Here is a 115343-nt window from a genome sequence, read left to right as displayed (position 1 = left end):
ATTTGATGCCTGTGGCTTGCCGTTCTTTCGCTTCCAGTTCGGCGATCCAACGTTTACCATTACTACTAGCTTCCCGCAGCTCGTCCAACCTGGCATGATAACCAGAACGGATAATCCCTCCGTCTCGCACGGACACCGGCGCATCTTCAACAATTGCTCGATCTATATCCTCCCGTATCTCGGCACATTCATCCATGCTAGCACCGATCTCGCGTAGGGTTGCAGATCCCGAAGTCATACATAATTCCTTCAAAGCAGGGATTTGTGCCAGTGATAGCTTTAAGGCATTCATGTCACGACCATTCGCACTACCAAAGGCAATACGACCTACCAGCCGCTCTAAGTCATAAATTTCCTTCAACGCTAAACGCAGGTCCTCTCGAACAATAAACTGGTTGTACAAATAATCAACTGCTTCTAGGCGACGTTCGATCGGAGCGCGCTGCAACAGCGGCTTATCTATTCTACGACGTAACAATCGCGCACCCATGGATGTTTCGGTACGGTCTAGTAGCCATAGAAGAGATCCTTTTTTAGAACGTTCTCGGACCGTCTCTGTTAGCTCCAGATTTCGGCGTGTGAACGGATCAAGAATCATATAATTACCTGGTTCATAAGGAGAAATTTGACTAAGTTGTCCCATTGAACGCCGTTGCGTCTCGTTTAGATAGGAGATTAGCAGCGCTAGACATTGTCCACGTTCTTTCTCCAGACGAACCCATGCGGCTTCACCGAATTGTCGACGTGCCAGCTCCTCCTCACGTTTCTCCCAAGGTGTGTACACAACAGGTTTCGCCAACAGAGGCGTTTCACTACGTAAAAGCTCCAATAACGTCGGGTCTCCGATGATCTCAGCCGGTTCATAAATGCCAATCTCATCGCGCAGCCACTCTGCACCAGATAACACTGAAGTAACATACAATTCACCTGTAGTTAAATCACATGCAGCTAATGCCATCATCCCATCACTTTCGGTTACACAAACAAGATAATTGTTGCTTTTGTCGGCAATGATTTTTCCATCCATAACTGTTCCAGGTGTCACGACACGTACGATATCCCGTTTCACCATTCCCTTTGTGACAGAAGCATCCTCTAATTGCTCACAAATAGCGACTTTATATCCTTTTTCAATCAGGCGTTGAATATAACCCTCGGCGGCGTGATAAGGTACTCCACACATCGGGATCTTCTCTGCGCCCCCGCCTTCGCGACCTGTCAACGTAATTTCAAGCTCCTTGGAAGCCAAAATGGCATCTTCAAAGAACATTTCATAGAAATCGCCCAGTCTAAAAAATAGGAAGGCATCCTTTGCCCCTTCCTTCACTTTTAAATATTGCTCAATCATCGGCGTATATTGTGCCATGGTCAACCTCCATGCCTATTTATTGCTGTCCTCCATTATAACAGAAAATTTGCGTACAAAGTCACCCTGCAACCGCATAGAAGTTCATTCTTCTCGATCCTCAGACAAAAAATCACGAAATCCGACACTATTACTGAAGCTCAATGGGTAGTACCTTTTGTATATATTTCAAGCATCCATCGTTCATTAGAAAGAGGTGTATTCTTCTGCTTTTTAATATTGTAAAATCTTAACACAGAGCGTTAGATCATAAGAAAATAAAAGGAGAATATCAAATGATAAGAAGAATTACGGAGGATGATCGGGAACTTCTAATGGCGTTGCTACAGAAAGAGCCTGCTCTTAATTTGTTCATCATTGGAGATGTAGAGAATTTCGGGTTTGAACAGGATTTTATGGCATTGTGGGGAGAGATAGATCCATCTGATGGTCGGATAAAAGCCGTTCTATTACGTTTTTATAGAAGCTATCTTCCTTACGCGGATGGGCCGTTTGATGTGGAAGGATTCGCTACTATCATGCGACAAGATAACGATATTCATATGATTTCTGGTGTAACCGAAGTGGTAAAAGCCTTTGACGGAGTAATTAACTTTAAACAAGAAAAGCAATTGTACTTTGCTGAGCTTAAGGAAATGAATACCAAAATTAAACAGTACTCTTCTTCCGTTGATAACATTAATAAAGCAACCATCCAGGATGTGGAAGCGATTTGTTCGCTTACGGATACAATTGAAGAGTTTGAAAGCAGTCGGGATGGATCGAGAACTAGCCTACGTAAAACATTGGCGACTGGCACTGGCCGTACGTATTATATGAAACGTGAAGATCAGGTGATTACAACGGCCTCAACATCAGCGGAAAATTCCATGTCAGCTATGATCGTAGGGGTTGCCACTCATCAAGCATTCAGAGAGCAAGGATTAGCTACATGCGTAGTTGCACAGCTATGCACAGACTTACTCTCTGAAGGGAAATCTTTATGCCTCTTTTATGACAACCCTCATGCTGGGGTCATTTACAAACGACTTGGATTTCAAGATATCGGCTCTTGGAGCATCATGTACATGTAGACAAGCATAAACGCCTTCGGCGTCCTTATTAGGACGGTAAGCGTTTATGCGAGAAATATTAGATATAAGGGATATGTGAAAAACTAATACTTTCTAATATTTTGAAATATAAGCTCAAGCTTTAACTTTGCTGCACCACAGCTCACGGATATCGCGAGATTCATCCCACGTTCGTTTAGAGGCGATATACTGAAATAAAGGCTCTATGTATTGGGCGGCCTTCTCGTAGCCGCCTAGAGAGCGTAGCTGCGCCAGCAGAGGGGGTACTGCGTCGCGCAGCGAGGATTTATCGCCGCCGTAGTATGCGATATGCAGGTCTTCCCGGTCAAGCGGGCGCAGCGTCAGGTCTTCATAATGGCTCACGATAAGGTGAGCCAGATAGACCGCGCCTTTAGCGATGACCGGGGATACCAGGAAGCTCGGCAAAGTCCGGTACTCAAACCCGCCATGCGGCTGAATCCGGAAATCGCCGAGCACGCCGTAACGAGGACGACGCGCTCCCGCGCGGACGTCCTCAAGCAAAAGCATCGGCAGCGCGAGATAGTTGTCGAGCGCGCGCAAGAGCGGCGCCGTCAGCGTCACGCCGCTGAAGTGCAAATGGCCGCCGAGGGCCCAGCCCGTCAGCGGCATACCTCCCGCCCGCCAGCGCAGCGTGCGGTCGGCGATGAGCCGGTCCGCCGTAGCCGCGGCGGACATCAGCTGCGCCAGCAGCGCGCGTGGTTCCCCGCGCGGCTGGGGGCGCAGCTCGGCGACCGGGAACGCGCCGCGCGTTCCCGGAGGTCCGGCGTCGCAGCCTGCGACGCCGTCCGTAGGCAGGTACCGCGACGCAGGCACGACGCGGCCCGTGGACTCCCGGAGGATGATAAACTCCGGGTCCATGCCCATGAGCAGGCCGCTGCGGCCTGGCTGCTCCAGAGCAAGGCTCCGTTCCAGCGATAATGATGCGGAACGATAAGGCTCTGGCAATGATTTGCCTGAACTCTGTAGTAGTGGAGTGACTCCCTCCACGACATACCTCCGGTTCCCCATTGCCCTCAGCAGGACCTCACCGCTATCCAGCCCCAAGCTGTACAAAGTCCGAACAGCAATACGCTGAAGTAATTTCATTACTCCACGCCATACTCCTGGTGCAGCCCCCATTGATTCGCTGCTATCGACTCTATCCATTCGCACAGCCCCGGCTAGCAAATCGGAGGCTGCGCGCATACCTGGGCCTGCTCCTAGTGGAGTGATCTGCAGAACGCTCAAATTATACACGAGTATGTTATAGCACTGTTTATGGGCCTTACCGGAAGGCAGAGTATCATATGTATCTTCTAAACGATTGCTTTCACCAGAGGTCTGGTTTCTCCGCAGAGATGCTTCTGAGCTCTTCATTCGCAACAGTTCCTGCTTACTAGACGAAGTAAGCGTCGCTTCAATCCCGCTCCGAAATAATCTGGACTCTCTGTGTGCTGATGACAATCCCGAATACACCTTAAACCCCTCATTCATTCTCCTGCCCCTCCATCCATCGCAGCCCAAGATTGAAAGCCCTGCAGTAGTACTTCTTGCCCATTCATACAAACCAGGTTGTTCTTAATCCACTCAGGTTCCATTTTTAATTCTAAAAATAAATAAAAAAAAGGAGGGCATTCGCCCTCTACGCCGCCGCCCTCCCTACATATAATGGACCATAACCCATCAGTACCCAGTTAACGGCGGCGTATCCTTCCTTACAGTTCATCATCCAGATTGTCAGGGTCTAGATCATCGTAATCGAAGCTATCACCTTCAAAATCATAATCCTTGTCTTCTGGATCATCGCTTTGTTCAGTGACATACACACGGACTTTGGTCTCAGCCACCAACTCCACTTCGAATTCGCGCTCTACGCGAAGTGTCACACTGCCTCCGCCTGGCGATACGCCCGCTTCTACACAGTTGGGTTCCTGCGTTGCCTCCGCAGAGACCTCAACGGTAGAAGTGCGGTGTCTCGTGTCCAGGTAGGAAAGCGGAATGAGCTCCACATAGGAGACCGTTTCTTTAGCTACCTCGGTCTGCTTGTTCTTGTCGTACGAGTACCAGATGTTTACATCGTAAGTACCAATTACTTCGATTCCGTTCCCGGCGGCAACCGCTTCGTACTGGTGGTTGATAATCCAAGCCCCCAGAATACTAGTCGGGTGATGTGGCGGAGTCACGGTATGGGTTGCTGTAGAGAACTTACGACCTTTGCCGCAAATTGCCTTCGTAATGATCTCCCTTGTTTGACGTTTATGGCTTAATGACATCTTTAAACCTCCTCCATACAATCATTCACTATCAAGTGTATGCAGGTTCTAGGCATTTGTTGATTGTTAGTCTATAAATAAATTTGAGTAAGCCCTCCAGAGGGTCTTATCAGAAGATTTATAGTTCATTTTATTTCAAAATTTGTACAGATATGAGTAGATTATAAAAATGGTCCAGCCTGATACATATCCATTCTGAACGTTAAAAAAACCTTATAAAGCCCGCTATTGCGGGATTACGCGCATAATACCAATAGATCTATGTTTGCTCAGGTCAATAAAATCGTCATCAATATTCACGAGGGGACGCAGTGGATCAGTAGCAAGAATCATAATGATTTTTCCTGTCCGTCCATCTGTCAATTCCACTTCATTCCCTATCATTGACTGCATTAACTTATTAATAAAGACTCTACAAATATAAGGGTCAAGCTTGCCAAATACGTTTTCCTCCATCTGAAGCAACACTTCATAAAGAGGTGAAGCTTTACGATAAAACCGGTCGGATGTCATCGCATGGAACACGTCTGCTACTGCAACAATTTTACTGAAATCAGTGATCCGATTCCCAAGTACACCGAATGGATAACCACTGCCGTCCATTCTTTCATGATGCTGCAGGGCGACGAGCGCTTGCAAATGATTGGTTCCAATAGTGTCCCGGATCATCTCATAACCATAGGTCGTATGCTTTTTCATAAGCTGATACTCCTCTGCGGTCAACGGGCCCGGCCGGGTTAATAATTCATCCGGAATCCTCATTTTTCCGATATCATGAAGGGTCGCTGCGATCGTCAGCATACTCAAATCCTCAGGCTTTAATTTTAGCCATTTCCCTAGCAATGTAGATAAAATACCAACCGCTACATTATGTCTGTATGTATAATCATCCTTGGACTGCAATGCAGCCAATACGCCGTAGAAGTCATTCTTTTCACTTACCTGCTGAATAAACGGAATGACTTCATTTCTAACTTCAAGCATAGGAATTCGTTTGTTTTTGTTATGACGAAGCTGTTCAAAAATATTTTCTATCGCAGCTGTGCAATCATCGATTGCAAGTTGGAAAAATTCCGCGCTATCCAGCTGTACGACGTCATGAGACTCTAGGGTGATCTTATGTTGATTGATTAATCGTATATGCTCAGCACTTAATAAAGTCAATGCGGGTAAAACAAATACTCCTTTGTCATTAAAAAGGTTAGCTATAAGCTGTTTTCCTATAAATGATTCCATAACTTTGTCCATACGCCTCACCTGCCAATGCGGAAAATTCGACTACCGAACTTCCTGCTATTATTTGAACTCACCATAAAATCGTTAATCATATCCTGTGATCAACTTTTAGCTCATACATATCTTATCGTGATTTTGACAGAGATAGTTAATACTTCAGTTTATTAAAGCCTCAATTTAAGCCTTATTTCGAATCTTCAAACGTTTCTCCGGCTTGTAACTGACCGGGATTTTATGCCGCTTAGCGATCTTTAAATAAAGTGCCAGTTCCCTGCATAACTGAAGAATAGCTGAGCGCACTTCAAATTCCTCACGTGTCTCTGGCAGATCCATTTCTTCGAATTCTCTTGTTAGCTCGTTCAGTAAATGTTCAGTTCGTCCAGTATATTCTTCCGCAAGCACATCCCCGCTAAGCTGGTCAAATAACTCAGCAACCATCTCCCCATGCGGTAAATGGCGGTACACTTGAGAAAGCAGCTGCATCATACTTTGAATCGATTCCAGTTGCTCCTTCCGCATGTAGAAATAAACATTCCATGCTTCATCAGGATGAATAACATGATTCTCCATCTCACGGGTAGCTGCCGTTAATCCCCGCTGCACTGTATTATCTGCGTCAATTAATTCTTTGCCGTCCCAAATATACGCAGGATCTCGAAGCGTTCGGGCCATCTGTGTAAAAATAACCGAAAAATAGCGATCCACTTCCTTACGGATCCCATAAATGACCCCACCAGTCTGAGGCATGTAAATCAAGTTTACCAGCCCTGCTGAACCGAGCCCAATAGCCAGAAGCTCTATTTGCTGCAACAGGACATGGAGCGATAGTTCAGCTTGTCCAAACACGCGAAACACGATAACCGAGCTGGTGACAATTCCTTCTTTGTAGCCAGACTTTACAATCATCGGAAAGCCCACGAGTACATACAGCCCGAGCACCCAGTAATGGAACCCTAGAAGCCAGAATAGGATGCAGCCAAAAAAGAGTCCCACGAGCGAGGCTAAAAAACGAGCCGTTATCGTTCGGAAACTCCTTTTCAAAGTAACCTCTACACCCAAAATTGCCAGCAAGCCTGCACTCTGCGCATTAGGTATACCCACTGCAGACGCAACTAGTACGGATAATAACGTAGCTGCTGCTGTTTTTATCACACGAAATCCCATAGCCTTATCTCTCCTTACAAGCACTAACCCAATAAATAGGTAAAGATATAGACATGTTACAAGATTTTGTGTACGGACACAATATTACATAAGGTTCATCGCCGGGATAACAACCGCTTCTCAAGATATACCACTAATTGATACATTGCTGTAGCCACGGCCGCGATAATCAAAAGACTGGACATCACTAGCGTGAAATTAAAGACCTGGAAACCATAAATAATCAGATAACCCAGACCCGATTTAGCGACCAGGAACTCCCCTACGATAACTCCTACCCATGACATCCCCACATTCACCTTTAAGGTGGAGACCACCGTCGGGAACGAGGCTGGAAGAATTACTTTAAAGAACACCTGAACTCTGGAAGCTCCGAAGGAACGAACCACCTTAACCAGATTCGGATCCACACTGCAAAAACTATTGTACACAACAAGCGTCGTTATAATCACCGTTATAGATAAAGTAGTAACAACGATAGCAGTGAATCCGGCTCCGAACATGACGATAAAAATCGGCCCCAGCGCCACCTTCGGCATACTGTTAAATACGACCATATACGGATCAAGCACTGCTGATAAAAAAGGAGACCACCAAATGATCACAGCAAGTAGTGTCCCTAATAGCGTTCCAAGTACAAAGCCTACCGCAGTCTCACCTACCGTCATCCCCAGATGCGGCCACAAGCTTCCACTGACCATATCTCCCCAGATCTGCCGGAAGATTTTTGTTGGATAGCTGAATAATAACTCATCAATCCAGCCCATTCTTGCGCCAGCTTCCCAGAGAACAAAAAACAGCAGTAACAGGCTGCTCCTTACAACAATCACCTTATTGCGCCAGCGGTGCTTCGTTTTTTTATAATCGCCATGCAATTGTTGTAGCCACTGTTCACGGGAAGCTAATAACCCCGATTGCTCCGTATGCTTCATTAGCTTTCCCTCCCTGCAATCTCCATCTCTTTCCATATTTCATGAAAAAGCTCCGAAAAGCCTGGCTGATCACGTGCAAATAGCGGAGGTGCTGACCGGATTTGCTCTGGTACTGAAAATACTTTTCGGATCTTCCCTGGATTTCGTTGTAGAAGAATAACACTGCTGCTTACCGCAATGGCCTCAGATAGATCATGAGTAACTAATATTGCAGTTGTCCCCCTGCTGCGTAAGGTCTCAGAGACCAAATCTTCCAGCTGTAATTTGATCTGGTAATCAAGTGCCGAGAACGGCTCGTCTAGTAGAAGGAGTCCAGGATTCGTTGCCAAGGTGCGTACCAGAGCTACTCTCTGCCGCATCCCACCTGATAACTGAGTAGGAAAGGCGTGCTCTTTGCCCTCTAAGCCCATCTCTCGAAGTAGCTCCAACGTCCGCTTTCTGCTCTCTTCGTTCAAGTTTCCAGTCAGCTCTAGTCCTAGAATGGCATTATCCAGAATACTCCGCCAAGGAAAAAGATAATCCTGCTGCAGCATATACCCAACCTCTGGTGAGGGTCCCATAATGGGCTCTCCATTTACGAACACTTCGCCTTGAGATGGCTGCAGCAGTCCTGCAATAATCGATAGGAGAGTCGTCTTACCGCAACCACTTGGTCCGACTAAGCTAACGAACTCTCCTTGCTCGACATTAAGGTTCAGGTCCTCAACGGCCAGTGAAGCTTCACGGTCGCCAAGATAGGCATGCGTTACTCCCTTTAATTGCACTACTGGAAGCATTGTCAGCCCCTCCTTCAATTTACACATCTTATTTAGGATCTTTGGTTCTCTCTTATTTTGAAGTGCTGCTCGTTATGCTCTTCTCAGCTTTCTCAGCAAAACTGTTATTCACTATTTTGTCAGCGGGAACGCGTTCTTTAAGCTCACCAGCATTATCAATGACATCGAGCAAATTGTTCCATTCTTCTTGATCTATAATTGGATTAACCGCATAGGTATCCTGTTCCTTATAACGTTTGACTGCAGAAACCACGATATCTTTATCTGTCTTATCAAAATAAGTCATTATCGCATCCGCAATTTCTTCAGGGCTATGTTCCTTCACCCAAAGCTGAGCACGCTGGATCGCATTTGTGAACTTCTGTACCGTGTCTCCATTTTTACTAATATAGCTGTTCTTAGACATAAACACGGTGTACGGTAAATAACCGCTTTCCACACCAAACGAAGCCACTACTGCCCCTCGGTTCTCACGTTCAAAGATTGAAGCCTGTGGTTCAAACAGCTGCACATAATCGCCTGTACCTGAAGCAAAAGCACCGGCAATATTAGCAAAGTCAATATTTTGGATCAAGGTAATGTCTTTAGTAGGATCTATTCCTTTTTTAGATAAAGTAAACGCACCTGCCATTTGTGGCATTCCGCCTTTTCTTTGCCCCAGGAAGGTAGAACCCTTCACTTTATCCCAGTTAAACGCTCCGTCAGCTTTACGGGCAAACAAGAACGTTCCATCCCTCTGAGTCAGCTGTGCAAAATTAATGACCGGATCATCTGAACCCTGTTGATACACATAAATGGAGGTTTCAGAACCTACCAATGCAACATCGATGGCACCTGAGAGGAGTGCAGTCATGGTTTTATCTCCACCGGGGATCGTCTGTAGTTCTACGTCAAGTCCTTCGTCTTTAAAGAAATTTTGTGATAAGGCAACATATTCGGGTGCATAAAAGACAGAACGGGTGACTTCACCAATCTTCACCTGTACCAACTCTGACTTTCCGCCGCAACCGGCAAGCACTGAAAAGCATAAAGTAATGATCATGAGCGACAATGACAGCTTTTTCCTAATCTTCATTCTTCATTCTCCTTTCTTACCGGGTCCTTCGCCCTTGCTTAAAGCATATGCAGATGCCTACGAAAAGGTTAAAACCTCCAATAACCTAGGGAAATCCAAGAATAACCATGATACTAGCGACTTTTATTGAAGGAATGGATAAATATCGTTTAATTTGCTGTTTTTGTATCTGTGCAAACGTTTTACCAATGGGGATGCATTCGAGTACTATAGGAAATAAAGCGCTTTCCATTTCTTGAATTAGAAAATTTGCAATAGAAGGAGTTATTACATATGTATAAAGGTGTTACATTCAAAACCAAAAAAATCACAATATGCTCTCTGGTGGGCATCAGTCTAACCACATTACTGCTGTCCGGTTGTTCTGGTAATCAAAGCAACAAAACATCCATTGCCACGCCCTCCCCTAAAGCAGACTCCATTCAGAGCACCGCTACACCTCAAGCATTGATAAATAAGACGGATGAACAACCTTCCGCTGTTTATTATGAATTATTTGTTCGTTCCTTCTATGATTCAGACGGCGATGGCATTGGAGATCTAAAAGGGATCACCCAAAAGCTGGATTACTTAAATGATGGGAATCCTGAAACCACGACTGATTTGGGGATTGGCGGGATTTGGCTCATGCCCATCAACCCATCACCAAGCTATCATGGATATGATGTAACCGATTATCGTGCGATTAATCCTGATTATGGGACGATTGAGGATATGCAGGAGCTAATTAAAGAAGCGCATAAACGAGGAATAAAAATAATTATGGATTTGGTTGTGAATCATACCTCCAAAGAACACCCATGGTTCGTAGACTCGGCTAAAAACAGTGACAGCAAATATCGCGATTGGTACGTCTGGGCTGAAGATCAAGGTCGTCCCGCAAATGGAGCCAGCGCTGCTGGCGGTGGCAGTGCGTGGCATTCTATCCTTGGCAGTCATTATCTGGGCGGATTTTGGGAAGGCATGCCTGATCTGAATTTCGATAATGCAGAAGTTCGTACTGAAATGAAGGACATTGGAAAATTTTGGCTGGATCAAGGTGTGGATGGCTTCCGACTAGATGCTGCGAAGCATATCTACGAAGATCTTTTGAGTGATAAAAGTGAGGCTACTACCGCTAAAAATGTATCCTGGTGGCAGGAGTTCCGCAAGGCTATGAATGAAGTAAATCCAGAGGCATATATAGTTGGCGAGGTCTGGGAGAATTCTGCTGTCACTGTCGGAGCTTATTTAGATCAAGCTTTTAACTCAAGCTTTAACTTTGGCTTAGCAGAAACACTGGTGAACTCTGTAAAAACTGAAAAAGACAGTGGGACGGCCTTTACGCTGGAACGAACCTATAAATTGTATTCCAAAATATCCGATAACCAATTTACCGATGCTACTTTCTTGACGAATCATGATCAAAACAGAGTCATGAGTCAATTAGACAATAACCCGAATCATGCAAAAATGGCAGCAGCCCTACTGTTAACTTTGCCTGGGAATCCTTTTATCTATTATGGTGAAGAAATTGGATTGCGCGGTGTGAAGCCAGATGAAGGACTTCGAGAGCCTATGAGATGGAGTGCAGCCGATCAAGGAGAGGGGCAGACTACTTGGGAGGCCGGACGTAATAATGCGGATGCGATTAACGTTGATGTTGAGAGCCAGCTGAATGACAGTGATTCAATGCTAGAAAGATATCGCGAGCTTATTGCGCTAAGAAATGAGATTCCTGCGCTCCGGGATGGCGGAATCCGTGACTTTGCTTCTGGCAATCCCGGGGTTATGGCTTACGAACGACTAACAACACAGGATCAGGTGCTCGTCGTTCATAACCTTACTGGCGAAGAACAAACCATTGTACTACAACCCAATGTCGAGGGTTTCTCTTACTCCAAGATCCTAAAGACGATTGCTGTCAAATCGATCTTGAATTCAGATCAACTTACCCTCCCTCCTTATTCAACTGCTATTGTGGAGTGAGAAATGCGGAAGAATGTAACACCCACTTTGTTACTGACCCACATAATTGAGCTTTTGTAATCGGGAGGGCTATAAGCCAGTCTTTGGATGGATCACTGCTCATTCGTAACAACCAGCCACTGGAATGATCGCCTAAGAAGCGTGCTTTCTGGAAGTTCCATCCACTGTCACTGGACGTACAGAGTCGTAATTCTCCTTCCGCCATGAAGCACTTCATTACCCGTGCTAGTTGGATGGAATGTACATCATCCCCTGTCTCTGCTGCTAAACAATCTGAGAGCATTTGCAGCGTGGATGAGCATGAGCTTTTTTTCAGCTCCTCAAATTTTCTTTTTGACATTAGTAATGCCGGAATCCCGTGATTAAAGAGCTCCTTCATGTTCTCACATTCGAACAGCTGAAGACAAAAGCTCTCCGTTTCACTTTCATCCTTTAATTCATAGGGCAGGGTTTCCGGGTTACTATTGCAGATTACTAGTATCCGGTCTTTATGTATTTGCAGACACAAATCCTTCATTTCCTCCTTCTCTTTATATTTCAATCTACAGATCCGTTCTGCGTTTAAACCTGTATGTAACTGATCCAGAACTGCTTGCCCCATTACTTCATCTGGAAATAAAAAATGCGTTAAATCGGCCAATCCATTGTCATTCACATCATTGTATCCTTCCTGTATTTCATATATATGTATATTAATCTAACAATCTTTATGTTATCATAAGCTAATTTTAAGGTAAAATTAAGAAACAAAGGGTATTATCATTAACATGAAATACTTTTAGCGAGGTGTCTTCAAAATGAGAATGCTCATCACATTTCAGAACAAACTTGTACCTGTGTATTTCACAACAGAAAATAAACAGCCCACTCAAAAAGTACTTAGATTACTTAACAGTACGTTGGAGCTCAAAATTCAAAAGGGCAAGAATGCTATCCAGAAATGCCTGAATTCATTAATTAGTATCGAAATTAAAGGCTCTGAGGCTATATTGCACAGTTATAGTGAGAATGATTCATTGGCGCTATCCCTCTATTAATAGAGGGGTAGTTTTTTTGTGAAGTTTCTTTTATCCTTTGGCAGACAAAACAGCAAGTCTCTGAAAGAGACTTGCTGTTTTTAAGTTTTGCAGCTTTAGTAATGAATGATTACACCAGTATGGGACAATATCAGCTAATCTTATAGTTCTTATTCTCTGCTTTTTCAGCTTTCTGTATTCGAAGTTTAAAGAGACTCACTAAATTTTGGCGTGTATGCTCTTCGTGACAGCTATCCAATTTCTTAATGATAAACCGATCAATGGACATGTCCATCGCTCCTTTTAATTCATTCAGATCCTTATGAATATAGGGAATATTTTCCTGTTTCCTTGTAAGTTTATTAACCGGGATTTCTATTATTCAAACTCTTGTTCCTTTATAAAATACTCTTTTCCCCCTAAAAAAAATCACAAAAAAATAATTTACAAACAAAAAAATACATGCTATATTATTTATAGTTAATATTAAATACACACATCCAAGGGAGCAATCATAATGTCTAATGTTTTATTTATCAAAGCAAACAACCGTCCAGCAGAACAATCCGTAAGTGTTAAGCTTTACAATGAATTTTTGGAGAACTACAAACTTAACAATCCAGAAGATGAAATCACTGAACTTGATTTGTTCGCAGAGCAACTTCCTTACTACGACAATACCCTGATCACTGGTATGTACAAAGCTGCTCAAGGTTACGAACTAACAGCTGAAGAAGCAGCAGGTGCTGCTGTAGTTAATAAATATCTGGAACAGTTTATCGCTGCTGATAAAGTAGTATTCGGTTTTCCACTGTGGAACATGACTGTACCAGCTGTATTGCATACTTATGTCGATTACCTTTGCCAAGCTGGCAAAACATTCTCTTACACTGCTGAAGGTCCAGTTGGTCTTTTGACAGGTAAAAAAGCAATCGTACTGAACGCTAGAGGTGGCATTTATTCCGAAGGTCCTGCAGCAAGTGCTGAAATGGCTGTAAACTTCATCGTTGGTAACCTTAACCTTTGGGGTATCAAAGATATTACTCAAGTAATCATCGAAGGTCACAACCAACTTCCTGCACAATCCGCTGAAATCATTGAGAACGGATTACAATTGGCTAAGGAAACTGCAGCTACGTTCTAATACAAGCTATAAGAGAATTTAATAAAAAAGGGTGACCCTGAGCTCTGGGTCACCCTTTTTTTGACTTTCTAGCCTATTGGAACACTACTCTTGGCTCCGTCGCTGTCTATAAAGTTCTTCTAATACTCATCAAGTTCTTTACGCCAACCGTACCCTCTAGTCCTTGTCGAATGAACTTTAGAAGAAGCTGTGGTTTTTCTCTTGAGCTTCACCTCTTTGGTGCTTTGGTACAGCAGTTCCCGCTGTGTCTTTCGGTAGTTCAGCAGTCTCTTCTCTTCGAGCTCACCGTTATGAACCGCTTCAAGTACCGCACATCCCTCCTCACGTTCATGTTTACAGTTGCTAAACCGACATGCAGCAGCTAAGCTGCTAATATCACTGAACGCCAGATCTAATCCACCCTCATCTTCCCACAGCTGCAGCTCACGCATCCCTGGTGTGTCTACTATGATTCCTCCGTCCGGCATAATAAACAGTTCACGGTGGGTAGTAGTATGGCGTCCACGGCTATCGCCTTCTCTTACATCCTGTGTAAGCTGAAGATTCTTTCCACATAACCAGTTGACCATCGTAGATTTGCCGCAGCCTGATGAGCCCGTTAGAGCTACTGTCTGTCCACTCCCAATGTAAGGCAGCAGCTTCTCACGGCCATTATCTTGCAGTGCACTAACCGCATGAACTGGCACACCTGGTGCGGCGCTTTCCATTTCGGCAATTTTACTCTCTGCATCTAGGCAAAGATCTGCTTTGGTCAGTAGAATGACTGGATTGGCCCCGCTGTTCCAAGCCATGATTAAGTATCTCTCCATCCGCCGAACATTAAAGTCATCATTCAAAGCACTGACCAGAAATAAAGTGTCTACATTCGAGGCAACAATCTGCTCCTCTTGTGTGTTACCAGCTACCTTGCGTGAGATGACACTATGCCGAGGCAATATCCCATGTAAAATCGCATGCTCGCCGCCATCCTGCATTGAAAGAGCCACCCAGTCGCCGATCGCTGGAAAATCACCTGAAGCGACAAACGTATGTCTCAACTTGCCTGATAGCTCCCCCCATGTCTCTCCCAAATCAGTCATCACCCTATACTTACTGCCAAAATCGCCTACAATTCTTCCGGGAACAAGCCGTTTATCCTCCGTCTCCTTCCACTTTTCATCCCATTTTGAACTCCAATTTTCATTCCAACCATATTGCTGTATGTTAGTCATTTGAATCCTCCTAAAGATCTGTTTAAGTTTTTATTTTTATTTACCATGTACTGCTAGCATTTTCCGGGAACACAAAAAGCCGTCGGAATTTAAGACTCCGGCGGCGGCCACACTTCATGAACTCTTCTAGGACGAAAAGGACAAAAAGTGCACACATAATCAGAAAAATGTCTCATCCTAAAGACAAGGATAAATTCATTTTCCCGTGCGATATATAGAGAAATAGACAATTAACTACAATTCCTATTGATTCTATATACGCAAAAAAGCCGCCGGACCCAATACGGTTCCCGCGGCTCTAATAAGCGTAATAGAGCTTACCTGCTAAACTGCACGAATAACTTATTCGGCAGCCGCTGTTCCCGGAAGACACGTATCCACAACAGTTGAGTTCATTACATTTAAAACTGTCATAAAACATCGTCTCCTTCCGAAATAAGTTGTTGTTATCATAAACGGCGCTGCCGTATAATGTCAACTATAAATTTTGATAAAATTACAAAATGGACTTAAGCTCATTCAACTCGTAGATTATCTTCCAAGGTTGTATGTCCAATTGCTCGTCCCAGGCATGTTTTCTTTGCAGCCAAATGCCTTGTAGCCCTGCTTTCCCTGCACCCCAGATATCATTCACCGGGTGATCTCCAATAAACAATGTCTGATCCGCAGTAACTCCCAATCTGTCTAATGCAAGTTGATAAATCTTAGGATCAGGCTTAGCGATTTCTACTTCTCCAGAAATGACAATAGCCTTGAAGTACTCTCGCAGGGCAAGGGTATCAATTTTGGTGTTCTGGATATCTACTTTGCCGTTGGTAACCAGACCAAGTATATAACCGCGCTCTTTGCAGTACTTCAGAACGTCCACAGCATCCTTCATCGTAGCACCATGATTGATATAACTTGCATCATAATATGCACGAATATGTTCAGCCGTAACTGGTGTTTCCCAAGGCAGTACCTCGCTTAGCTCTACGAAGAATCCGTCCTTATCACGGTAACCATCAGCATCTCTGTGAATCATATCTTCTACTACCTTCTGCGCTTCTTCAGCTTCCAAATGTCCTAGAAAATCCTGAACAAACTGAGTACTAAAACTGCGAAATGTATGGTCACGATCCATTAAAGTATTATCCAAATCAAATAATATAGCTTGTACTTCTTTCATCAAGCGATTCCCCTTATATGCTGTTGATTATAAAATTTAACTTACAGAAATCTATTGTACTATGCCTTTGAAGACAATGAAAAGACCATTCTGTAAAAAGGAACTGCTGTCTCCCCTTCTACCGAACAGTCTATATAGGCTTTAAATTTGATTTATTCATTTACTCAAAATGCTCCGCACGATGTGTCAGCATCATTTCCTCTTCTGTGATATACAGTGGGAAAGGAGGGGTTTCTTTGAGATAACTTTCTGTGGCTAGCAAACGATAATGGACCTCAGGTAACCATGCATCTTCAACAAGTGGCAACTGACCTGTATCACTGATGTAATTGTCTACAGCGGACTGAACCATATCAAGGTAATACGGAACAAGCTTATCTTGTTCCTCGAAAACTTCATAGGTCTCGCGTGACATATAGAAATTCTGCTCTGGAATTCCTCCTAAATACCGTTTTAGTCTGCTCAAATCTATTCTTTTGTCGTCAAGGATTAAAGCTGTTCTATTAATGAGCGCAGGCATATCTTCTTCAAACTGTCTGATCGCCTGCTTGACTTGGGTTAGGGTAACGGTAATATGATCGGATTGGGGTTGTTTTTTTGTGCGTTTAAAAAACATAAGACAAGTCTCCTTTCGAAAAACTATCTTTGTTAACGCTTACAATTCTATTATATTCGAATTCCTCCCTCTTAATCAGCATATTTCCAAAAGACACAAATTGTTAACAACTTTATGATCATTATTTGACATCTTCCCAACGCATCCAAATTTCTTGGGGATTAAGTTCATATTTATCATTCTCACGATACATAAACTGATGCATAATAAATTCACGCCGAATGGTAGCAAAATCTTCATGGAACTGCTTAATAAACTCGTTAATTTCTTTCTCACTATAAACTACCCCTGGCTCTAGCTTCTCAACCATGAACTGAAGTGCGATCAGTTTCTTCTTATATTGTGCCGGGATTTGCCGAAGCCGCCCATCCTTCGAAAAAAAGTTACGCAGCACAGACTCCTTTAGACTATTTTCAGGTGATTTCTCTTCCATATTTCTCGCTCCTTTCGAAAAAATAAACTGAAGTGAAGCCTCAGCGCCACTACTAATGAATTCTGGATTCAACTTAAAATAAACTGTATTTTTGTCACGTCGTTCCTTTATTAGAGCTGCTTCACGCAATTTCGCTGCATGATGAGTTACCGTTGGTTGTGATAAGTTCAATTTCTCAGCCAGCGCTTGTCCGTGCATTTCTCCTTGTGACAGAAGCAACAATAAACGAAGACGTGTTGGGTCAGCCAAAGCTTTATGATAGTTCACTATTTTTTCTAACTGCATTGGAATCACACTCCTTCAACTTTCAAAAGCTAGATACAAATTAGATATATATCTAATTATATAACAATCAACATTATTCTTGCAATGGTTATTATGTTTAACCTTATGCTTATGGCAAAATGAATGAATTTAGGGTAGGATTTAAAGAAAAGATAGTAACAATCAGGAGGTAACCCACTGTATGAAAGATGTAATTATTATCGGTGCAGGTCCTTGCGGCCTCTCGGCAGCTATCGAATGCCAGCGCCAAGGACTGTCCAGTCTCATTATTGAAAAAAGCTTTATCGTTCACTCCATTTATTTGTATCCAACAAATATGCAATTCTTCAGTACCGCTGAGTTATTAGAAATCGGAGACGTTCCTTTCACCTCGACCAATGATAAACCATACCGCCATGAAGCTCTTGTCTATTACCGCCGGGCTGCGAAGCAGTATGGTCTAGATATCGCCGCTTACGAAGAAGCGTTATCCATTGAGCCTCTGGAAGATGGAACCTATGCTGTACATACGTCCAATATGCGTGGTGAGCATCACACACGTATCACTGCAAATGTCGTTATCGCTACAGGTTATTTTGATCAACCGAATATGATCGGTATTCCAGGGGAAGAACTTCCTAAAGTTACCCACTATTTCGGTGAAGCCCATCCATATACAGGGATGAAAGTTACAGTCATTGGTGGCAGTAATTCCGCGGTAGATGCAGCACTGGAGCTTATGCGCGTTGGAGCTACAGTCGATATGGTCTATCGTGGTGAGAGCATTTCCTCGAATATTAAGCCTTGGGTTCGGCCAATCTTTGAAGGGATGGTACAAAAGGGTAAAATCACTCTACATCTGGAATCACGTGTTACTGAAATTACGGCTAGTTCGGTTATAGTTACGAGTCATAATGGAGACAAAAAATCCATAGATAATGATTTCGTCCTTGCTTTAACTGGCTTCCGGCCTAGCCGGGTGCTTCTCACTTCTGCCGGCGTAGTTATGGATGACGATATGGATAAGCCAGCTTTTAATCCTTCAACTATGGAAAGTAATGTTCCAGGTCTTTATGTTGCAGGAGTAATCGCTTCAGGCCGCAATGCGAATGAAGTATTTATTGAGACAGGACGTGGGCATGGTAAACTTATCGCAGATCACATTCTTGCGAAGCGCAGTTCTCACAATAAGGAGTTGAACGTTTAAGATGGACATGACCTCTTTGCTTTTGCTTGGTCTTGCTGCGCTCGGTATTATAAGCAGTAATTCCCCTGTAACAATAGCAATGGTCGTCCTACTACTGCTAAGAGTTCTTGGCCTGCAGCAGACCTTCCCTTGGCTTGAGAAATATGGTTTAACCATCGGGATAATCATTCTTACGATCGGGGTCATGACGCCTTTGGCCAGCGGAAAAATATCGCTGCAGATGGTCGGTCAGTCCTTCCTCCACTGGAAGTCTCTTCTTGCGATTGCGATCGGCATTCTCGTCGCTTATCTTGGTGGACGCGGAGCCATCCTTATGACCAACCAGCCCACAGTTGTTGCGGGTCTCCTGATCGGAACAGTGATTGGCGTTGCATTGTTCAAGGGTGTCCCTGTAGGACCGCTTATCGCAGCCGGTATTTTGTCGCTCTTGATTGGCAAAATGTAAAAGGTGGAGCAACCATTCAACACAAAAATAGAGCAGCAATTCTCCATATCGAGAGAATCGCTGCTCTATTTTATTTTTATTCAGCCTGAGAAATGGATTGTGGAATCTCCTGAGACGATCGTTTTTCTACAAACAATAGATCACCAACCCCATACTCTGTTTGAATTTTTTTCAGTTGGGCCAAAGCTTCTGCTTCTGTATTAAAATACCCAACTTCCACTAGGAATAATCCCTTCTGATCCTTTAATACGCGCACGTTCTCTAACCCGTATAACATCTCTTCAGCCATACCTTGACTCTCGCCGGAAGGCTCTGAGTTTGTTCTAAGTGAATAGATAGAAGTTCCTTCTTCCACGTCACCCTTCTTATCCTTCAATGTAATCGCCACCTGTGCCGGATCCTTATATTCCTTCACCTCATAAGCAACTGGCTCTTTGAAGGTTACATTGAAACGTATCATCGAGTCATCCAATGTAATTAAAGGATAAGCATCTTGAACATACTTGCTTTCTTTTAATGTCTCAAGATCTTTAACAGCTGAGAAGTTCCTTGCCCCACTCACGGTTACGGTCATTGTATAAGGATTGTCAGTGAATTTTACGTTATAAGAGCTTGCAAGGTCTTGTGTATTGTCCGAATTCGCAAAGTTTAAAATCATTTGATCACTGTTCTTCTGATGTTTCAACGAAATGAAATTGACATCTACTCCATCCTGAATCGTGCCGCCGCCTGCACTTCCATCCGTAAATTTCAATACACTTACCAGCTTACCTAGAACGGGCACTTGATTCATACTATCCGCGAAGGCGGGTACCGTATTTACACCCACTGTAAAAGAAATGATAACTGCTGCTGCAACTGATCCTGTCCATTTTAATCTGCTCATTTTTATTCCTCTTTTCTGTTGTTTATAGCGTTTTCCTCTTTCAATACCTTTTCGAGAAGCTTGTGATAGTTCTTCGGGGATTTCAATATCGTTGTATGCTTTCTGTAAACGTTCAAGTTGATTATCCAAAGTACTCACTCCCCTTCATATTAATTTTTAATTTCCCTAATCCCCGATAGATGACGGTTTTCACTGTACTCTCTGGCATATCCAATACCCCGGCAATTTCCTTTATGGGCAAGTCTTCAAAATACCTCATCACAATGATCATTCTTGATCTTTTATCAAGGACTCTTAGCGCCTCCTGAAGATCAATGACATCCTCTATGGGTTCTGAAGCGTAGCTGCCTTCGGGATCTTTCTCCATATACACGATTTTTTTAGATTTTCGGATAAAGTCCAAGGCACAATTGACGGCTATTTTTGTGAGCCAAGTTTTAAAATATTGAGGTTGCTGCAGTTTATGAATTGAGATGAACGCTTTATAAACGGTCTCCTGTACAATCTCCAGCGCATCATCCTTATTCCTCACATAGGAGTACGCCATACGGTAAAGACGCTCTTGCATCCCGTCTATCAATGCAGTAAAGCTGTCTTCATCACCCGCTATCGCCTTTTCCTCCAGCTCTGTTGTATTCAAGTTCTCACTACCTTTCATGTTGCTTATATTTTTTAGACGCACGTGATATTCAAAAAGACTCAAATGGATTTAAAAAAATGGCCCTCTCTCCCGAGAAGACCACCTAAGTAATTTATTATAATGTTAGATCTTATCATGTATCCAAATGCTGTACGTTAAACAATCTCGCATAACTTCCGTCCAGTCCCATTAGTTCCTCATGTGTACCACGTTCTGTGATTTCACCATTCTCAAGCACCACGATCTGATCAGCATGTGTAATGGTAGACAGTCTATGCGCAACAATGAGTGTAGTACGTTCCGACGAGAGGGATTGCAGCGCTTGTTGAATTAAATGCTCTGATTCCAGATCCAGTGCTGACGTAGCTTCGTCTAATATAAGAACCTTTGGGTCTTTAAGAAACACCCTTGCTATGGCTATCCGTTGCTTTTGCCCACCGGACAGCTTCACTCCACGTTCTCCCACTTCTGTATCATAGCCTAGCGGCAGCTGCTCAATAAAATCATGCGCATTGGCAGCTCTCGCCGCCGAGAGGACTTGCTCCTCTGTAGCATTAGGATTGCCGAACAAGATATTATCTCGTACAGACCCACTAAATAAGAAATTATCTTGAAGCACCATCCCAACGGCTCTTCGCAAACTCACCTGCGTCAAACCCTGTATATCCTGACCATCCATCTGGAGGCTACCTTTGCTTATGTCATAGAATCGCGGGATCAAGCTTATGAGAGAGGACTTCCCGCCACCACTCATTCCAACAAAAGCGACCGTCTGACCAGGTTTGATACTTAAATTAATATCCTTCAGTACCCAATCATTCTCTTCGTTGTATTTGAACCAAACATTATGAAAATCAATTTCACCACGTGCATTCGTCAGAGGTCTTGCTCCCGGTTTATCCACGATATCATAAGGCTCGTCCAGCAGCTCAAGTACCCGCTCAAGGGAAGCCGAGGCTTGCGTGAGCACTGTCGAGGAATTAATCAATCGACGCAGCGGCGCATACATCCGGTCCAGATAGCCGAAGAAAGCAACAAAGGTTCCCACAGTCAAATTACCATGAATCACTTGATAACCACCGTATCCGATGACTAGCAGTGGTGCAATATCCGTTAGTGTGTTAATAATCGCGAAGGTAATCGCATTCCAACGAGTTTGAGCCATCGCTTTTTTGAGAAAGTTACCGTTGATATCTTCGAACTGCTTCTGATCCACTTTTTCCATGGTGAAGCTGCGGATGATCGAAATGCCTTGAATCCGTTCATGAAGATAGCCTTGAATGCCAGCCAGAGCCTGTGAACGGTCTTTCGTTAACACCTTAAGTCGTTTATATAGTTTACTTACCGCAAAGGCGTAGAACGGAAGTACAGCGATAGATACTAGCGCCAGCACTGGATTCAAATAAAACATAAAACCAAGCGCAAACACTAGCGTAAATAAATCCAGCCATACATTCATCATTCCGACTTCTACTAAATTTTTGGTCTGTTCCACATCATTTATAAATCTTGAAATCGCTTCGCCCACTTTTGTATTCTGATAATACCGCAGCGACAACCGCTGTAAGTGACTGTATAGCTTATTCCGCATATCGAACAATATCTTACTTGTGATCAGCTGTGCAAAATACTGCCGGTAATACTCCACCGGTCCCCTTACAATTACGAATAAAACAAAAGCGCCTCCGAGGATGAGCATCAATTGCGATACCCGCTCCTGGGCACTCATGGCAGGGTTCATCAGCAGATCATCGACTACGTATTTCAGAATCATAGGCAGTGTCAACGGGATGCTGAACTTGATCATACCTATAAAGAGCGTAAACACAATCCATTTCATGTAAGGCCGTACAAAAGTAAAATATGATTTCCATTGCTTCACAGGGATATTCTGTCCTTTCTCTTTACTGAGTTGCTAAGTACAGTTGACTTTTGCGCTCTACAGTGTTTTTATATTTTTAAGTCCATAAGTACGATAGCAGTACCCGAACTTCAGGAGGATAAAGATGTCTAGACAATTTGTGACGGAAGCCGTCATGATGGCGATTTACGGCCAGCTTCTCATATCGAGCAGCCCTGTAGAATATATAGTGCCTTATACGACCGTGATGGAATTATACGAACTGCGGGACAGTGATGATCCGTTAATGAACCGTCCAGATGATGACAAGCATGTCAAACTCAAGATTGGTGAGCTCATTGCCTATTTTGAAGAGCCACTTAATGCTAAAAAAATCAACCGCTGTCTGGCCGTTCCTTGGGCAAAAAGCTCTGGTATTCTACTAGGCGGACAATCAAAGATTACCATCATTAACAGCATGGATACCGCTGTCTACGGCGAAACGTTCGATCCTATCGAAACGGAGCTTATATTGTCCTCACAACGTGAGAAGGTGCCTATTCTTACAGATCAATTCGAGCTGATTCAACGCATTATTGAAGGTGGAGTCCCTGTTCAAGTATACGACATTGACGATTTCGATTTTGCTATGGAGGAAGAAACGTTTCGCAATTCGCACTGATTATATCAACACTAGAAAAAGCCCTGCCTTTTGGCAAGGGCTTTTCACATTAGTAAAAAAAACAAAATTAAGACATTTAAACCTGTACTCCGCCAGGCACCGATTTGGCTTCATACTTATATTCAATGTCATCGTCTGCCTCAGAATATACAATAGTTAAGCCGTAACCTTCCATATACCATAAGTCCTGCTCTTCCATGTAGAACACAATACCGTCTTGTTCAACTTGTATTGCCGAACGTCCTGGTGCCTCCGTCCCGATACCCAGTGAGAAACCAGGGTGAAGTCCACCTCCCGAGCTATAGCGGGGAAATAAACGAATATAGTCTCCATTCTTAAGATCCAGTTCTCTTTTAAACCAAGCTGCCGCTGCTTGACTAATTTCCATGTTCATCTCTCTCAGCTCCTTTGTATAGTCTAATCATACTGAAAATGAATCGATATTCAAATACCTTTATACAATTAATGTTTTCCCAAGCTCCTCAAAAATTAGTTTGACAACTTTGCGAAGCGAGTGATAAACTCTGAACATAACTAACGGTCTACTAGTTATTACCAAAAGTTATTATTAAATCAATGAAAGGGGTGAGCGCGGTGTTTACGAAGTTACAGCCATATCAAATAACTATTGTTGGAATTTCCAATCAACCGAATACCGAAGCAGCCCAAGTGGTGAAACCATCCTGAAGTTCCCTGCGAGTGTAATTGATCGTATAACTTTAGTTCTTGAAGGTCTCTCACATGCCTGGTGCTGTATAGCACCGTGCGCATGATAGCTGTAAATTACAGGCATATCGTCCGTTTTCGGATGATATGCCTTTTTTGTCGGTTGTCATCTTTGAAGGACGACAACGTCGTTTTTTCTTGGCTGTTGAGATAACCACTTGCGCTTTTTTCCAACATCACAGCTAGTATTTTAACTCGAAAGGAAGGGATTTACTTGTTCTCCGTTCTCCGTAATCTGGGCTGGTTCTTTCGCCGAGAAAAAAGGCGTTACCTGATTGGCCTTATCTTACTTATTGGTGTAGGTGTTCTTGAATTATTCCCCCCACGTCTGCTAGGCAATGCCATTGACGACATAGTACGCGGTTCTATTACTACAGCATCGTTAGCCAAGTATATCGGTATGATCCTCATTTTGCTGCTAGTCATTTATTGGATTACCTACATATGGATGCACAAATTATTCGGAGGCTCCAACCTCGTAGAGCGCCTGCTGCGCTCGAGATTTATGAATCATTTGATGACCATGACCCCGTCGTTTTTCGAACGCAATAGAACCGGCGACCTGATGGCTCGGGCAACCAATGATATCAGAGCTGTCTCAGCTACCGTTGGATTCGGGATGCTTACCCTGGTGGATTCTACAATTTACCTCACTGTCGTACTATTCGCAATGGGTTTTCTTGTCAGCTGGAAGCTGACACTTGCAGCTGTCTTACCATTACCACTAATTGCAATAGCTATGATTTTTTATGGTAAAGCGATCCATGATCGTTACAGCTTAGCACAAGATGCGTTCGGAGATATGAATGATCAGGTTCTCGAGTCTGTCTCAGGTGTGCGAGTTATCCGTGCTTATGTACAAGAAAGACTTGATGAGAAGCGATTCTCAGATATTACAGAAGATGTATACAACAAGAACATGGCCGTCGCCCGTGTCGATGCCTTCTTCGAACCGACGATTCGGTTCTGCGTAGGGCTCAGCTACATTATCGGTCTTACCTATGGGATTTATCTTGTGTTCCGTAATCAGATCACCCTAGGGGATCTTGTCTCCTTTAATATGTACCTCGGAATGATCGTTTGGCCAATGTTCGCTATTGGAGAGCTTATTAACATCATGCAACGTGGTGGCGCTTCTCTCGAACGTATTGATGAGACGCTAAACTCCAAAGCGGATGTTCAAAGTGCTGACAATCCGGTTCAAGTTGCTAATCCTACCCGAATTGAACTTAACGATGTGACCTTCCGTTATCCCTCATCGACGATTGACAATCTAAGCAATGTCAGTCTGACCTTAAACCAAGGGCAAACACTAGGTGTAGTCGGTCGTACGGGAAGCGGTAAATCAACGCTCCTCAAACAGCTGCTTCGTGAATATCCGACAGGTAATGGTGAAATTCTCATCTCTGGAGTTCCGATTCAACAGATTTCATTGGATCAGCTACACAGCTGGATGGGTTATGTTCCTCAAGAGCAGATCCTTTTCTCCAAATCAGTACGTCAGAATATTCAATTTGGTCTAGACAACGCGGATGACGATACGATCATGAAAGCTATCACAGCTGCCGCCTTCCAAAATGACTTAGGAACATTATCCGATGGTTTAGATACGTTGGTTGGTGAACGTGGAGTATCCTTATCCGGTGGGCAAAAACAACGTGTATCCTTATCCAGAGCCTTTATCGCAAATCCAGATGTACTGATTCTGGACGATGCCTTATCCGCTGTTGACGCTCGTACTGAAGCTCAGATCATTGAGAATATTCGCCAAGAGCGTGCGGGAAAGACTACATTGATCTCTACGCACCGCCTCTCTGCTGTTCAACATGCCGACATGATCGTCGTACTTGATAACGGACATATCGTGGAACGTGGTACGCATCAAGAGCTGCTGGATCTGAATGGCTGGTACCGCGAGCAGTATGACCGGCAACAAGTAGAGAATAATTTATCGAATGATTAAAAGACATACTAGCTATGACTATGCAAAACTTTTAGGAGGTGTCACCGTTGACAAAGAGTACAGGCAAACGCCTGCTTGAATACGCATTGACCGCAAAAAAAACCTTTATCGCAGCCCTTCTACTCCTCTCCATCGGGGTAGCGGCTGAACTGGCAGGTCCATTTATTGCCAAAAGCATGATTGACAATCATATGTTGGCCATCGAAAAGCCTTATTTTAGTACTGCATCACCAGATGAGGCGGTTCAGTATAACAACGCTTATTACAAACGCGGAGACCGTTTTGAACCCGGGGAAGCTAAGGGTCAAGAAATTCGCATTCTTCAATCGGGAAGAAGTTTCTACTTTATCAATGAAGCCGTAACACAGTCCGATGGTGAGAGAAAGTTCAGTAATGGTGAAATGCATATCACGCGCGGCCAGGATGAAGTCATCTATCCTGCGGTTAAACTTTCAGCGGATGAACTGTTTGATTTTTACAAACCTGAGCTCCCTGGTATTTATCAGCTGGTCGGTTTGTACGCTATCTTCCTGGTCATCTCGATCTTTGCCGAATTCGGTAAAACCTATTGGCTGCAATCTTCGGCGAATCAGGTAATCCGAAAACTACGAACAGATGTGTATGCGCATATCCAGCGACTTCCGGTTTACTTTTTTGACAACTTGCCAGCAGGTAAGGTAGTTTCACGTGTAACTAATGATACCGAGGCGATTAAGGATCTATTTATTGCCGTTCTCTCTAATTTCAGTACTGGTATTATTAATATTACTGGTGTATACATCGCCTTGTTCTTGCTCGATGTTCGGCTAGGTCTGATCAGCTTGTTCATCATCCCGATTCTTATTCTTTGGATCGTGCTCTATCGCAAAATTGCTACAAAATACAATACGATCATCCGCTCACGTCTGAGTGAGATCAACGCTATCATTAATGAATCGATTCAAGGAATGTCCATTGTTCGTATATTCCGCCGTCAGAAGCAGCTTGGTGAAGAATTTGAGCATCTGAACGATGACTACTTGAAATATCAGAATAAAATGCTGAATCTGAATGCCTTCACCTCCCACAACCTGGTGAACTCTCTACGCAGTCTCTCTTTTGTGATGGTGCTTTGGTATTTCGGACATGGCAGTATTACGGGTTCTACATTTGTATCTTTAGGTGTTCTATACGCCTTCGTCGATGTGCTTGGACGTTTGTTCCAACCGATTACAGGTATGGTGAATCAGCTTGCAAACCTCGACACTTCTATGGTGTCTGCGGGTCGTGTGTTTACTCTTATGGATGAGCCTGGGGAGAATGTTACCGATGGTTCCATGCCGCGCTATAAAGGAAAAGTGGAGTTTAAGAACGTATCTTTTGCTTATAAAAAAGACTTCGTCCTTCGCGATATTTCCTTTGAAGCACGTCCAGGCGAAACTGTTGCTCTAGTAGGTCACACCGGTTCCGGAAAAAGCTCGATCATCAACTTATTATTCCGGTTCTATGATCCACAGAAAGGTGAAATCACGATTGATGGCCAGAAGGTTACAGATATTCCGAAGCAATGGCTACGCAATCACATGGGGATTGTTCTTCAAGACCCTTACCTCTTCACTGGTACTATTGCTTCCAATGTCAGCCTGGGGGATGAACGAATCTCACGCGAACGGGTTGAACGGGCTTTACGGGAAGTCGGAGCAGATAAATTGCTGGCCCACCTTCCTCAAGGTTTTGATGAACCGGTTATTGAAAAAGGGAGCACCCTTTCTGCAGGCCAGCGGCAATTGATTTCGTTTGCCAGAGCGCTCTCCTTCGACCCAGCTATTCTGATTCTTGATGAAGCTACCTCCAATATCGACACGGAGACAGAAAGCGTCATTCAAGATGCATTAGAAGTCCTCAAAAAAGGACGCACCACATTCATCATCGCACACCGTCTTTCCACGATACGCAGTGCAGATCAGATTCTTGTTCTGCATCATGGTGAGATTGTAGAGCGCGGTAGCCACGATGAGCTGATGGCACTCGGCGGTAGATACTTCCGGATGTACCAGCTACAAGTAGGTGCTGGTTCTAACAGTATAGACAATAACAATGGTGCACCCTCCCGACCTTCGTTTGGCAGCTTGCAACCATCGTTAGAGAAGATGTAATCGATCCCCTGAGTCACATCCTGTGATTCAGGGTTTTTCTACACTTGATATTAGAACGTTTGTTCTGTAAAATGAAAAATAATACATATAGATGAAGGAGGCATTTGATGCGTACATACACTATAACTAAGAAGCAAGCTCGACTTTTTCTCCTGGCTCACCAAAAGTTAACTAGGGGCGCTCTTCCTGCCGGTAAACTTAGTGTTTATGATTACGTTCGTCACGTAGGCTGTATCCAATATGATCCACTTAACATCGCAGGCCATAACCATGAGCTTGTCCTCCAAGCACGAGTTCCCGGTTTCACACCTGAGCAAGCCCAAGAGCTACTGTATCAAGACCGACTTCTAATAGATGGCTGGGACAAGAACATGTCCATTTATTGTACAGAGGACTGGCCTTATTTTAAACGCAGAAGAGAGGCATCAGCCACACGCCATCGGGCCAATGAGCCAGTAATGGCTACAGTAGAACAGGTTCGTGAAGAGCTATTAAAGCGCGGTCCCCTCTCCTCTCTGGATCTAGATGGTAAGGATAAGGTGGATTGGGCTTGGGCTCCGGCTAGATTAACCCGGGCCACTTTGGAAAGTATGTACTTTTGGGGGGAAGTAGTCGTTCATCATCGTGTTCATACCCGTCGGTATTACGATTTCACTGAACGCCTGCTTCCTCATAATCTTTTAAACACTGAAGACCCTAACCCCACTGATGAACAATTTCATGATTGGTATGTGCTGCGTAGAATAGGTAGCATCGGACTTTTATGGAATAAATCTGGCGATGGATGGCTTGGAATTTCTGGTCTAAAGAGCAAGGAACGTACTGAAGCGATTCAAAGACTGTTAATGGCGGACAGTCTCAGAGAAGTTCTAGTGGAGGGTATTAAGCTTCCACTCTACATCCGTAGCATGGACGCTCTAACTTTAGAAGCTGTAATACAGCAGGAGTCTGAAGATGCTGAGAGTCATTCAAGTTATTCGTTTGCGGCTGTCTTAGCTCCACTCGATAACTTGATATGGGATCGAGAGCTGATCCGACAATTATTTGGATTTCATTACCGCTGGGAAGTCTATAAACCAGCCTTGGAACGGGAGTATGGTTATTATGTACTGCCTATATTATATAATGATCATTTTATTGCGAGATTTGAACCGGTGATGGATAAGAAGAGCCAAACATTGAACATTATGAATTGGTGGTGGGAACCCGGTGAACACCTAACGCCAGAGATGCTTCCGGCATTAGGCGAAGCTCTATCTGCACTGTCACGCTGCGTTAGAGCTTCTAAGATTCATTTTAGACCCGAGGTTGTTGAGGAGTGTGGATTAGAAGGGTTATTAGTGTAAAGTCTCCTCTTCTAACCCCAGTTTCGTGAACATTTCTGTACAATAGCCTTGTAATTTGATCTCTAGCCTTCTTGCTTTATTTTTGAATCGTTTTAACTCCTCAATCATTTTCGCCCTTCCAGCGGGGGTGAACGTTTCTTGTATCCGTTCCTTGAAATAATCGTGAACGATATGGTTACGCTGCTTCCACACTTCTTCTAGCTGAGCGGTTTCTTGCTCTGAGAAAGGAAAGTGATGCTGGATTTCTTTGATGAGTTGACCGAGTGAATTGCTGAGTTTTCGCTGATACAAATCAGTCAGATCTGCTTCAGTGGGCGTCTTCCCTTGTGATAATTTGGTGAGCAATAACAAATTGGTCAACTGCTGTTCTAGAGCTTGACCATAATAAACTGCTAGTCCAAAATACGCAAATAACTCCTTGGATTGTTCACTCTCTGGTATTTGTGTATGCTTCATCTTTCCCCTCCACTTCTGTTCGGCCTGCCAGAGCTATAATAAACTGATATCATCCAGGTGATTCGGAGAAGTTTATGTTCGCTTCATATCTACTGTTAATTCTCCAGTTCCCTACATATTTCCTCTTCTAGAAACGAAATTTAATCTAGCCTTGTGCTAAAAAGAAAAACAGACCATGCTGTACATCCACAGCAATGGTCTGGTCATTTGCTTATTATATAGTTAGGTTGGGTATACAACCTTACGCGTATACTTCAACCGCATCGCTAATCAAACGGCACGCCTCAGCACATCTACGGCAGGCATCAATACATTCCTGACAATGTGTATGTATATGCTTGCTGCTTTCATCTGCACAGGCTTCACAAATTTCGGCACACAGACGGAGAATTCCGGCTACAAACGGACTTTGGCGAGTCATCGCTTGTACGGCATATGAACAAATATCCGCACATTCACGATCTAGCCGCATGCTTTCACGCAGAGAAGCAAGATCATATTCTTTTAGGCTTGAGACATAGCTATAATTACAGGCATTCATACTTTCTAAACAAGCGTCAATGCACTCCTGATATTGAATTCGGGTCATAGCCTTAAACCTCCTGTATTTTTATAGGGTATGCGATACTATTAACCTACAAGATTAGGAATGAACCATTACAACTTCTGACAAGGAGATCTGATTATAGACTTCTCTTAACTGTACTAGGACGAACGAAGGTACGTCCCTCCATCTCCAGTAACCTAGTGCGCAGTTCATTTGATGAGAAATGTTCACCGATAAATACGGCAACGTCAGGCACTTCGCCCTGTGGTGTGATTTTCATAAAATCAGCTTCACGATAGGCATATTGGAAAAGAAACCGGCTGGAGGTGTCATTAAAGGTCACAATACCTTTAGCTCTATAAACATCACGTGGCAATTCCTTAACGAACTGTTCGAATTCTTCACTGTTTACTGGACGTTTAAAATAATGTGTGTACGCCATCACATGATCGTGGCTAGTATGTGTGCCACCAGTAGTGTGTTCATCTTCATCATGCATGATGCTTTCGCTCGCGTCCTCAACTTCTTCCAGCTGTTTATCCGTAAGGACTCCACCTGCATCACGCAGCAGTTCCTCCGGTTTCACCTCACAACGCACAGTTGGCAGAATGGGTGCATAAGCGTTCCATTTCCGCAGTACAACGTTAACCTCCTCCGCCTCTTCAGCGGTTACACGGTCAATTTTATTCAATAGCAAGACAGAAGCGCAGCGAATCTGCTCCTGCATCAAACGATAAGTTGCCCCCTGTTGTGCGCGATACAGTTCAAGAAGATGCGCGGCGTCAACGACGGTGATCAAGCTTTTTAGTTCTACTTTTTGATACAACGAAATCTCGGTTACGCCATCCACAATTTCCAGCGGATTGGCAGCGCCTGTTGCCTCGATCACTACGACATCCGGAGTCTCCTTCTTAATCAGTGTTGCGAGTTCTGTACTAAGATCACTTCGGATAGAACAGCATATACATCCACCAAGTAGTTCTGCCATAGGGACAGTTTGCTCAACTAACAATCCATCTAAATTCACTTCACCCAGCTCATTCATCACTACTGCAGGGCGTAAACCCTGATTTTTCCAATGATCTAGTAGGCGCTGCAGCAGTGTTGTTTTGCCGCTCCCCAGAAATCCTGACAATATATACACAGGTACGACCTGTTCCATGTTTCATCGCTCCCCAGCAAATTACAGTTATGTGTAGCGAGTGTACTACATGCGCGCGAAGCACGCAAGCGGCACCCCAAATTCCTGCTGAATTCTGTGAGTACAAGTAAGCTTGTCTTTACTTCTGCCATACCCTATCATGATAACATCTCTAATCTAGGAGTTGAGCCATATGTCATCTGTTGAAGAACATCGGAAAGAAGCGCCTCAAACCGTTTCCTGCTATATCATTACTGTCTCGGACACCAGAACTATTGAAACAGATACCGGAGGAGCTTTGATTAAATCTATGCTCGAAGAAGCCGGGTATGAAGTGATAGGCAGCACCATTACGAAAGATAATTATCAGGATATTCGTGAGCTATTGTATAAATGTGTTGACCACGCCGGAATAGAAGCTGTACTTCTGACAGGTGGAACAGGGATTTCTCCACGGGATACGACGTATGAAGCTGTTGCCTCTTTGCTAGATAAATCATTACCTGGCTTCGGTGAAATTTTTCGGATGCTAAGCTTCACAGAGGACATCGGTTCGGCAGCTATTCTTAGTCGAGCCATTGCCGGCACCATGGGAAAGACCGCTATCTTTTCTATGCCCGGCTCTACTGGAGCCGTAAAACTGGCTATGGAACGGTTAATTATCCCGGAATTACGGCATGTAATGCGTGAAATTTACAAGCGTTAAGCAAATACCCATTTTTAAATACAATAGACAAACAACCAAGCAGGCTTTTGTTCTGTGCGTATAATACGGTAAGTCCACACACAAAAGGAGCTGAAGGAAATGTCTGAATGTCCAAAATGCCCAGCCCAAACGGTTACTGACCCACCTAAGGTGGTTTATCAAGATCACTTCCACCCACAAGTAGTAAATGTGATTCATCCAATTGAAATCGTAAGACGTCACCACTGTGTACCCGTACCTCGCCATTGCTACACCTATTCTGTTAAAGATGTATTTGTGGATAACTCCATGATGCCTAGAGGCGGAAGATAACTCTACTTCACAACACTATTAAAAGTCCCCTATATGTGAGAGACAGACTCGTTCTAAATGCATTGGGTCTTCTCTCGCTTTTTTCTGTCAAAAAACAATTCAAATTCATACTCTAAACTAAATTCGATATTGAGGCTACGTTTTCCCAAAAAGAGGAAATCGATAGTTTAATGGATGAGTTATTCGAGGAATAGTAGTTATGCCCCGGGGAAAGTTTCCGGGGCGTTTTTTATGTAGTTACCTGAACCACATCATCGATCTTAATCCAATCATAGTCATATTCTATTTGCAGTTTGATCCGCCGTAAGTTGCCTGTCTATGGCGATCACAACACTCCCCGGTTCTTAATATCTTGAACTGGTTCAAATTGAGTGATTGTTATCTGCTCCCGATACTGTTTCGAGTAAGCGAGCACTTGATTAATGTGGACAAATCATAGTGACGTAATCATCAAGATGATTTACGCCTTTTCTTATGCATTCCAGCTCTATAGGCCAGTATTTCTTCTTATGGTCCATCTCTATCTCCCCCTTATCATGTTATTGGACATAAAAAAGCCTTGAAATGAAAAAAAGGCATAGCCAAAAAAAATGGCCACACTTTTTCAACCTCAAGGCATATTCTATAAGTTGTCAATTAAGACAACAGCTCCTTCTCCAGCTGAACATAAGACAGCGGAGAAAATGAATGTGTTTCGTAATGAGGTAATTGTATCCTAATCATTGTAAAGAGGCAATAGCGTAGGCAGATTCTTTCAATCGCCTTCTATTACCCCATATTTACATTCATTTTTAAGCTTTTTCTAAAAAAATTTGTTGCTGCTTAAGGAAAGGGATAGTAAAGGTTTAGATTGACCAAATAATAAAATACGGAAACCATAGATTATAGCCTGTCGATATTTTATTGAACAATAGTGTCCCATCCCTCACGAATAGAATGTGCTAAGCGCTAAGGTAGTAAAATTAAAACTGGAAAGAAACAACAAGTTAGTCATGGTTGGAGATTCCGTCACGGCGCGAATGCGGCTGTAACGGCCGATAAGCGATTAAGGAACAAATAGAATCTTGTCAATGAAATAGGAGGCTTCTTGGCGAAGCAAAGGTTCTTTGGAGTGGAAATCGACTGAACCGTCAGAATTGGTTATTGTGACTGGATCCGTAACTCCGGCAGCAACAAGCTTGCTTACGGCCTTGATAGCCGATTCATCGGTTTCCCCTGCCAATCGGACCTCATCGCCAAGCGGCCATGGAAGAGGAATGCGCGTTAAGATGACGGCCATTTCTTCCCGAGTTATCGTGCGATCCGGTTCAAATCGGCCTCCGGTCTCCTCCTCCAACCAATGCTGCTCGACCGCTGCCTGTATCTCTTTGAAGGCAAAATGGTGTTCGATATCCGTATAACCGGATTTCGATTTGGAGGGCGGATAGCCGAAAGCATGCAGTAGCATTGTGATGAATTCCGCACGGGTCACGGACGCCTTCGGGTCAAAGCTGCGCCCATCTCTTCCATTAATGATATCAAGCGAATGGAGCTTTTCTATAGACGGTTGGTAGGGGCTTTCTTTCGAGACATCGGAAAACAACGCTTTTTCCTGTATTTTGGGCGAATAGGCTATCGGGGACTTGGAGGGTCTATACATATAAGCAATACCTCCATCCTTTTGTTCAAGAAATGCTATTTTCTTCCCGTGGTCATCCATAAACAACAAGGGATCTATCTTTTTCAAAGTAGTCTTGCCATTCCCCAATTTGTATCTGTCTTCCGCTACAAGTTGTCCGTTATTGTACGTAATTCTAGTCACAAATGACGGGGTATGAAGGTCTTTGTATAATCCGACATAACGCGCGGCTTGCTGTTCTGTAAGAGGTGATACCGATTCAGGCATCTCAGTGCTCTTCGGATAATAATGGTCCATAAAAGCAGCATACAAATCCGAGCGCAATTCGGAATCATTATTATAAATGACGAACATCCCCGTTTTGCGCTCAGGCAGTAGCCATGTAAAAGAGGCATGTCCGGGGATGTTCCCACCTTTGCTGACGACATACTGACCATTCGACAGTTCATTAAAAATGCTTTCAAATCCATAGCTTGTTATAGGTATGGCCGGATGAGCGAAAACGGAAAACTTGCTCATTCGTTGAACACTTTGTTCACTTAACATTTGCCGATCTCCGGCCTTTCCTTTTTGTAGAAGCATGATCATGAATTTAGCCATATCGCTTCCGGTGGACAACATTCCGCCCTGAGGCATGTCCGTAGGATAAAGGCCATACTCCGGATATGGCGTACCTTCCGGATCGTAAGCTGCAGCCATTCGGGCTTTAAGCTCTGGGGTTACAAGATCATGGGAAGAATTCATGCCGAGTGGTTGAAAGATGTTTTTATCCATGTATTCATGAAAAGGGAGCCCAGTAACTTGTTCCACGGCATATCCCGCCAAAGCAAAAGCATAATCGTCATACTGGTAGGCTTCCCCCGGCGTCCGGACGATAGTTGGCATTCTATCCATTAAGAAATCTCGAAGAGAATTCTCTTGATTGAGAAGATCGGGCGAGGCGTCATCGTCTTTTTCATATGGGAAATCGAACCCAGTCATGTGGGTCAGCATATTTTCCAAAGTTAGCTGTTTACCTGTCGAATTTGGTATTGTGATACCTCCGAGATATGATTGGATGTCCTGATCCAGCTTGATCTTCCCTTGGTCTGCAAGCTGCAGCACAGCCGCAGCTGTAAGCGTCTTAGAAATGGAACCGATGCGAAAAACGGTATTGGAATCTACTGGGGTTTTGCTTTCTTTGTTTGCATACCCGTATCCTTTGGATAAAACCACTTGTCCGTCCTGAACGACGACGAACATGGCACCCGGAACATTGAACTTCTTCAGGCTTTTCCCAAAGTAATTGTCCGCGAAGGCCTCCACTTCTTTGGGGTCAACCGGACCGCTTGGAGCAGCAGGAACAGCTGCAGTCTGAATCGCTGTGATTGTTTGTCCCTTAAGAGGGAGCTGTTCCGCACTGACACTATACCCTCCGACCAAAGCAATTAAGTAATTCACAGCTAGAGACGTGCTTAGCGTTACAGCAAGCACTTTTGAAACTCTTTTTTTACGCATTAGAAAATCCTCCGTCAATGAAATTAGTATAGGCTGGAAGTACCCTCTCAGTGTAATATGATGAATTATTTCCCCGCACAATCTTCCGAATAGTTCATCACCTAGCCTAAGGTCAAGCAAAAAAAGGTCAGACCTCTGTAGCTAACTCCGATGGCTACGGTGTGCCTTTCGATTGTTTCGATTGCGATTGACGATATATGCCTACAAAAAAATAGGCCAGCCAGAAATCGGGGTACGGTTGGTCTATGAATGACCGTCGCGCCCGGTTCATTATATTAATTTCTTTTTCTGACTAATTGCCTGAATATATTTAATAGTAAGCTTCCATAAGACTTTCCCAAACCAAAACATTAACACTCCAATCACAATAGAAATTGGCAAGGAATACATTGGGCTTGGTGTAAATGCTCCCATTTCGATTGTTATTCCCCCAATATCAAATCCCATATGTTGTCCGACAAATTTAAGAATTCCGCCTATCGGCGTAATAACTCCACCAATCATTAAAGCAATGGAAAGAGTACTGATGAACGGCAAGAGTAAGATACCACTGACACCTACAAAACTGTTACAAAGAGCAAATATTGCACCAAATTTACGCCAACTAAATTTACTGTTCATTGAAATGGCTTTACCTAAGTATACTTTCGCTAATTCTTTTGGGTTTCCTAACCGTTCGATGATTTGCTCAGTAGATACACCATTATTTTGCAATTCAAGTATTAAACTTTTGATTTCTTTTAAAATGTCAATACGCTCGGAATCGGTCATCGATTTCAAATGATTGTCAATTTTCATTAGGTAATCATTCATAATTTTATCCATAATTTAACTCTCCTTTGATTACTGATATAGCTGTTAATAAATTATCATAATCTTCAAATAAGGGACCAACCCCTTGTATTGCGCAGAATTTATCCGTATTTTTCATTTTCCATTTTTTCCTACTTGCTAAATTCAGCAAGTAAAATACTTTTAAACGGATTAGGACTGTTATCTCTACCCAAACTGTTCAAACTGACGACCAACGTATGATTGCCTCCAAGTGTACCTCCAGCAATCGTAGAAAACCCTAGAATGCCACCTGTGTGTCCCCATATCGAGACACCGTTTGGAAGCTTAGTTTCAAAGATTCCAAGACCATATCCATCGATTCCTGCTCTTCCTGTAGGAACTGTAGTAAGCATTTGTTTTAGTTGCTGTTTCTTGAGTAATTTGCCACCAAGCAAGGAAGAGAAGAATTTATTTAAGTTATCAGCAGTAGAAATCATATCTCCAGCCGAGCTACCTGCACTTGGATTATAATAAGTAACGTCTTTTATCTCACTTGCTTCGTCTGGTTGGGAATATCCCCGAGCATGATTGGTGCCTGGAATAACGCTTGAATTGCCAGGTAGGAATGTATCCGATAATTCAAGCGGTTCAATAATCCGATTCTCAATCTCTTCCGCGTAGCTGTTTCCGGTTACTTTTTCAATAAGAATACCCAGTAATACGTATCCTGTGTTTGAATAAGACCATCCCTTTCCTGGGACAAAGTCTGGGTGCAGAGAAATCCCCATCTTCACTATTTCTTCAGCCGTATACGATTTTTTCGTATCCATAAAATCTGCGCCTTTGAATCTTGAGTATTCAGCGATACCACTTGTATGGTTCAATATCTGCCGGATGGTAATTTGTTTACCATTATATCCGTTTCCTTGAATGAAACCAGGCAACCATTTTTCGATGGAGTCATCTAGATTCAAGCGGTTCTCTCCAGCTAATTGAAGTACAACCGTTGCGGTGAACGTCTTCGTCACGCTGCCAATGCGAAATCGAAAATCTGTTTCCATTGGTTTCTTGGTGCTCAGATTCGCTACCCCAGCGGCATAACCCCACGTTTTTCCACCCTCAGAAGTTTTAGCAAGTATCCCTGGGAATCCAAGTAACAATGTATCCCGCATTGCTTGCTTGACGGAATTATGATCTCGTTGAGTGGTTGTTTGTAACGAACTTGATACATTTTGAGTGGGTTCTGCTTTTACAATTGAGCTTGGCGATGTGTATAGCAGGGAACTTCCAGTTATTAAAAGGGCCAGACTTGCAAATGTAATTTGACTACGTATTTTCATAAGGCATTCCTCTTCTCAATTAATATTGTAAGTTTGTAATCATCTTCCTAATTGTTGTTTTACAAAGTTGAGTCGTCTATTTATTCATCAAATTAATTTTAAATATATCGCCCTCATTACCACCAAAAACGATCATCCCACCTTCAGGTAGAACTACCGAATGAGTGCTCGTTGCCTTTGAAAAGTTCACAACGATTCCATCTGCGTCATAAACGGCAAACCCTCCACTCACTGGAGTTTCAACGTTCATGACTCGATTGGCTGATTGATCATCAATTTTATACCATACAGCCTGACCACCCGATGCTATGATGCAAAACGAGTCGTTCCCTTCATAAATGGGTTGAATAGCATCTTCACTTATATAGGATTGTCCGTCGATCTTTAAATACTCTTTATGGTTCTCATTATAGAAATTCAAATCGAAAGCATCTCTTCCGTTCAAAGTAGGAATCTCAATTACATTTACTGCTTTATTCTCGTCAACAATTTTAGTGCCGGATGCGTATCCATGGTTGATATCAACGGATATATTTTTTGCCAAAAGCGATTTGCTCAAATACAACATTGAAGTTATCTTTTCATCCAAAGAGTAGTAGTTTTTTTCATTTCTATGTTCCCATATCGTTTTAATTGACTGACTTAGAGGATTGGAATCTAATTTTTGATATTCGTAGGTTACCGCAACTGTTTGACCTAATCCTGGAGTATCCGTATAAGCGTTAAGTTTTAAATAAGTTGTTCCATTCTTCTGGTGGTCAAAGCTTATGGTTGCATTCCCATCGTTGTTTTTAAATTGTCCATTGCCCGTATATACATATTTTTGAGGCGGTATCGATCCAAATCCTAGATCGGGTAAATCAATCTCTCCGTTCTTTATCTCCAGATTTACCGTTTTACCTACGGTACCGTATAATCCAGAGTAAGCAAGCAAATCGGATGGCATTTCCACTTTCAATGGAGGTTCAAATGTTTTTTTAGGTAGGATTTCTTTAATGATGCCTTTGGCGCTTATATATTCTAATAAAATATTAGATGCAAATATACTATTGTAAATACCACTACCTCCCGATGAAAGTACAGCTATAGAAATGTCATGTTCGGGTAGGGTAGTCAAAGCAGCGTGATACATATACGTATCTCCACCTTTGAATAATGCGGTTATTCCGTAATCACTAAATGGTGCTAAACGGACGGCATCCCAACCCAGGCCATAATTAATGGTGTTTGTCTCTTCAGAAACCCAAACTCCCTTTCTATACTCATGACTTTGCATAGCCATTGCTGACTTCTCAGATAAAATATCCGTTCGATTCCCGATTAATACTTCAGCAAACTTACTTACTTCTTCGGCCGTGGAGTAGATGCCTCCTGTCCCAATGAGATTGGCATTCTCGATGGGTAAAGCTTGATCGATCCCGGGAAAATAAGTTTTTGTGAGTCTGTCTCTATCAAACGAATCACGTGGTGTTTGGGTAGAGGTTAATTGAAGAGGCTTGCTAATATGGGTTTCAAGAAATTCGCTGTAACTTAAACCGCTCACTCTTTCAACCAAGATTTCAAGCAGTTGAAAACCATCATTACAATATACCGAAAATTCGCCGGGGTTTGACTTTAAGTTATCTGATTGTAATTTGACCAATAATTCATCATGATTTTTCGTATCATTATCATCAAACAAAAAACTATTCCCATAGTGACTACCGTAAATTCCTGAAGAATGATTCATCAACATGCGTGGCGTAATCTCTTTATATCGTTCATCTGCCATTTTAAAGTCCTTAATGTACGTGGTTAGTGGTTGATCAATATCAATTTGATTAAAATCAGCTAGCATCATCGTTGCAGCAGACACATACGTTTTACTTACTGAGCCTATTCCAAACATCGTCTCTTTGGTTATCGGACTCTTGGTCGCTTTATCGTAGACACCAGCGCTATCCGATAAAACAATGGATCCATGATCCATAATTGCATACTGTAATCCACTTGCACCATAATCGGACACAATCTTCGAAGCCAGCTCCTGTGCCTTTTCTTTTACAGTGTCATTATTCGTTAGAGCAAAAGCAGGGGTGACTGGTATTGCAAAAAGTATTGCAGTCATTACTACGGAAACCATCTTCTTCATTATTAATCCCTCCTCGTATTCCTTCTAGATGTGACTTACTGAAATCATCATACAAGGAAGAACGCTGTTAGAATGAAAATCGCCCTGAAACGCAAAAAACAATCCCTAAACAACAGATTGTTTAGGGATTGTTGGTATATAATGGTATTAGTGCCATATTATTAAATACTTTATGTTTCGTTTCAATGGTCATATGACCACCGTACTTGTCGCAGATTCTAGCTATGTTCGTTAATCCGATACCATGAAATTCCGGGTTTGATTTTTGGCTGTTTAAGTGGGTAACTTCATTCTCCATATGATTCATGATGTGAATGAGAAGGGTAGACTCGGTAGAATGTATTTTTATAAGAATGTACCTATCTTCTGCGATCTTCAACTTTTTAGAAGCCTCTATTGCGTTATCTAGCATATTTCCAATGACAACACATAAGTCATAACGGTCAATATGGACTTTTTGTGAACATAAGCTAAGCTTTGTATCTATTCTTATGCCATTGGCTTGTCCAATATTAAGTGTATTTGTGACAAGGGCATCTATAACTAGATTCCCTGTGTTTACCCGTTGATAAGCCCCTTCAACTTTATTTAATGTAGTCTTAATATGTTCCCTTGCTGCTGCTAACTCATTTCGCTCAATACACTCTTCAATATACAAAAACTGTTGATTCGTATCATGAATGATTCTTTTAATGGATTTAAAGCTGTGAACGACTTTTTCGTAATTCGCATCCTGATGGTCCATCTGCTGTTGCAGCTGAGCATTCTCATGCATGAATTGAAATTTATCAATGATATTATCAAAAACATAGAAAATCATAACGTTTAAGAATAGTAATACAATGACGGATATGAAAGAATAGGCGTCCTTATAAGTTAGAATATTCAGTTGGTTTATACTTACGATAGGAATAACCGAAAAAAATATGTAGTAACGATAATGCAAAGAGTAACTTCTACGTTTTGCAAGTAGACGTATGACCTGAATGATAGCAAACATGATCATGCAACTGAGTAAAATAGCTTTTGTGTAGGCTATTTGATCATATTCATTTACAGGGTCAAAGCTAAACTCAATTGAATATAGGGTATAAAAAATATAAAGGGATATAAAATTAACGAGAGATATTAAAACACCGTAAAACATAGAAAAAATGATCTTGTCTTTAATTTTTACTTGATAAGATTGTGCAAAACTAAATATCATGAGCAAAGGTAGAATCAAAGATAAAATAGGAGAGATGGGAATAACCAGATACATGTAATCAAGCAACCCAAACATAATGAAATAAATAAATCGGTTATGTTTTTTAGCTGATTTATCAAACACCGAGTTGAAGAAAAAATTAATTTGAACACCCATCACAAGTACAATGCTAAAGACAATAGGAAAATTATTTTGAATCATATCAATCGACCTTCATAATCATAAATTTGGTGTAAGTATCTTTAACCTCATTAATTTTAGAACGACCTATGGGTAATTCCAACCCATTGGACATTAGAACAACTCCGCTAGAAAATTTCTTCACATGTAGCAGATTAATAATAATAGAACGATGGATTTGCAAGAAGTTACAGTCTTTTAAGGCCAAAGCATAATCTGAAATGATGCCTTTGCTTTCATAGGTTTGATTAGTGGTCGTAAAATGTAGTTTGCTTTTTATAGTTAAGCTTTTGGCAGCTTGAATACTAATGAGGTCATCATATTTTAAAACGATTTCTTCATAGGTTGACTTGATAACCATAAACTTTTTATCAAGTGCTTGAAAGTATTGGCATATCTTGATCATTTTCTCCACCAAGATCGAAGGAGCAATGGGTTTTATCAAATACTGAAATGTCATGACATCAAAACTTTCCACCATATATTCAGGATAGCTTGTCAGAAAAATAATTTGTTCATCTAGGTTATTTAACTCTCTTATTTTTCGGGCTGTTTGAATCCCGTTTATCCCCCCCATTTCAATATCCAAAATTAAAATATGGAATGGAGTTTCATAGCGCTCATAATGGGATACCAATTGCTCTCCCGAGCCGAATAGTTCAATTTCAAAATCTATATTAGTCTTTATCGACAAAGTAATCAGCATACTTTTGACAAGCTCTCTTTGTTTTTCCTCATCATCGCAAATAGCCACTCTATACAAAAATAATACACCCCGCATTTTCTATACCTTTATTCTAAAACTCCATATAAACATGATACAACCTTTTGACTTTGTATAGATAGCTTTTGGATGAAATGCAAATTAAAATCCCTCAACACCACATGAACGAATATTTCCTTGACTGCATCTTACCCATGTTCAGAGGTATTGTGAATGTCTTTTTTATAACATCCATATGGAGTTAAGCTGCAATTCCAAGCTGTTTTAGATCAGGTATTTCCTGAATACAAGGGTCTATTTGGGGGTTTACATTCTGTTGTATCTTTGAAAACATTGTTGACGTTCCCTACCTCAGATGAAGTTCTGAGCGCTGGAGAGGAAAAATTAACAGAGATGATGGCATCTTTATGTGTACGAAGATTCTGTCCGTTTTCAATGAGTCCTTATGGCAAATCGAGAGACCGTTGTTAAGCGGCTTATAAGCGCAGTTAATCAAATCCACCGCTGGGTCGACTAATCGCTCACTATAAATGACGAAATGTCGAATAAACCTGAAAAAGTACATCTTTAAATGATACGTGGCGGACTAAAGTATAGATTCCTGCAAATTTACAGTAATTATTGCTTAAGAATAAGTCTTCGTGTCATAAGTATGGATATTCCTGTATATTTGCAGGTTTCGACCTAATAAAAGAAAAAATCTGCGCAAAAAGATGCACATTTGCAGTTTTCTTTTGTCTAGCGAAAGGTTTGTATGACTATGAGAAATAAATTCCATTCTAGGTTGTGAGTCGGTGCTCACGATTTATCTTTGTTAAACTCAGAATCAGGGTATCATCGGAGTCCATGTTTTAAGGCGGTCAAACTCATAGATCGTTCGGAGATGATAGGGTTCTTTTTCATGCTCTCTTTCAAAAACACCCATGTACCCAACCTCATTAAATACAACATATTCAAGAGTAACCAATGGATCAGGACGATTAATTTGCCAATAATAATGTAATTCTAACGGCGCCTTGTACCATAACCAATCTATATCTTGAAGAGCTACATTTCTGTGTTGGAGAACCCATATACTGAAGACTACATGAGGATCGTCTACAGGTATTTCTGAGTTTGGATTTTTATCTTTTAAATGATTTGCTGCCTTCTGAAGTACATTGTTAACATCTGATTCAACTTTAAAATTAGAAACGGCTTTAACCTGATTAAATTGCTCCGTATATTTGTTACTCTCCGAAAGCGCTTTGATTTGTTGAAAACTAATCTTAGGGGTATAGAAAATGACGAAGACGGTAATCAACCCAAACATTAGCGCCTTTGCGTAAAGAAACTTTTTCTTTTTATTCATATAAATCAAGCCCATGATAAAACCCACAGGAATCAGTAATCCAAATAAATCGACATACAATTCACAAAGTAAAAAAGCTGCAATTATGATCACCCAGTCTTTTAACTTTAATATCTTTCGCTGATCCAAATAAGACAACAGTAATGAAACAAAAAAACAGGTCCATAAAATCCAGCTCAATAGTATCAGTCCTCCCTTCTTTCATTATATACAAAACACCCGACAGACGAATCTGCCGGGTGTTTTATCATTTATATTTTACAAATCAGGATGCTCATGTTTCGCTTTCAGACGATTCCAGCGACGCTCCACTTCTGCCTCGAAGCTGCGTAAAGCTGGCTCATTCTCAGGCTTCAGTAAATGACGGGTTTTGCCCATTGTCTTCAACCAAGCGGAGAGCTCAACTCGTTTGCCCTTATCCTCTGGATTGTACGTAATATTCGTAGAACCGTGCTCCACTTCATATAGAGGAAAGAAGCAAGATTCAACAGCCAGCGAAACGATGTTGGTACCCTCTTTATCCTCAGACATCCAGTTCAGTGGGCATGCGATCAGGATTTTACCGTACACAAGTCCTTCGTTCTGAGCGTACCATTGTGCTTTTGCCGCTTTCTTCACAAGATCCTGCGGGTAAGCTTCGGAACCTGTGAAGACATATGGAATGTTAGTAGCTGCCATGATTTGCGCAGTATCCTTATGCTGTGTAACTTTACCTTGCTGATTCTTACCAATGCTGGATGTAGATGTACGATGACCCAGTGGTGTGGAATAGGACTGCTGTGCACCTGTGTTCATGTAACCTTCGTTATCGTACTCTACGATAATCATTTTGTGACCGCGTAGTGCAGCCCCAATTGCAGGTCCCATTCCGATGTCCATACCGCCATCACCAGTTACCATTACAAATGTGAAGTCGTCTTGAAGCCCAAGTCCGTCCAATTCACCACGGCGTTTGCGTTCCCAGAACATTTCTACGACACCGGATAAGGTAGCTGCACCATTTTGGAACAGGTTATGAATAAACGTAGATTTATGAGAAGAATATGGATAACCCGTAGTTGTTACCATCGCACAACCCGTGTGATAAAGCGCTACGATATCCCCTTCGATGCCTTTGAAGAACGTCTCCAGTCCTGAGAAAATCCCACAGCCTGGACAAGCGCCATGACCTGGTGCAAGCCGTTTAGGTTTCTTCGTCAAGCTGCGCAGTGGGGGTATCCGCACACTTAATTTCCCTGTTGCTTCATCCTGTTTAACCGTAATTAATCCTGTCTTCAGCGAATCAAAGTCCATCGGCTTCAATAGACGCTGTGGCGCTTTGTCCGGTGCACCTGGATTGTGACCATAGTAGTCAAATGGAACTTCAACACGGTCTGCAGCAACGGCATCCAATGCTAATTGGAAGAATGCATGACCATCTTCTGCGTAGAAGTCCTTACCGCCCAACCCGTAAATACGGCTAATTACCTTTGTAGTAGTGTTACCATAGGTGAACAAGGCTGCCTTGATCTCATTTACCATATTACCGCCGTGACCACCAACCGAATCCGCACGGTCGCCTACGGTGATTGCCTTAACATTTTTCAGCGCTTCAGCCATTTGCTTCTGCGGGAAAGGACGAATCATATTCGGCGAAATTGCACCTGCATTGATCCCTTGCAAACGAAGCTGATCCACAACATCTTTAATAATCTCTGAGGCAGAGTTCATCAAGAATACGGCTACTTCCGCATCTTCCATCCGATACTCTTCGATCATTGGATAGTGGCGTCCAGTCAATTCAGCGAATTCCTTAGCAATTTCTTCGAAGACTTCACCCGCATTATACATCGCTACCGACTGCTGATAACGGTTGTTGATATAATCAGGTTCGTTCATGTAAGGACCTACGGTAACTGGATTATTGCGGTCTAGTGTATCTGTGAAGCCTACCGGTGGTTGTGGGCCAACGAATTTATGAACATCCTCACGGTGAGTAAATGCCTGTACTCGACGTTTCTGGTGAGAAGTAAAATACCCATCTGATGCTACCATTACTGGAAGACGCACTTTGGCGTGCTCAGCAAGCTTAAGTGCCATCAGATTCATATCATAAACGGATTGTGGATCACGGCACATCAGAATCGGCCAGCCCGTATTTAGCGCAAAATACAAATCAGAATGGTCACCATGAATATTAAGCGGACCGGATATCGAGCGGCAGATCAAATTCATTACCATAGGCATCCGTGTACCAGCTTGTACCGGCAATTGCTCTAGCATGAACATATAACCTTGAGCACTGGTAGCATTAAATACACGTCCACCAGCCGTCGAAGCTCCATAACAGATTCCTGCAGAACTGTGTTCGCCATCTGATGGAATAAGCATAATATCATGCTGACCGTTCGCTTTCATGGTATCTAGAAATTGAGCGACTTCTGTCGATGGGGAGATCGGAAAATAACCCATGACATGATAATTTATCTGATGGGCTGCATAAGCCGCCATTTCATTGCCGGATTCATATAGGAATTTCTGCTCAACCTTCGTAGAGCTTACTTCTTTTTCATAATCAATAGCCACGTGTGTTCCACCTTTCCTCCGTTAATTAAGCCTCAGTAACAAGATCAAAAATATGCCGGACCGTATGGCTCTCAGCGTAGCCATCTTCCTCGCGTTCGCCAGACAAAGCCGTTGTAGGACAAGCTTCTACGCATTTTAAACAGCCTTTGCAGTATTGATAATCGATGCCTTGCAGGAACATTTGCGGACGTCCCTTCTTATCAGGCTGCTCATCCCAAACAAAACATAAATCAGGACATACCGTATCGCACTGCGCACAATGAATACAATCCTCTAATTTAAAATGAGGCAATAAACCGGATCTTGAAATGCTAAGATTCTTTAAAAAGCTGCTGCCAGGATTCGTAATGGTACCACCAATAGGCTGAGTTTCATAACCTAAGGCCGAAATATCTGACCGAACGAACTCAGGCATAATCGCACCTTCAGGCAAAGGGAAATGCATGAAAGTAACTTCATTAAATCCACGTTCGAAAGTAGTTAGTGCGGATTGAACAGCCTGCGGATATTTTTTGCCAAGTGATTTCTCGATAACCCCCTTCATAATTTCAGGATCCAAGAAATCGCACATCCGGAACAACGCACCTAACATTGCCATGTTTACGCGGTTCTTCTCATCTAATGCGATCGATGTAGCATCAACGACAGCTATAGTTCCTGCCATCATGTTCAGGGAGGACTTCAATTCTTCTGGCGACTTAGCCGAGTTCACTAGCACCGTGCTATGATCATAAATTCCGCTAGTCACGTTGACGGTCTTTGCCAACGCTTCATGGAATATGCCTACGACGTGAGGTCGTTCTACCGGTGAAGTGTCACGAATATGTGTGTTCAAATCACAAAAACGGATATGTGCCTTTACCGCTGATCCCTTTTTCTCAGAACCATAGGATGAAAAGCTCACTCCATTCATTCCAGCACCGACAACGCCTGCTTCTGCAAGCATTTTACCAGCTAAGTTCGCGCCTAGCCCTCCAATTGATTCCAGACGAATCTCAAAAAATCCGAGTTCGTTCACTTTTGGTAACTGTACCACCGACATAGCCCCTTTCAGAATGTCATCAGTATAATATCCTTTTGACTTTTTCAACGATTGTATCTTGATTTTGCAAGTCGCGAAGTGACAAATCTTGCATTTTCCATGTGTTACCTAAGCTTATTTAGCTACTTTTATTTAGCAATAAAATTAAAAATTAAGATGTTAAATTCATCACATTCTGCATGATAAATATCACACTCCAGTGAAAAGTCGCGCCTCTTCATAAAAATGTGTGTTATTTTTACTTTTCAACTAGTCCGTTTCAGGATAAACTGATGCTTGGTGTAATTTTTCGAAGACAGCTTAGGAGGCATTAATTGTGAAGTCAAACGAAGCATCATTACAGAAGAAATTGCTTCCTCGGCATATCAGCTTTATGGCGATGGGCGGAGTAATCGGTACAGGGATTTTTAAAGGAAGTTCTGAGACCATAAGCATTGCCGGACCTGCGGTTATTCTTACTTATGTATTAGCAGGCCTGCTACTCTTAGTGGTCATGGGGGCAATAGCCGAAATGGCTACGGTGTACCCGAATAGGAATATGAAGGACTTCATACGTGAGGCTTTTGGAGAACGACTCTCCTTTATCGTGGGCTGGTTATATTGCTTCATGTGGTTGACCGTTTGTGTGATTGAAGTGCTGGCAGCAGGCAGCTTCTTGCAATACTGGTTACCGGATGTTCCTTTATGGCTGCTCAGTCTTGCAAGTGGCGCTTTAATTATCGGCATCAACATGATGAGTGTAGGTGGTTATGGAGAAACGGAGTTTTGGTTGGCCGGTATCAAAATTGCTATGATCATCATCTTCATTATCTTAGGAAGCTCATTAATTTTCGGGCTGTTGCCAATGACTGAAGCTACGCCTTACTTACACAACTTTACAGACTATGGTGGATTTCTCCCACGAGGCTGGACCCCCATCTTCTCTGCCCTTCTTGTCGTTATGTTCTCCTACGGTGGGTCAGAGTTGATTGGACTTACCTTGACGGAGACACAAGATGCAGAAAAGGTCTTACCTAAGGTTGTCAAAAGCTTCATTCTGCGCGTTATTCTGTTCTATACCTTGCCGATCCTAATCATCTGTGGATTAATACCATGGAATCAACTGAATGAGCATACAAGCCCGTTTGTTCAGGTATTAGCCGCAACAGGACTTAAGGGTGCCGATCACATCATGAACTTTATTCTGATTACAGCGGTGCTCTCTGCTGCCAATTCTGGTATTTATGGCGCCACTCGGATGCTGCACTCTATGGCGACACAGGGCGAAGCACCACGCAGCTTAGCAAAAACCTCTGCAAAAGGTGTACCCATCAACAGTCTGAAGCTCTGTGCCGTTGTTCTTGTTATTGGTTCCTTATTAGCGTACTTCGCCCAGGATGGATTGTTCCGTTTGCTAATGGCGGTTCCAGGCTTTGTGGTTATTCTCGTATGGATCAGCATTTGTATGTCACAACTTAAACTGAGAAAATCCTATCCGAAAGAACCAACCTTTAAGGTATGGGGATTCCCTTATATAACCGTTGTTACACTGGTTTGTTTAACTGTTATCGCGGTTTCTTTTCTCTTCGATGTTCAGAATCGTATCAGTATAGGAACATGCCTAGCAGTTCTGTTGATGCTTACGATTTGGTCGTTCGCAAAATTCAAGAAAAAGAATTAAAGGTTCTAGCTCGGACCCATGTATCAAAAAGAGGTGTATCCCTTGTTCTTCACATTCGTGAAGTGAGGGATACGCCTCTTTTAATTGTTGCCGTTCAAAACGTGTTTGCAGCCACCACCATGAGCGGCCAACTTCTTCGCCGTCTTTGGTTATGAATCCATCGGACTTTTTCGTTTTGACAAAAAACAAAAAAACGCAGGAACATCACTCTCCCGTGCTTTTTTTTGTATATTCGTTTTTCTAACACTAATCATGACTCCTTTACATACAATGTCTCGTGACAAATGACTATTGTAATTAATAATGGAGGGAACAGAATGTCTATGTATAATAATTCTACTATGATTTATCCCAATAGGATGAGGAATACAACTGTTGACGATAGAGAAATGGTGATGCCTCATCCTGTCGTAGTGGAAGCAAGACAAATTGCTTTGAATCAAATTTTAGTTACTTACGATCAACCTGCGGATTTAGCATCTGCAACAAATATTTCGAATTATTGGATAAGAAGTAATATGCCAAATCCAAATGACATAGCTAGTGTGGGAATGGGAGAGGCCCTTACTAGAGAGAATACAATTCGTGCTGATAAGGGTATGATAGCTGCAATTGATAATTCAAAAACGAGATTTGTTATGACCTTCAATACAAATGCTACTATGGGTGTTCTGTATATCTTGCTCCCTTGTTTTGTTAATTTAGAGGGGAGATCAGGGTACACAGGGGCAAACTGGGGGCCGTTTAGTAGAAATATGTTTATCGGACTGTAGTTATAATAATGGGATGTGTAATTTTGCAGGCACCAAGAAGTCGATCTTTGGAAATCGAGAATCTCTTTTTAAATTGCAAGCTTTAGATGTTTAAATAATTGAGATACAAGATCTTCCAGTGTGTATTAATAATACTTAATAAAAAGAGGTGTATCCCTTGTTCTTCACATTAGCGAAGAGAGGGACACGCCTCTTTTTAATTATTGCCACTCTAAACCGCTTGTCTTTATCCTGGAAGATTAATTACCATAGCCGGACGGACGCCGTCACGGGCTACACTGACATTCGCATAGCTGCGAATACTGTAACTCGGTCCGACAAAAAACGCACGCGAAGGTTTGTTTCCCTGTGTTCGCAGCCACCACCAAGAGCAGCCAACCTCTTCGCCGTCTTTGATTATATAGTTATCTTTATCCGTTTTATCATATACGTATAAGCTGCATCCATCATACTTTTTCATTTTAGCAAATTCCGTGCCAACCGCACGCCGTAGTTCTTTGCCGTGTAGCTCTGAGAATGCCTTTATTTCATCAACGCTAAGCAAAAAAACATTGTCCTCTGTATCTGGGGTACCCTCTCCGTTATCTGAGCAACGGGTTGTCTTTATTAATTCCTTCTCGGCAGCATTGAATGCACTGTTATAGAATTCATCGTTCAGCCACTCACGCAAATCACAGTCGTGCCACGTAATATCCACGCAATCACGCCATTTAATATCTGCGCTCTTGCCGTGATACCTCTTGCATTCCAAAATGTCCTCGCTCAAAACGAACAGTTCGCTACCTGAGTTATGGAGAACACGCCATTCAATCGGCAGCGCTTTACCATCCTTCGATTGTGAATACGTGCCGAAAGTAATGATTTCGCCTGGCTTAACGTTCCTGTTCGGCGCTAAAGCAAGCTTCCCCTTTTCCATTAAGTTCTCCTCCTTATTTACAAGCCTCCGAAAAAACAAAAAAACGCGGGTATATCACTCTCCCGCGTTAACACTGTTGACAGAATTAATCCTGCAAAATCTATTCAATATCCGGTCGTATATGCTCAGCGATTAACTGCTGCTTGCTAGTCCAGACCTTTTCACTTAAATTCACCCGATATACTTCGGGATTCAGCTTACGTTGATACTCCGGCCAGAATAGGTCCTTTTGCTCCCGATGATAACGGCGAACCTCATTCAAATCCGGCAAAGTATACACTTGAAATCCGTTAACGTATATCGGTTCTAGCATAGGCAATGCCTCATAACGCTCGACATACTTATGCATGTATGGATGCAGCGGATTAAACAGCTTCAACCGCGCACCGTTACGTGGAGCTTCCTCTTCTGGAAAGCAGATATAATCCGCAAGCGCTTTGCCATTTTTACCGATGATCCGGAATACGTCCTTCTTGCCAGGCGTGGATACTTTTTCAGGATTGGAGGAAATCTTGATCGTCGGGATCATTTCTCCAGTAGCGGATTCAATTTCCACCAGCTTGTAGACGCCACCCAGAGAGGGTTGGTCAGAGGCGGTGATTAGTTGTGTACCCACACCCCAAGTATCAATTGCTGCGCCTTGCAGCTTCAGATCCATGATCGTGTTCTCATCCAAATCGTTGGAAGCGACTATCTTCACATAATCCAGGCCAGCATCATCCAACATCTTACGCGCTTGACGGGATAGATAAGCCAAGTCACCGCTATCCAAACGGATACCGACCATTTTTTTACCTTGTGCCTCAAGCTTCTTGGCTGTATTGATTGCATTAGGCACCCCACTACGGAGTGTATCGAAGGTGTCGACCAATAGCGTAACTTCGTCCGGCATCACCTTAGCATAGGCATCAAAAGCCTCCTGCTCGCTGCCAAAGCTCTGGACCCAGGAATGTGCATGTGTTCCCTTGGTCGGAATACTAAACATTTTGCCTGCCAGCATGTTAGAAGTAGCATCAAATCCGCCAATATAGGCTGCTCTAGCCCCCCACACCGCTGCATCTGCTTCTTGCGCACGCCGGGTACCAAACTCCAGCAAGATGTCATTCGGAGCCACCTGCTTAATTCGTGAAGCCTTAGTAGCGATCAACGTCTGGTAGTTCATGAAGTTCAGAATGGCTGTCTCCACCAGCTGAGCCTCCATAATTGTCCCTTCCACACGGATTAATGGCTCATCTGGAAAAATCAAAGCGCCTTCTTTCATCGAATGAACGGTTCCCTGAAAATGAAACTGCAACAGTTCCTCCAAAAAAGCGGGAGCATAGTTTTCTTCTTGCTCAGACAAATAACGGATATCATCTTCGGTAAACCGCAAGCCGCCGATATAACCAACAATACGCTCTAAACCTGCGAACACAGCATAGCCGTTACCGAAAGGTAGCTTACGGAAATAAGCCTCAAATACAGCCTTCCGTTTATGAGTTCCATTCACCCAGTGAGCGTACATCATATTAATCTGATATTTATCAGTATGTAGCGCAAGTTCTCTTCTCAAGTCCTCATCTCCTAATATCTACGCTGCTATATGTGTATGTTCTGTTCTAGTATTATGCCTTAACAACGTCTGCTCCTAAACTTCCCCGGAAATGTTCTAACGCCCAAGTATGTCCCTTTGGATTAAAGCTGGCAACTGCATCTTCGTGCACAATAATTGCAAACCCTTTGTTATATGCATCCACTGCTGTGTGCAGTACACAAATATCTGTGCAGACCCCAATTAAATGAAGTTCAGTAATTCCACGCTCCCGCAGCTTGATTTCCAGATGAGTTCCACTAAAAGCGCTATAACGCGTTTTGTCCATCCAATAGATGGAATCGCGGTTATGCTCATACACAGATTTCAAACTTCCGAACAACTCACGTCCTTTACTCCCGCGTATATTATGAGGAGGAAAAAGTTTGCTCTCCGGGTGGTAAGGGTCATTCTCTTCATGTAAATCCACGGCCATAACGACAAAATCGCCACTTTGGACAAACTCCGACGTTAATTGGCTGATTCTAGGCTCGATATCTACGGCTGGCTGGCCAACCGGCAGATTTCCGTTAACAAAATCATTCGTAAAGTCGATCACTATTAGTGCTCTCATGAGATTAATCCCCTCTCCTGATTTAAGCCACTACGTGTAGATGGATAACAAAGGCTCATGATCTGTGAACATATAGAGCTGAGCGGGACGCTGGGAGTATTGATTTGAACTAAGCGCATTTCCCTCTTCATCTCTTACTTCTTTTAATATACCCTGACGACTACGTGTTGAAGTGATTTTACGAATAAAATTCGGTTCCTTAAATTCCGGCACTACCGTTTGAATGACTTGATAGAGCTCACTAAGGGTAAAATGTCTAGGTAAAAACTGTCTTGCGATCGTAGTCTGAAGCATTTGTTGTTGAATACGCAAGTATGCATCCTTGATGATATCATGGTGGTCAAAAGCGAGCTCCAGCTCTTCAAGTGCTTCCTGCAATGTAAATAAACCTACCTCGCCAGCATCATCCGAAGCTTGTCTTTGCTCCAACATCCATTCTTCTACAAGGGCAAAAAAAGCATGACTGATAATCCATCCGCGAGGGTCGCGGCCTGGTGTACTGTAAACGCCCAGATATTCCAAATGACCACCATCTACACCAGTCTCTTCTTTGAGTTCACGTGTAGCCGCAGCATAAATGGACTCATCCTCCTGACAGAATCCGCCTGGGAGAGCCCACATTCCAGCACATGGCCATTTCTTTCGTCTAATTAACATTACCTTAAGCTCACGTAAGGGAAGCGTCTTCGTGACCGTCTTACGTTCGCGTTTGGTCAGTGTAAACATTACGATGTCGGCCGGAACTCCGTCCGGTGTACGATATTTTTTGGCGTTATAGGTTTGTTCCCCATTTTCGCTCATATTTGCCCCATCCTTTTCCGAAGCTATAATTTTACTAATTCGTATCTTTAAATGTACCAAACCTTAACTTCTAAAATCAACAACTGGACATAGAAAGATTAGGATTATGTATAGTGTGAAACTTAAAGGGGCGGATCTGCATCCGCCCCCTAAACTGAGTGTGGGTTATCCGCATGTGGTCGGAGGCGCCTCGGTGCCGGCTTCCACATTTATTTTTTCCGAAACGGTATCTCTAATCACGGAAATGACAAGCTGGAGTAGATAATTGATGTCACTCTGGCTCTGCTGAAATTCGTTCACGACTGGAATGCCGTCAATTTCATCCTGCAACACTTCAATTTCACGCTCGATCTTGGCTACCATATCTTTATTTTTAAAGCTTTCGAAGGCGACAATCTCCTTCTGCTTTTTCTTAATCGTTGCAATCAGGCCTTGTACACGCTCGTGGTTCAGGATTTTTTGCTCAGCCTGCTGAAAATGCTTTACTTCTTCACTTGTCGAGATCAATGTAGCCAGTTCTTTGGCTTTACCCATAATATCCTCGCGTACGATCAAGTCACGGGTATTATAAGTCTTCATTCCATATTTATTCAAACGTTGTTCCTCTGTACTCACAAGCCATCTCCCCATTCGTATGTGATGATTAATGAACAGCAGCAGCTTCTGCCACAATATCCCCTTTGATGTACCATGTTTTGGTATCTGTAATTCTCACTTTTACAAATGTGCCAATAAGCTCCTTCGAACCTTCAAAATGGACCAGCTTGTTCGCACGGGAACGGCCAGAAAGGACTTCCGAGTTATTCTTACTCTCGCCTTCTACCAGTACCTCGACGACTTCACCTAGCATACGGTCATTAATGATCCGACTATTCTCTTTAATGATATCATTGAGTCTTTGCAGACGTTCGCTCTTCACTGACATCGGTACATTGTCCTCCATAGCAGCTGCAGGGGTACCTTCACGAGGTGAATAAATGAACGTATATGCCATATCATACCCAACCTCGCGCACCAGCGAAAGAGTATCTTCGAATTGCTCATCCGTCTCACCAGGGAAACCAACGATAATATCGGTACTTAATACCGCATTAGGCACACTTATCTTGATCTTACGAACTAACTCCAGATAAGCTTCACGAGTATATTTACGACTCATTTTCTTAAGTACGGCAGTACTTCCCGATTGAACCGGCAGATGGATATGCTCCACCAGGTTGCCGCCTTTGCCGAGTACTTCAATCAATTTATCGTCAAAATCACGTGGATGCGATGTCATGAAGCGGATGCGCGGGATATCAATTAAACGCATATCATCCATTAGGTCACCAAAGGTGTAATCGATGTCTGTAAAATCCTTACCGTATGCGTTTACGTTCTGCCCCAGCAAAGTCACTTCCTTGAATCCTTGACGCGCGAGCTCTCTTACTTCAGCAATGACGTCCTCCGGACGGCGGCTGCGTTCTTTTCCTCGTGTAAAAGGTACGATACAGTACGTACAGAACTTATCACAGCCATACATAATGTTTACCCAAGCCCGCATACCTTCACGTTTTTTCGGTAAGTTCTCAATAATATCGCCCTCTTTAGACCATACCTCCACCACAAGCTCTTTACTGAATACAGCTTCTTTAATGAGGTGTGGCAGACGGTGAATATTATGCGTACCGAAGATCATATCCACGAATCCATGCTTAGACATAATTCGATTAACTACGCCTTCCTCCTGCGACATGCAGCCACACACGCCCAACAAAAGACCTGGCTTCTCAATCTTCAAGTTCTTAAGGTGACCAAGCTCTCCAAACACCTTATCCTCGGCATTCTCGCGAATCGCACAAGTATTGAGCAAAATGAGATCCGCATGATTCCGATCATCGACGCTTTTGTAGCCCATCTGTTCCAACAGGCCCTTCATCGTTTCCGTGTCATGCTCATTCATTTGGCAGCCATAAGTCGTTATATGATAATATTTGTCTACTCCGAAATTCTGCATCTCTTCAGGAATCTCGAAATCATAATGCACTTCTATTTCTTCCTTGCCACGCCGTTTTCCTTCTTTATAATCAGGCTGGCTATTAATTTGAACGTTTCTTCCTTTAATCCGATAAGTAATCTTACCTTCTTCTTCACTAATTACCTTCGCATCGCTAAAATCAAAATATTTCGAATAATCTTTCGAACCCTTGCCGGATTTTAAGTCCGGTGAGTTATGGTTCCCCTTAGTCATGCTGTTTTCACGTCCTCTATCTCAAATGTAGCTTATTGATGTTTTAACCTAATATAAAATTATAGCACATTCTATAACATTCCATCCATCTTAGATGTCCATCCCAATATGCACTGATTTAGGTTTATCAAGTAAAAACTTAACTTGCGTATTTTTTTAAAAAATCAGGTCCATTTTACCACAGCGTGAGAGCAGAGCATACTCTAAAAGAAAATTTTAATAGGTCAGGATAATAGCTCTTCTAAAGACTTCCATAAAAAAAATACCCTGCCGATGAGCGACAGGGCCAAATTATATTCTATAAAGGGGGGTATGATATTTATATACGCCACAAGAACTGTAATGAATCACAGTTCTTGTCTGAATATCACTTTTTATGAAACTTGTAATAGCACGACTCTTGTTATATCCCTTTTGTACCAAGTTTCTTTGCTAATTCAGTAAGATCCTGTCCTTTTAGTGCACCTTCTACTAACTGTGGCAGCAGTGCAGGTGTACACGCAAAACAAGGCGTTCCATCGCGAGTCAAAGATCTCGCCACATGCTCATCATAGAAAGGTTTGCCTTCATCAGATAAAGCCAGCAAGCACATCGTTCTAACTCCAGATTCCTTCAGATGACGCATACGACGGATTAAGCCTGCCTGGTTCCCACCTTCATATAGATCCGAAATCACGATAAATAATGTCTTCTTCGGTTGATCGATAAACTGTTCGCAATAAGCAACAGACTTTTGTATATCTGTACCGCCACCTAACTGAATCCCGAATAACATGTCAACAGGATCGTTCGCACATTGCTCTGTCAGATCAACGACCTCTGTATCAAATACAACTACTCGGGTACTAAGCGATGGGATGCTTGCAAAAATAGAACCAACTACTGAAGCCCAAATAATTGATTCTGCCATAGAACCACTCTGATCGATATCCACAATGACTGTCCATTCCTTACTGCGTCTTGCCCGATCATAAAAGTAGAATCTCTCAGGGATAATCTGTTGTCGCTCTGCATCATAATGCTTCAGATTGCGTTTTATCGTCCGTGTCCAGTCTATACCACTAAGTGACGGTAATGGAGAATGCTCTCTGCGATTCAGTGCACCCGTCACCGCCCGACGCAGATCTTCCTCCATACGCTTTACAAGATCATCCACAACTGCCTTCACTAACAGGCGAGCCGTATCTTTTGTCTTCTCAGGAATTTTCCCTTTTAGCGAAAGCAGTGTACCTACTAGCTGTATATCAGGCTTCACTGTTGCCAGAACTTCCGGCTCAAACAATAATTGCTTCCAGCCCTTCCGCTCCATCGCATCATGTTGAATAACCGATACGATATCCTCTGGGAAGAAATTGCGAACATCTCCTAACCATTTTGCCAACCGGGGTGCAGATTTACCTGATCCCGCTCCTCTTTGTCCCGTAGCCGAAGAGTTAGCAGCACCACTATTTACGATATCGCTTGTCTCATCATAGATAGCAGCCAGTGCTTGGTCCATGATGAGTTCATCTTCAGACAGGTGAATACTTGCGTTTCCGCTAGAAACCGTCAATTGCTCTTCTGCAGACTGACCAAGAATAAGGCGCCACCGAGCTACAACACTTGAATCCACGGATGTACTCATCGTCATATATCTCCAAAGTCAAATTCATTCAAATCCTCAATCATCTTCGCTTCGGCCTCCTTCAGCTCACCCGTCAGAATCTCAGCAGCCTGCTCGGTATTCACACCCCACAACTCCCCTAGAAGTTCGGCAATCATCGTCTTTTCTCTTCGTTCAAAGGTGCTGAAAGCACGCCGTAAAAATACTAATGCACGTACAAATTCTTCATCATCTAATGAATTAATATACTCATTCAATTGTTCCCACAGACTTAATCGAGACAACAGTACATATCGATTACGCATAGACATCCCTTCGAACCAGCCTGCTCCAAGTTCTGCGGGTATACCTGGCGACAGGCGCCTCGATACTTCTTCTGAACATTGCTGTGCAGTCATCGCATTACGCTCCAATAAAATGGAACACGCCACTCCAGATAAACGCGGATTGCAGTCATCCCTCTCTGACAAGTGTTTCAGCTCTTGTATCCACAACAGCTCATCTAATTCCTCACTATGCGCAATAGCTGCCTGATTCAGTATGTTCATCGCTTTAAGCATCTCACCTGAAGCCTCATCGTTACATTGGCTCGCATCCAGCAAGAACAGACAGGCTCGTCTGAACAGTTGTTCAAGCAAAGGAATGAGCGGCTTGGTATCGATCCGTCGAACATCGCCATACTGAATCAGAAGAGATAACTCATGAATGGAAGCAGCAATCTGCACCACATCTCGAGTATCAACAGCTAGACGCTGAAGCGTCTGCCGTCCCGCTTCCATCTGGTGTATCATTCCACACTCATAAGCCGTTCGAATAAGTGCTGACGCTTCCGCAATGGTACTGCTGCCATCTAATTTTTGTTGCAATACATAAGCTGAAGCAATCTCAATTGTTTCCCCAAGTAGCGTAGATTCAACGACCTGGATCTCAACTTCAGGAGACCACTTCATTACCCAATGCTCTGCCCACGTTGCGCCAGTCTGACCACTTGCTCTTATGTTCACTAGATCGATCCCAAGTAATCTGAGCCTATGAAAAAGAAAGGAACGATTTAAGTCTAAATAAGCTGCTTCCTCAGAAGACACTCTTCGGTTCTCTCGGAGATCTAGTTCAAGATCATTTGCCACTGGGGTTTTATATTTCTCAAGCTTCAAGCGCTTTAATTGCCTATTCAGATCATCTTGAATCGGCGTCTGACTAATCCCCTCTGCCAACTCACCAATAGCAGTACCGATATCTGTACGAGCAAGCGCTTCTGCGATCACACTTAGCTCTCCACGCCCCAGTAAAGTCAGCGCAGCATCTCTTAGATCTCTTAACGTCGGAGCACTTCCACCGTGAAGGGCAGCTAATGATTCAGCTAAGCGAACGGCTTCGATAATTTCCGCTGTGGAACGGTGTGTCCCTGTATTACGCAAGTATCTGGCTACGGTAGACAGATAATGATTCGGCAAGTCTTCAAGTGAGCCATTCATCATACGTTCCCACATCATTTGATAATAATGAGGAGCGAGGTTACCTGCTCCGTAACCAGACAAAGAAGATAACTTATAGTACGTGTAGGGCATAAGTGTTAGCTTCGAATTTAGAGAAGGAAGAGCATCTATTTCCTCATCTGACATACCAGATGCCAGATCAGCAAGCGCCGCTGCATGGTATGCTCCACATACAACAACGATCTTATTTGGTTGATGGCCTGCAGCGATTGTATCCTGAATCTGACGACGCATATAAGCTTCACGTATCGTATTGTGTGCATATTCTATTACGTTGTTATGTCTCTCATTTTCTTCAGAAATCTGACGCATTTGGGATGAGAAAGAAATAATTGCTTCCTGATATGCACCTTTGTTAGTGTTGTGTTCGAAATTGCGCTCCCAATACATATCATAATCAAGCTCACCAGCCAGCTCAGCTACTCTATCATATAGAGATGCTTCTTCAGGAGCCTTCTCAACTGTATTGTTAACTTCAGATTCATCGCTCTGTTCAACAGAATCTCTACTTTTGGTTCGTATATCCTGTAACGCGATGACCACTGATGAAGGTAAATCTATAAAAGCTGTATAAGCCCCTTGCTGCTCCGCCCATCTCATCGCTTGATATTCGGGGGAATATAGCGCAAGCGGCCAAAGGGCTGTACGCACAGGAACTTCCTCCGTAAAAGCTAGAATGGCAATAGGAGGTTTGGTTGTCATGTTGATGACATGGCGAATCTCAGGTGTGGCATCCGATGGACCCTCAATTAACACAGCTGTGGGCTCTATTTCATGAAGGAAGCTCAATAGATGCTGCGCACCACCAGGAGACAAATGCCGCACCCCAAAAATATGCACGCCAGCTCCAGTAGTTTCGCTCTCCACTAGTTCATCTCCTTACAAGCCGTATATAACCCCCGCCAATCTGCGCCACGTTTTTTCATAATATTGTCGAGATACTCTCTCCAGACAAGTTGATCCTTATCATCATCTTTCACAATGGCACCTTGCAGCCCTGCGGCCAGATCTTCGTCCGTCAGTTCTCCATTACCGAAGCTTGCAGCCAGCGCCATACTATTCGTTAAGAGCGAGATCGCTTCAGCTGTGGAAATCACACCTGCTGGAGACTTCACCTTCTCCTTCTTATCCAATGTCATCCCGCTACGCAACTCACGGAAGATGGTCACGACCTTATGTAAAGCTTCGTCTGCAGGGAGCGACGCTTGCAAATCGTAGGAAGAGGCAATTTCACGAACTCGTTTCTTCACTATCTCAACTTCAGTATACAAATCCGCAGGGGCTGGAAGGACGATAATATTAAATCGTCTCTTCAAGGCAGTTGACATGTCATTTACTCCACGGTCTCTCGTATTAGCTGTTGCAATGATCGAGAAGCCTTTGCGCGCACTCATCTCCTTACCTAGCTCAGGAACGGATATCGTCTTCTCCGATAAGATGGATATCAACGCATCCTGTACCTCAGATGCACAACGAGATATCTCCTCAAAACGTGCAATGCCCCCATCCTCCATCGCTCGCATAATAGGGCTCTTCACTAGCGCTTCCGGCGTAGGGCCTTGTGCAAGCAGCATTGCGTAGTTCCACGAATAGCGCACCTGCTCTTCACTCGTACCCGCAGTACCTTGTACGACAAGTCCTGATTGTCCATATATAGCAGCTGATAAATTCTCAGATAACCATGACTTTGCTGTACCCGGCTCACCGATTAATAGCAGTGCACGATCAGTTACCAGTGTGGCTATCGCCATCTCTATTAATCGTTTATTACCAATGTACTTAGGTGTAATCTCGGTACTCCCTGCTTTACCACCAACGATAAACTTCAGTACTGATTGGGGCGACATCTGCCATCCTGCTGGAACCTTACCAGTGTCCGCTTTACGAAGCGCTTCCAACTCATGCTCATACAGTCTTTCTGCTGGAAGCCTCATAATATCTTGTAATAGTTCTTGACTCATCGTTAGCTACACCTCTTCATTTGGGTTTGATGGTCCTTGCATGAGACGAATGACATACTCAAGTTGTTCTTCTGCAACCTCACTAAATCGAGGTAGAACAGTTATTATTCGACTCGCAAAACTCGCTGGAAGCTGACATAGCTGTTCAAATGTATACGGTTCAATTAATCGACATTCTGTATTTCTATCATCTTCCAAAGCCACTAGGAGAGCTTCTTGCAAATGTTGTTTATTTATCCCTGTACGTGCTAAGCCCATCAAGAGAATATTGGAAAACCGATGGCGGAATTCAGGATTATCGGTCAATTTACGAAGTAAATACTGCATTGCTTCGGCATGTCCCGGCCTTGCAAAGGCACTGACCAGTTCGTATTGATCCAGCTCTATAAAAGCATCAAGCCACCGTGAATCCCATTGAAGAGCCAGTACCTCGGGCGGCTGCATTTCGATCTTATACATATATTGAATCTGGTCTACAGGTGAATTCCAAACTGCATCATAAGTCCCATGATATCGTTGAACTACAACTTCAGATATGGTGCGTAGCAGTTGCTGCGCCATTGAAGAAGCATGGCTAGTTGAAGATGGCGCATAATGCTTTAGAACTTCAACATATTGTTCATACACACGCTCTGGTGACAAGTAGAGATACGCATCTTTAAAAACATCATTCACATATCTTCTATTGTTTCTATAGTAGACAAGATCACGCTCAAGTGTTTGCTGTAATATACGTCTCGCTTCGATAGAATCTATCTGTCTAAAATAGGAGTTTGCTTCCTCGATCAATGAATTCCACTTTAGCTGATTCATATATAATGGATACTGCTCGAGAACATTAAAATATAGTTTCTCTAGTTCAGGACTGCGTTTGTAAGATAAAACCCGAAGATACTGGACTACCTTATTCCATAATCCGTCTTTCTTCTTCGTATCGCCCATAATCTCTGAGACAGTTTGAAGCATATCTGATAACTCTACAACAAGTCGTTTTGTGAGCTCTTGGGCTTGACATTGTCTCAATGCAGGAACTACAAGTTCACTATCTTTTCCCGTAAATGCCTCATGCAGCCGGTTCACCGCATTTACCGAGTCGCTCTTAGCCAGCGCATTATAGGCAGCTTCGCGAATCTTTTTCTTCTTATCTGTACTCCAAGCCAGTAATTCGATTTCATATTGTCCCTGACCTGCGAGCAGAGAAATAGCCATGGCTCGAACATCTTCTGATCCTGAATCTGCAGCTTGATAGATCAGATCCTGAACGCTATCACCACCTAATACTGCGATCACGTACAGCTTTCTCGTCTCTACTATTCCTCCAGCAGGATCAAATTGATCGATAAGGATCGGAATAATCTGAGGCCCATAAGCTGGCAGGATCTGCTTCATTACAAGCTCGGCGATCTCAACATATGGATCTTGGAGGGCTGCTAACGCGGGATGAATCATTCGAAGATCTTGAAACAATCCTGTCTCAAAAGCTTCCTTGATAATCTCATATCGTCCTCCTCCGCGAGTCTTTAATGCCGTCTGTACCGCTGACAGCTTACGATATGAGAACCGAGTAGGCAATCTCACCGGATGGACTTCCACCTCAAGCAGTTCACCATCAGGCGAAGTCGCCCCCTGTGTATATAGTACCGAGCTAAGCAGCACACTGAGCTCCTGTAGGTTCTGAGCAGAGGAAGATCCCTCGGAATGATCTGGTTCAATGACCGCAACGATTCCCTCTCCTAACCTTTTGAATATGGGAGCACGTTCGCCTAACTGTTGAAACTGTGGTAATAGCCGCTTTAAGCGGAAATCCTCAGCAGCGAGCTCACTTCCAGCTATATACAGCCGGTTTACTTCTTGATGAAGCTCTTGTAGTAAAGCTGTACTCATGGATATTCCTCCCAAAGTTTATGTGAAACTTATGCTTTCTTAATTTTTTTAATATAAGAGACGGATCATCTCCATCCCTTTGATAAGGGTTAACGGTTGTGCTTTCAATCGTCCTGTATCGAGTTGATGTTCAAACATAAGCAGCATCGTAGTATCCGATAATTCTTCGAGTGTAAAGTATTGTAACAGTGCAAGTGTATCCTGCTCGAGTGCTACTATTTGGTCTAACACCAAATGCTGGCCCGATTCGTCCGTAATGACGAACTGATCTTGCTGCGATTTGCTAATCTTATTCACATGCAGCAGCAACACAGGATTCTTGTCCGCTAGCGGATTCTTCAACTGATTTTTTATCTGCTTGAAGCAGTCGGAATAAGAATGAACTGCCTTAGAAACGATCCACTCTACATCCTGATTAGTCAGAGGCCGTGTTGACATATTCTCGAAACGAACTCTCCGGTTCCGGTCACCAGGATAACGATAGAAGGAAGGAATAAGTGCAACATCAGTGAAGCTATCTTCTTCATGAATATACTTAGCTGCTTTATAAGGACGATATTGGAGCGTACGATGTATATCACCTGTAGATTTTTCTATCCAGTAGCCGAGGTCTACAAATTCCTGTCTGGCTTCATCATCATAGCTTAGGAATGAAAGCTGGATCAGCTCTACATCCGAGCTCATCAGACCGCATTCCTTAAGCTCCGTTAGCTGCCAAGCATGACCAAGCCATTCTTCAATCGTAGATTCATGATTCAAAGACATATCCGGATCTTCCAGCTTCATTGTTAGATGAGCGCGCCCTTTCTTAATGAACGCATGAATTCGGGTTAGCTGCTCTATTGCTAATGAATAAGTTTTCTCACGATTGTCAGAAGAAGAGAGCAATAAAGCTAATCGTCTTAATTCAATTTGTGCACCAGTTAAATAATAATTGCCCATCATCTTCACGTGCACCTGAATATCCTTTACACCTTTGGCGTCTATTGTTCCAAGTCCTGCACGTATAAGCGATTGGGTCAATTTCTCCAGTACAGCCAAGCCCTCCAGTTGAGCTCCAATCTTTTTCTTAAGTGCGGACTTGTTCACTTTCTTGGGCTTAACATTAGCCCCTTCCGCAGCAAGCTCAGATTTTCGTTCTTCACGCTTACTCATCTTTTCTCGTTTAACAGCAAGATCTTCAGGTATCGTTGCAGATACGAAAGTCTCCTTGCCTACATAGGCATATAGCAATCCGAGGACATGCTTACAAGGAATCTGCCTACTTGGACAAGTACAACGCATCACCGGTTTGTCAGAAACAACAAAATCAGCAGAAGGATAATAGTTGCTGCTACCGCTACCACCACATTCACCAAACAGAACCACGCCGTCTTCCGACTGATTCAATTGGACGAATCGTCTCTTCTTCACTAGTCCTTGCCCGTTCTTAATTGCTGCACTGTTCGGTGCTAGAGTATCTATGAAGACTTCTGTGATATCTATCAACCCATATCCTCCTTACCTATTACGCTTTTTAATATCTATGATAATATTAGCCCTTAATGAAAATTATTCTAAAAACAGAGCTGTCCATAACCCGCTGTTCTTTCCCTTTAGTATAGAGTTTTTGTCGATTCAGCCGTGAATGGAATGATCTCGTCTATTGCTCCACTTTGAACTTTGGCAGGCCAAGCCGGATCGCTTATTAATGCTCTGCCCACAGCAACCAAATCAAATTCCTCACGGTCCATTCTTTCTAGTAATTCATTAATGTTATCTTCTGTCTTCTGAGCTGAGTCTTCTGCAAAAAAATCACTGTGAAGACCGATAGAACCCACCGTAATTGATGGTTTCCCCGTGATTTTCTTGGTCCACCCTGCGAGATTAAGCTCAGATCCCTCAAATTCAGGTTGGCTGAAGCGACGAGTGGAGCAGTGGAAAATATCAACGCCAGCATCGCTAAGTGGAGTAAGGAATCTTTCGAGCTCATCTGCATTTTTTGCCAGCTTCTCATCATAGGCACCCAATTTCCATTGAGAGAAGCGTAGCACGATCGGAAAATCTGGCCCAACCGCTTTACGGCAAGCTTCAATAACCTCTACTGCAAATGTAGTTCTACCAACCAAATCGCCACCGTAACGATCGGTACGTTTGTTCGTTCCTTCCCAGAAGAACTGGTCTATCAGATAACCATGTGCACCATGAATCTCGATACCATCAAAACCCACTTTTTTCGCGTTCGCTGCTGCTTGAGCAAATGCTGAAACTAAGCTTTCAACTTCAGCAGTAGTCAGTGGCTCTGTCACAGGTTCTCCTGCTAAATTCAGACCAGAAGGGCCAATAGGAAGGGCTTCAACATTTGGACCTTCCCCTATAGTTCGCGCCATTCCCACATGCCATAATTGAGGGATGATCTTACTTCCAGCTGCGTGAACTTCTTCTACTACCTGCTTCCAGCCCTCTAAAGCTGCTTCTTCATGTATATTGGGAATATTGGCGTGGCTGACTGCCGAAGGATGATTAATAGCTGTACCCTCGGTAACGATCAATCCTACTCCACCTTCTGCCCGTCTACGGTAATATGCGGCAACATTACTTCCTGGTACACCATCCGGTGAGTATACACGAGTCATCGGCGCCATGACGATTCGGTTTGACAGCGAAAGATTCCCCACTTGAATAGATGAAAATAATAGCTCAGTGTTCATACATATTACCTCCAATTGATTATTTGATTACTTTAAGTAAGGCTAATTATCTCCCCAGAAGATGGAAAATGCAAATTTTTAAGATCTTTGTGTAAGAAAAAATCATAAAAAAAACCGGACCTCGCAAAATCTGCGAACGCCCGGTTTTCATCCCATTACGAACTTTTTAAACCTCAAGAATACCAGCTTTTGGAGTTACTCCAAACGCCTTAGCTAAATCCCACAGTTGCTGATCCGTGATCTTTTGCTTAATTTCTCTTCCGCCAATCAAGTTGTAGATCGTAGCAGCCTTTTCTACAGTCTCAACTAGACCAAAGGTGGCATCCATAGTGGAGCCAGTGCCAAAAATCCCGTGCTGCGGCCAGATGACCAGGCGGTGATCCTTCATTTTCTTCGCGGTTTCGCGGCCGATTTCACTGCTGCCAGGAACAATCCATGGAATGACACTAACGCCATCCGGGAAAACAACAAGGCACTCTGTGCACATTTCCCAAAGCGTCTTCGTGAACTTCAATTCATCCAGATCATGCGTGAAGGTCATCGCGATAACATTCGTAGCGTGTGTATGCAATACGATACGGTGCGTAGGGTCCACCTTCAGTCGCTCAATATGGCTCATGAAATGGGAAGCCAATTCACTAGTAGGTACAGCGCCGTTCCGTAATCCCCATAACACTTCTACGCTTTCACCATTGGCACTAACACGAAGCACACCGAGATTAGCTTCCGGATCTTTGATCACATTTCTGAAATACTTGCCAGAACCTGTCACGATGAAGTATTTGCCGGCTAATTCTTTTACAGGGAAGGTAAGTTTAATGGTGCGTAGTGGCTCTAGAACGTTAATATATTTAGCAACCTCATTCTCATCCAGCAGATAGCTGACATTACCGCCATTCAGCTCATCCCAGCCAAGCTCCCACATATGACGGGTAATCTCTGACATTTCCTGAATAAATGGAGCCTCACTACTGGCAATATACCCTTTGGATTCTAAAACAGATGTACTCATTGTCAATCTCTCCTTTGTATATGTTGCTCTCCACATCCACTCTAACACTCTATCTTGCAGACAGAACTTCCTGCTCATAACGCTTCACTTCAGCCAGCCATTGCTCACGAACGGGTGTATCTTGCGATGCACAATAATAATCCCACACGGCTCCAAACGGATACGATTTGAATTCTTCCACCAACGCTAGTCGTGAAGTGTAATCACCAAGCCGCTCGATTCGCTTCAATTCTTCCACCGGTTCGAGCATTGCGCGAAGTAACGCCTTAATGGTATTACGTGTACCAATCACCCAAGCAGCGATATGATTAATACTGCCATCAAAGAAATCAAGTCCGACATTCGTTCGGGAGAGTAAATCCCCACGTACCAATTCACGGGCGATTTCTAGCAGCTCGTCATCCATAGTTACAACGTGGTCACTGTCCCAACGGACGGGTCTGCTTACATGCAGCAGCAGCTGCTCACTAAACATAAGAATCGAAGATAGCTTATTTGAGATCATCTCAGTAGGATGGAAATGTCCGGCATCCAAACAGATGGCTTTGCCGCGAGTTAAACCATAGCCCATATAGAACTCATGTGAACCAACCACATAACTCTCAGAACCGATTCCGAACAATTTACTTTCTACAGCATCAATATTATAAAGAGGATTTATTTCCACACTAAAAATCTCATCCAGTGACTCCTTTAACCGCACTCTTGGACCTAAACGATCGACTGGTGTATCTTTATATCCGTCTGGTACCCAAAAGTTAGTCACGCACGGTTGACCCAGTTCTTTACCAAAATGCTCGGCAATCGTCCGAGAAGCCTTACAATGCTTAATCCAGAAGTTACGAATCTCATCGTCCGAGTGACTTAGCGTAAAACCGTCTGCAGCTTTAGGATGTGAGAAGCAAGTAGGATTAAAATCAAGACCCAGCCCCTGCTCCTTCGCCCAGTCTACCCAAGATTGGAAATGGCGTGGCTCCAATTCATCTAAATCAACTTTTTCATCTGTATCTGCATAGATCGCATGTAAATTTACTTTATGCTTGCCTGGAATGAGGGATAGTGCCTTTTCTAAATCTTGGCGCAATTGATCTGGCGTGCCAGCTCGACCGGGATAACTTCCTGTTACTGCTATTCCCCCGCTTAGTTCTTTATCTTTAAAAAGAAACCCTTGTACATCATCGCCCTGCCAGCAATGGATGGAAATCTTAATTTGCGCGAGCCGCTCCAGCACTTTCTCCACATCAATCCCATGGGCTGCGTATAATTTTTTGGCTTCATTATAGCTAGTGATAATACTCTGATCCATGCTGTAGTTCCTCCTAAAATCATATAGCGTAAGTTTAATTAGATTTGATGTTGTATTTTGGACAACTGAAGCTCTTTCCAGCGAATTAGAATGTCTTCAAGATGGGCGGTCGGGCGCGGTGTATACGCCTTTATCTCAAATGATTCGGCGATAATATCTCTTGCTTCATTAATATCAGTTATGCTTCCCGTGCTAATCATCTGCACCACTATATTACCAAGTGCTGTGGATTCCGTTGGGCCAGCCTTAACTTCTCTGCCTATAACATCAGCAGTCAGTTGGCATAACAGGCTGTTGTTAGCACCTCCACCCACAATTTGCAGAACCTCAATTCGGCTTTCTAATAGTTCTTCTAGTTCTTCCAAGTAAGTAAGGTACGATAATGCTAAGCTGTCAAAAATACAGCGAGCCAACTGACCTGGCGTCTCAGGAACAGGCTGCCCGCTCTCTGCGCAGGCATTACGAATCTCTTCTATCATATTTGAAGGATTGAGAAATCTCGGGTCATTACAAGAGATCAGGCTTCGGAAACCTTCCTCTCCCTCTGCAAGCTCGGCTAGCTCCGCAAAGCTATATCGTTCGTTCATCAACCTGCGAACCTCTTGGATGAGCCATAGGCCCATAATATTTTTGAGGAATCTGTAGGTTCCGTATGCGCCCCACTCATTGGTATAGTTGGCCTCCATGGCTTTCATAGAATTAAGAGGCTGAGTTCGTTCCACACCGAGTAAAGACCATGTTCCGCTGCTAATATACGCCGAGTTCTTTTGGAGAGGAGCACCCAGCACTGCAGAAGCTGTATCATGTGTGGCTACACAGATCAGTTGGCAATCCGGAAGATCATATTCCTGAATTAGTGCTTCATCGAGGGGGCCAATAATTACTCCAGGTTCAGTCAATATAGCGAATTGATCTCTTTTAATATTCAGAAAATCCAACAGGTCATCGTCGAAATCTCGACTCTCTAGATTCAATAACTGAGTTGAAGATGCGTTAGTAACCTCATTGATCTTGCGACCCGTTAATCTGTAATACAGATAATCAGGCACGAGTAAGATTTGATCCGCTTTGGCTATTTCTTCTTCACTGTGAACATAAAGCTGATACAACGTATTAAAAGATAACTGTTGAATACCCGTCTTTTCATATATAGTTTGAGGAGAAATATGCTTAGCTACCTCATCCATAGCCTTATCAGTCCTACGATCACGATAAGCGTAAACCTCTTGAATACGGGTTCCCTCTGCATCCACAAGAACATAATCTACAGCCCATGTATCTATCCCCAGCGTACACGCTGTAATGCCTTGCTTCTTGGCTTTCTGAAGCCCTATAATAATCTGCTCGAATAAATAATCTATGTCCCAGAAACAAGAATCCTCTTGTTCTATAAAACGATTTCTAAACCGATGAAGCTCCTCTAAGGTGAGGACGCCCTCTTGCAGTATTCCGCGTACTAACCGCCCACTAGAGGCACCAATATCAACGGCGATATGATTATTCATAAAGAATCTCCTAAAGAAAGGGATGAGTTATAGTATTTTTTTGAATAGTGCAATGACTTCTTCTTTCGTAGGAATAAAAGGATTACCCGGTGCACAAGCGTCCTTCATGGAGTTCTCTGCTAAAAGATCAAGATCGACCTCACCTACTCCAAGTTCGGATAGTTTAGATGGAATGCCTACTTCTTTAGACAACGCCTTGATCGACTCAATTACGAAGTCCGCGCATTCCTTATCAGTTTGACTCTCAACGTTTAACCCCATCGCTTTAGCAATAGCCCTGAATTTCTCAGGCACATATTTGGCATTCTCTTCTTCCACATATGGGAGTAGCATTGCGTTACATACGCCATGTGGCAGATCATAGACACCGCCAAGCTGATGCGCCATCGCGTGCACATAACCAAGCCCTGCATTATTGAAGGCAAGTCCGCCTAGGAAAATCGCATACACCATTTGCTCACGAGCCTCAATATCATGGCCATTCTTCACGGTACGGGCCAAGTTAGCGAAAATAATCTCCACTGCGGCTAGTGCCGTAGCGTCAGTTACCGGATATGCTCCTGGCGTTACTAGTGCCTCAATTGCATGCGTCAAAGCGTCCATTCCTGTTGCTGCCGTAAGTGCAGCGGGTTTATCTACCATAAGCTCTGGATCGTTAACTGAGATTGTAGCAATACTGTTCTTATCCACCATTACCATCTTCACTTTGCGTTCTTCGTCTGTGATTACATAGTTAATAGTGACCTCAGCTGAAGTCCCTGCGGTGGTATTCACAGCAACGATCGGCAGCGATTTATGTTTCGACTTGTGTACGCCCTCATATTCTTTGATGTGACCGCCATTTGTGGCAAGGATACCAATGGCTTTAGCAGTATCCTGTGGCGACCCACCACCGATGGAGACCAGATAGTCACAATTCTGTGATTTGAGATAATCCACGCCATCGTGGACATTTTTACAGGTTGGATTGGGCTTCACTTCATCATAAATGGCATATTCAATACCCGCTTCATCCAAGACTGTCAGCAATTTACCGGCTATGCCGCTCTTCATAAGGAACTTGTCTGTGACTACTAGAGCCTTCTTTAAATTCAGTTCTTGAATATAAAGACCAATTTCCTGCAAGCATCCCTTGCCCATAATATTGATCGAAGGAACGTAATACACATGCGTACTCATTGCTTGACCAGCCTCCTAATGAGTTCAATAATCGTTGTATTCCGTCTGCTGCGCCTCAGGCTGGCCTCTGAATAGCAGCTGAGCCGGCTTTGGCATCCCACTAACTCGATTAACTCTGAGGGATTTATTTCCTTCTTCATCGTATGCCCCTAAATCTTTGTTGTCAACATTTTAAATATTAATCATGTTGTTTTTGTTTGTTTTATATCTGTTTTGTGAATATTATTGGAAAGTACAGAGGTTTTTAAGTTGTTTTTATTGCAAAACACAGATATTAAGCGCTATGATTGTAAAATATAGCTTTGGAAAGGTGATTCCTATGCTTGCAGCCGAAAGACGCAAAAAAATAATAGATCTCGTCCATCAAGATAAACGCGTTCTAGTCTCCGATCTAAGTAAAATGTTTGAGATCACTGAAGAAACGATACGCAGAGATTTGGAGAAGCTAGAGAAGGATGGCATCCTTAGTCGTACCTATGGCGGTGCTATGCTGAATCGCCATACGAATGAGGATCTGCCTTTTGTTACACGTAATGCCTTGAATACAGATATTAAACGGGGAATCGCCTTGAAGGCGCTCGATTTAATCAATGATGGAGATACATTAATGGTAGATCCAAGCTCTACAGCCTTTGAGTTTCTAAAATTGCTGGGAAACAAAAACAATCTAACCATCATCACAAATTCTATTAATATTTTGCATGAGTTCTCGAATTCAGGGATGGATATCATCTCTACTGGCGGTTCACTTCGTTACCGATCGTTGTCGCTGGTGGGACCGGTAGCCCATGACACCATTCAAAGATACAATGTGGATACAGCGGTAATCAGTTGCAAAGGAATGGAAATGGAACGAGGCATCACAGATTCCAACGAACCAGAGTGTGAGCTCAAGAAGTACATGCTACGACAAGCCAATAAGGTCATACTCCTGGCGGATCACACCAAATTCGATAAAACTGCTTTTACAAAGCTGGTTGAGCTTGCCCATATTGATTTCTTGATTACTGACCGTAAGCCTTCTGAAGCTTGGCTAAAACGTCTGAACGAGGACAATATTGAGGTTCTCTATTAACAGAGGTAATAACATACTGAGCCTAATTTAAAAAATGCCGTTCCCCAGTGAGTATGGGTGACGGCATTTGTTGAATTTTTCATCCTTATCTTTCCGTAGAAACCTGAGAAATTGATATTACATCTATGGAAGAATGAATATGATCTGATTGCTTTACTTGTGTAGAAGCCTTCTTCCTACAAATATAAACAAGCGCTGGCGGGAAATTTAACAGCACCCATTTAACACTCACAATATCAAAATGCTGCATTAATTCCTTCTTCATTTGAGGAAAATATTCAAAAGTGATGAACCAGCCGCCCTCTTTTAAAGAAGATATGATTTGCTCAATGTAAAGCATCCGATCTGAGACTGAGAAATTCCTAAAAGACAAACTGCTTACAATGCAATCTAACTTCTCCAACCTTCTATTATGAAGCGCAAGCCGTAGCCGCAGGCAATCGTTAAAAAAAATACGGTCAGGGAATTTAAGTCTTAGTTGATGACGAAAATCAGGATCCTTCTCAAACAGGAGCACATTCATCCCGGTCTCTTCCCCGCTTGGAATAAATCTTGTAATGGCTCCAGTACCAGCACCCAGCTCAGCTATATTATGCATTTGTTGCCACGGAATGATGTCGAGCATCGTTTTTGCCAGCCAGCGCGAACTGGGAGTCACGCTTCCTAATTGTCGGGGCGCATGCAGAAATTTATACAGAAAATGAAGTCTTTCTCGAATTCCGCTTCGCATGTCAACTCCCCCTTATCGTAATTTCCCCATCTAACTCTAAAATATGTTAAAAAGATTAAAGTCGTACTCGATCTATTCTCTTCATTTATTAATTTTAGCAAAACAAAAGCCCAAATTTCACCGCAGAATGAATTGCGAGGAAATTCGGGCTAATGATTAACATTAATTACTTCGTTTCAACGGCATGTCCACCAAATTCATTACGAAGTGCAGCCACTACTTTACCAGTGAAGGTATCGGTCTCAAGCGAACGGTAGCGCATTAATAACGCCATCGCGATGACCGGTGTTGCTGCTTGCAGATCAAATGCAGTTTCGAGCGTCCATCTGCCTTCTCCGGAGGAGTGCATAATCCCTTTGATCTCATCCAATTTAGCATCTTTCGAGAACGCACGTTCAACCAGTTCCATCAGCCAAGAACGGATGACAGAACCATGATTCCACACCCGGGCGACTTCCTCAAAGTTATAATCAAACTCACTCTTTTCCAGCACCTCAAAGCCTTCACCGATGGCAGCCATCATGCCGTATTCGATACCGTTATGAACCATTTTTAGAAAATGGCCACTACCAGCTTTGCCGGCATATAAAAAGCCGCTTTCCACAGCCGTATCACGGAAGATGGGCTCCACAACCTCCCAAGCTTCAGGATCTCCACCAACCATGTAACAAGCGCCGTTACGCGCTCCTTCCATCCCACCGGACGTACCTGCGTCCATGAAGCTGATTCCATGTTCCTTCAATTGCTCATATCTGCGAATCGATTCCTTATAGTGCGAATTCCCCGCTTCAATGACGATATCTCCTTTTGATAACAAAGGTGTGATCTCAGCAATGACAGAGTCCACAACCTGATGTGGAACCATAATCCAAATGATTCTAGGCGTTTCCAATTGTTGTACCAACTCAGGGAGCGTTACTGCTCCACTGGCACCTTTAGCTTTCATTTCCTCTACAGCAGGTGCATTCAAATCAAATGCAACAACCTCATGTCCATGATCCAGCAAATTCTGGCCCAAATTGAAGCCCATTTTTCCTAATCCAACTAATCCTACTTTCATGTAATTCCCCTCCGATATATAGATTCTTATGATGTAATTTCTCCAAAATTGGTAAAAAAAACAGGCAGGGGCTTACGCCCCTGGCCGTATAGATTCCTGCGTTGCTGCAACTTCTGCCTGAGCAGAGAGAACTTCTGCCTCCTGATCTGCCTCATCGAACCACCAGCGATCCTCACCCAATAGCTCCATAGCCGCATCTGGACCATATGAACCTGAAGCATAAGTGTGAAGTGGCATAAGCCCCTCTTCCATCGCTTCCTGAATAGGTGTAACCCACTGCCATGACAGTTCTACTTCTCTCCAGTGAGCGAAGAAGGTAGCATCTCCACGAAGTGCATCGAAGATTAGATTCTCGTAGGCTTCCGGAACATCTGAAGTACCCGCTTCATAAGTAGCGCGGACAGGCTCAAGCTTTCCTTTTTGCAGCTGATCTTTCGTGTTAAGTTGTAGCGTTATGGCTTCATTCGGTCCAATCTCAATAATCAGTAAATTCGGTACATCATTTCCTTTATTCAAGTTATTACTATCATTAAACGGTTCTTTAAACTCAATAACAATACGTGTGGATTTCTCCTTCATTCTCTTACCTGTACGAACGTAGAAAGGTACATCATTCCAGAGCGGATCATCTATAAATAAACGCGCTGCGATAAACGTCTCATTTTGCGAGGATTGGTTAATGCCTGGCTCATTCAAATAACCTGCAACAGGGTTCCCTTTGATTTCACCTTCTGTATATTGTCCACGGACAACATGTTTATTAACCTCATCTTTGCTAATTGGAATGAGATGCTCCATGACGTATATTTTCTTCCCACGGATTTCTTCAGGTGTACTGCCTTTAGGAAGCTGCATCGCCATCATCATCATCAACTGCAGCATATGGTTCTGGAACATATCACGAAGTGCACCAGCTTTATCATAATAGCCTGCCCGCTCTTCAACGCCGACAGTCTCACTCGCTGTAATTTGAACATTCGCGATATATCTATTTTTCCACAGTGCTCTTAGCACTGGATTAGAATACTTCAGAACTTCCAGATTCTGCACCATCGGTTTACCCAAGAAGTGGTCAATCCGGAAGATTTCTTCTTCAGTAAATACGGCATTCAAGCTATCGTTCAGCTCTCTTGCTGATTTCAAATCTGTGCCAAAAGGCTTCTCAATGATCAGACGCTTCCAGCCTTTCGTGGCACCCAGCCCACTAGAGTGAATATTAGCTGCGATTTCCTTGAAGAACTCAGGACCTACTGACAAATAGAACATCCGATTCTCTGGAATATTGAAAAACTGCTCGCGACGTTTTACGTGTTCCAGCAGCTTCAAATAATCTTCTGTATTCCCTACGTCTAGAACGCTATATTCAAAAGCTTCCAAGAACAATTGCAATTGCGGTGAGTCTACCGCTGGTTGTCTAGAAAAAGTCTGTAAGGATTGCAGTACTTGCTTACGGAAGGCTTCGTTCGAAACTTCTCTTCTTCCTAATCCAATCACTGAAAGAGGACCTGAAATTTGACCATCTAAAAAGAGGTTATATAGTGCAGGATAGATTTTACGTTTCGCCAAATCTCCTGTAGCGCCGAATAGCACAAATGTTGATGATTCCACTTTCATTCCTCCTGTTGTTATACATTATTTATATACTTACTTTTAATTACTAACATACTCAGTAGAATCAATCATACGACTGATATTTTCATACGTCAACCTCATTTCGACATTTACGAAAAGTTATTATTTTCACAAAGCTATGAATTGGTAATTATGATTAATGTCACAAAGAAAATAGTATTGGATCATTCGCATTAAATTACTCGGATATTCACGTTGATTAAAGAAAAATCTCAATCCCAGTGCGGCTTTAGCCAATTTCGATCCACCCCCTCCGATTAGAAAATCATCACACCAGCCACTTTGTAACAAGAATAAAATTTCCAGTCGCCACCTTTACTCGTGCTCGCTCGTATCTTCAAACTAACTTCAAGTAATTGATCATTTTGAAATGGACTACGTCCATAAAATATTACAAATCGATCTTGCTTTTAATCTCAACTTAGATTTTTAAGCATAAAAAAGGTCATCTTCGAGGAAGATTATCAGAGTACGCTTCGGAGAGATGATAAGAGCTATTACAGTCCGATTTCTCTCAAAAATGCGCCAACTAAACAAATAGCTGCAATGCAGTCCTTTACGTCAACTCGCGCTGATCTCCTTGGTTGATTCGGACTCAGAAGTCCTTAATTCTTTGGTTGCTACCAACTCATGTTGGACGGTTACCTCCTTGTTCACCCTGCCTCTTGTTTAAGGCCTGTATTTTAAGTGTTATAATTAAAGAACGCATGAATTTCCATTCAGTTTACGAAAGGAAGGAGATTTTTTCATGAATATGAAGCAATGGGATCGAATTCGGACGGGACAGGGATTTATAGCTGCCTTGGACCAGAGTGGTGGAAGTACACCTAAAGCGCTGCTGCAATATGGCATTAAAGAGGACAGCTACTCCAATGAAGATCAAATGTATGCAATGGTTCACGAGATGCGAACGCGCATTATCAAGAGCCCTGCATTTGATTCGAAGAATATACTGGGTGCAATCTTATTTGAGAACACAATGGACCGTCTCATCGACGGAAAATATACTGCTGATTATCTGTGGGAGGAAAAAGGCATTGTCCCATTTCTGAAAATAGATAAAGGACTTGCCGAGCCAGAAAACGGGGTACAGCTCATGAAGCCAATTCCCGGCTTAAATGATCTTTTGAAGCGGGCCAACGAACGGAATATCTTTGGAACGAAAATGCGCTCGGTGATTAAAGAAGCCAATCCTTCCGGCATCAAAAAAGTGGTTGAACAGCAGTTTGAAGTCGGCAAGCAAATTTTAGAAGCGGGACTGGTTCCGATTATCGAGCCTGAGGTTGATATCCATTCTGCTGATAAAACAGCGTCGGAAAAGCTGTTAAAAGAAGAACTTTCAGCTCAATTGTCTAAGCTGGGCCAAGACGTAAAGGTCATGCTTAAGCTCTCCATACCCACGGAGAATAACTTCTACCGCGAGTTAATGGACGATCCTCACGTTTTAAGAATTGTCGCTTTGTCCGGCGGTTACACTCAAGCCGAGGCCAACGATAAGCTCGCCCATAATCAAGGATTAATCGCCAGCTTCTCACGTGCTTTATCGCAAGGATTAAGTTCCGGGCAGTCAGACGAAGAGTTTAACGCGCTCCTCTCCAAATCTGTCGAAGCGATTTATGCTGCCTCTATTCAATAAGCAGCTCTTCCCCTCGTGAAGACGTAAGACATAAAAAGGCTGTTTCCCTGACAGGTTATTACCTGCCGGGAAACAGCCCTTTTTTTTTAATTTGGATTAACTTTTCAACACTAGTACTTGCAAAATGGTAGTTGCCGCTTCACCACGCCTACACCCGAGGTAAAGCCCTACATTCACTAACTTTTAGGTCATCTTAAGTCGAAACTACTAGTATTAAAGCGATGAAAGCTGGAAGACCTTGCATAAACAAAATAGATTTTTTCACTGTCAGTGCACCATAAATCGCCGCCACTATAACAGTGCAGAGGAAAAAGATTTCAACTTGGTGGCCGATATTCACATTCGGATGAACCAGTCCCCAAATTAAACCAGCAGCTAAAAATCCATTATACAACCCTTGATTCGCTGCTAGAGTTTTAGAAGCATCCGCAACTTCCTGCGTCATTCCAAAAACTCGAAGCCCTTTGGGCTTTGACCAAGCGAACATTTCCAGATAGACAATATAAATATGTATTAACGCAACGAGACCGACCATGATATTACCTGCTATGATCATTTGATTAACTCCTCTTAATTTAATTTGTGTACAATTTAATTGTATCACATATTAATTAAAAGTTGTACATTCCATCATCATTTTCATATTAAAGCCACTCAAATCCCCTTCTTAGTAATCAACAAAAGAATGCGGAAATCAAGCTACTGATTTATGAAGTTTTTAAAGTCCTTTTCGTCTGGTCAACTAATAGAATCTTAACTATAATTAAATGTACGAGACGAAGAACGTCCCGATTCATTCCTTTTTGAATGGATCGGGACGTTCTTTTGTTGATTAAGGGGGAATGATTAAAGATGAACTTCGAAACGGCGCATGCTTCATTTATTCAATACCATTTACAAAAAAAGATCAGGGGAATGCAAAGGTCGCTTGGAACGTGGACATCGGGAAGCGGAGAAGCTATTTTGCCGCAACGTTTGGTGGTCTCTTCGATTGAATTTTGACGATCTACATCCAGAATTCGAAGTGCTCGATTGGCGGGGTCAATCCTATTTCTGTGACTTTGCATACATCACTCGGTATGTGAAGCTAGTCATCGAAATCAAAGGTTTTGGTCCACATGTTCGAGATATGGATAGAAATAAATACTGTAATGAATTGAACAGAGAAACCTTCTTATCTGCAATGGGATTTCAAGTTATTTCATTTGCATACGACGACGTCGCTAGTCGTCCCGAGATTTGCATGACACTGTTGCGAATGCTGCTTAGCCGATATCAGTCAGAATCTTCTCCAGTTAGTCTGGAGAGTGTGGCGGAACGGGAAATCATCCGACTTGCCTATACGCTTGCTCGCCCATTACGCCCAATTGATGTAGAGATTCATTTAAATATCAATCATCGATCAGCCGTTCGAATGCTGCATTCCCTCTGCACCAAAGGGGCGCTCTCACCTGTAACCGGACCAGAAGGCAAATATGTTGTAAAGTATGAACTCCAGCCCAACGCGATGAACCGCTTGTAGAAATCCTGCAATTTTACATCTTTTAAGTCCTTTATTCATCCACGGAGGAGTTTTCCTGCATAAATACAGTTTTTCACTAATTTTATAGATAACCAAGGTTAATTTAGAGTCATATTCCTGTATATTTGCAGCAATATCCTTAACCAACACCTAATTAACTGATAAAAACTGCACTTTTGCAGTTTTTAAGTCGAGTTCAGCTTTAAGATTTTGAATTCTGGATTCTGGGCTTCTGTTTATGTAATCTAACATGGCGACCTGTCTCCCGATAGAATTACTCAATTCATTTTATTGTATCGCTTTCATAACCCTTAAAGTTATAATGGAATAAAAAATGTTTGTATTTTGTCATCTTGGAGGGCCTATGAAGCAACTATTCGAACCCGTTGTTTTTGAAGAACATAAGACCTTAGTTTGGGATTACAAAATATATACAGTCGACTATTACAAAGATTATTATCACTGGCATCAATGCTGTGAAATCATGTTCGTGCATGGCGGTCAGGGAAATGTTGTTGTCAATCAGCAGATGTACGATATCCGCAGGGGGATGTTATTCTTTTTCCAGCCCTATCAGCTGCACCGGATCTATTCTGAGGTCTCTCCCGCTTGTCCTTTTGAAAGATCCATCTTCTATATTGATCCACATGTTGCGGAGAACCTGCTAGCGGGCTTTTCGAAAAGAAAAGCTTTATTCACAACACTTTGGCGAGGGGAAAATACGCATTGCGCCATTGATCTTGAAGATCGTGTTGAGATTGTGGAGTGGACTCTGGAGCAATATGATCACAATAAAAAAAGCAATCCAAGCGAAAATACCGAAGACATTTCGATGTTAATCCTTCAATTATTGAGCAGTATCAAGACTGGAGATCAGCAGATATTCCAATCAGGAGAACGGCGGACCTTGCGCTATTCTGAAAAAATCATGAGCTTACGGGTGACGAAGATGCCCTGCGTAGGGGGATTGAAGCGGCGAATTTCCTCGCTGCCCGCTATAATCCTGTAGGCAAATTCATCCGCGCATGGAATGAAGATAAATATGGCTGGGCAATTATCGACTGCATGTTGAATATCTCTCTACTGTTCTGGGCGAGCAAAGTAACTGGTGATCCACGGTATAAGCATATTGCTATTAGCCATGCAGAGACGACGATGCAATATGGTATTCGCGAGGATGGATCAACCAAACATATTCTATCTTTCGATGCGGAGACCGGGGCATATATTGAGAATTTTGGCGGTCAAGGTTATTCAGCTGAATCCTCATGGAGCCGTGGAACGGCTTGGGGGCTGTACGGCTTCATCAATACCTATCGCCACAGTGGAGATGAACGGTTCTTGAACACCGCTAAGCGGATTGCCCATTATTTCATCTCGGCTTTACCTGAGGATCAAGTTCCTTATTGGGATTTCCGTCTAGCGGATGACGAACGGATGTTCAAAGATAGCTCTGCGGCATCTATCGCCGCTTCAGGTTTGTTAGAGCTTGCAGCGATCGTACCTGTAGGCGAAAAAAGCCTCTACGCTAATGCAGCGGAGCGAATTCTCCGCTCACTGACCGAAAATTACGCGACTTGGGAGCAGCCAGAGCATGAAGCGATTTTATTGCATGGAACGGGCAGCGGCACTTCCTTTATCGATGTATCGCTGATCTATGGAGACTACTATTATATTGAAACTGTCGCTAAATTGAACGGTTGGAAACATAGGATTTTCTAACAGATAAACGATTAATTTAAAATAACAAAAAAGAAGCCTCTCTTTTTTAAACGGAAAATCAATGCACCATTTAAAAAGAGAAGCTTCTTTATACGCCTTTAAGTTACTTCTCCATGAGTACAGCGGCCCCTTCCAGCAACATCAAGCCACTGAGTTGAATGCTCAGTTGAACCGGAAGCTCCGGTTTCATTTCCCACGATGGACTACAAAGACCCAGCTGTTTATCCAGACCTCGTTCCCATAACTGCTGAGCATTGGCCATGATTACCTCACGAATCCTGCTAGCCTCAGGAACCTCTCCACAAAGTTGAACCAGATAACGAATCAGAATTCCTTTGAATAATCCAGTATCATCGATGCCTTCATCAGGCAACATCATATTCATCGGATCGCATAGACGATCAATACATGTATTCGCAGTTCGATTCGCATCTTCTAAGTAATGGACATCCCCCGTATTCTTATACAGCTCTAAGCCCGCACCTAGAAACACTCCCTGACAATAAGTAAATTCCCAATCGAAATCAATCTGGCCATCCCCGAGTCTGTTCATTCCATCCCACACAAAACCAGTCGCAGGATCCACTAAATATGTTTTGTTCCATTCATAGATACGGAGTGCCCACTCCAGATCCTCCTGCTTTTGAAAAAGTTCATATAACCTAGCTGCTAGAATGACGGCTGGTGCATTGGCAGGTGTGTTTTTATAATCGAGCTGATCCTTCTTCCAGGCCAAACCGCCTCCAAAATGTTCATTCCAAGCTGATTTTATATCCTCCCATAGATCTAGCACAGCATCTAAGTAGGATTCATATCCAGTTGCCCGATAAGCTCGTAGCAGCGCCAATGCTGTCCATTCCATATCATCATAGTAATTATGCCTGAACGTCCCACCGTTATAAGCTTGGAGATGTTCACTCAATTCCTTGATTCTCAGTGAATATGCAGGATCTCCGCAACGCTCGTAGCTATCCACTAGAATATCAATGACATGAGCCTGCCACCAGTAATAAAAATTCTCACCTGCAACGTTATACTCTCTGGGATACCATTGATTCATGATCCCCGTCTCCGTACTATAATAATTACGTTCTAGACATTGTTGGAACCACTCCGACCTTTCCTGCCAGTTAAGCGCTTCTAGGGCTTCTTTTGCTTGTGTCATTAAAAGTTCACCTCAAATCTGATCCTTAGTTAATTCAGCCATCTTCTCCAATAACTTCATTGCACTAAGTTGGGAGCTGAGTTGAATTACACCAGTAGATGACAAAGTCCAATCTGTGCCAAACAAAGCTTCGTCCTCTGACTTTCCTTGCTCCCAGAGAGATTCAGCATTCCTACGCAGAAAATCGACAGCTTCAACAGCTGCGACATCAGCTTTGACCCATTCTGCCGTATACCGAATCAGGATTCCTTTGAACAATCCAGCATCTCCATTTCCTTCGTCTGGAAGTACACCGCCCTTAGCCTCAGCAAGCTCATGAGCAGCAGCGGAAAAAGTTAATCGAGCATCCTCCAAATAGGATGGGTCCTTAGTGATACGATAGAGTTCTACAGCTGCGCCAATATAGATACCTTGGTTATAGGAGTATCTCCAATCCTTATCGATCTGGCCATTGCCCGTGCGATTCATGCCATCCCATACAAAACCCGTCGTCGGGTCTACCAGATGCTCTTTTTGCCATCTATAAATTTTTAGCGTCCATTCTAGATTCTCAGCTTCACCGAAGGCTTGATACAAACGAGCCGCCAGTATAGCTGCTGGTGCATTGGCAGGTGTATTTTTATAATCCAACTGTGACTTCTGCCAAGCGATCCCACCACCCATATGCTCGTTCCAGCCTGTCTGAATGTCTTCCCATAAAAGAAGGGCTGTATCTTTATAAACTTCCTCTCCTGTTGCTTGATAGGCACGGAGCCACGCGAGAGCCATCCATTCCATATCATCATACAACTCGTTGGGCCACACTCCCCCATTTCGTCGCAAAAGACTATCATGAAGCGCGGAAAGCCGTTCGGCATACCATTCCTCTCTAGTTCGCTGTAATCCATCTACCAATACATCCACAGCATGAGCCATCCACCAATAATGAAAAATGGTATTACATTCACCGTTTGGACAAGGTGTTTCTATATTGTACATTTTGATCGCGTCATTCCAGAATAATGAATCCAGCGCAGCTTGTGCTTGATTCGCCCGTTCCTCCCAAATCCCGATCTCCAATTGGTTCATATAAACTCTCTCCCTGATTCGATTTTTATAGAATTAACCTTTTATGCCACTGAATGCAATCCCCTGCACAAAATAACGCTGAAGTGCCAGAAAGAGCACCAATATCGGCAGAATCGCAACAAGCGCACCAGCCATCATTGGACCGTAATCCGTTTGGAAATTATAGGAGAAGGCTTGAAGTCCCATCTGGATCGTTGCTTTATCCGGGTCATTTAGTACAATCATGGGCCATAGGAAGCTATTCCAGCCCGCTTGAAAAGTAAAGATGCTTAAAGTCGCCAGCGCTGGTTTGGTCAGCGGCAAATAAATGCGCCAAAATATCTTGAACTCTCCACAGCCTTCGATGCGGGCCATTTCCATCATGTCACTAGGTAGGGTAAGAAAGAATTGCCGCATAAAGAACACAGCAAAAGTTCCAGAAGCTCCCGGAAGAATAATCCCCCAGAAGGAGTTCATCAACCCGTTCCCCCCACTGCCAAAAATATCGTTACCACCGAAAAATGGAATATGACGCATGACATAAACTGTAGGGATCATCGTCACTATGCCCGGTATCATCATCGCCGCTAGCAGCACGCGGAATATTGGCTTATTGAGCTTAAAATTCAACTTTGCGAATGCGTAGCCACTGATCGAACCAAAAAACAGATTCGCCAGTACACCCGCTACAGCAAGCACAAGTGAATTCCAGAAAAAGAGGGCAAATGGAACCGTTGTAAACGCCTTACGATAGTGCTCTAAGGTCAAATGTGAAGGAAACCATCGAATGGGCATGGCGAATATCTCTTCGTCAGGCTTCAAAGATGTAAGAACACTCCAATAGAAAGGTAGAAACATTACGATTGCAATAACAATGCACACTATATAATAAATAGATTTACTTAAGCGTCTTTTTAATAACGAACCTCCGCTAGTATCCATACCTCTATCCCCTTTCTGCATGACAAGCCCGGCTTATACAATGGACTCCTCCGCCTTTGTGATCCGCATGTTTATAAGTGAGAATATGAGAATCGCCACAGCAAGCACAAAAGCTTGTGCAGACGCATACCCCATTTGTAATTGATTAAAGCCCTGTTGATAGATCAGATAAACCGGAGTTTTCGTCATATTCGCTGGACCACCCTGCGTCAGCACAAAAGCTTGGTCAAACAACTGTAACGCACCAATGATTGCCATTGTGCTGACTAGAAAGGTCGTAGGACGTAGCTGCGGCCAAGTAATATACCGGAAACAATCCAGTTTATTGGCACCGTCCAGCCTTGCGGATTCATACAAATAGTCAGGCACACCTTGCAGACCTGCCAAGTAGATAATCATATTAGAACCTACCGACTGCCAGAGGGTAAGCATAATAATGGACAACATCGCCGTTCGGGTCTCGGATAACCAAGCTGGACCTGTAATCCCAACATAGGACAACAATCCGTTAACCAAACCAAATTCAGGATGCAAAAGCCAGATCCAAACGGTAGCAGCAGCAACGGCAGATGTAAGAGTTGGCAGATAATTCAGAGTGCGGAACAGCTTCACCCCACGCCAGCTTCGACTAAGTAGAATCGCGAGGAGCAGCGAAATCAGGATATTTAGCGGAACGAAAATGATCGAATAAAAAAATACATTTCGGAATGTTTTCCATAACAAACTGTCCTCTATCAAACGGCGATAGTTATCAAAACCGATCCAATCATTTCTACTAAGTACATCGTAATTGGTAAAGCTTAAATACAGCGCCATTACCACGGGGATGACCGTGAATACTGTAAACAGCAACACCGTCGGTGTGATAAACAAATAAGCCGTCCGCGCCTGATGTTTCTCTAGCTTTCTGATGGAAGCCATTTCAGCTACCCCCTCCTAAGCAAAAGGGAGGCAAACCCTCCCCCTTACTTCAAATGTCTTACTTATTACTTCACTACCTCATTATCCTTTAGCATTTTGTCGCCTTCTTCTTGTGATTTCTTCAAGGTTTCGTCAATACTCAGCTTATTCTGCTGGTTTAGCTGCAAATTGGGTGCCAACGCGTCCGTTTCCATCACGGAATAACCAGGGTGGTTTGGACGAACCTTAGCGAACTCCAGTGTTTCTAGAAACGGCTGCCACTTGGGATCATCTTTGAAGAATGGATCTTCCATAGACGGCTTATAGCCAGGCAGATTCAGACTGGTCTTGGCCCAGAGCAATGCGTTATCCTTGTTCGCTGTCCACCATTTAATGAACTCCCAAGCCTCTTCCTTATGTTTGGAGCCTTCTGGAATCACCAGACCAAATCCGCCCATAACACTGCCTTTATCTCCGTTTGGTCCAGCTGGAGGGGGAACGATTCCATAATCTAGATCTTTACCATATTTGTTATAAGTGCTGAGCATCCACGGACCGGAATACAACATAGCAACTTTGCCTGTGACAAAAGCATCTTGCCCTTCCCCAAGTCCAAGCTCAAACCCTACTTTATACACCTTATCTTTGTTCATCAGGCGATCCCAGAACTCAAGCACCTGTTTTCCTTTATCATTATTAAAATTGGTCTTTCCATCCTCCGTAAGCATGGTACCGCCAGCCTGTTGAAGATACATATTAAAAAGCCCCAAATCCCCCATTGAAAAACCTGCAATTTCCAATTTATTGCCGTTCCATTTGGTGAGCTTCGTAGCAGCCGTCTCTAGCTCATCCCATGTTGTTGGAGGCTGAAGTCCTGCATCTGCGAGCAGCTTCTTATTATAGAAAAGAGCACGAGCATCTACGGTAAGCGGCAGCCCATATAATTTGTCATCGTAAGAAAGCTCACGAAGGGATTCACTGTAGAAGTCATCTTTGGAAATACCGTCACGAGTTAAGTATTCGTCAACCGGATGCAGGACGTTTTTTGGAGCATACAATGAAGTTCTCCAGCGATCCCAAAACAGCACATCAGGAGTACCGCCATTGGTTGCGGAAGTCAGGAACTTCGTGATCATATCTTGCTGCAGCACATACTTTACATGAATCTTATCCTGCGATTTATTAAAGGCATCAACCATGGTCTCAAATTGCTTCTGCCCCTCACCGCCCCAATCCCCCCAGAAGGTAAGCTCCGTCTTTTTCCCATCACCGCTTCCAGGTTTACTTGCAGTTCCGGACTCTTTACCGGTAGACCCATTATTGCCACCACAGCCCGATGCAAGTGAAGCTGTCATAACCAAAGCAAGTGTGGTAACCAGCCATTTTTTCATGTTCTCTATCCCCTTTAGAGTCGATTAAAAAAACTTGTAGACATTAACCTCGCTTAACTTGTAACCCGCAGCGCATAAGCACCAACTCGCAGAACATCATATTTGCCCATGAGAACCATGGACGTGTAAATTCGTCAGGATTGTCCACATGAAACCCTTCATGCATAAATCCGGTGCCCGCATCCGTCTTCTCCAGCAGATTAAGTAAGGATTCCTGTTCCTCATTGCTGGTAGATGTCATTCCCTGGATCGCTAAAGCTATAGGCCAGATATAACGACTAGGCGTATGTGGACTTCCAATACCAGAAGCCTCCTTTCCAGCGAAGAAATAAGGATTATTGCTACTTAAAATAAGCTTTCGGGTATTTTTGTAGATAGGATCCTCGGCACTCACATAACCCAAATAAGGGATAGAGAGCAGACTCGGCACATTTGCATCATCCATCAAATTCACCTGTCCACGGCCATCTACTTCATATGCATAGACTGACCCAAACTCTGGGTGCTCTACGATTCCATACTGGCGTATTCCCTCATTAATCTGTTCAGAAAGTCTTCTAGCTTTCAATTCCAGTTCCTGATCCCTTAGGATCTCTCGGGCAATTTCACACACAAACTCTAAAACAACTACAGCGAACATGTTGGCAGGAACCAAATACCCGTATTCACAGGCATCATCGCTAGGACGAAATCCAGACCAAGTCATTCCTGTATATGCCGTCAACGTTCCTTTGCCTTCACGCGCTAATGTATCCGTAGGTGGACAGTTCATCCGTTGAAAAAGATAATTGGAATCGCTCTCATGTTTCTGTTCAGTAGTCCATAATGCAATAATTTTTTCTACACCCTTAACAAATGAATCATTAAACTGACTAGTTCGGCCCGAATTCTTCCAGAGCAGATAACCCAGTTGGATCGGATAGCATAATGAATCAATCTCATATTTTCTTTCCCATACTCCTGGGCTCATCTCTGTAAGATCCTCCTGATGGCCATTCCCATTAACTTCTTCATTGAACGCATTCGCATAAGGGTCAAGTTGAATACAGGCGAATTGTCTTAGTACAAGTCCCTCAATCATGTCCGCAATTTCTTCATCCTCGGAGGCAAGGATCAAAAAGGGTCTAACCTGAGCGGCCGAGTCCCGCAGCCACATCGCTGGAATATCTCCGGTAATGACAAAAGTGGTGCCATTCGCCATTCTTTTTAAGGTTGTATTCCAGGTGTTAGCCATACATTTCTCGAACATTTCGGCTAATTTTGGACGATCACTCAGCTGCGTTTTTACATTAGATGCCAGTTTCTTCATCGATTCAGGGATTTCTCTGGTTGCTTTCAGTTATAATACCCCCTTTTTCTTTTTCCTTTGAAGCGCTTTCACAAATTAGTATATTGTCATACGGTTAGTATGTCAATATGTTTATTTATTGATAATGATATATCAATATTTCTATAATGATAAACATCTATCTAAAACAAACAAAAAAACCTATCCAAAGAGATAGGTTTTTATAACAACTAATTTATGGATAATCGCATAAAACTAATTAGAATTAGATGGTTTAGCAGAACCCGTAGATTCACCAGAAATCAATTCAGCTTCCAACATTATCTTATTGGACACGCTTTGCCCGTTCATAATTCGCAATACATTTTCTACCGCGAGCCGCCCCATCTCTTCTTCATTTTGCCGTAAATGAGTAAATGCATAACCCGAACCGAGTGGAGTTGGCGGACTATCAAAGCAAATGATCGAAATATCTTCTGGAATTCGTAGCCCAAGTCGTTGGACCGCAGTTCTAGCCAGCAGCGCAATATTATATTCCACAGCAAAAAGCGCCGTTATTGTTGGATTCTCTTGTAAATGAGAAACTAGCCGTGAGATATCATGTTCAATATTCTCATCATTAAAGGAATTTGGTAATGTTGAGGTTAAATCACTAACCCACAACCCCTTATCTACAGCTATCCCCCGCTCCGCATGTGCTTGTATAAATCCCTCTACCCGCTCCTCAAGAGCCGTCGTATCCGCTGGAGGTGGAGAGAGGAAAGAGATATGAGTATGCCCGAGATCAAATAAGTACTCCGTCCCTTTAAGTGCAGCCTTTATGTTATCCGTGCCGATCGAAGCAGCCGCTACTCCTTTCAGATGGCGATCTACCAGAACTAATGGGAAACGCCCGATCACCAATTTTAGAATCTCAGCATTAAAAAATTCGCCTTGAGCCGGAAAAACAATCAGACCATCTACACCCAAGCTAAGCAACTTCTGAATAGACTGTTCTTCGTTCTCTGGTACGCCAAATGTTCTTCGTAGAACGAGAAAGCAATCATTATCACGGGAAGCCTGTTCCATCCCATAAATCAAGCCTGTTCCATAACTGTTGCCAAAGTCGGTAATAATCAAACCAATCGTCTTTTCCTCATGGTTAAAGGTATTAAAAACAGTCCCGTCGGAGGTCGTCTCAGGAGACATAACTGAATCTATGTAGTCAACTGCCGGATCAGCCACAAACGAACCTCTTCCCGGTTTTCTCACAATCAAATGCTCGGCCGCTAGCATTTCCAGAGCTTTTTTACTCGTAATCCGACTTACATTATAGGTTTCGGCCAGTTCTTTTTCTGAAGGAACTCGCTCCCCTTGTCCATAGGATTTATTAACAATAAGCTGCTTCACTTCATCAAATATTTTTTCATACATCGGTTTGGATGACGTTGTCTCATTCATAACTTTCGTTATCTCCTGACTCTAATTTTTTCATCTTTATACATAATAATATATCATGATATATTAAGTTTGTCGACATTTGTACTGAAGCAGTTAAAAAAAGAGGGAGGAAGGGTTTAGAGTGTAAAGCGAAAAAATTCTCGGATTCGTATAGAAACAGAGATAAACCGTATTCTGAGAATACGGTTTAAGAGAGGCTAAGTAACAAAGCTCTGAATGGACTCCTTTAATTCTCGAGCTCCCAGTCGGGATTCCATGCAACTTCCCACAAATGCCCATCGGGGTCCATAAAGTGACCGGAATACCCTCCCCAAAAGGTATCATGTAAAGGGTCAACGATCTTCGCACCAGCCTTTTGAGCTAGCTCCATAACCTGATCTGCTTCTTTTTTACTTCCTACATTGTGGCCAATCGTTATTTCTGTTGAACTGGCTGGGGATAATGGAACCTTTGCCTCATAGGCCATATCTTTCCGATTCCAAAGTGCCAGCTTCAAGCCTGCCTGCAAATCAAAGAAGGCAACCGCTCCATGTTCAAATTCTTTGCCAATGATCCCTTCGGTGGGAAATCCTAATCCATCCCTGTAAAAAACCAAAGCTCTCTCCAAATCATCCACGCCTAGTGTTATTACTGTAATTCGGGGTTTCATCTATATCAAGCCTCCTATTTTCGCTTCGTTAAATTGTACGAGTGCGCTCATTAATTGTGTTCAGTACTTCTTCCCAATGCATCTTCATCTGCTCTCGCATATCCGGATGGACCATTTTTTCTTGATAAGATCTACTATATTCATAGATAATATCAAACCACATTCCGCTTAACAAGTTTTTACACTTTTGTACATTTGTTCTTTTTTCGACCATAAAAAGCTTACACAGGTCTATCGTAAATGGCTGTTCAGATTATATAATAGAGACTATCTGGTATAGAAAGGAAGTTGATTTTTTTATGAAATTTGATGATTACCGCTATGAGCGACCGGATGTAGAGAAATTCAAGCAAGACTTTAACGCCCTGCTGAAAGATCTCAACGACACATCACCACTAGAGGTGCAGAAAGCTTCCGTCACTGCCATTAACAAGCTTCGCAATGAGTTTGACACGATGCAGACATTGGTTAGCGTTCGTCATTCTATCAACACGACAGATGAATTTTACAAAGCCGAACAAGAATTCATGGACGAAATCGGGCCTGTCGTTCAGGAATACATAACCGACTACTACAAAGCACTCGTTCATTCCAAATATAGAGCCGAGTTTGAAAAGGAATGGGGTGCACAGTTACTCCAGCTTGCTGAAGTATCGCTACGGACGTTTAGTCCGGAAATCATTGAAGATTTACAATTGGAGAACAAACTATCAACTGAATACTCCCAGCTTATCGCATCTGCCAAGATTCTTTTTGAAGGTGAAGAGCGTACACTGCCTCAACTCGCACCTTTCGAATTGTCTACAGACCGTGATATGCGTAAAAGCGCTTCTGAAGCTCGATTTGGTTTTATGTCCGAACACGAGGCTGAATTTGACCGCATCTATGACGAGCTCGTCAAGGTCCGTGACCGCATAGCTAAAAAGCTTGGGTACAGCAACTTTGTTCAGCTAGGTTATGACCGTATGATGCGTACCGACTATAATGCTGAAATGGTTGCTAATTTCCGCAAACAAGTTCTTGAATATATCGTACCTGTCTCCCAGCAATTAAAGAAGCGTCAAACTGAACGACTGGGCCTCGATGAATTGAAATATTACGACGAGAACTTTAGCTTTAAGACCGGGAACGCTACTCCTAAAGGGGATCCAGACTGGATTGTAGCTAACGGTAAGAAGATGTACAAAGAACTCTCCCCTGAAACGGATGAATTTTTCACCTTCATGCTGGACAATAATCTGGTGGATTTGGTAAGCAAAAAAGGAAAACAAGGCGGCGGATATTGCACCTATTTCAGCCAATACCAAGCCCCTTTTATTTTCTCAAATTTCAACGGAACCTCTGGGGATATTGATGTCTTAACTCACGAAGTGGGTCATGCGTTCCAGGTTTATGAAAGCCGCAATATTAATGTGCCAGAATATGCCTTTCCAACCTATGAAGCATGTGAGATTCATTCCATGAGTATGGAATTTTTCGCTTGGCCTTGGATGAATTTGTTCTTTGAAGAAGATGCAGATAAATACCGCTTTAATCACTTATCTGATAGCCTTCAGTTTATTCCTTACGGGGTATCTGTCGATGAATTCCAACATTTTGTTTATAGCAACCCTGAAGCAACTCCTGCTGAACGCAAGCAAGCTTGGAGAGACATCGAGAAGAAATACTTACCACATCGTAATTATGAAGGTAACACTTATCTGGAACAAGGGGGCTTCTGGCATAAACAAGGCCACATCTTTGCCTCACCGTTCTACTACATTGACTACACACTAGCACAGCTATGTGCCTTCCAATTCTGGAAACGTTCGAACGAAGATTTCAAATCTGCTTGGAGCGATTATTTGGAGCTATGCCAAGCTGGTGGAAGCAAGTCCTTTATTAAACTGGTTGAACTAGCGGGTCTGACCTCACCATTTGAAGATGGCTGCATTAGCTCCGTTATTGGGGATATTGAAGGTTGGCTGAACAGCATTAATGATAAAGAGCTTTAATCCATTCACTGATAAGCTCATCACAAAAAAAGCAATCCTTGCCTTATGGCTTGGATTGCTTTTTTAGAATTGAATGATCAACTTCACCCATGTATGTTATCGATAACGAATCAATAAATCTATAGGGTAACGACCCGCATTGCGACCATATAAGGCTAAGCCTCCACCCTCTGCTTGAAGCTCCAAACGGAAAGTACGATTGCGATCTAGTTTAGCTGCTAACTGCCCCGGTACACTTACTTTACACAGATAGCCGTAAGAGCCCGCCTCATCCAACTTATTCGCTAATGGCTGATAATGCCAAGATAATACACCTCGGCTGTCGGCCGGATCATCTGGCAAATAGAAGGAGCCAATCCGTTGACCTTCTATCAGAACATTCACACGTGAAGGATGACGTTCTTCGTCGGTCATATAATACGTATTCGGATTATACTCCACCCTAGCATCTGCACCATGCATGAGATCAAGTCCCATTTCATTTTGCTTTGCGCCTTCAACATTTCGAGCCAATACTCGCTTTGCGCTGGCTTCGAACATGATTTCGATCTCGCCAATCATCTTTTTCTCCATACCATCTGGAAGAGTTACATCATATGCATAACGGCCTTGCCCAGCTCCATTGATTTTTGCGCATTGAATAGCTTCCCATTGTTGATTAAAGTTGTGTTCTTTATACGCACCAACAGGGATACTAATACAATCTCCATCCCCTTCAAACCTTACACCCTGATTACCGCTTCTTACATCAAACGTAATGAAGTTGCGAGTGATTACCTCTCCCTTATTATTTATCAAAGAAACTGCTAGCACTGCAACTGCATCCTGATCGGGCATAATAATAAATAGTGGTGGTAAATCTGCTACTCCATATCCGTCCCAATTCACTGACATATGCTCACTTTGTGCAACAACTCTTGTTCCCAAATTGTCGTACCAAAGCTCCCACTTCATCTGCACATGCTGTCCATGATATTTATCTGAGAAGCTGGAACGAAGGAGCGGAACTTTAACTTCATCCTTTGCGTTTACGGTCTGACACGGCGGTGCATCGATCACGATGAAGTCCGGAGAATGCAGATCAGAAATCGTCATCCCGGGAACAAAGTCATCATAACCAAAATCTTTATCGCTGCCATCTAACCGATAATAACCATTGAACTCGTTCGTAACATCGCGAAATTCGGTAAACACAAAACCACATAACTTATCATGCCGCCGGAATTCATTCATCATATAGCGGTAATGCCACGCTAAATCACTATCCCCTGCCCCGCCTTCGATTCCCCACACGTTACCACATTCACTGTTCATAAGCGGGGCATCAGATTGTACATTACCTCCGATACAGTTAAAGTCTGAACCCGGAAAAGTTTTGTCTACAACCTCATTCAAATGAGCTCTAAGCTGATCATAACCATTAATGTAGAAATGCCAAGTATTGATATCAGATTCCACATGATCATAGTTACAAGGTGAGTTATCTTCAACGATTCTAGATGGATCTAGTCGTTTTGCCCAGCGATATTGTTCCCGAACCCATTCCTGTGTTACTTTGAAATAACTGTTCTGCTGCTGTACATCACTCGTCAGACTAGTGTCCTGAGCGTTCGTCTTCAAACCCCATGTCTCGTTAAACATTACCCAAGAGAAAATCGATGGATGATTATAGTCTCGTTCAATAACCTCGAGTGCTTCACGTTCATACGCGTTACGTGCTTTTACATCGGGATTTCCCCAAAAGCAAGGCATGTCTTCCATCACCAAAATACCCAGTTTATCCGCCCAATATAGTTTGCGTGGTTCTTCTGGCTTGATATGAATACGCACAAAGTTCAGTCCCAAACGTTTCATTAGATAGATTTCATCCCGCATATCTTCATCAGACGGATAAGTGAAATATCCCGTTTTGTGATAAGACTGGTCAAGGGTACCGTTTAAATAAATCGGCTTACCATTGAGGGTAATCCAGCGATAACCACGCTCATCAAAACGCACAGTTTGGATTTCTCGAACTCCGAAATAGGTACTGACTGTGTCTGTGCCAAAAGATCCGCTAAGTTGTAGTTCGCCTTCGTACAAATAAGGTGTATCTGGACTCCACAATTTTGGATCTGTTATATGAATAGAGAGCTTAAATTCATTCTCCCCTGCGATAAGTTCTATTTTCTCAGTATGCAATATAGAATTCTCTGCGAATTTCAGCGTGAAATCTGCCGATCCATTTTCTTGTGCAAAGATTCTTGTGGTCACGTTCACTTGCCCATCAATAGTGGTCACAAACTTAGCATCTTTCATATAAGTCTGAGGGCGAGATTCTAGCCATGCGGGCTGCCAGATTCCGCGAATTTCTCCATAACCCTGTTTGCCACGCGTTTGGTAATCATGATCGAAGTCCTCTACTCTAACGACAATTGTATTGTCTAAATCTTCAACCCAGTACTGAGTAACTTCGAACTCAAATGAACCATATCCACCTTGGTGTGAACCAACATGCACTCCGTTAATCCAAACGTCACATGAATAATCTACTGCCCCGAATCGCAAAAATAGTCGTGTCTGAGAGTCGGTAGTCTGCCATTTCAAAGTCCGCCGATACCATCCTATCCCTTTATGATCACTGCCAATACCTGATAATGGACTTACCCAAGAAAAAGGAACAGTAATCATCGAACTGTAAGCGATTTCGGAATTGGAATACCAATGTTCGCTAATTCCTTCATTGCTCGGATCAAAGCTAAATGACCATTCCCCATTCAAATTCATCCATTCGTTGCGCTGCCAATGTGGATGCGGATGTTCGGGACGAGGAATCGGAAGACTCTCAACATTCAGTACGGAAGTTGTCATGATATGAGCACAGCCTTTCAAAATAAGAAGTTGAGCTCATTTTAGCACCAGTATATAAAATTCGCAATGTATATTATAATTTTACAATATAGAATCTTCAGTGTACAATATCCTCAACCTATCCTAACGAAAAGGAATACAACCAATGAATGATATTTCGCAAGAAACGATACGCTACCCCGCATCACGCATCTTAGATGTTGCTAAAGCACTTTCTGGAGATGTCAGAGTCCGTATTCTTGAAGCCCTTGGTGACAAGCCCATGAGTGTCAGTCAATTGGCCGAGACACTTGGCGTAGCTCAACCAACAATTTCAATCAATGTACAGACCCTTGAGCAAGTTAACTTAATCTCATCTACACAGGGTGCAAATCGCGAGAAAATTTGTGCGGTCACCTGCCGATCCATCCATCTCGATCTTCCTTCGAAGCTAGGCGATGGTCTGCATCAAACGGAAGAAATACATATGCCCATCGGGATGTTCTCCCACTGTTCTATTCAACCCTCTTGTGGTATGGCTGGAAAAGACGGCGGAGTCATCGGTTCTCAGGATGATCCACGGGTATTCTACATGCCGGAACGAGTTGATGCATCTCTCTTATGGTTCGCTGACTCTGGCTATGTCGAATACTATTTTGCCAATCCACTACCCCCTGGTGTCGAGCTTGATGAGATTCGGATTTCGGCTGAGGTTTGTTCTGAAGCACCTGCATTTCGGGAAGATTGGGCAAGTGACATCACATTAACTATAAATGACCTACATGTCGGTACTTGGACTTGTCCATCAGATTTCGGTAACCGGAAAGGAAAGTTAACACCCGAACGATGGAAGGGTGGTACAGAATATGGAATGCTGACAGAGTGGAGTATCTCAGAACAGGGTAGCAAAATAAATGGAACTGCTTCTTCCCCTACTACAATTAGCTCACTGAAGCTGGCATTTAATGAGCCCATTCGAGTACGATTTGAGATTCGCGAGGATGCCCTCAATAGACGAGGACTTAATCTATTCGGAAGTGGTTTCGGAGACTACTCACAGGATATTATCCTGTCGTTTGTGCGTCGTTCAGTATCGGGTACATGATAACACGTAAGAATTGCACACCTGAAACCAGAGTAGATCGAAAGCTTCAGATGTGCCAGTGGACATTGTTTTCTTTACACACCAATTACTTACGCTTATCTTCAGCTTTTTTGATATTCTCAGCCACTCTAAACTTCACGATCTTACTAATTAATTCATAGGGCATCGGCTGATTAAGAGGGAATTGAATGGATCCTTTTGCTCCTTTATAGACTGATAATTCTTCTTTGAAAGCGTCAATACCATTAGGCGTTGGATAAAATCCAATATGATTTTTGAAAGCTGCAAAATGCACTAGATTTCCGTGCAGTGTAAAAGTAGGCATCTGATAGCTAATCTTTTCAATCGCATCAGGTGCCGTTTCTTTTATTACTTTTCTTATTGTACTAAGGATTTCCTGAATCTCAGATGGAAACTTGGAAATATAGTCATCGATCGATTCATACGTGATTTTAGCCTCCACAATAAGTCCCCTCTCTGTTTCAAGTTCATATTTAACTTTGATGAAGTGCTGCCAATGCCTCGTCTTCTGTACTCTTGAACAATATTTTATTCCCCTGATTACATTCGTAAATAAAATCATTCAGACTTTTACTATTATAGCCAGTAAATTCTCCCACAATAGCAACTCGCATCTGATAGTTTGTATACTTTTGAAGAATCTCTCCGGCAAGGCCCGTCTTTAACTCAAAAAAATCATCTGTGATTTGCTCTTTTCTTAGAATCATTTTATCGCATTCTTGATATCTCACGTTTGCCATTAGATCGAGCGCATCATTTACATTATTAATTACAATACCTTCGCTGGAAATCAAAGCTACTGTTGAATTGTCTTTACGGTTTAATGTGATTTGCATTCTAAATTGCTCCTTTTTCAATAAGAAATTCTTTTACGTTGTGGTTTCCTTGTTGGATAGCTATAGCTAATACTGATTCACCACCTTCAATTTTAGCATGGATGTCAGCTCCGTGTTCGATTAACAAGCGTATCAGCTCCACATTATCCGAATGAAAAGCTGCAGAATGCAAGGCAGTGTGCCCATCGCTATCAAAAATATGTGTCTGAGCACCCTTGTTCAACAGCAGTTGGATAACACCCATATTCCGCTCCCCAGCAATTGCAGCATGAAGTGCAGTATTAGAAGGAATGAAATTAATCTTGGAATGGGATACTGCATCAACCTCAGCACCATGGTCTATCAATACCTGCACCGCTGCTTCTTTACCGAAATGTGCTGCATATCCCAAAGGTGTAAGGCCCTCGTTATTTTCCGTATTTACAAGAGCCGGATGGAATTCTAAAATTTCTGTTAGCCGTGCAGCATCGCCATGTTGTGCCGACTGAAAAACTTCATTAATACTTTGCCGTAGTTCCATTAGATTTCGCCTCTTTTCAATTGATGAAGAAATGATTTAGCTTATTTTTTCTGGATAGTGAAGCCATTCTCCTGCTAACAAGAAGAAACGACGTTGTCGTCTTTTAAAGACGATAACCATTTCTCGTAAAATAACAAACATATAAAAACAATACAAATTTATTGTAAATCAATAAATTAAATGCTAAAATCATGAAGTCATTAAATAAGTGAGGTGTTTTAAATGAATGTTAAACGAGGTTCAACCACTTTCTTAAAAGTAATTATTTTTCTGGTTGGAATTGCAGTGCTTGCTTTGTGTATCTGGTTGCCTGAGATAGCGGTAAGAGATGCTAGAGTACATCCAGATACGGCTTACTTCCTGATTCCCTTTTTAGTATGTGCTTACGGATTCTGTATTGCGTTTTCTGTTGCGCTGTACCAAGCATATAAACTATTAAACAACATCGAAAAGAACAATGCTTTCTCTGAATTATCCCTTAACTCTTTGAAGATTATAAAGAAATGTGCTTTTACAGTCATTTTCCTCATTTTGTTAGGACTAGTAAGCTTAAGGGTGCTTGCTAAAGTTACAGATAGTGATGATCCAGCGGGTCCTACATCATTATGTCTAATGGGTCTTTTAGCAACAAGTATCATCGCAGCCATTGTGGACGCACTTCAAAAGCCATTAAAAAATGCCCCAGATATAAAGCCAAAAAATGTATGATTAGCAGTCAAATATCAACATTAGAATTTAATATAGCCAAAAGAAAAGAGTATTCATTCGAAGGTTATCGAATGAATACTCTATCTTTTCAATGTATATTGTGAGCCAATTTTTAAATTAAATCAGACTTTTGAAGAAGCCGCTTAACGATCGCTGCAACCTCAGCTCTGGTCATATCATCCTTGGGAGCAAGTACATTACTGCTTCGTCCCATGATTACGCCTGCCTGCAAGCAGTCAGCAATTGCGCTAATCGCCCAGTCAGATGCTTTTCCGGCATCGGTATATGGGTTCAAGAATCCTTCAACGGATTGATTAGGAAGGTTAGCCTTTAGCGCTGTAATTTTCATCGCTTTGGCGATAATTAGCATCGCTTGTTCACGGGTAATTTGGTCATCAGGGCGGAACATGCCATCTTCAAAACCATTGATTAATTGATATGCATATGCAGTATTGATCGCACTGTTATACCAATCCGTAGTTTTAACATCCGAAAATGGTGTTGCTGCTTGACTCAATCCTAGTCCGAGACCGCGAACGACAATCGCCGCAAACTCTGCGCGGGTAATCGCTTGATCAGGTGTAAATTGACCATTGCCAGTCCCTTCGATAACTAAACGGGAACCCATATCATTCACTGCATCTTTTGCCCAGTGATTAGCAACATCACTGAATTCAAGTGGATGCCAGATTACAGAGTAAGTGCCGCCACTAAGGCTGTTGATTGTAGCAAAATATTTGCCTTCAATGACTATCACTTTAGTAGGTACATGATGCACTGAGCCATCAGCATCAATATACACTCCGGTTGTAATCTTCTTCGGGTCCATCCCCTCCGGAATAGCAATCGTACGTTTCACATACGTATTGAATTGAGAAAGTTCAATACTCTTATCTCCGTACATGCCTCTAGCAGTAAAGTTTACTGGTGCGCCGACTAATGAAAATGATCCGTTTTGTGCAGCAGCTCCTAATGCCTTAACTTGATCGGCAGTTGGTGCGCTGATTTCAATCTGTATTTTAATATCTTGTAAAGCTACAGACTTACCAATCTGCGCGGATAAGGCCTCAATATCAATCTGCCCAGCAGGCAGTGTAAATGTCGCATTTCCCGTTCTGATTTCAAGTAAAGCTTGATTTCCCTGCATATTTTTAACCATTTGTCCGTTTAGTTCGCCAACGATAACATCAGATTTACTAGTGGCAGTGATAGAAACCACCGCACCTTTACCTTCAGCGGCGAGCTTGTCTTCCAGCTTCTTCTGGTCTAAAGCAATGGTGGTTAGCGTTTGATCATTCCGTTTACCATTCGTCGCAGTTCCCACGGTTTCCGCTTTACCATTGATTAAAATGGAAGCATCATTTGCCACAGGTGCCGGCGTTGCTGATTGAGTTGGTTGAGAAGGAACATCAACACTGGATGGAGCGCTCGGGATGACTGTATTAGATTCAGCAGATGATTCGCTAAAGCCAGCCTTATTGATGGCCTGTACCGTGAAGGTGTAGCTTGTACCATTCGTAAGACCACTGATTGTAAGCGGACTTCCATTACCCGTAACCGTCAGCCCTCCCGGATGAGCCGTTACAATATATCCTGTGATTTCACTTCCACCATCGTTTACCGGCGGTGTAAAGGTGATGATCGCTTGACCATTTTCTGCAGTTGCAGTTACGGATGTTGGAATACCCGGTGCTGTAATTGGCTTAGCAGGAGCCTTCACAGTAACGGTTGTTGAAGCTTTATAACTTCCATCTTTCGTTGTAACTGTAATGATGGCTGTTCCCTCACCAACTGGAGTTACTTCTCCATTCACAACCTTGGCTACAGTCTCATCGCTGGAGCTCCAGATCAGGTCTGGATCTGTTGCATTTGCAGGCTCTATTGTCGCTTTTAGTATTCCCACAGTTTCACCAGCTGTTAAATCGAGCGTCTCCTGATCTAGCCTCACCCCAGTTACATTCACAACTGGTGGAATTGGTTCACTTACATGTACTGTTGTTGAAGCAGTAAAACTTCCATCTTTAGTCGTAACCGTAATGGTGGCTGTTCCAACACCAACCGGGGTTACTACTCCGTAAACAACCTTAGCTACTGTTTCATCACTGGAGCTCCAGATTACCCCTTTATTGGTTGCATCGGCAGGTGCGACTGTCGCTTGTAGCGTTTTATCACCTTCTCCAACTGTTAAATCAAGTGTTGGCTGGTCTAAGGTTACTCCGGTTACTATAACAATTGGTGGCTTAGGTGCTGCCACATTCACAGTTGTTGAAGCCTTAAAACTTCCATCCTTAGTCGTTACAGTAATAATTGCTATACCCTCACCAACTGGTGTAACCACTCCATCCACGACTGTTGCAACAGTTTCATCGCTGGAGCTCCAGATCACATCTGTATCTGTCGCATTTGCAGGTTCTATTGTCGCCTTTAGTAAGGCATCTGCTTCACCAGCAGTTAAGTCGAGCGTCTCCTGATCAAGCTTCACTCCGGTTACGTTCACAATTGGAGCACTCACAGTTACGGTGGATGTCGCAGTATAACTTCCGTCTGTTGTTGTTGCTGTTATCGTTGCCGTTCCAACGCCAACTGGGGTGACCACTCCATTCACAACTGTCGCCACAGTTGCATCACTGGAGCTCCAGATCACGGTTTTGTTCGTGGCATTAGCAGGTTCTATTACAGCATTTAGTGTATCTCCTGCTTCTCCCTCTGTTAAACTAAGTGATGTTTTATTCAAAGTCACTCCAGTTACGAGGACATCTCCCACATCGTTTACCTGCACATTGAAGGTGTATAAACTACTTAAAATGCCATCATTTACAGTAACAGTAATCACACTGTTTCCGTAGGCATTCTTCGCTGGTGTTATTTCTAACGTCCGCACATCCCCACTTCCACTTACTTTCAGTCCATTATTCGGAATTAGGGAAGTATTAGAAGATGTAGCTGATACATTTAGGTCATCCCCATCCACATCAATGACCTTAAAGGAGCGTGATACAGATTTATTTTTTTCCGTTGTAGTACTTCCCATGAAGCCTGTGTCCTGCTTCCAGCTAGCACCAGTGATTGAACCGTTCTTAGCTGAACCAGCCGGTGTATTGACAGCGATAATACCATCATTGCTATTCGAAAATTTATAGTTCAAAGCCAGATTAGGCTCTGATCCATTCAAATCGACGTTCATTTCGCGAACAATTTCGCTCTGGGTTTTAGCTTTACTCCAAAACCTTACGTCTCTCATCCCACCGCTGTAATCTCCGTCCTGTCTCCAGGTGCTTTTACCAAGCCAGTTGTTCGGACGTGCCATATTTCCAACTGTACTTAAATCCATAGCCCCTTCTGCCTTAAGAACACCGTCCCAATAAATACGCCCCTTCTTCTGACTGTGATCGTAAACAATCGAGACATGTACCCACTTGGAGATCGGGAAATCGTCTGTGACATTAATATCTCCTTTATTGGTGTAAGCGATGAAATGCATTTTTTTGCCGTTAAAGCCCACAAAAATATTGTGGTTCTGCTCTGCGATTGAAGATTCGAAGAATCTCATCCAGGTATTAAAACCATTGACTTTTAAATTACCTTCAATTGTAAAAGAATTCTTGTATAACAGTTGATCTGGGAACGTCACATAATCCCCATTGCCGTCAAAACTAAGATAGTCCCCACCATTCAGTTCTGTCAGATAAGGTGCGTCGTTCACTGGATTTACTGTAATTGTGGCGGTACCTGGATCTGAGCTGAAAGCTGCAACTGTGGTATTCGCATTTTTTTGATAATTTTGATACCCTGTTACTGTAGTGTCCCATAGCTTAAAGTCAATGGAAGCTGTTCCGTTCCAGTCTTTAGCGGGGACAAAACGAATTTTCTCCGATTTCAGCAGCAGAAAAGCTTTAGTGTTCGACACCGGCTCGATATTATACCAGATGTTTCCCAATGTGTTGTAATATTGCCAGGCCCCATTGGTATTATCTAAAGAAACCACAGCAATCCCTGTTGTCGCTGGATCGGTTACCTTTCCTGACAAAAGACTGGAAACAACAACGCCTGCGTTGGAAGTATCGTCTTCATTGATGGACGGTATCACAGCTGGGCTATTCACGATCCAACCAAAGTCCGATTTTGCACTCACTATTTGAGTGTGGATCGGCCCCACACCTTGCACCACAACTCCAGTGGCTAACGAAATACTAATGCCTATTTTCATAAATGATGGCTTCAAACTCTTTTTCCCCCTCTAGCTTAAATCATGTCATCATTTCGACAATAATCGAGAGTATTATACAAAATTATGATAAACGAAAAATAAACAAAAAAAGAACCTTCGAATTCTAATCGATTCGTCGGTTCTCTTTTTCTTTATACTAGTTCATCATCTTCTTAATCAGAGCTTTGAGCTTAGGATCAGGTGAAGTTCCAAGCTCCTGTTGAAGGGTCTCTTCCAATTGCCCATATCGCCGATAAGCTTCATTCATACGCCCTAGTTCAATATACAAATGAATGATTTCCTGATGGATATCTTCTCTCAAGGGATCCAATTTCAAGATTCTCTCAAAGTAATGCAGCGATTGTTGACGCTCGTTCTGCTCCATATGAAATCTAGCAGCTAGTTCCAGCAGTCCAATAAAATCCTGTTCAAGTCGGCGTGTCTTCCCACTAGCCCAATCGTATGCTTTACCTTTGAGAAAGGACCCCGTATACAATGTTTCTACTTGATTGAACCATTCAGAATCTTTTTTCGAGACCTGCCTAATTTGCTTCAGCTGTCGCTTAAACTCATACAAATCACAATAAATACTGCGTTCCTCTATACTAATTTCGGTTCTGCTGGCTTTAATAAAGCTAGTTCCGATTGCTTTTCGAATATAGTATAGGGTTGAGTTCAGATTCTTCAACGCTTTATCAGGCTCCAGCCCGCTCCATAAGGTATCGATAATTTCATCTCGGCTAACCGTCCCTTTACTAATCAAAAAGGCAAACAATTCTTCGGTTTTTGGGCTCCTTAGCTTGATGGGCTCTCTGTCTTGCGTACGGCGGTATATCTTTAGTCCATTAAATAAGAGAACTTCTATGACGGGCTGAACCGTCACACCTCTATTCATTTTTTTGATCTTATCCAAAGTTTTAGTTAAACGCTTTGCAGTTACAGGCTTCAGCAAATAATCCACAGCACTCAGTTCGAAGGCTTGCAGTGCGTATTCGTCATACCCTGTAACAAAAACCACATTAATCGATTCATCTAGTTCATGCAAAAGGGTGGAAAGCTTCATTCCATTTGTGTCAGGCATAGAAATGTCCAAAAAAGCTACATCAATCGAATTCCCCTTCACAAATTCATAGGCTTCCGTCGGATCCAGAAAAGTATCGTATACTTCAATCTCTCCACTCTGAGATAATATCCTTTTTAAGCGCTTTACCGATAATTCTTCATCATCCACGATAATGGCTCGCAGCATACTTCAACCTCCTATCCGCTTCATGTGTTGTTTGGGGATATCAAAAGAAACCCGTGTGCCTTTTCCTTCAACACTTTGAATACGAATGTTCTTTCCATAGAGAAGTTTGATGCGTTGACTAATATTCCAAAGCCCTACGCCTCTTTTATCTACATCTGATTTCATGATTTCCTCCAGCTTGTGCTCACTCATTCCGCGTCCATTATCTTCTACAACAAAGCTGACTACAGAAGGATCCGACTCTTTCACAGATATAGTTACCTTACCTCCCCGTAAATTGGACATCAGTCCATGTCTTATAGCATTTTCTACTAATGGTTGTAGGATAAGTGGGGGAATCCGGCTATCCGTATTTGCGGTTATATCATATTCCACTTGTAATCTAGCACCAAAGCGCACTTTTTCAATATTAATATATGCTTTAACTAGCTCTAGCTCACCCTCCAAGGTAGTTAACGAATCCAACTGTTTGAAATCAAAGCTGCTTCTCAAATACTGTGACAGCTCCAGCGTTAATTCTTCCGCCTGCTCAGGTTCTTCCACACATAATGCAGCAATTGAATTCAGGGCATTGTACAAGAAATGCGGTTTGATCTGAGAACGTAAAAAGGCAATTTCGGCATCTTTAGCTTTCTTCACAGAAGCTCTCAATCGGGTCAGGCTTTTCACACGCGCCATTAATTCTTCCGCTTCAAACGGCTTCCCCACATAATCATTTGCCCCATTATCCATGGACATTTTCATATCGTTAACTCTATTCTTCGCCGTTAGCATTAACACAGGCAGCTCAAAGGGTGTGAATCTCTCTCTAATCCTTTGCAGAACCTCATAGCCAGAAATATCCGGCATTGTAATGTCCAGTACAACGAGAAAGAAGTCTGAATTCTTCGATAACTCATCAAGTGCCAGCTGCCCGCGGTTCACAACAACAATGGAATATCCCTCAAGCTTGAACAAGTTGATCATAGATTGCAGGTTGGCAAAATCATCGTCCACGACCAAAATCGGCTCATTGATTTTACCTTTGATATATATAGGATACTCCTGGCGCGGAAAGAAAACTTCTCTATAAGGAAGCGTCTTATCCACGATTGGACCCGTGACTTGATTAGATGTTCGATCCCATCGTGAAATAGTAAATATAAAGACCGAACCTTTACCTGCAACAGAGTCCACTCTAATGTTCCCGCCATGTAACTCAACCAGCTTCTTGGTAATGCTTAGTCCGAGACCTGTCCCACCATGACTGTGAATTTCAGCTTCGTCCACTTGCTCAAAGGCCATAAAAATACGTTTCTGCATATCCGGTGCAATTCCGATTCCCGAGTCTGCCACACGGACCTCAACCCATTCATGAGTAAATCTGGCACTAATATTTATTTCACCCTGCTCCGTGAATTTAATCGCATTATCTACCAAGTTGTGCAAAATCTGAATCAAACGGTTGCCATCTGCATGTACAGGTGGAAACTCTGGAGCAACATTGTTTACGAGAAAGATCGACTTTTCTCCGAGCAGAAACGAATGTATACCGATAACAGAATCAACAACAGCTTTCAGATCTAGGGTGCTTTTATATAAGGTGATATCTCCATGCTTCATTTTGGAATAATCGAGTAATTCGTTTACCATATAAGTTAATCTTCTTCCACTTCCCATTACGATCGCTAGATTCTGCGCTTGCCTTTCGGTAACTGGACCTTCAACCCCATTAAGTAGTGTAGCAGTAATGTTCACTATGGCATTTAGTGGTGTCTTCAGCTCATGAGAGGTATTGGAGAGAAATTCGTCCTTAATTTTGTCCAGACCGATCAGTTGGTTTTTCATTTCATCTATCGTATGATAAGCCTCGAAAAAACGGAGAACAATCAGAACGATCATAATGATATTAAAGGCTACAATGTAAAACTGTCCTAGCCAAAGGTTTTCTTTCATCGAAAGAGCAAACAAAATGATGTCTATCGAGTACAGATTGATAGCAAGAATCGCCAAGAACAGCAGCAACGATTTGATTCGATTTACTTCTGGACTTCTGATATACAAGATAGCCACTCTAAACAACATCCAAATTAACATCAATTCATATACAATGATCACATAGGTAGAGAAAAGCGTGTAAGTACGAATAGGCAGGATTGCTACCAATATTATAAAGCTGCCTAGTATAATCGTTACGACTTGCGTAAGTTTTAAAGAGATTATGCTTTTGTGCATTTGGTAGAAAAATATAGCCAGAACAATAAAACACGATATGGAGCTAATATCCTTCACTTTGTATAACACAATGAACGAAAGGTTTGGGAAAAACAGTAACAGCGAACGTTCTCCAATCAAGCCATGATAGATCGCAAGCAGTAAACAAATAATAGCAAATACAAGTAAGGAGTAATCCTTCTTACGGTATAAAGCAGCCGCTACAAAGCAGATGACAAAAATAAGTGATAATGTTCCCAATATTGCAACTGTACTAAATTCACGAGCCGTACTCTTCTGCTGGTTCTCCAGCATAGCGGCTTCCTCGCCAAAAGTAAGAGATACCGGAATACCTGCATTTACATATTCATAGTTAGAAACTTGAATGATAATCTCTACATCACCTTTTTCAGACGAAAAAAGCCCAATCTGCGGAATATTCCCCGACTGGTAATCGGCAGTACTCATAGTGGGGTTTCCATCCTTAATGAGTAAATGCCCATTCACATAAATCGCACTCGAAAAGCGGATATTCGTTTTTTTCAAAGCGAATACACCGTTTACAGGTAAGTTTTTCAGCACCATCCGATAAGTAGCAGAACCGAATGCAGGTAAAGGTTGTCCATCAACCACTTTGCCATTCCATCGTGAGGGGACCTCCAGAAATGCTGTAGGAGCAGGTTTGTCTGTGCTCGATTCTATAAAATGCTCAGGCATTAGCAGCTGGTTCCAATAAAATTCCCACTCACCATCTAACTTGATGATCTTTTGTTGCCCATAATCCCAAGTTGAAAGATCCATGCTCCCCTTCTGAACTTGCAGATAATTCTCATGTTGATCATTATCTATAAAAATGGATAGTGGGATTGTTGCTAATGAGATGAAAGCAATTAAATAAATAAGTAACGTCCTTTTGAGCATCGTAGGCCCCTTTTCTATGGTGATGTTAAGCTGCGCAAACGCTTGGGGCATCGTGCAACACTTGGATTATATAGGATAGATAACGATAGATAATTCTATAAAATTTTCTGTTTTCCTTCATGTTTCGACAAATTAATGGAATGGCGATAAGCGATTACACGAAACTGAGATCCACGCTTGACCTTAGGTCAGACCTAAGGTTTATAGTTAAATCAACAAATACCAATATAGTTAGGAGCACCTCCATTGAATCATTACATTACGATTGGTGAACTTTCAAAACTTATGAATGTATCCGTACATCAAATCCGATATTTTGAAGAGAAAGAGATTTTATTTCCAGCCTATACTGATAGCAATCAATACCGGATGTACGGAATTAATGAGATTTATCAGTTGGCCCAGATCCTATTACTCCGCAAATTGAACGTGCCTGTCAGTACGATTAACAAAAGCATGAATAACTTCACCAAAAATGACTACCATCAACTTTTGGAGCAGTCTCTAAGTAAAATAAACTCTGAAATAAACCAGCTAATGTTGTTGCAACAGTTTTTACAAAAGGTACTTAAGGAATACGAGCACTCCGACATTCTAGAAGACAAATATCACATTAAACAATTGGATACTCGTCATTTAAAAAAATGGATGGAAATAGAGCAAGATGAGTCACTCACCGCTCGAAGTCTGTATGAAAAAAAGCCGCAACCAACTCATTTATTTGAAACAGATCTGCATTATTTATACGGTACTGAACAAGTAACCTTATGTTTTGAAAGCACTCACTTCCCGGACATCATCCTAGAAAAAGGCAGCTACTTATATAAAGCATTTTTCGTGACGGATGATCATGATATTGAACTTGAGATTGCTCAACTGGAACACTATATAACACAACATCACTATACAATTCAGGGACCATTGATCCTTTTGGAAAAATCATATCTATCCCTATTCAACAATGACAAGCTTCATTATGAAATCCAAATTAATATTAAGCATGACCCTGACGGTGTAGCATGATAAGTCCGAACAAGATAACAATCGCTCACTACCAAGAACAAGATCATAGAGCAGTGTGCAATCTTTTAGTGGATGCGTTCCACGGTAAGTTCCACTCCCTCACCTCACTAGAGGACGATGATATTGCTGAACTACTTTTTGGGCTCTGGAAGCATGATCAACCGTCCGCATCATCACAACAAATCGTAGCTAAAGAAAATGGAGAGGTTGTCGGTACGCTCAGCATTAAGTGGAAGGACAGCCGAGCCTCAGACAGAAGTAAATTAATATCACCTCACCATAGTTCCTTTTCACAATTATTTAAGAAATTTGGATATCTAAATGTATGTAAGTTAATGGTTGGGTTACATTTTTTGAATTATCAGCCTCGCGCAAAAGAATGTTATGTCGATCATTTGGCCGTTCGATCTAGCCACCGTAATAAAGGAATCGGTAAGCAGTTGCTTAGTTGGGCAATAGATTTTGTAAACAGTCACTCCGAAGTGGACAAATTAACGCTACATGTTGCTAAAAATAATAAACGAGCTATTCATATGTACCAACAGATGGACTTTGCTATCGATCAATCAAACTATAGCGGGATTAGACACCTTCTTTTTAAAGAGGCTAATTGGCATTACATGACGAGGCGTTTACCACTACATCCTAGGAGCTCGATAAATGAAAAAAAATATTAAATTAACCGCATGCTTGATCATTGGCTTAATGGCAGCTTCAGTCTTATTCGTATTAAATCAGCATTCATATGCAATGAATGAGCAAAAGATAGAAATCGAAACCCCTCAGGGTAAACTAACAGGAACTTTAATTCTACCCCAGCACTATTCTGGAAACGTAGGGCTGATAGTTTTTATTCATGGTGATGGTCCCATAAATGACACATACGATGACGGATATAAACCTTTATGGGAGAAATTCGCATCTGCCGGATATGCTTCTTTGTCTCTTAACAAGCCTGGTATTGGTGGTTCCTCTGGTAACTGGTTGGAGCAAAGCATGGAAGATCGTGCTCAGGAAACGATATCTGCGATTAACTGGGCGAAGAACTTACCAATGATTGATAAGAAGTCTATTGGTTTGTGGGGAGCAAGTCAGGCCGGTTGGGTGATTCCCAAGATTGTAAAAGAAGTTCCTGATCTCGCGTTCAGTATTCTTGTATCGCCTGCGGTGAACTGGATTTCTCAAGGTAAATACGATACAAGATTAGAAATGAAACAAGAAGGCTTCTCGGAAAATGAGATCCAAGCGAAAGAACATTATAATGCTCAAGTATTACAATTACTTAACGAACGAGCATCTTACGAGGATTACTTGCGTATTGCACATTCCGAGAACTTGATTTCTAAGGAACGCTGGGGATTTATCGCCAAAAACTATCAGTCTGATGCCACCGAAGAACTTAGTTACTTCAATGCTCCTGTCCATTTAGTACTCGGCGGTCAAGATATCAATGTAGATATTGAGGAAACCGAACGTATTTACCGTGAAAAAATACCTGCCAGCTTGCTCTCCGTCTCTTATTTTCCCAACGCTGACCACTCTATGCTGTCAAAGAAGAATGCCGCATCCCCCTTAAGGACTTATTTAACCGCTGTTTTCTTTCCACGACAATTGGTGGAAGATCAATATTTAGATGATCTAAGCCGATTTGTGAAGACACAACATTAAACCTATTTCCAGATAAGAAGTCTGGCTATTGACTTTACCCTTAGGGGAAGGTGCATAGTGGAATTGAACAAACCACCGAAAATTCAAAGTCTATATATCATTAAATATCGAAGAAATGGAGATGAGATTGTTGCTGTCCATAGGAGAATTCTCGAAGATATGCGAAGTGTCAACCAAAACGCTGCGGTATTATGATGAAATTGGATTAATTCATCCCGATGAGATTAATCCCGAGAACGGTTATAGGTATTATTCCATCAAACAACTAACAAAAATGCTCTTTATCAATCGTTTGAAATCTTATCATTTCTCACTAGAAGAAATCAAAGATATTCTGGGATGGGAGCAGGATCATTTTGAAGAGAAGCTTAGTACAGCCCTAAATCTCAAAAAAAGAAAACTACAAGAGAAACTACGAACTTACGAATATACGTTAAAGCAAATTAATAGTGATGTTCTAAATTTAGAGAAAGGAATATCTATGATGTCCTACCTAAATAAGATAGAAGTGCAAATTGTTGAAACCAAACCAATGCATATTCTTTTTACGCGTCAAATGTTGAGCAGTGATGATTATGCGCTTGGATATGGTAAGTATTTTAGCAAACTGTATGAAACTATTGCCACTGAAAAGCTGACCTTGCTGGGCACGCCAATAACAATTTATCACAGTGAGGAATATAATCCTGCTGGGAATGATACAGAGTTTGCCCTACCTATTGAGGAGATCGTAAACGGAACGAGGGAATTACTTGAAGGGCTGTGTGCGAAGTCTGTTTATAAGGGCCCTTATTCAGAATTAACATCGGTTTATGCGAAGCTCACAGAATGGATAGAAAATGAAGGTTATGAAATGGTGAACTCACCCTATGAAAAATATATAACAGATCCCACGCAAACTACTGATCCTCAGGATCTTGTTACTGAGGTGTATTTTCCAGTTAAGAAAAGATCGTAGCCACACTCATATTCACACCAAAATTTGATTAAAGGAGTTATCGATATGCACAGAAACTACTGGCCTACAAAAGACTGGCAAACTTCAGATCCGGCTACCTTAGGAATGGATGCTGAACAACTTTCACAACTAGAAGCTAAGATTAAAACCGACTATAGTAATATAAACGGAATTGTAGTGGTGAGAAATGGATATATTGCCTATGAACAATACTTCAATGACTATGGCCCGGATGATCTGCACCATGTGGCTTCTGTAACGAAAAGCATCTTATCCGCCCTCATTGGTATTGCCATTGAAGCCGGATTTATCAAGCATGTTGATCAGGAGGTGCTGGATTTTTTCCCCGACTATGTTCCCGACGATGCTGCTGCCAATCTACAAAAACGAGAAATCACTATACGCCATTTGCTCACCATGACAGCTCCCTATGCTTTTGAAGACTGGCACGAGCCACTGGAGCAACTCTGTAAATCGTCCGACTGGGTCAAATACACACTTGATATCCTTGGCCACCAAGGGAATGTTGGTGATTTTAAATATTCCACCGCAGGGGCGCATTTACTGTCAGCTGTCATCACTCGTTCCACAGGAAAAAGTGCCCGTGAGTTTGCTAACGAGCGATTATTCAGCCCTATCGGCATGACGGAAATCCCGGATTATGAGATGAAATCATTTGGGTTTGATGATTTATTTGGGGTAAATGTGAAGGGATGGGTGGAAGACCCCAATCGCATCACCACAGGAGGATGGGGACTTACGTTGTCTCCACGTGATATGGCGCGTTTTGGTTTATTATATTTGAACCGTGGAAAATGGGAGAATAATCAGATTATTTCGGAGACATGGATTGAAGAATCAACAGCGATGAACCCTAATCATTACGGTTATTTGTGGTGGCTACGCGAAGAAGATGGGACTTACACTTACTCAGCGTTAGGGGATGGTGGTAATGTCATTTGCTGCATTCCAGAAAAAAAACTTGTCGTAGCTATCGCCTCAGAATTCACACTTCAGCCTCGTGACCGGTGGCCTCTGATTAAGGATTGTATAATTCCGTCTGTAATAGAGTAAAAAAGTTAGAAACATGCGCTGGTTGCCACTTCATTAACATCAAGAAGAGCAACCAGCTGTCTACACTCTAAATCACTTTGCTTCAAGGAAAAATAATATCGCCTTCGTTACTGCTTACATCAAAAAATCCTACTTTGTGTTTTATAGCCAACTCCCGCATCGCCGTGTAAGCTTGGTCCGCTACGGAATACGCGAACGCCGCATAGATGACGGATGTGCCAAGCGAGTAGTCAGTCAACCGGTTATCCGTTCCGGCTTCCTCCATCGCCTCAAAAATCTCATCCTCTACATTCATATTAGGAAATTGCTCGGACAACTCACTATAAAAGCGTTGCAGCGCCTCCGATAAAACTGATGGATCATTATAGGCATGGTCTTCCGACCACTGCACTTGCTGCTCATACCACTTCATAAACGCTGCTCTCTCTTGCGGTGCTTTAGACGTCTCGAACGCCATCAAATCATAACTCATTTAAAATCCTCCTCTAAACCACCCTAATCGTGCATTTTCAGTTCCTATAAATTGTTGGGCTGTTTTGATTATATATTAAAAATCATCAGACCCATACTATAGAATCATGATACTTACTCACCCATTAAATATTTAAAAATCATGTGAGCTCAGGTGTATCTACAAAAGTAACCACTGGCTCCATTACGCCATGTAATTCAAACAAGATTAGTTCGTTCCCGCCTTGACGCAAAAGCGGTGCCGGTATGTAAAGCGTTTTTGTCGGACCCTCCTCCCAGTAACGACCTAGATTAAAGCCGTTTATAAAAACTTGACCTTTACTCCATCCGTCCAGCCGCAAAAAAGTATCCTCAGGCTTACTGACTTGAAAGCTCCCCCGGTAGAAAGTGGGCCGCTGACGTTCTTCGCAATCTATCGATGTGAATGATAATCCTTTAAGATCTGTTAATGGCAAGGAACGAATGGTCCAATCATGCAAAAATTGATAGCCGAGTCTAACGCCACAGGTTATGCCCTTCGGATCACGAAGCAGAGGGCCATAATTTACGCGCCCCATGTTCTCCACAAGAATGTCGATTTGTAGTCCCTCAATCGGGATCTCTAATGAAATTCCTCGCGGATCCCAGCGTTCAACTGTACCGACAAAGGCCCCATTCGCGAATACAAGCGCACGATCGCGAACTTCTTGAAGAACGAGCTCCGTACTGCTGCGGGGTCCACTGATCTTCGTTGAATACAAGATAAATCCATAATCTTGACCCAGTTTCTCCATTGGCTCGGGACATGCTCTACGTTCTGGACGAGACAAAACGTCTAACTGAGTGAACAGTGGTGCTGCTTCTGTCATCAACACTTCCCCATAAGCTTGTGACTTTATTAACGGCGGTAATTCCAGTGGCGGCAACGTTACGTATTTCTCAATAATTTTTCGAGCTTCATAAAATTTTGCAGTTGGCTTACCCGATTCGTCCAGCAGTGTATCATAATCGTAGCTGGTTACGATGGGCTCATATTTGTCAAAAAGATTTGCCCCATTCATAAATCCAAAATTTGTCCCCCCATGAAACATGTAGAAGTTAACAGAGGCTCCTAGAGCCAGCATTTCATCCAAAGTCTCCGCTACTTCGGATTCGGGGCGGGTATTATGCGGTTTCATCCAGTGGTCAAACCATCCATTCCAGAATTCCATGCACATCAACGGCCCCGTAGGCTGATATTCACGTAATTTAGCAAAGGCTTCCTTTGCCCGTGAACCGAAATTTACGGTGGCGAACACTCCGTCGATCATACCGCCTTGAAGCATATGATCTTCAGCTCCATCTGAAGTAAACAGCAGAACGTCCATGCCGCGGGCGATCATTCCTGCTTTTAGATCATGCAGGTAAGTCTTATCACTCCCAAAGCTTCCATATTCGTTCTCTACCTGAAGGGCAAGCACAGGCCCACCGTTAGTGCTTAACAAAGGCCGCAGACGTGGAAGCAACTCATCGAAATAGGCATCCAACTTAGATAAATAGACGTTATCATTACAACGCAGCTGGATGTTATCGTCCGCAAGTAACCAAGCTGGCAATCCACCGAATTCCCATTCCGCACAAATATAAGGACTTGGCCGCAAAATCACGTGCAAACCAAGCTCTCCAGCAAGTCTAACGAAAGCCTCGATGTCAGCAAATCCATCAAAATTGAAGTTCCCCTCCTCTGGTTCGTGTAAATTCCAAGGAATATAGGTTTCAACAGTATTTAATCCGCAAGCCTTCAGCTTCAGCAAACGATCCTGCCAATATTCCGGAACGATCCGGAAGTAATGAAGCGCACCAGAAAGCAACCGGATGGGTTGTTCGTCTAATATAAAATGATCCCCTGATATGGATAACTTCCGCATATAATTTCTCCTCCAACATTGAGATAGACTATTCAATTATAGGTAATAAAAATATCAACCCATATGGACAATTCTAATGAAATATATGGAGAATTCATTGGTTGCTAGAGGCTTTTGTGATGCTATACACTATATTCATAGGAGGTTTTACGGATGTCAAAAAGAACTCATATTTGGTTAATTACCACAGATCAAATGCGTGCGGATGCACTAGGTATCGAGAACGCTTCCGTACTGACACCTGAGCTTGACAAGCTTGCTTCAGAAGGCACGCTCTTCACTGGAGCTTACTGCGCTAGTCCCGTTTGCACGCCCTCACGTTCCTCCATTTTTACTGGAAGGTACCCTCATGTCCATGGTGCTTGGAACATCGGTACTGCGCTTAGAGAAGACGAACTTACCTTGTGCGATCATTTAAAGACAGCGAATTATAAAACCATCGGTATAGGAAAGATGCACTTCCGTCCACAAATGAAGGGGGACTTTTCACAAGAATATGAAGATCCTGTTTATCGAGATCGCGGAAGAGCTTCCGATGGAACGTACTACGGATTTGATGAGCATCATATTACTGAAGACAATTGTATCGGGAAATATATGGAGTGGCTTAGAGAGCGCAACCCTGAAGCGGCAGAACGTTTCAGCAAGGACCGTTACAGAGCTTCTAATGCTCAAAACGATGTGTGGGAGAGCGAAATCCCTCCAGAGCTACACCAGTCATACTGGATTGCTGAACGGAGCATCGATGTGATCCTCTCTCACAAAACCGAACAACCGCTATTTTTATGGACCAGTTTCGTCGATCCACATCACCCCTTTGACCCTCCAAAAGCTTACGCGGATATGTACGCTGACACTGACATTCCATCTCCAGCCAGCGAGGCAGACGACGTGCATCTTCGTCCTCCACATCTGCTGCGTCAGAGTCAAGGAGGATATTGGCCTGGTGGCGGTGAGGAGCATTCTCTTAATGAAGCGCATATGAAACGGCTCACTCGAAATTATTATGCGATGATTACCTTCATTGATGAGCAGATCGGACGTATTATAAAAGCTTGGCGTCAAAAAGAAATGTACGATGATGTAGTCATCCTCTTCACCAGCGACCACGGAGAACTGCTCGGTGACCATGGACTAATTTACAAGGGGCCGTGGTTTTATGAAGGGTTAACACGAATCCCGATGATCGTACGCGGTCCTGGGATTGCTTCCGGGCAACGGGTCCCTGCTTTAATGGAACATGTTGATATTGTCCCCACACTGCTTGCAGCCGCAGGTCTCAAAACTCCCTACGGAATTCAAGGTGTGTCACAGATGGAGGTGCTGGCTGGAAGAGAGTCCCATGTGCGTAATTCTGCCCTAACCGCTTATATTGCTCATGATCGCGGCATTAACGCTAAGTGTTTGCGTACAACACGCTATAAGCTGGTGATCTTCGCAGGTGAGACCTACGGTGAATTGTATGATTTGAAAAAGGATCCTCATGAAAACCACAATCGTTTTGAAGATCCCGATTATAGTGAAATTCGCCGTTCGATGGTAGAATTGCTCGTCCATCGAATGATTCAAGATCAGGACCCATTGCCTCAGCGCCGGAGTAGCTGGTAAATCAAAACACATGCTAAACTCCTTAATCTTTCCGTAACAGACGAAGGACAACCTGAATGTTCAGGTTGTCCTTCGTTAAGATCATTTCCCCAATTCGGATGCCTTTAGAATATGAGAAATTGGACGTCCGGCAATCAATTCGCCGTTGTTTACAAACCCTTCCTCTCGTCCCTCAAGCTCGTGAATAAGACGCTCTCTCCATTCACGTATACGCTCTAAATTATCAGTACATCCGATTGCATTAACCTTCTCTAAGGGATCGGTCACTAGGTTAAAGTACTGCTCTTCGCCTGTCTGAGAATACCATATGAATTTCTCTCTTCCATCCGTTAAAAAGTGGTGAGACTTTTCTCCATAGGCTTGCTCCCCATGAATATAAGACCGCCACACTATCTGTTCTCCCTTACACAGCGGCAACACACTTTGCCCTTCTACTGTAACTGGTATTTGGACGCCAGCAGCTTCAAGAAACGTCGGCATAATATCGCGAAGCTCTATAATGGAATCAAGCCGGGAGCCTGCAAGAAGTCCAAGCGTTTCTCCCGGATCAAACACTATGAAAGGAATCTTAGCACTTCCTTCATAAGGAAGAGATTTGCGAAAGTAACGATGATCCCCCATCATTTCACCATGATCAGAAGTAAATAGAATCAAAGTTTCATTTAAAACTCCATATTCCTGCAGCCCATTGATCAACCTCCCAATTTGGTCGTCAAGATGCGTTATTAGTGCGTAATATGCGGCACGGGCACGATCCAATCTGCGCTTTGGCAAATGAGTGAACGAAGATGTTGGATCCTTAGCACTGTTTAAAGCTGCATTCTCGTCCACCCAATCTCCGACTGGAGGATCAGGAATTTCCAAATCCATGTACATATCTAGATAACATTGCGGCGGATCCAAGGGGGAATGTGGGCGAACGAAGGAGGACCATAGGAAAAATGGTTTTCCAGGGTCTCTTCTTCGTAAGAAGTCTAGCGATTCGGTTACGCACCAATTCGTTGGATGCATCGATTCCGGCAATTGCCAGGGGCGGGCAACCGTTGAGGCATTGCAATCAAGTCCTAAGTCAGTGATATCCGAATTGGCATTGGTTTGTCTTCGCAGCCACTGTAAATAATCATCTACTTGATCATAGTGTTCATCATATATGGCTTGGCTCTTGTCCCGATTGTAGTGAAGATATCCATCATGAAGCACTACATTATGAAATCCACATAGATTACGTGCAGGATACACATGCATCTTGCCAACACACTGCGTATGATAACCAGCTTGAGCAAGCTCTCCGGCAATCGTATGGGCGTAATTCCATGCAACCTTATCCTGATACCCCACCCGCCCATGTGATCGTTGGCCCATTCCTGTCATGATAGCAGCCCTTGCGGGAATACAACTCGGGGTAGCTGAGTAAGCGTGTTCAAATAATATCCCTCTTGATGCAAGAGAATCCAGGTTGGGTGTCTCAACGACGGGATGTCCCATGATGCTCAGGCAATCAAAACGCATCTGATCCACTGTGATAAGCATAAGGTTG

The 115343-nt window shown here is 42.8% G+C and carries 96 protein-coding genes (2 of these 96 running past the window's edge); 29 read left to right on the top strand and 67 right to left on the bottom strand.

Annotated features, from left to right (window positions below; translation table 11 throughout):
• Positions 1 to 1366, bottom strand: partial view of a DNA mismatch repair protein MutS gene (gene mutS / locus NSQ29_RS09980; RefSeq protein WP_340970224.1) — the beginning only. It extends 1388 nt beyond the left edge of the window; the window shows 1366 of its 2754 coding nt (coding positions 1-1366); the start codon lies at positions 1364 to 1366; its stop codon lies off the left edge, out of view.
• Between the two features lie 275 nt (positions 1367 to 1641).
• Between mutS and NSQ29_RS09975 the strand changes: the two genes are divergently transcribed.
• Positions 1642 to 2439: a GNAT family N-acetyltransferase gene (locus NSQ29_RS09975; protein ID WP_341124947.1), complete on the top strand. Its 798-nt coding sequence runs from the start codon at positions 1642 to 1644 to the stop codon at positions 2437 to 2439.
• 114 nt (positions 2440 to 2553) lie between these two features.
• Here the strand turns inward: NSQ29_RS09975 and NSQ29_RS09970 are convergent, their stop codons facing one another.
• The 7 genes from NSQ29_RS09970 to NSQ29_RS09940 form a co-directional block, all read right to left on the bottom strand.
• Positions 2554 to 3405: a putative amidoligase domain-containing protein gene (locus NSQ29_RS09970; protein ID WP_341124946.1), complete on the bottom strand. Its 852-nt coding sequence runs from the start codon at positions 3403 to 3405 to the stop codon at positions 2554 to 2556.
• Between the two features lie 749 nt (positions 3406 to 4154).
• Complete coding sequence (locus NSQ29_RS09965) at positions 4155 to 4712, bottom strand: outer spore coat protein CotE (RefSeq protein WP_036687755.1); 558 nt, start codon at positions 4710 to 4712, stop codon at positions 4155 to 4157.
• Between the two features lie 225 nt (positions 4713 to 4937).
• Complete coding sequence (locus NSQ29_RS09960) at positions 4938 to 5960, bottom strand: HD-GYP domain-containing protein (protein ID WP_052404322.1); 1023 nt, start codon at positions 5958 to 5960, stop codon at positions 4938 to 4940.
• A 165-nt stretch (positions 5961 to 6125) separates the two neighbouring features.
• Positions 6126 to 7112, bottom strand: coding sequence for an aromatic acid exporter family protein (locus NSQ29_RS09955; protein WP_341124945.1), 987 nt, complete (start codon positions 7110 to 7112; stop codon positions 6126 to 6128).
• A 95-nt stretch (positions 7113 to 7207) separates the two neighbouring features.
• On the bottom strand, positions 7208 to 8044 hold the full coding sequence (locus NSQ29_RS09950) for an ABC transporter permease (protein WP_149647284.1): 837 nt from the start codon (positions 8042 to 8044) through the stop codon (positions 7208 to 7210).
• On the bottom strand, positions 8044 to 8820 hold the full coding sequence (locus NSQ29_RS09945; RefSeq protein ID WP_076283504.1) for an ABC transporter ATP-binding protein: 777 nt from the start codon (positions 8818 to 8820) through the stop codon (positions 8044 to 8046). Before NSQ29_RS09945 ends, NSQ29_RS09950 begins: the two co-directional genes overlap by 1 nt.
• A 52-nt stretch (positions 8821 to 8872) precedes the next feature.
• Positions 8873 to 9895, bottom strand: coding sequence for an ABC transporter substrate-binding protein (locus NSQ29_RS09940; RefSeq protein WP_076298778.1), 1023 nt, complete (start codon positions 9893 to 9895; stop codon positions 8873 to 8875).
• 273 nt (positions 9896 to 10168) lie between these two features.
• Between NSQ29_RS09940 and NSQ29_RS09935 the strand changes: the two genes are divergently transcribed.
• Positions 10169 to 11863, top strand: coding sequence for an alpha-amylase family glycosyl hydrolase (locus NSQ29_RS09935; protein ID WP_341124944.1), 1695 nt, complete (start codon positions 10169 to 10171; stop codon positions 11861 to 11863).
• On the opposite strand, the gene NSQ29_RS09930 is transcribed toward NSQ29_RS09935, so the two are convergent.
• On the bottom strand, positions 11850 to 12518 hold the full coding sequence (locus NSQ29_RS09930; protein WP_341124943.1) for a hypothetical protein: 669 nt from the start codon (positions 12516 to 12518) through the stop codon (positions 11850 to 11852). The two genes, NSQ29_RS09935 and NSQ29_RS09930, sit on opposite strands and share 14 nt — an antisense overlap.
• Positions 12519 to 12660: 142 nt before the next feature.
• Between NSQ29_RS09930 and NSQ29_RS09925 the strand changes: the two genes are divergently transcribed.
• Positions 12661 to 12900 (top strand): hypothetical protein, encoded by a 240-nt coding sequence (locus NSQ29_RS09925; protein WP_042128392.1) that lies wholly within the window; start codon positions 12661 to 12663, stop codon positions 12898 to 12900.
• Positions 12901 to 13396: 496 nt separating this feature from the next.
• The gene (locus NSQ29_RS09920; RefSeq protein WP_341124942.1) at positions 13397 to 14023 is read left to right on the top strand and encodes an FMN-dependent NADH-azoreductase; all 627 of its coding nucleotides are present in this window, start codon (positions 13397 to 13399) and stop codon (positions 14021 to 14023) included.
• A gap of 119 nt (positions 14024 to 14142) precedes the next feature.
• Here the strand turns inward: NSQ29_RS09920 and rsgA are convergent, their stop codons facing one another.
• The 4 genes from rsgA to NSQ29_RS09900 form a co-directional block, all read right to left on the bottom strand.
• Positions 14143 to 15234: a ribosome small subunit-dependent GTPase A gene (gene rsgA / locus NSQ29_RS09915; RefSeq protein WP_341055368.1), complete on the bottom strand. Its 1092-nt coding sequence runs from the start codon at positions 15232 to 15234 to the stop codon at positions 14143 to 14145.
• 496 nt (positions 15235 to 15730) lie between these two features.
• On the bottom strand, positions 15731 to 16402 hold the full coding sequence (locus tag NSQ29_RS09910; protein ID WP_042188921.1) for an HAD family hydrolase: 672 nt from the start codon (positions 16400 to 16402) through the stop codon (positions 15731 to 15733).
• 160 nt (positions 16403 to 16562) lie between these two features.
• Positions 16563 to 17018: a DUF3939 domain-containing protein gene (locus NSQ29_RS09905; protein WP_076283499.1), complete on the bottom strand. Its 456-nt coding sequence runs from the start codon at positions 17016 to 17018 to the stop codon at positions 16563 to 16565.
• A gap of 121 nt (positions 17019 to 17139) precedes the next feature.
• Positions 17140 to 17736, bottom strand: a complete 597-nt coding sequence (locus NSQ29_RS09900; protein WP_340970396.1) for a DUF2087 domain-containing protein — start codon at positions 17734 to 17736, stop codon at positions 17140 to 17142.
• A gap of 181 nt (positions 17737 to 17917) precedes the next feature.
• Between NSQ29_RS09900 and NSQ29_RS09895 the strand changes: the two genes are divergently transcribed.
• Both NSQ29_RS09895 and NSQ29_RS09890 read left to right on the top strand, forming a co-directional pair.
• Positions 17918 to 18922, top strand: coding sequence for a YpdA family putative bacillithiol disulfide reductase (locus NSQ29_RS09895; protein WP_042188927.1), 1005 nt, complete (start codon positions 17918 to 17920; stop codon positions 18920 to 18922).
• Position 18923: 1 nt separating this feature from the next.
• Positions 18924 to 19367: a DUF441 domain-containing protein gene (locus NSQ29_RS09890; protein WP_042188929.1), complete on the top strand. Its 444-nt coding sequence runs from the start codon at positions 18924 to 18926 to the stop codon at positions 19365 to 19367.
• A 76-nt stretch (positions 19368 to 19443) separates the two neighbouring features.
• Here the strand turns inward: NSQ29_RS09890 and NSQ29_RS09885 are convergent, their stop codons facing one another.
• The 3 genes from NSQ29_RS09885 to NSQ29_RS09875 all read right to left on the bottom strand — a co-directional run bounded on the left by NSQ29_RS09885 (position 19444) and on the right by NSQ29_RS09875 (position 22775).
• On the bottom strand, positions 19444 to 20253 hold the full coding sequence (locus NSQ29_RS09885) for a DUF4179 domain-containing protein (RefSeq protein WP_341124941.1): 810 nt from the start codon (positions 20251 to 20253) through the stop codon (positions 19444 to 19446).
• Positions 20254 to 20374: 121 nt separating this feature from the next.
• On the bottom strand, positions 20375 to 20956 hold the full coding sequence (locus NSQ29_RS09880) for a sigma-70 family RNA polymerase sigma factor (protein WP_341124940.1): 582 nt from the start codon (positions 20954 to 20956) through the stop codon (positions 20375 to 20377).
• A 70-nt stretch (positions 20957 to 21026) separates the two neighbouring features.
• A complete protein-coding gene (locus NSQ29_RS09875; RefSeq protein ID WP_341124939.1) occupies positions 21027 to 22775 on the bottom strand; it encodes an ABC transporter ATP-binding protein in 1749 nt (582 codons plus the stop codon).
• A gap of 124 nt (positions 22776 to 22899) precedes the next feature.
• Here NSQ29_RS09875 and NSQ29_RS09870 point away from each other — a divergent pair, with 124 nt between their 5' ends.
• Positions 22900 to 23415, top strand: coding sequence for an ADP-heptose synthase (locus tag NSQ29_RS09870; protein WP_341124938.1), 516 nt, complete (start codon positions 22900 to 22902; stop codon positions 23413 to 23415).
• Positions 23416 to 23491: 76 nt separating this feature from the next.
• Here NSQ29_RS09870 and NSQ29_RS09865 read toward each other — a convergent pair whose 3' ends face one another.
• A complete protein-coding gene (locus NSQ29_RS09865; RefSeq protein WP_076298842.1) occupies positions 23492 to 23809 on the bottom strand; it encodes a HesB/YadR/YfhF family protein in 318 nt (105 codons plus the stop codon).
• Positions 23810 to 24355: 546 nt separating this feature from the next.
• Here NSQ29_RS09865 and NSQ29_RS09860 point away from each other — a divergent pair.
• From NSQ29_RS09860 to NSQ29_RS09850, 3 genes are all read left to right on the top strand, one after another.
• Positions 24356 to 26104, top strand: coding sequence for an ABC transporter ATP-binding protein (locus NSQ29_RS09860; protein ID WP_076298841.1), 1749 nt, complete (start codon positions 24356 to 24358; stop codon positions 26102 to 26104).
• 47 nt (positions 26105 to 26151) lie between these two features.
• Entirely contained in the window at positions 26152 to 28239 is a 2088-nt protein-coding gene (locus NSQ29_RS09855) for an ABC transporter ATP-binding protein (RefSeq protein ID WP_341124937.1), read from the top strand.
• Positions 28240 to 28346: 107 nt separating this feature from the next.
• A complete protein-coding gene (locus NSQ29_RS09850; RefSeq protein WP_341124936.1) occupies positions 28347 to 29585 on the top strand; it encodes a winged helix-turn-helix domain-containing protein in 1239 nt (412 codons plus the stop codon).
• Here NSQ29_RS09850 and NSQ29_RS09845 read toward each other — a convergent pair.
• The 3 genes from NSQ29_RS09845 to NSQ29_RS09835 all read right to left on the bottom strand — a co-directional run bounded on the left by NSQ29_RS09845 (position 29577) and on the right by NSQ29_RS09835 (position 31750).
• Complete coding sequence (locus NSQ29_RS09845) at positions 29577 to 30041, bottom strand: hypothetical protein (RefSeq protein WP_340970415.1); 465 nt, start codon at positions 30039 to 30041, stop codon at positions 29577 to 29579. The two genes, NSQ29_RS09850 and NSQ29_RS09845, sit on opposite strands and share 9 nt — an antisense overlap.
• A 241-nt stretch (positions 30042 to 30282) precedes the next feature.
• Positions 30283 to 30630 (bottom strand): four-helix bundle copper-binding protein, encoded by a 348-nt coding sequence (locus NSQ29_RS09840; protein ID WP_042128424.1) that lies wholly within the window; start codon positions 30628 to 30630, stop codon positions 30283 to 30285.
• 94 nt (positions 30631 to 30724) lie between these two features.
• The gene (locus NSQ29_RS09835; RefSeq protein ID WP_341124935.1) at positions 30725 to 31750 is read right to left on the bottom strand and encodes a CobW family GTP-binding protein; all 1026 of its coding nucleotides are present in this window, start codon (positions 31748 to 31750) and stop codon (positions 30725 to 30727) included.
• Between the two features lie 172 nt (positions 31751 to 31922).
• Between NSQ29_RS09835 and NSQ29_RS09830 the strand changes: the two genes are divergently transcribed.
• Positions 31923 to 32435: a MogA/MoaB family molybdenum cofactor biosynthesis protein gene (locus tag NSQ29_RS09830; RefSeq protein WP_341124934.1), complete on the top strand. Its 513-nt coding sequence runs from the start codon at positions 31923 to 31925 to the stop codon at positions 32433 to 32435.
• A gap of 99 nt (positions 32436 to 32534) precedes the next feature.
• Positions 32535 to 32747 (top strand): hypothetical protein, encoded by a 213-nt coding sequence (locus NSQ29_RS09825; protein ID WP_076283489.1) that lies wholly within the window; start codon positions 32535 to 32537, stop codon positions 32745 to 32747.
• 1045 nt (positions 32748 to 33792) lie between these two features.
• Here NSQ29_RS09825 and NSQ29_RS09820 read toward each other — a convergent pair.
• The 9 genes from NSQ29_RS09820 to NSQ29_RS09775 all read right to left on the bottom strand — a co-directional run bounded on the left by NSQ29_RS09820 (position 33793) and on the right by NSQ29_RS09775 (position 47170).
• A complete protein-coding gene (locus tag NSQ29_RS09820; RefSeq protein WP_341124933.1) occupies positions 33793 to 35862 on the bottom strand; it encodes a serine hydrolase in 2070 nt (689 codons plus the stop codon).
• Positions 35863 to 36132: 270 nt separating this feature from the next.
• Positions 36133 to 36687, bottom strand: coding sequence for a DUF1700 domain-containing protein (locus NSQ29_RS09815; protein ID WP_341124932.1), 555 nt, complete (start codon positions 36685 to 36687; stop codon positions 36133 to 36135).
• A gap of 119 nt (positions 36688 to 36806) precedes the next feature.
• The gene (locus NSQ29_RS09810) at positions 36807 to 37976 is read right to left on the bottom strand and encodes a serine hydrolase domain-containing protein (protein ID WP_341124931.1); all 1170 of its coding nucleotides are present in this window, start codon (positions 37974 to 37976) and stop codon (positions 36807 to 36809) included.
• 76 nt (positions 37977 to 38052) lie between these two features.
• Positions 38053 to 40107: a serine hydrolase domain-containing protein gene (locus NSQ29_RS09805; RefSeq protein WP_341124930.1), complete on the bottom strand. Its 2055-nt coding sequence runs from the start codon at positions 40105 to 40107 to the stop codon at positions 38053 to 38055.
• A 121-nt stretch (positions 40108 to 40228) separates the two neighbouring features.
• The gene (locus NSQ29_RS09800) at positions 40229 to 41515 is read right to left on the bottom strand and encodes an ATP-binding protein (protein ID WP_341124929.1); all 1287 of its coding nucleotides are present in this window, start codon (positions 41513 to 41515) and stop codon (positions 40229 to 40231) included.
• A gap of 1 nt (position 41516) precedes the next feature.
• Positions 41517 to 42257 carry a LytR/AlgR family response regulator transcription factor gene (locus tag NSQ29_RS09795; protein WP_341124928.1) on the bottom strand — a complete coding sequence of 247 codons (741 nt, stop codon included), beginning with the start codon at positions 42255 to 42257 and terminating at the stop codon, positions 41517 to 41519.
• A gap of 787 nt (positions 42258 to 43044) precedes the next feature.
• Complete coding sequence (locus NSQ29_RS09785) at positions 43045 to 43749, bottom strand: hypothetical protein (protein ID WP_341124927.1); 705 nt, start codon at positions 43747 to 43749, stop codon at positions 43045 to 43047.
• A 78-nt stretch (positions 43750 to 43827) separates the two neighbouring features.
• Entirely contained in the window at positions 43828 to 46134 is a 2307-nt protein-coding gene (locus NSQ29_RS09780) for a thiamine pyrophosphate-dependent enzyme (RefSeq protein WP_341124926.1), read from the bottom strand.
• A gap of 25 nt (positions 46135 to 46159) precedes the next feature.
• Complete coding sequence (locus NSQ29_RS09775; RefSeq protein WP_076283479.1) at positions 46160 to 47170, bottom strand: 2-oxoacid:acceptor oxidoreductase family protein; 1011 nt, start codon at positions 47168 to 47170, stop codon at positions 46160 to 46162.
• A gap of 322 nt (positions 47171 to 47492) precedes the next feature.
• Here NSQ29_RS09775 and NSQ29_RS09770 point away from each other — a divergent pair, with 322 nt between their 5' ends.
• On the top strand, positions 47493 to 48836 hold the full coding sequence (locus NSQ29_RS09770; protein ID WP_341124925.1) for an amino acid permease: 1344 nt from the start codon (positions 47493 to 47495) through the stop codon (positions 48834 to 48836).
• Between the two features lie 317 nt (positions 48837 to 49153).
• Positions 49154 to 49609, top strand: coding sequence for a hypothetical protein (locus tag NSQ29_RS09765; RefSeq protein WP_339796263.1), 456 nt, complete (start codon positions 49154 to 49156; stop codon positions 49607 to 49609).
• A gap of 226 nt (positions 49610 to 49835) precedes the next feature.
• On the opposite strand, the gene NSQ29_RS09760 is transcribed toward NSQ29_RS09765, so the two are convergent.
• The 16 genes from NSQ29_RS09760 to NSQ29_RS09685 all read right to left on the bottom strand — a co-directional run bounded on the left by NSQ29_RS09760 (position 49836) and on the right by NSQ29_RS09685 (position 70336).
• On the bottom strand, positions 49836 to 50525 hold the full coding sequence (locus NSQ29_RS09760; protein WP_339796265.1) for a DUF6273 domain-containing protein: 690 nt from the start codon (positions 50523 to 50525) through the stop codon (positions 49836 to 49838).
• 100 nt (positions 50526 to 50625) lie between these two features.
• Complete coding sequence (locus NSQ29_RS09755) at positions 50626 to 52077, bottom strand: nicotinate phosphoribosyltransferase (RefSeq protein ID WP_076283476.1); 1452 nt, start codon at positions 52075 to 52077, stop codon at positions 50626 to 50628.
• A gap of 52 nt (positions 52078 to 52129) precedes the next feature.
• The gene (locus NSQ29_RS09750) at positions 52130 to 52669 is read right to left on the bottom strand and encodes a cysteine hydrolase family protein (RefSeq protein ID WP_341124924.1); all 540 of its coding nucleotides are present in this window, start codon (positions 52667 to 52669) and stop codon (positions 52130 to 52132) included.
• A 30-nt stretch (positions 52670 to 52699) separates the two neighbouring features.
• Entirely contained in the window at positions 52700 to 53470 is a 771-nt protein-coding gene (locus NSQ29_RS09745; RefSeq protein ID WP_042128449.1) for an NUDIX domain-containing protein, read from the bottom strand.
• A 165-nt stretch (positions 53471 to 53635) separates the two neighbouring features.
• Positions 53636 to 54100, bottom strand: a complete 465-nt coding sequence (locus NSQ29_RS09740) for a RicAFT regulatory complex protein RicA family protein (protein WP_445667671.1) — start codon at positions 54098 to 54100, stop codon at positions 53636 to 53638.
• Between the two features lie 13 nt (positions 54101 to 54113).
• Positions 54114 to 55700, bottom strand: coding sequence for a tRNA (N6-isopentenyl adenosine(37)-C2)-methylthiotransferase MiaB (gene miaB / locus NSQ29_RS09735; protein ID WP_340970439.1), 1587 nt, complete (start codon positions 55698 to 55700; stop codon positions 54114 to 54116).
• A 403-nt stretch (positions 55701 to 56103) separates the two neighbouring features.
• Positions 56104 to 57324 carry a VWA domain-containing protein gene (locus tag NSQ29_RS09730; protein ID WP_076283474.1) on the bottom strand — a complete coding sequence of 407 codons (1221 nt, stop codon included), beginning with the start codon at positions 57322 to 57324 and terminating at the stop codon, positions 56104 to 56106.
• A 2-nt stretch (positions 57325 to 57326) separates the two neighbouring features.
• Entirely contained in the window at positions 57327 to 59666 is a 2340-nt protein-coding gene (locus NSQ29_RS09725) for a DUF5682 family protein (protein ID WP_076283473.1), read from the bottom strand.
• Complete coding sequence (locus tag NSQ29_RS09720) at positions 59666 to 60760, bottom strand: ATP-binding protein (RefSeq protein ID WP_339265173.1); 1095 nt, start codon at positions 60758 to 60760, stop codon at positions 59666 to 59668. Before NSQ29_RS09720 ends, NSQ29_RS09725 begins: the two co-directional genes overlap by 1 nt.
• A 6-nt stretch (positions 60761 to 60766) precedes the next feature.
• Complete coding sequence (locus NSQ29_RS09715) at positions 60767 to 62644, bottom strand: HEAT repeat domain-containing protein (RefSeq protein WP_341124923.1); 1878 nt, start codon at positions 62642 to 62644, stop codon at positions 60767 to 60769.
• A gap of 48 nt (positions 62645 to 62692) precedes the next feature.
• Positions 62693 to 64132 (bottom strand): SWIM zinc finger family protein, encoded by a 1440-nt coding sequence (locus NSQ29_RS09710; protein WP_341124922.1) that lies wholly within the window; start codon positions 64130 to 64132, stop codon positions 62693 to 62695.
• 107 nt (positions 64133 to 64239) lie between these two features.
• Positions 64240 to 65334, bottom strand: a complete 1095-nt coding sequence (locus NSQ29_RS09705) for an NADH:flavin oxidoreductase (protein ID WP_341124921.1) — start codon at positions 65332 to 65334, stop codon at positions 64240 to 64242.
• 166 nt (positions 65335 to 65500) lie between these two features.
• On the bottom strand, positions 65501 to 66346 hold the full coding sequence (gene rhaD, locus NSQ29_RS09700; RefSeq protein WP_042128469.1) for a rhamnulose-1-phosphate aldolase: 846 nt from the start codon (positions 66344 to 66346) through the stop codon (positions 65501 to 65503).
• 49 nt (positions 66347 to 66395) lie between these two features.
• Positions 66396 to 67652 carry an L-rhamnose isomerase gene (gene rhaA, locus NSQ29_RS09695; RefSeq protein WP_341124920.1) on the bottom strand — a complete coding sequence of 419 codons (1257 nt, stop codon included), beginning with the start codon at positions 67650 to 67652 and terminating at the stop codon, positions 66396 to 66398.
• A gap of 38 nt (positions 67653 to 67690) precedes the next feature.
• Positions 67691 to 69157: a rhamnulokinase gene (rhaB, locus tag NSQ29_RS09690; RefSeq protein ID WP_341124919.1), complete on the bottom strand. Its 1467-nt coding sequence runs from the start codon at positions 69155 to 69157 to the stop codon at positions 67691 to 67693.
• A gap of 27 nt (positions 69158 to 69184) precedes the next feature.
• Positions 69185 to 70336 (bottom strand): iron-containing alcohol dehydrogenase, encoded by a 1152-nt coding sequence (locus NSQ29_RS09685; protein ID WP_341124918.1) that lies wholly within the window; start codon positions 70334 to 70336, stop codon positions 69185 to 69187.
• 319 nt (positions 70337 to 70655) lie between these two features.
• Here NSQ29_RS09685 and NSQ29_RS09680 point away from each other — a divergent pair, with 319 nt between their 5' ends.
• Positions 70656 to 71411 carry a DeoR/GlpR family DNA-binding transcription regulator gene (locus NSQ29_RS09680; protein WP_341124917.1) on the top strand — a complete coding sequence of 252 codons (756 nt, stop codon included), beginning with the start codon at positions 70656 to 70658 and terminating at the stop codon, positions 71409 to 71411.
• An 85-nt stretch (positions 71412 to 71496) separates the two neighbouring features.
• Here the strand turns inward: NSQ29_RS09680 and NSQ29_RS09675 are convergent, their stop codons facing one another.
• The 3 genes from NSQ29_RS09675 to zwf all read right to left on the bottom strand — a co-directional run bounded on the left by NSQ29_RS09675 (position 71497) and on the right by zwf (position 74809).
• On the bottom strand, positions 71497 to 72141 hold the full coding sequence (locus NSQ29_RS09675; protein ID WP_341124916.1) for a class I SAM-dependent methyltransferase: 645 nt from the start codon (positions 72139 to 72141) through the stop codon (positions 71497 to 71499).
• A 166-nt stretch (positions 72142 to 72307) separates the two neighbouring features.
• On the bottom strand, positions 72308 to 73201 hold the full coding sequence (gene gnd, locus NSQ29_RS09670) for a phosphogluconate dehydrogenase (NAD(+)-dependent, decarboxylating) (RefSeq protein WP_042188983.1): 894 nt from the start codon (positions 73199 to 73201) through the stop codon (positions 72308 to 72310).
• Between the two features lie 72 nt (positions 73202 to 73273).
• Positions 73274 to 74809, bottom strand: a complete 1536-nt coding sequence (zwf, locus tag NSQ29_RS09665) for a glucose-6-phosphate dehydrogenase (RefSeq protein WP_341124915.1) — start codon at positions 74807 to 74809, stop codon at positions 73274 to 73276.
• Positions 74810 to 75581: 772 nt separating this feature from the next.
• Between zwf and NSQ29_RS09660 the strand changes: the two genes are divergently transcribed.
• Positions 75582 to 76469, top strand: coding sequence for a fructose bisphosphate aldolase (locus NSQ29_RS09660; protein ID WP_341124914.1), 888 nt, complete (start codon positions 75582 to 75584; stop codon positions 76467 to 76469).
• Between the two features lie 193 nt (positions 76470 to 76662).
• Here the strand turns inward: NSQ29_RS09660 and NSQ29_RS09655 are convergent, their stop codons facing one another.
• Positions 76663 to 77025, bottom strand: coding sequence for a DUF1304 domain-containing protein (locus NSQ29_RS09655; RefSeq protein WP_339796284.1), 363 nt, complete (start codon positions 77023 to 77025; stop codon positions 76663 to 76665).
• A 296-nt stretch (positions 77026 to 77321) separates the two neighbouring features.
• On the opposite strand from NSQ29_RS09655, the gene NSQ29_RS09650 reads away from it, so the two are divergent.
• The 4 genes from NSQ29_RS09650 (at position 77322) to NSQ29_RS09635 (ending at position 79713) form a co-directional block, all read left to right on the top strand.
• A complete protein-coding gene (locus NSQ29_RS09650) occupies positions 77322 to 77471 on the top strand; it encodes a hypothetical protein (RefSeq protein ID WP_341124913.1) in 150 nt (49 codons plus the stop codon).
• Positions 77461 to 77991 carry a DUF559 domain-containing protein gene (locus tag NSQ29_RS09645; protein WP_341124912.1) on the top strand — a complete coding sequence of 177 codons (531 nt, stop codon included), beginning with the start codon at positions 77461 to 77463 and terminating at the stop codon, positions 77989 to 77991. The genes NSQ29_RS09650 and NSQ29_RS09645 overlap by 11 nt, the downstream gene beginning before the upstream one ends.
• 364 nt (positions 77992 to 78355) lie before the next feature.
• Positions 78356 to 79000 carry an AraC family ligand binding domain-containing protein gene (locus NSQ29_RS09640; RefSeq protein ID WP_341124911.1) on the top strand — a complete coding sequence of 215 codons (645 nt, stop codon included), beginning with the start codon at positions 78356 to 78358 and terminating at the stop codon, positions 78998 to 79000.
• Complete coding sequence (locus NSQ29_RS09635) at positions 78946 to 79713, top strand: glycoside hydrolase family 88 protein (RefSeq protein WP_341126746.1); 768 nt, start codon at positions 78946 to 78948, stop codon at positions 79711 to 79713. The genes NSQ29_RS09640 and NSQ29_RS09635 overlap by 55 nt, the downstream gene beginning before the upstream one ends.
• Before the next feature lie 103 nt (positions 79714 to 79816).
• Here NSQ29_RS09635 and NSQ29_RS09630 read toward each other — a convergent pair whose 3' ends face one another.
• The 8 genes from NSQ29_RS09630 to NSQ29_RS09595 all read right to left on the bottom strand — a co-directional run bounded on the left by NSQ29_RS09630 (position 79817) and on the right by NSQ29_RS09595 (position 88535).
• Positions 79817 to 80878 (bottom strand): glycoside hydrolase family 76 protein, encoded by a 1062-nt coding sequence (locus NSQ29_RS09630; RefSeq protein WP_341124910.1) that lies wholly within the window; start codon positions 80876 to 80878, stop codon positions 79817 to 79819.
• Between the two features lie 12 nt (positions 80879 to 80890).
• Entirely contained in the window at positions 80891 to 81946 is a 1056-nt protein-coding gene (locus tag NSQ29_RS09625) for a glycoside hydrolase family 76 protein (protein WP_341124909.1), read from the bottom strand.
• Positions 81947 to 81979: 33 nt separating this feature from the next.
• Entirely contained in the window at positions 81980 to 82867 is an 888-nt protein-coding gene (locus NSQ29_RS09620) for a carbohydrate ABC transporter permease (RefSeq protein ID WP_341124908.1), read from the bottom strand.
• A 33-nt stretch (positions 82868 to 82900) separates the two neighbouring features.
• Positions 82901 to 83788: a carbohydrate ABC transporter permease gene (locus tag NSQ29_RS09615; RefSeq protein WP_042188999.1), complete on the bottom strand. Its 888-nt coding sequence runs from the start codon at positions 83786 to 83788 to the stop codon at positions 82901 to 82903.
• 65 nt (positions 83789 to 83853) lie between these two features.
• Positions 83854 to 85158, bottom strand: coding sequence for an ABC transporter substrate-binding protein (locus NSQ29_RS09610; RefSeq protein ID WP_341124907.1), 1305 nt, complete (start codon positions 85156 to 85158; stop codon positions 83854 to 83856).
• Positions 85159 to 85201: 43 nt separating this feature from the next.
• Positions 85202 to 86467, bottom strand: a complete 1266-nt coding sequence (locus tag NSQ29_RS09605; protein WP_341124906.1) for a glycoside hydrolase family 125 protein — start codon at positions 86465 to 86467, stop codon at positions 85202 to 85204.
• A 234-nt stretch (positions 86468 to 86701) separates the two neighbouring features.
• On the bottom strand, positions 86702 to 87886 hold the full coding sequence (locus NSQ29_RS09600) for a GntR family transcriptional regulator (protein WP_341124905.1): 1185 nt from the start codon (positions 87884 to 87886) through the stop codon (positions 86702 to 86704).
• A 226-nt stretch (positions 87887 to 88112) separates the two neighbouring features.
• A complete protein-coding gene (locus NSQ29_RS09595) occupies positions 88113 to 88535 on the bottom strand; it encodes a VOC family protein (protein ID WP_076283449.1) in 423 nt (140 codons plus the stop codon).
• Between the two features lie 299 nt (positions 88536 to 88834).
• Here NSQ29_RS09595 and NSQ29_RS09590 point away from each other — a divergent pair, with 299 nt between their 5' ends.
• On the top strand, positions 88835 to 90529 hold the full coding sequence (locus NSQ29_RS09590) for a M3 family oligoendopeptidase (RefSeq protein WP_341124904.1): 1695 nt from the start codon (positions 88835 to 88837) through the stop codon (positions 90527 to 90529).
• Between the two features lie 96 nt (positions 90530 to 90625).
• Here the strand turns inward: NSQ29_RS09590 and NSQ29_RS09585 are convergent, their stop codons facing one another.
• Positions 90626 to 93379, bottom strand: a complete 2754-nt coding sequence (locus NSQ29_RS09585) for a glycoside hydrolase family 2 protein (protein WP_341124903.1) — start codon at positions 93377 to 93379, stop codon at positions 90626 to 90628.
• A gap of 145 nt (positions 93380 to 93524) precedes the next feature.
• Between NSQ29_RS09585 and NSQ29_RS09580 the strand changes: the two genes are divergently transcribed.
• Positions 93525 to 94463 carry an ArsR/SmtB family transcription factor gene (locus tag NSQ29_RS09580; RefSeq protein ID WP_042189014.1) on the top strand — a complete coding sequence of 313 codons (939 nt, stop codon included), beginning with the start codon at positions 93525 to 93527 and terminating at the stop codon, positions 94461 to 94463.
• 85 nt (positions 94464 to 94548) lie between these two features.
• Here the strand turns inward: NSQ29_RS09580 and NSQ29_RS09575 are convergent, their stop codons facing one another.
• Genes NSQ29_RS09575 through NSQ29_RS09565 form a run of 3 tightly spaced genes read right to left on the bottom strand, consistent with a single transcriptional unit; the run spans position 94549 to position 95840 of the window.
• Entirely contained in the window at positions 94549 to 94929 is a 381-nt protein-coding gene (locus NSQ29_RS09575; protein WP_042194061.1) for an iron chaperone, read from the bottom strand.
• 28 nt (positions 94930 to 94957) lie between these two features.
• Positions 94958 to 95320, bottom strand: a complete 363-nt coding sequence (locus tag NSQ29_RS09570) for a DUF4180 domain-containing protein (protein ID WP_076283444.1) — start codon at positions 95318 to 95320, stop codon at positions 94958 to 94960.
• Between the two features lies 1 nt (position 95321).
• Positions 95322 to 95840, bottom strand: a complete 519-nt coding sequence (locus NSQ29_RS09565) for an ankyrin repeat domain-containing protein (protein WP_341124902.1) — start codon at positions 95838 to 95840, stop codon at positions 95322 to 95324.
• 222 nt (positions 95841 to 96062) lie between these two features.
• On the opposite strand from NSQ29_RS09565, the gene NSQ29_RS09560 reads away from it, so the two are divergent.
• Complete coding sequence (locus NSQ29_RS09560; RefSeq protein WP_341124901.1) at positions 96063 to 96548, top strand: DUF2975 domain-containing protein; 486 nt, start codon at positions 96063 to 96065, stop codon at positions 96546 to 96548.
• A 112-nt stretch (positions 96549 to 96660) separates the two neighbouring features.
• On the opposite strand, the gene NSQ29_RS09555 is transcribed toward NSQ29_RS09560, so the two are convergent.
• The 3 genes from NSQ29_RS09555 to NSQ29_RS09545 form a co-directional block, all read right to left on the bottom strand.
• A complete protein-coding gene (locus tag NSQ29_RS09555; RefSeq protein WP_341124900.1) occupies positions 96661 to 100770 on the bottom strand; it encodes an S-layer homology domain-containing protein in 4110 nt (1369 codons plus the stop codon).
• Positions 100771 to 100912: 142 nt separating this feature from the next.
• Positions 100913 to 102004: a response regulator gene (locus tag NSQ29_RS09550; protein WP_341124899.1), complete on the bottom strand. Its 1092-nt coding sequence runs from the start codon at positions 102002 to 102004 to the stop codon at positions 100913 to 100915.
• Between the two features lie 3 nt (positions 102005 to 102007).
• Positions 102008 to 105118, bottom strand: a complete 3111-nt coding sequence (locus NSQ29_RS09545; RefSeq protein ID WP_341124898.1) for a hybrid sensor histidine kinase/response regulator — start codon at positions 105116 to 105118, stop codon at positions 102008 to 102010.
• Between the two features lie 246 nt (positions 105119 to 105364).
• Between NSQ29_RS09545 and NSQ29_RS09540 the strand changes: the two genes are divergently transcribed.
• From NSQ29_RS09540 to NSQ29_RS09520, 5 genes are all read left to right on the top strand, one after another.
• Entirely contained in the window at positions 105365 to 106141 is a 777-nt protein-coding gene (locus NSQ29_RS09540; protein WP_339265233.1) for a helix-turn-helix domain-containing protein, read from the top strand.
• Complete coding sequence (locus NSQ29_RS09535) at positions 106138 to 106818, top strand: GNAT family N-acetyltransferase (RefSeq protein WP_341124897.1); 681 nt, start codon at positions 106138 to 106140, stop codon at positions 106816 to 106818. The genes NSQ29_RS09540 and NSQ29_RS09535 overlap by 4 nt, the downstream gene beginning before the upstream one ends.
• A complete protein-coding gene (locus NSQ29_RS09530) occupies positions 106802 to 107809 on the top strand; it encodes an alpha/beta hydrolase family protein (RefSeq protein ID WP_341124896.1) in 1008 nt (335 codons plus the stop codon). Before NSQ29_RS09535 ends, NSQ29_RS09530 begins: the two co-directional genes overlap by 17 nt.
• A gap of 130 nt (positions 107810 to 107939) precedes the next feature.
• Entirely contained in the window at positions 107940 to 108767 is an 828-nt protein-coding gene (locus NSQ29_RS09525) for a MerR family transcriptional regulator (RefSeq protein ID WP_341126745.1), read from the top strand.
• 45 nt (positions 108768 to 108812) lie between these two features.
• Positions 108813 to 109841: a serine hydrolase domain-containing protein gene (locus NSQ29_RS09520; protein WP_341124895.1), complete on the top strand. Its 1029-nt coding sequence runs from the start codon at positions 108813 to 108815 to the stop codon at positions 109839 to 109841.
• Positions 109842 to 109923: 82 nt separating this feature from the next.
• Here the strand turns inward: NSQ29_RS09520 and NSQ29_RS09515 are convergent, their stop codons facing one another.
• Together NSQ29_RS09515 and NSQ29_RS09510 are read right to left on the bottom strand one after the other, a co-directional pair.
• On the bottom strand, positions 109924 to 110313 hold the full coding sequence (locus NSQ29_RS09515) for a hypothetical protein (RefSeq protein ID WP_341124894.1): 390 nt from the start codon (positions 110311 to 110313) through the stop codon (positions 109924 to 109926).
• Positions 110314 to 110452: 139 nt separating this feature from the next.
• Entirely contained in the window at positions 110453 to 112198 is a 1746-nt protein-coding gene (locus tag NSQ29_RS09510; RefSeq protein ID WP_341124893.1) for a glycoside hydrolase family 35 protein, read from the bottom strand.
• Between the two features lie 153 nt (positions 112199 to 112351).
• On the opposite strand from NSQ29_RS09510, the gene NSQ29_RS09505 reads away from it, so the two are divergent.
• Positions 112352 to 113806 (top strand): sulfatase family protein, encoded by a 1455-nt coding sequence (locus tag NSQ29_RS09505; protein ID WP_341124892.1) that lies wholly within the window; start codon positions 112352 to 112354, stop codon positions 113804 to 113806.
• Positions 113807 to 113887: 81 nt separating this feature from the next.
• Here NSQ29_RS09505 and NSQ29_RS09500 read toward each other — a convergent pair whose 3' ends face one another.
• A protein-coding gene (locus NSQ29_RS09500; protein WP_341124891.1) for an arylsulfatase crosses the window boundary here: on the bottom strand, positions 113888 to 115343 show its 3' portion. 44 nt of this gene lie beyond the right edge of the window; only the last 1456 of its 1500 coding nucleotides appear in the window; its start codon lies beyond the right edge, outside the window; the stop codon is at positions 113888 to 113890.

It is taken from the genome of Paenibacillus sp. FSL F4-0236, assembly GCF_038000135.1.
Taxonomy (GTDB): Bacteria; Bacillota; Bacilli; order Paenibacillales; family Paenibacillaceae; genus Paenibacillus_AQ.
This window is presented reverse-complemented; position numbering and strand designations above follow the sequence as displayed.

Coding starts and splice junctions, on each gene's coding strand:
- NSQ29_RS09605 (WP_341124906.1), bottom strand. CDS start 86,467: ATGAAGAAACTGGCATCTAATGTAAAAACGCAGCTGAGTGATCGTCCA.
- NSQ29_RS09650 (WP_341124913.1), top strand. CDS start 77,322: ATGAACTTCGAAACGGCGCATGCTTCATTTATTCAATACCATTTACAA.
- NSQ29_RS09615 (WP_042188999.1), bottom strand. CDS start 83,788: ATGGCTTCCATCAGAAAGCTAGAGAAACATCAGGCGCGGACGGCTTAT.
- NSQ29_RS09865 (WP_076298842.1), bottom strand. CDS start 23,809: ATGAACATGGAAATTAGTCAAGCAGCGGCAGCTTGGTTTAAAAGAGAA.
- NSQ29_RS09720 (WP_339265173.1), bottom strand. CDS start 60,760: ATGAGTCAAGAACTATTACAAGATATTATGAGGCTTCCAGCAGAAAGA.
- NSQ29_RS09675 (WP_341124916.1), bottom strand. CDS start 72,141: ATGCGAAGCGGAATTCGAGAAAGACTTCATTTTCTGTATAAATTTCTG.
- NSQ29_RS09850 (WP_341124936.1), top strand. CDS start 28,347: ATGCGTACATACACTATAACTAAGAAGCAAGCTCGACTTTTTCTCCTG.
- NSQ29_RS09975 (WP_341124947.1), top strand. CDS start 1,642: ATGATAAGAAGAATTACGGAGGATGATCGGGAACTTCTAATGGCGTTG.
- NSQ29_RS09760 (WP_339796265.1), bottom strand. CDS start 50,525: ATGGAAAAGGGGAAGCTTGCTTTAGCGCCGAACAGGAACGTTAAGCCA.
- NSQ29_RS09910 (WP_042188921.1), bottom strand. CDS start 16,402: ATGAAAGAAGTACAAGCTATATTATTTGATTTGGATAATACTTTAATG.
- NSQ29_RS09570 (WP_076283444.1), bottom strand. CDS start 95,320: ATGCAAATCACATTAAACCGTAAAGACAATTCAACAGTAGCTTTGATT.
- NSQ29_RS09685 (WP_341124918.1), bottom strand. CDS start 70,336: ATGAGTACGCATGTGTATTACGTTCCTTCGATCAATATTATGGGCAAG.
- NSQ29_RS09580 (WP_042189014.1), top strand. CDS start 93,525: ATGAATGATATTTCGCAAGAAACGATACGCTACCCCGCATCACGCATC.
- NSQ29_RS09660 (WP_341124914.1), top strand. CDS start 75,582: ATGAATATGAAGCAATGGGATCGAATTCGGACGGGACAGGGATTTATA.
- NSQ29_RS09905 (WP_076283499.1), bottom strand. CDS start 17,018: ATGTTTTTTAAACGCACAAAAAAACAACCCCAATCCGATCATATTACC.
- NSQ29_RS09830 (WP_341124934.1), top strand. CDS start 31,923: ATGTCATCTGTTGAAGAACATCGGAAAGAAGCGCCTCAAACCGTTTCC.
- NSQ29_RS09940 (WP_076298778.1), bottom strand. CDS start 9,895: ATGAAGATTAGGAAAAAGCTGTCATTGTCGCTCATGATCATTACTTTA.
- NSQ29_RS09895 (WP_042188927.1), top strand. CDS start 17,918: ATGAAAGATGTAATTATTATCGGTGCAGGTCCTTGCGGCCTCTCGGCA.
- NSQ29_RS09590 (WP_341124904.1), top strand. CDS start 88,835: ATGAAATTTGATGATTACCGCTATGAGCGACCGGATGTAGAGAAATTC.
- NSQ29_RS09520 (WP_341124895.1), top strand. CDS start 108,813: ATGCACAGAAACTACTGGCCTACAAAAGACTGGCAAACTTCAGATCCG.
- NSQ29_RS09845 (WP_340970415.1), bottom strand. CDS start 30,041: ATGAAGCATACACAAATACCAGAGAGTGAACAATCCAAGGAGTTATTT.
- NSQ29_RS09810 (WP_341124931.1), bottom strand. CDS start 37,976: ATGAAAATACGTAGTCAAATTACATTTGCAAGTCTGGCCCTTTTAATA.
- NSQ29_RS09820 (WP_341124933.1), bottom strand. CDS start 35,862: ATGCGTAAAAAAAGAGTTTCAAAAGTGCTTGCTGTAACGCTAAGCACG.
- NSQ29_RS09800 (WP_341124929.1), bottom strand. CDS start 41,515: ATGATTCAAAATAATTTTCCTATTGTCTTTAGCATTGTACTTGTGATG.
- NSQ29_RS09825 (WP_076283489.1), top strand. CDS start 32,535: ATGTCTGAATGTCCAAAATGCCCAGCCCAAACGGTTACTGACCCACCT.
- NSQ29_RS09745 (WP_042128449.1), bottom strand. CDS start 53,470: ATGAGCGAAAATGGGGAACAAACCTATAACGCCAAAAAATATCGTACA.
- NSQ29_RS09740 (WP_445667671.1), bottom strand. CDS start 54,100: ATGGGGAGATGGCTTGTGAGTACAGAGGAACAACGTTTGAATAAATAT.
- NSQ29_RS09935 (WP_341124944.1), top strand. CDS start 10,169: ATGTATAAAGGTGTTACATTCAAAACCAAAAAAATCACAATATGCTCT.
- NSQ29_RS09530 (WP_341124896.1), top strand. CDS start 106,802: ATGAAAAAAAATATTAAATTAACCGCATGCTTGATCATTGGCTTAATG.
- NSQ29_RS09565 (WP_341124902.1), bottom strand. CDS start 95,840: ATGGAACTACGGCAAAGTATTAATGAAGTTTTTCAGTCGGCACAACAT.
- NSQ29_RS09925 (WP_042128392.1), top strand. CDS start 12,661: ATGAGAATGCTCATCACATTTCAGAACAAACTTGTACCTGTGTATTTC.
- NSQ29_RS09960 (WP_052404322.1), bottom strand. CDS start 5,960: ATGGACAAAGTTATGGAATCATTTATAGGAAAACAGCTTATAGCTAAC.
- NSQ29_RS09955 (WP_341124945.1), bottom strand. CDS start 7,112: ATGGGATTTCGTGTGATAAAAACAGCAGCAGCTACGTTATTATCCGTA.
- NSQ29_RS09705 (WP_341124921.1), bottom strand. CDS start 65,334: ATGAACACTGAGCTATTATTTTCATCTATTCAAGTGGGGAATCTTTCG.
- NSQ29_RS09505 (WP_341124892.1), top strand. CDS start 112,352: ATGTCAAAAAGAACTCATATTTGGTTAATTACCACAGATCAAATGCGT.
- NSQ29_RS09620 (WP_341124908.1), bottom strand. CDS start 82,867: ATGGATACTAGCGGAGGTTCGTTATTAAAAAGACGCTTAAGTAAATCT.
- NSQ29_RS09945 (WP_076283504.1), bottom strand. CDS start 8,820: ATGCTTCCAGTAGTGCAATTAAAGGGAGTAACGCATGCCTATCTTGGC.
- NSQ29_RS09545 (WP_341124898.1), bottom strand. CDS start 105,118: ATGCTCAAAAGGACGTTACTTATTTATTTAATTGCTTTCATCTCATTA.
- NSQ29_RS09870 (WP_341124938.1), top strand. CDS start 22,900: ATGTCTAGACAATTTGTGACGGAAGCCGTCATGATGGCGATTTACGGC.
- NSQ29_RS09550 (WP_341124899.1), bottom strand. CDS start 102,004: ATGCTGCGAGCCATTATCGTGGATGATGAAGAATTATCGGTAAAGCGC.
- NSQ29_RS09600 (WP_341124905.1), bottom strand. CDS start 87,886: ATGAATGAGACAACGTCATCCAAACCGATGTATGAAAAAATATTTGAT.
- NSQ29_RS09765 (WP_339796263.1), top strand. CDS start 49,154: ATGTCTATGTATAATAATTCTACTATGATTTATCCCAATAGGATGAGG.
- NSQ29_RS09840 (WP_042128424.1), bottom strand. CDS start 30,630: ATGACCCGAATTCAATATCAGGAGTGCATTGACGCTTGTTTAGAAAGT.
- NSQ29_RS09815 (WP_341124932.1), bottom strand. CDS start 36,687: ATGGATAAAATTATGAATGATTACCTAATGAAAATTGACAATCATTTG.
- NSQ29_RS09950 (WP_149647284.1), bottom strand. CDS start 8,044: ATGAAGCATACGGAGCAATCGGGGTTATTAGCTTCCCGTGAACAGTGG.
- gnd (WP_042188983.1), bottom strand. CDS start 73,201: ATGAAAGTAGGATTAGTTGGATTAGGAAAAATGGGCTTCAATTTGGGC.
- rhaB (WP_341124919.1), bottom strand. CDS start 69,157: ATGAATAATCATATCGCCGTTGATATTGGTGCCTCTAGTGGGCGGTTA.
- NSQ29_RS09535 (WP_341124897.1), top strand. CDS start 106,138: ATGATAAGTCCGAACAAGATAACAATCGCTCACTACCAAGAACAAGAT.
- rhaD (WP_042128469.1), bottom strand. CDS start 66,346: ATGAGTACATCTGTTTTAGAATCCAAAGGGTATATTGCCAGTAGTGAG.
- NSQ29_RS09900 (WP_340970396.1), bottom strand. CDS start 17,736: ATGCAGTTAGAAAAAATAGTGAACTATCATAAAGCTTTGGCTGACCCA.
- NSQ29_RS09630 (WP_341124910.1), bottom strand. CDS start 80,878: ATGACACAAGCAAAAGAAGCCCTAGAAGCGCTTAACTGGCAGGAAAGG.
- NSQ29_RS09805 (WP_341124930.1), bottom strand. CDS start 40,107: ATGAAGAAGATGGTTTCCGTAGTAATGACTGCAATACTTTTTGCAATA.
- rhaA (WP_341124920.1), bottom strand. CDS start 67,652: ATGGATCAGAGTATTATCACTAGCTATAATGAAGCCAAAAAATTATAC.
- NSQ29_RS09510 (WP_341124893.1), bottom strand. CDS start 112,198: ATGCGGAAGTTATCCATATCAGGGGATCATTTTATATTAGACGAACAA.
- rsgA (WP_341055368.1), bottom strand. CDS start 15,234: ATGACTAACATACAGCAATATGGTTGGAATGAAAATTGGAGTTCAAAA.
- NSQ29_RS09890 (WP_042188929.1), top strand. CDS start 18,924: ATGGACATGACCTCTTTGCTTTTGCTTGGTCTTGCTGCGCTCGGTATT.
- NSQ29_RS09730 (WP_076283474.1), bottom strand. CDS start 57,324: ATGAGTACATCCGTGGATTCAAGTGTTGTAGCTCGGTGGCGCCTTATT.
- NSQ29_RS09595 (WP_076283449.1), bottom strand. CDS start 88,535: ATGAAACCCCGAATTACAGTAATAACACTAGGCGTGGATGATTTGGAG.
- NSQ29_RS09610 (WP_341124907.1), bottom strand. CDS start 85,158: ATGAAAAAATGGCTGGTTACCACACTTGCTTTGGTTATGACAGCTTCA.
- NSQ29_RS09655 (WP_339796284.1), bottom strand. CDS start 77,025: ATGATCATAGCAGGTAATATCATGGTCGGTCTCGTTGCGTTAATACAT.
- NSQ29_RS09515 (WP_341124894.1), bottom strand. CDS start 110,313: ATGAGTTATGATTTGATGGCGTTCGAGACGTCTAAAGCACCGCAAGAG.
- NSQ29_RS09920 (WP_341124942.1), top strand. CDS start 13,397: ATGTCTAATGTTTTATTTATCAAAGCAAACAACCGTCCAGCAGAACAA.
- NSQ29_RS09965 (WP_036687755.1), bottom strand. CDS start 4,712: ATGTCATTAAGCCATAAACGTCAAACAAGGGAGATCATTACGAAGGCA.
- miaB (WP_340970439.1), bottom strand. CDS start 55,700: ATGACTAAGGGGAACCATAACTCACCGGACTTAAAATCCGGCAAGGGT.
- NSQ29_RS09715 (WP_341124923.1), bottom strand. CDS start 62,644: ATGAGTACAGCTTTACTACAAGAGCTTCATCAAGAAGTAAACCGGCTG.
- NSQ29_RS09885 (WP_341124941.1), bottom strand. CDS start 20,253: ATGAGCAGATTAAAATGGACAGGATCAGTTGCAGCAGCAGTTATCATT.
- NSQ29_RS09640 (WP_341124911.1), top strand. CDS start 78,356: ATGAAGCAACTATTCGAACCCGTTGTTTTTGAAGAACATAAGACCTTA.
- NSQ29_RS09585 (WP_341124903.1), bottom strand. CDS start 93,379: ATGACAACTTCCGTACTGAATGTTGAGAGTCTTCCGATTCCTCGTCCC.
- NSQ29_RS09560 (WP_341124901.1), top strand. CDS start 96,063: ATGAATGTTAAACGAGGTTCAACCACTTTCTTAAAAGTAATTATTTTT.
- NSQ29_RS09625 (WP_341124909.1), bottom strand. CDS start 81,946: ATGAACCAATTGGAGATCGGGATTTGGGAGGAACGGGCGAATCAAGCA.
- NSQ29_RS09750 (WP_341124924.1), bottom strand. CDS start 52,669: ATGAGAGCACTAATAGTGATCGACTTTACGAATGATTTTGTTAACGGA.
- NSQ29_RS09680 (WP_341124917.1), top strand. CDS start 70,656: ATGCTTGCAGCCGAAAGACGCAAAAAAATAATAGATCTCGTCCATCAA.
- NSQ29_RS09835 (WP_341124935.1), bottom strand. CDS start 31,750: ATGGAACAGGTCGTACCTGTGTATATATTGTCAGGATTTCTGGGGAGC.